General features: G+C 60.5%; 110 protein-coding genes and 1 riboswitch (1 of these 111 running past the window's edge). Of the genes, 54 read left to right on the top strand and 56 right to left on the bottom strand.

All coding sequences use genetic code 11. The annotated features are described in order from the left end of the window. On the bottom strand, window positions 1–99 hold the 5' portion of the coding sequence (locus ACM6JQ_RS00550; RefSeq protein WP_008081053.1) for an MAPEG family protein. It extends 285 nt beyond the left edge of the window; only the first 99 of its 384 coding nucleotides appear in the window; its start codon is at window positions 97–99; the stop codon falls past the left edge of the window. 39 nt (window positions 100–138) lie between these two features. Beyond that, window positions 139–972: an EamA family transporter gene (locus tag ACM6JQ_RS00545; RefSeq protein WP_007913737.1), complete on the bottom strand. Its 834-nt coding sequence runs from the start codon at window positions 970–972 to the stop codon at window positions 139–141. 254 nt (window positions 973–1,226) lie between these two features. Between ACM6JQ_RS00545 and ACM6JQ_RS00540 the strand changes: the two genes are divergently transcribed. Then, window positions 1,227–2,396: an MFS transporter gene (locus ACM6JQ_RS00540; protein WP_007913735.1), complete on the top strand. Its 1,170-nt coding sequence runs from the start codon at window positions 1,227–1,229 to the stop codon at window positions 2,394–2,396. Between the two features lie 289 nt (window positions 2,397–2,685). Next, entirely contained in the window at window positions 2,686–3,948 is a 1,263-nt protein-coding gene (locus tag ACM6JQ_RS00535; protein WP_095112776.1) for a cation:proton antiporter, read from the top strand. A 31-nt stretch (window positions 3,949–3,979) separates the two neighbouring features. On the opposite strand, the gene ACM6JQ_RS00530 is transcribed toward ACM6JQ_RS00535, so the two are convergent. Next, complete coding sequence (locus ACM6JQ_RS00530; protein WP_095112777.1) at window positions 3,980–4,843, bottom strand: LysR family transcriptional regulator; 864 nt, start codon at window positions 4,841–4,843, stop codon at window positions 3,980–3,982. Window positions 4,844–4,934: 91 nt separating this feature from the next. Here ACM6JQ_RS00530 and ACM6JQ_RS00525 point away from each other — a divergent pair, with 91 nt between their 5' ends. Both ACM6JQ_RS00525 and ACM6JQ_RS00520 read left to right on the top strand, forming a co-directional pair. Beyond that, window positions 4,935–5,348, top strand: a complete 414-nt coding sequence (locus ACM6JQ_RS00525; protein WP_095112778.1) for a VOC family protein — start codon at window positions 4,935–4,937, stop codon at window positions 5,346–5,348. A gap of 76 nt (window positions 5,349–5,424) precedes the next feature. Then, entirely contained in the window at window positions 5,425–6,675 is a 1,251-nt protein-coding gene (locus ACM6JQ_RS00520) for a cation:dicarboxylate symporter family transporter (protein ID WP_095112861.1), read from the top strand. A 2-nt stretch (window positions 6,676–6,677) separates the two neighbouring features. Here ACM6JQ_RS00520 and ACM6JQ_RS00515 read toward each other — a convergent pair whose 3' ends face one another. Then, the gene (locus tag ACM6JQ_RS00515; RefSeq protein WP_095112779.1) at window positions 6,678–7,574 is read right to left on the bottom strand and encodes a formate/nitrite transporter family protein; all 897 of its coding nucleotides are present in this window, start codon (window positions 7,572–7,574) and stop codon (window positions 6,678–6,680) included. Window positions 7,575–7,760: 186 nt separating this feature from the next. Then, complete coding sequence (locus ACM6JQ_RS00510; RefSeq protein WP_007913723.1) at window positions 7,761–8,168, bottom strand: acyl-CoA thioesterase; 408 nt, start codon at window positions 8,166–8,168, stop codon at window positions 7,761–7,763. Window positions 8,169–8,366: 198 nt separating this feature from the next. Next, window positions 8,367–8,466, top strand: a riboswitch (S-adenosyl-L-homocysteine riboswitch). A gap of 23 nt (window positions 8,467–8,489) precedes the next feature. On the opposite strand from ACM6JQ_RS00510, the gene ahcY reads away from it, so the two are divergent. From ahcY to ACM6JQ_RS00490, 4 genes are all read left to right on the top strand, one after another. Further along, the gene (ahcY, locus tag ACM6JQ_RS00505) at window positions 8,490–9,899 is read left to right on the top strand and encodes an adenosylhomocysteinase (RefSeq protein ID WP_007913721.1); all 1,410 of its coding nucleotides are present in this window, start codon (window positions 8,490–8,492) and stop codon (window positions 9,897–9,899) included. A 173-nt stretch (window positions 9,900–10,072) separates the two neighbouring features. Further along, a complete protein-coding gene (gene metF, locus ACM6JQ_RS00500) occupies window positions 10,073–10,918 on the top strand; it encodes a methylenetetrahydrofolate reductase [NAD(P)H] (RefSeq protein WP_007913720.1) in 846 nt (281 codons plus the stop codon). A 192-nt stretch (window positions 10,919–11,110) separates the two neighbouring features. Next, window positions 11,111–11,923 (top strand): substrate-binding periplasmic protein, encoded by an 813-nt coding sequence (locus tag ACM6JQ_RS00495; protein WP_414893069.1) that lies wholly within the window; start codon window positions 11,111–11,113, stop codon window positions 11,921–11,923. A 222-nt stretch (window positions 11,924–12,145) separates the two neighbouring features. Then, window positions 12,146–14,029 carry a DEAD/DEAH box helicase gene (locus ACM6JQ_RS00490; RefSeq protein WP_007913716.1) on the top strand — a complete coding sequence of 628 codons (1,884 nt, stop codon included), beginning with the start codon at window positions 12,146–12,148 and terminating at the stop codon, window positions 14,027–14,029. Window positions 14,030–14,211: 182 nt separating this feature from the next. Here the strand turns inward: ACM6JQ_RS00490 and ACM6JQ_RS00485 are convergent, their stop codons facing one another. The 3 genes from ACM6JQ_RS00485 to ACM6JQ_RS00475 form a co-directional block, all read right to left on the bottom strand. Then, complete coding sequence (locus ACM6JQ_RS00485) at window positions 14,212–14,787, bottom strand: YceI family protein (RefSeq protein WP_007913714.1); 576 nt, start codon at window positions 14,785–14,787, stop codon at window positions 14,212–14,214. Between the two features lie 31 nt (window positions 14,788–14,818). Then, window positions 14,819–15,370, bottom strand: a complete 552-nt coding sequence (locus ACM6JQ_RS00480; RefSeq protein ID WP_007913713.1) for a cytochrome b — start codon at window positions 15,368–15,370, stop codon at window positions 14,819–14,821. A gap of 347 nt (window positions 15,371–15,717) precedes the next feature. Continuing rightward, window positions 15,718–17,487 (bottom strand): flavin monoamine oxidase family protein, encoded by a 1,770-nt coding sequence (locus ACM6JQ_RS00475; RefSeq protein ID WP_414893068.1) that lies wholly within the window; start codon window positions 17,485–17,487, stop codon window positions 15,718–15,720. Between the two features lie 223 nt (window positions 17,488–17,710). Between ACM6JQ_RS00475 and ACM6JQ_RS00470 the strand changes: the two genes are divergently transcribed. Together ACM6JQ_RS00470 and ACM6JQ_RS00465 are read left to right on the top strand one after the other, a co-directional pair. Further along, complete coding sequence (locus ACM6JQ_RS00470) at window positions 17,711–19,117, top strand: adenosylmethionine--8-amino-7-oxononanoate transaminase (RefSeq protein WP_007913711.1); 1,407 nt, start codon at window positions 17,711–17,713, stop codon at window positions 19,115–19,117. A gap of 136 nt (window positions 19,118–19,253) precedes the next feature. After that, the gene (locus ACM6JQ_RS00465; protein ID WP_007913710.1) at window positions 19,254–19,973 is read left to right on the top strand and encodes a 16S rRNA (uracil(1498)-N(3))-methyltransferase; all 720 of its coding nucleotides are present in this window, start codon (window positions 19,254–19,256) and stop codon (window positions 19,971–19,973) included. A gap of 111 nt (window positions 19,974–20,084) precedes the next feature. Here the strand turns inward: ACM6JQ_RS00465 and trhA are convergent, their stop codons facing one another. Then, window positions 20,085–20,702 (bottom strand): PAQR family membrane homeostasis protein TrhA, encoded by a 618-nt coding sequence (gene trhA, locus ACM6JQ_RS00460; protein WP_007913708.1) that lies wholly within the window; start codon window positions 20,700–20,702, stop codon window positions 20,085–20,087. Window positions 20,703–20,889: 187 nt separating this feature from the next. Between trhA and ACM6JQ_RS00455 the strand changes: the two genes are divergently transcribed. Beyond that, entirely contained in the window at window positions 20,890–21,810 is a 921-nt protein-coding gene (locus ACM6JQ_RS00455) for a LysR substrate-binding domain-containing protein (protein WP_150706390.1), read from the top strand. Between the two features lie 189 nt (window positions 21,811–21,999). Here the strand turns inward: ACM6JQ_RS00455 and madM are convergent, their stop codons facing one another. The 16 genes from madM to pilG all read right to left on the bottom strand — a co-directional run bounded on the left by madM (window position 22,000) and on the right by pilG (window position 40,377). Continuing rightward, window positions 22,000–22,764: a malonate transporter subunit MadM gene (gene madM / locus ACM6JQ_RS00450; protein WP_007913704.1), complete on the bottom strand. Its 765-nt coding sequence runs from the start codon at window positions 22,762–22,764 to the stop codon at window positions 22,000–22,002. A gap of 1 nt (window position 22,765) precedes the next feature. Beyond that, window positions 22,766–23,182: a malonate transporter subunit MadL gene (gene madL, locus ACM6JQ_RS00445; protein WP_038358777.1), complete on the bottom strand. Its 417-nt coding sequence runs from the start codon at window positions 23,180–23,182 to the stop codon at window positions 22,766–22,768. Window positions 23,183–23,248: 66 nt separating this feature from the next. Then, on the bottom strand, window positions 23,249–24,169 hold the full coding sequence (mdcH, locus tag ACM6JQ_RS00440) for a malonate decarboxylase subunit epsilon (RefSeq protein ID WP_414893067.1): 921 nt from the start codon (window positions 24,167–24,169) through the stop codon (window positions 23,249–23,251). After that, complete coding sequence (locus tag ACM6JQ_RS00435) at window positions 24,166–24,786, bottom strand: malonate decarboxylase holo-ACP synthase (protein WP_414893066.1); 621 nt, start codon at window positions 24,784–24,786, stop codon at window positions 24,166–24,168. The genes mdcH and ACM6JQ_RS00435 overlap by 4 nt, the downstream gene beginning before the upstream one ends. Then, window positions 24,780–25,565, bottom strand: a complete 786-nt coding sequence (mdcE, locus tag ACM6JQ_RS00430) for a biotin-independent malonate decarboxylase subunit gamma (protein WP_414893065.1) — start codon at window positions 25,563–25,565, stop codon at window positions 24,780–24,782. The genes ACM6JQ_RS00435 and mdcE overlap by 7 nt, the downstream gene beginning before the upstream one ends. Further along, window positions 25,562–26,413, bottom strand: a complete 852-nt coding sequence (locus ACM6JQ_RS00425) for a biotin-independent malonate decarboxylase subunit beta (RefSeq protein ID WP_414893064.1) — start codon at window positions 26,411–26,413, stop codon at window positions 25,562–25,564. The genes mdcE and ACM6JQ_RS00425 overlap by 4 nt, the downstream gene beginning before the upstream one ends. Next, window positions 26,406–26,705, bottom strand: coding sequence for a malonate decarboxylase subunit delta (locus ACM6JQ_RS00420; RefSeq protein ID WP_007913697.1), 300 nt, complete (start codon window positions 26,703–26,705; stop codon window positions 26,406–26,408). Before ACM6JQ_RS00420 ends, ACM6JQ_RS00425 begins: the two co-directional genes overlap by 8 nt. After that, complete coding sequence (locus ACM6JQ_RS00415) at window positions 26,705–27,577, bottom strand: triphosphoribosyl-dephospho-CoA synthase (RefSeq protein ID WP_095112789.1); 873 nt, start codon at window positions 27,575–27,577, stop codon at window positions 26,705–26,707. The genes ACM6JQ_RS00420 and ACM6JQ_RS00415 overlap by 1 nt, the downstream gene beginning before the upstream one ends. Then, complete coding sequence (gene mdcA, locus ACM6JQ_RS00410) at window positions 27,577–29,247, bottom strand: malonate decarboxylase subunit alpha (RefSeq protein ID WP_098966058.1); 1,671 nt, start codon at window positions 29,245–29,247, stop codon at window positions 27,577–27,579. Before mdcA ends, ACM6JQ_RS00415 begins: the two co-directional genes overlap by 1 nt. 313 nt (window positions 29,248–29,560) lie before the next feature. Beyond that, window positions 29,561–29,926, bottom strand: coding sequence for a DUF6124 family protein (locus ACM6JQ_RS00405; RefSeq protein ID WP_077574893.1), 366 nt, complete (start codon window positions 29,924–29,926; stop codon window positions 29,561–29,563). Between the two features lie 505 nt (window positions 29,927–30,431). Continuing rightward, window positions 30,432–30,902 (bottom strand): chemotaxis protein CheW, encoded by a 471-nt coding sequence (locus ACM6JQ_RS00400; RefSeq protein WP_414893063.1) that lies wholly within the window; start codon window positions 30,900–30,902, stop codon window positions 30,432–30,434. Then, window positions 30,895–36,792 (bottom strand): Hpt domain-containing protein, encoded by a 5,898-nt coding sequence (locus ACM6JQ_RS00395; RefSeq protein ID WP_414893062.1) that lies wholly within the window; start codon window positions 36,790–36,792, stop codon window positions 30,895–30,897. The genes ACM6JQ_RS00400 and ACM6JQ_RS00395 overlap by 8 nt, the downstream gene beginning before the upstream one ends. A gap of 11 nt (window positions 36,793–36,803) precedes the next feature. Next, complete coding sequence (locus tag ACM6JQ_RS00390) at window positions 36,804–38,852, bottom strand: methyl-accepting chemotaxis protein (protein WP_007913676.1); 2,049 nt, start codon at window positions 38,850–38,852, stop codon at window positions 36,804–36,806. A 144-nt stretch (window positions 38,853–38,996) separates the two neighbouring features. Then, complete coding sequence (locus tag ACM6JQ_RS00385) at window positions 38,997–39,536, bottom strand: chemotaxis protein CheW (protein WP_007913675.1); 540 nt, start codon at window positions 39,534–39,536, stop codon at window positions 38,997–38,999. Window positions 39,537–39,546: 10 nt separating this feature from the next. Further along, entirely contained in the window at window positions 39,547–39,912 is a 366-nt protein-coding gene (gene pilH / locus ACM6JQ_RS00380; RefSeq protein ID WP_007913674.1) for a twitching motility response regulator PilH, read from the bottom strand. A gap of 60 nt (window positions 39,913–39,972) precedes the next feature. Continuing rightward, on the bottom strand, window positions 39,973–40,377 hold the full coding sequence (gene pilG, locus ACM6JQ_RS00375) for a twitching motility response regulator PilG (protein ID WP_007913673.1): 405 nt from the start codon (window positions 40,375–40,377) through the stop codon (window positions 39,973–39,975). A 225-nt stretch (window positions 40,378–40,602) separates the two neighbouring features. Between pilG and gshB the strand changes: the two genes are divergently transcribed. The 7 genes from gshB (at window position 40,603) to ACM6JQ_RS00340 (ending at window position 46,612) form a co-directional block, all read left to right on the top strand. Next, the gene (gene gshB, locus ACM6JQ_RS00370; protein WP_007913671.1) at window positions 40,603–41,574 is read left to right on the top strand and encodes a glutathione synthase; all 972 of its coding nucleotides are present in this window, start codon (window positions 40,603–40,605) and stop codon (window positions 41,572–41,574) included. A gap of 107 nt (window positions 41,575–41,681) precedes the next feature. Continuing rightward, window positions 41,682–42,581, top strand: coding sequence for an energy transducer TonB (locus tag ACM6JQ_RS00365; RefSeq protein ID WP_007913669.1), 900 nt, complete (start codon window positions 41,682–41,684; stop codon window positions 42,579–42,581). Between the two features lie 134 nt (window positions 42,582–42,715). Then, window positions 42,716–43,288, top strand: coding sequence for a YqgE/AlgH family protein (locus ACM6JQ_RS00360; protein ID WP_007913668.1), 573 nt, complete (start codon window positions 42,716–42,718; stop codon window positions 43,286–43,288). Next, window positions 43,288–43,725 carry a Holliday junction resolvase RuvX gene (ruvX, locus tag ACM6JQ_RS00355; protein ID WP_007913667.1) on the top strand — a complete coding sequence of 146 codons (438 nt, stop codon included), beginning with the start codon at window positions 43,288–43,290 and terminating at the stop codon, window positions 43,723–43,725. The genes ACM6JQ_RS00360 and ruvX overlap by 1 nt, the downstream gene beginning before the upstream one ends. Window positions 43,726–43,805: 80 nt before the next feature. Continuing rightward, complete coding sequence (pyrR, locus tag ACM6JQ_RS00350) at window positions 43,806–44,312, top strand: bifunctional pyr operon transcriptional regulator/uracil phosphoribosyltransferase PyrR (protein WP_034153653.1); 507 nt, start codon at window positions 43,806–43,808, stop codon at window positions 44,310–44,312. 27 nt (window positions 44,313–44,339) lie between these two features. Beyond that, window positions 44,340–45,344 (top strand): aspartate carbamoyltransferase catalytic subunit, encoded by a 1,005-nt coding sequence (locus tag ACM6JQ_RS00345; protein WP_007913665.1) that lies wholly within the window; start codon window positions 44,340–44,342, stop codon window positions 45,342–45,344. Continuing rightward, window positions 45,341–46,612, top strand: a complete 1,272-nt coding sequence (locus tag ACM6JQ_RS00340) for a dihydroorotase (protein WP_007913658.1) — start codon at window positions 45,341–45,343, stop codon at window positions 46,610–46,612. Before ACM6JQ_RS00345 ends, ACM6JQ_RS00340 begins: the two co-directional genes overlap by 4 nt. Window positions 46,613–46,714: 102 nt before the next feature. On the opposite strand, the gene ACM6JQ_RS00335 is transcribed toward ACM6JQ_RS00340, so the two are convergent. Then, window positions 46,715–47,146, bottom strand: a complete 432-nt coding sequence (locus ACM6JQ_RS00335; RefSeq protein WP_007913651.1) for an NINE protein — start codon at window positions 47,144–47,146, stop codon at window positions 46,715–46,717. A 248-nt stretch (window positions 47,147–47,394) separates the two neighbouring features. Between ACM6JQ_RS00335 and ACM6JQ_RS00330 the strand changes: the two genes are divergently transcribed. Next, entirely contained in the window at window positions 47,395–48,012 is a 618-nt protein-coding gene (locus ACM6JQ_RS00330; RefSeq protein WP_007913648.1) for a C40 family peptidase, read from the top strand. 105 nt (window positions 48,013–48,117) lie between these two features. On the opposite strand, the gene ACM6JQ_RS00325 is transcribed toward ACM6JQ_RS00330, so the two are convergent. Further along, window positions 48,118–49,152, bottom strand: coding sequence for a type IV pilus twitching motility protein PilT (locus tag ACM6JQ_RS00325; RefSeq protein WP_007953348.1), 1,035 nt, complete (start codon window positions 49,150–49,152; stop codon window positions 48,118–48,120). Between the two features lie 56 nt (window positions 49,153–49,208). Between ACM6JQ_RS00325 and ACM6JQ_RS00320 the strand changes: the two genes are divergently transcribed. From ACM6JQ_RS00320 to ACM6JQ_RS00275, 10 genes are all read left to right on the top strand, one after another. After that, window positions 49,209–49,895 (top strand): YggS family pyridoxal phosphate-dependent enzyme, encoded by a 687-nt coding sequence (locus tag ACM6JQ_RS00320; RefSeq protein WP_007913645.1) that lies wholly within the window; start codon window positions 49,209–49,211, stop codon window positions 49,893–49,895. Window positions 49,896–49,918: 23 nt separating this feature from the next. Then, the gene (proC, locus tag ACM6JQ_RS00315) at window positions 49,919–50,737 is read left to right on the top strand and encodes a pyrroline-5-carboxylate reductase (protein ID WP_414893061.1); all 819 of its coding nucleotides are present in this window, start codon (window positions 49,919–49,921) and stop codon (window positions 50,735–50,737) included. Between the two features lie 10 nt (window positions 50,738–50,747). Then, window positions 50,748–51,338, top strand: coding sequence for a YggT family protein (locus ACM6JQ_RS00310; protein ID WP_007913643.1), 591 nt, complete (start codon window positions 50,748–50,750; stop codon window positions 51,336–51,338). Beyond that, on the top strand, window positions 51,335–51,631 hold the full coding sequence (locus tag ACM6JQ_RS00305; protein WP_007913642.1) for a DUF167 domain-containing protein: 297 nt from the start codon (window positions 51,335–51,337) through the stop codon (window positions 51,629–51,631). The genes ACM6JQ_RS00310 and ACM6JQ_RS00305 overlap by 4 nt, the downstream gene beginning before the upstream one ends. Window positions 51,632–51,859: 228 nt before the next feature. After that, window positions 51,860–52,999, top strand: a complete 1,140-nt coding sequence (gene metX, locus ACM6JQ_RS00300) for a homoserine O-succinyltransferase MetX (protein WP_093429832.1) — start codon at window positions 51,860–51,862, stop codon at window positions 52,997–52,999. 7 nt (window positions 53,000–53,006) lie between these two features. Beyond that, window positions 53,007–53,627: a methionine biosynthesis protein MetW gene (gene metW, locus ACM6JQ_RS00295; RefSeq protein WP_414893060.1), complete on the top strand. Its 621-nt coding sequence runs from the start codon at window positions 53,007–53,009 to the stop codon at window positions 53,625–53,627. 26 nt (window positions 53,628–53,653) lie between these two features. After that, window positions 53,654–54,088, top strand: coding sequence for a DUF4426 domain-containing protein (locus ACM6JQ_RS00290; RefSeq protein ID WP_414893059.1), 435 nt, complete (start codon window positions 53,654–53,656; stop codon window positions 54,086–54,088). Next, complete coding sequence (gene rdgB, locus ACM6JQ_RS00285) at window positions 54,085–54,681, top strand: RdgB/HAM1 family non-canonical purine NTP pyrophosphatase (protein WP_414893058.1); 597 nt, start codon at window positions 54,085–54,087, stop codon at window positions 54,679–54,681. Before ACM6JQ_RS00290 ends, rdgB begins: the two co-directional genes overlap by 4 nt. Then, the gene (gene hemW, locus ACM6JQ_RS00280; protein WP_095112797.1) at window positions 54,678–55,883 is read left to right on the top strand and encodes a radical SAM family heme chaperone HemW; all 1,206 of its coding nucleotides are present in this window, start codon (window positions 54,678–54,680) and stop codon (window positions 55,881–55,883) included. Before rdgB ends, hemW begins: the two co-directional genes overlap by 4 nt. A gap of 35 nt (window positions 55,884–55,918) precedes the next feature. Then, window positions 55,919–56,242, top strand: coding sequence for a DUF3392 domain-containing protein (locus ACM6JQ_RS00275; protein WP_007913629.1), 324 nt, complete (start codon window positions 55,919–55,921; stop codon window positions 56,240–56,242). Window positions 56,243–56,376: 134 nt separating this feature from the next. Here the strand turns inward: ACM6JQ_RS00275 and trmB are convergent, their stop codons facing one another. The 4 genes from trmB to ACM6JQ_RS00255 all read right to left on the bottom strand — a co-directional run bounded on the left by trmB (window position 56,377) and on the right by ACM6JQ_RS00255 (window position 58,619). Continuing rightward, window positions 56,377–57,102 (bottom strand): tRNA (guanosine(46)-N7)-methyltransferase TrmB, encoded by a 726-nt coding sequence (gene trmB, locus ACM6JQ_RS00270; protein WP_007913622.1) that lies wholly within the window; start codon window positions 57,100–57,102, stop codon window positions 56,377–56,379. Between the two features lie 9 nt (window positions 57,103–57,111). Next, the gene (locus tag ACM6JQ_RS00265) at window positions 57,112–57,906 is read right to left on the bottom strand and encodes a thiazole synthase (protein WP_007913621.1); all 795 of its coding nucleotides are present in this window, start codon (window positions 57,904–57,906) and stop codon (window positions 57,112–57,114) included. Window positions 57,907–57,966: 60 nt separating this feature from the next. After that, complete coding sequence (thiS, locus tag ACM6JQ_RS00260) at window positions 57,967–58,167, bottom strand: sulfur carrier protein ThiS (RefSeq protein WP_123454333.1); 201 nt, start codon at window positions 58,165–58,167, stop codon at window positions 57,967–57,969. A 71-nt stretch (window positions 58,168–58,238) separates the two neighbouring features. Beyond that, window positions 58,239–58,619 carry a DUF423 domain-containing protein gene (locus ACM6JQ_RS00255; RefSeq protein WP_414893057.1) on the bottom strand — a complete coding sequence of 127 codons (381 nt, stop codon included), beginning with the start codon at window positions 58,617–58,619 and terminating at the stop codon, window positions 58,239–58,241. A 74-nt stretch (window positions 58,620–58,693) separates the two neighbouring features. Between ACM6JQ_RS00255 and mtgA the strand changes: the two genes are divergently transcribed. Beyond that, window positions 58,694–59,416 carry a monofunctional biosynthetic peptidoglycan transglycosylase gene (gene mtgA, locus ACM6JQ_RS00250; protein WP_007913618.1) on the top strand — a complete coding sequence of 241 codons (723 nt, stop codon included), beginning with the start codon at window positions 58,694–58,696 and terminating at the stop codon, window positions 59,414–59,416. Between the two features lie 181 nt (window positions 59,417–59,597). Here mtgA and rpoH read toward each other — a convergent pair whose 3' ends face one another. From rpoH to ftsY, 4 genes are all read right to left on the bottom strand, one after another. Beyond that, window positions 59,598–60,452: an RNA polymerase sigma factor RpoH gene (rpoH, locus tag ACM6JQ_RS00245; protein ID WP_007913617.1), complete on the bottom strand. Its 855-nt coding sequence runs from the start codon at window positions 60,450–60,452 to the stop codon at window positions 59,598–59,600. A 115-nt stretch (window positions 60,453–60,567) separates the two neighbouring features. Continuing rightward, window positions 60,568–61,593 carry a permease-like cell division protein FtsX gene (ftsX, locus tag ACM6JQ_RS00240; RefSeq protein WP_077574909.1) on the bottom strand — a complete coding sequence of 342 codons (1,026 nt, stop codon included), beginning with the start codon at window positions 61,591–61,593 and terminating at the stop codon, window positions 60,568–60,570. Beyond that, window positions 61,590–62,261, bottom strand: coding sequence for a cell division ATP-binding protein FtsE (gene ftsE, locus ACM6JQ_RS00235; protein ID WP_003229148.1), 672 nt, complete (start codon window positions 62,259–62,261; stop codon window positions 61,590–61,592). Before ftsE ends, ftsX begins: the two co-directional genes overlap by 4 nt. Further along, window positions 62,258–63,775, bottom strand: coding sequence for a signal recognition particle-docking protein FtsY (gene ftsY / locus ACM6JQ_RS00230; RefSeq protein ID WP_414893056.1), 1,518 nt, complete (start codon window positions 63,773–63,775; stop codon window positions 62,258–62,260). Before ftsY ends, ftsE begins: the two co-directional genes overlap by 4 nt. Here ftsY and ACM6JQ_RS00225 point away from each other — a divergent pair. The 6 genes from ACM6JQ_RS00225 (at window position 63,774) to ACM6JQ_RS00200 (ending at window position 69,456) form a co-directional block, all read left to right on the top strand. Then, window positions 63,774–63,968, top strand: coding sequence for a hypothetical protein (locus tag ACM6JQ_RS00225; RefSeq protein WP_025112092.1), 195 nt, complete (start codon window positions 63,774–63,776; stop codon window positions 63,966–63,968). The genes ftsY and ACM6JQ_RS00225 overlap by 2 nt on opposite strands. A 152-nt stretch (window positions 63,969–64,120) precedes the next feature. Then, window positions 64,121–65,476: a M16 family metallopeptidase gene (locus ACM6JQ_RS00220; protein ID WP_007913612.1), complete on the top strand. Its 1,356-nt coding sequence runs from the start codon at window positions 64,121–64,123 to the stop codon at window positions 65,474–65,476. Continuing rightward, complete coding sequence (locus ACM6JQ_RS00215; protein ID WP_007913610.1) at window positions 65,469–66,956, top strand: M16 family metallopeptidase; 1,488 nt, start codon at window positions 65,469–65,471, stop codon at window positions 66,954–66,956. The genes ACM6JQ_RS00220 and ACM6JQ_RS00215 overlap by 8 nt, the downstream gene beginning before the upstream one ends. Next, window positions 66,956–67,570 (top strand): 16S rRNA (guanine(966)-N(2))-methyltransferase RsmD, encoded by a 615-nt coding sequence (gene rsmD / locus ACM6JQ_RS00210; RefSeq protein WP_007913608.1) that lies wholly within the window; start codon window positions 66,956–66,958, stop codon window positions 67,568–67,570. The genes ACM6JQ_RS00215 and rsmD overlap by 1 nt, the downstream gene beginning before the upstream one ends. A 63-nt stretch (window positions 67,571–67,633) precedes the next feature. Next, window positions 67,634–68,629, top strand: coding sequence for a hydrolase (locus tag ACM6JQ_RS00205; protein ID WP_414893055.1), 996 nt, complete (start codon window positions 67,634–67,636; stop codon window positions 68,627–68,629). Continuing rightward, window positions 68,626–69,456, top strand: coding sequence for an AraC family ligand binding domain-containing protein (locus tag ACM6JQ_RS00200; protein ID WP_414893054.1), 831 nt, complete (start codon window positions 68,626–68,628; stop codon window positions 69,454–69,456). Before ACM6JQ_RS00205 ends, ACM6JQ_RS00200 begins: the two co-directional genes overlap by 4 nt. Before the next feature lie 78 nt (window positions 69,457–69,534). Here ACM6JQ_RS00200 and ACM6JQ_RS00195 read toward each other — a convergent pair whose 3' ends face one another. Next, window positions 69,535–70,389, bottom strand: a complete 855-nt coding sequence (locus tag ACM6JQ_RS00195; RefSeq protein ID WP_414893053.1) for a sulfurtransferase — start codon at window positions 70,387–70,389, stop codon at window positions 69,535–69,537. 32 nt (window positions 70,390–70,421) lie between these two features. Then, window positions 70,422–71,093 (bottom strand): TetR/AcrR family transcriptional regulator, encoded by a 672-nt coding sequence (locus tag ACM6JQ_RS00190; protein WP_007913599.1) that lies wholly within the window; start codon window positions 71,091–71,093, stop codon window positions 70,422–70,424. Window positions 71,094–71,239: 146 nt separating this feature from the next. On the opposite strand from ACM6JQ_RS00190, the gene ACM6JQ_RS00185 reads away from it, so the two are divergent. The 5 genes from ACM6JQ_RS00185 to ACM6JQ_RS00165 all read left to right on the top strand — a co-directional run bounded on the left by ACM6JQ_RS00185 (window position 71,240) and on the right by ACM6JQ_RS00165 (window position 75,948). After that, window positions 71,240–72,670, top strand: coding sequence for a coniferyl aldehyde dehydrogenase (locus ACM6JQ_RS00185; RefSeq protein WP_414893052.1), 1,431 nt, complete (start codon window positions 71,240–71,242; stop codon window positions 72,668–72,670). A gap of 29 nt (window positions 72,671–72,699) precedes the next feature. Further along, a complete protein-coding gene (locus ACM6JQ_RS00180; protein WP_123376166.1) occupies window positions 72,700–73,245 on the top strand; it encodes a twin-arginine translocation pathway signal protein in 546 nt (181 codons plus the stop codon). A 119-nt stretch (window positions 73,246–73,364) separates the two neighbouring features. Next, entirely contained in the window at window positions 73,365–74,960 is a 1,596-nt protein-coding gene (locus tag ACM6JQ_RS00175) for a GMC family oxidoreductase (RefSeq protein WP_095112805.1), read from the top strand. A gap of 115 nt (window positions 74,961–75,075) precedes the next feature. Then, entirely contained in the window at window positions 75,076–75,555 is a 480-nt protein-coding gene (gene coaD / locus ACM6JQ_RS00170) for a pantetheine-phosphate adenylyltransferase (protein ID WP_003229157.1), read from the top strand. Between the two features lie 141 nt (window positions 75,556–75,696). After that, window positions 75,697–75,948 (top strand): YfhL family 4Fe-4S dicluster ferredoxin, encoded by a 252-nt coding sequence (locus tag ACM6JQ_RS00165; protein ID WP_003195146.1) that lies wholly within the window; start codon window positions 75,697–75,699, stop codon window positions 75,946–75,948. Window positions 75,949–76,073: 125 nt separating this feature from the next. On the opposite strand, the gene ACM6JQ_RS00160 is transcribed toward ACM6JQ_RS00165, so the two are convergent. The 3 genes from ACM6JQ_RS00160 to ACM6JQ_RS00150 form a co-directional block, all read right to left on the bottom strand. Further along, complete coding sequence (locus tag ACM6JQ_RS00160; RefSeq protein WP_007913584.1) at window positions 76,074–76,397, bottom strand: hypothetical protein; 324 nt, start codon at window positions 76,395–76,397, stop codon at window positions 76,074–76,076. A gap of 69 nt (window positions 76,398–76,466) precedes the next feature. Next, entirely contained in the window at window positions 76,467–77,279 is an 813-nt protein-coding gene (mutM, locus tag ACM6JQ_RS00155; RefSeq protein WP_007913582.1) for a bifunctional DNA-formamidopyrimidine glycosylase/DNA-(apurinic or apyrimidinic site) lyase, read from the bottom strand. A gap of 12 nt (window positions 77,280–77,291) precedes the next feature. Next, on the bottom strand, window positions 77,292–78,104 hold the full coding sequence (locus ACM6JQ_RS00150) for an HDOD domain-containing protein (protein WP_162131202.1): 813 nt from the start codon (window positions 78,102–78,104) through the stop codon (window positions 77,292–77,294). Window positions 78,105–78,332: 228 nt separating this feature from the next. On the opposite strand from ACM6JQ_RS00150, the gene ACM6JQ_RS00145 reads away from it, so the two are divergent. From ACM6JQ_RS00145 to ilvD, 6 genes are all read left to right on the top strand, one after another. Beyond that, window positions 78,333–78,872: a type 1 glutamine amidotransferase domain-containing protein gene (locus ACM6JQ_RS00145; protein WP_414893051.1), complete on the top strand. Its 540-nt coding sequence runs from the start codon at window positions 78,333–78,335 to the stop codon at window positions 78,870–78,872. Window positions 78,873–79,040: 168 nt separating this feature from the next. Further along, window positions 79,041–80,237: a class I SAM-dependent rRNA methyltransferase gene (locus tag ACM6JQ_RS00140; RefSeq protein WP_007913577.1), complete on the top strand. Its 1,197-nt coding sequence runs from the start codon at window positions 79,041–79,043 to the stop codon at window positions 80,235–80,237. A gap of 439 nt (window positions 80,238–80,676) precedes the next feature. Continuing rightward, window positions 80,677–81,750 (top strand): SagB family peptide dehydrogenase, encoded by a 1,074-nt coding sequence (locus tag ACM6JQ_RS00135; RefSeq protein ID WP_007913575.1) that lies wholly within the window; start codon window positions 80,677–80,679, stop codon window positions 81,748–81,750. Then, window positions 81,747–82,724 (top strand): diiron oxygenase, encoded by a 978-nt coding sequence (locus tag ACM6JQ_RS00130; protein WP_414893050.1) that lies wholly within the window; start codon window positions 81,747–81,749, stop codon window positions 82,722–82,724. The genes ACM6JQ_RS00135 and ACM6JQ_RS00130 overlap by 4 nt, the downstream gene beginning before the upstream one ends. After that, on the top strand, window positions 82,717–83,949 hold the full coding sequence (locus ACM6JQ_RS00125) for a multidrug effflux MFS transporter (RefSeq protein ID WP_095112809.1): 1,233 nt from the start codon (window positions 82,717–82,719) through the stop codon (window positions 83,947–83,949). The genes ACM6JQ_RS00130 and ACM6JQ_RS00125 overlap by 8 nt, the downstream gene beginning before the upstream one ends. A gap of 268 nt (window positions 83,950–84,217) precedes the next feature. After that, the gene (gene ilvD, locus ACM6JQ_RS00120) at window positions 84,218–86,059 is read left to right on the top strand and encodes a dihydroxy-acid dehydratase (protein WP_007913567.1); all 1,842 of its coding nucleotides are present in this window, start codon (window positions 84,218–84,220) and stop codon (window positions 86,057–86,059) included. Window positions 86,060–86,272: 213 nt separating this feature from the next. Here the strand turns inward: ilvD and ACM6JQ_RS00115 are convergent, their stop codons facing one another. Further along, window positions 86,273–87,334 (bottom strand): haloacid dehalogenase-like hydrolase, encoded by a 1,062-nt coding sequence (locus ACM6JQ_RS00115; RefSeq protein ID WP_414893049.1) that lies wholly within the window; start codon window positions 87,332–87,334, stop codon window positions 86,273–86,275. A gap of 241 nt (window positions 87,335–87,575) precedes the next feature. On the opposite strand from ACM6JQ_RS00115, the gene ACM6JQ_RS00110 reads away from it, so the two are divergent. Continuing rightward, window positions 87,576–88,967: an L-cystine transporter gene (locus ACM6JQ_RS00110; RefSeq protein ID WP_007913564.1), complete on the top strand. Its 1,392-nt coding sequence runs from the start codon at window positions 87,576–87,578 to the stop codon at window positions 88,965–88,967. An 88-nt stretch (window positions 88,968–89,055) separates the two neighbouring features. On the opposite strand, the gene ACM6JQ_RS00105 is transcribed toward ACM6JQ_RS00110, so the two are convergent. After that, a complete protein-coding gene (locus ACM6JQ_RS00105) occupies window positions 89,056–89,568 on the bottom strand; it encodes a dihydrofolate reductase (protein WP_007913563.1) in 513 nt (170 codons plus the stop codon). Between the two features lie 85 nt (window positions 89,569–89,653). On the opposite strand from ACM6JQ_RS00105, the gene ACM6JQ_RS00100 reads away from it, so the two are divergent. Both ACM6JQ_RS00100 and ACM6JQ_RS00095 read left to right on the top strand, forming a co-directional pair. After that, complete coding sequence (locus tag ACM6JQ_RS00100) at window positions 89,654–91,027, top strand: DUF2868 domain-containing protein (RefSeq protein ID WP_414893048.1); 1,374 nt, start codon at window positions 89,654–89,656, stop codon at window positions 91,025–91,027. After that, window positions 91,020–92,405, top strand: coding sequence for a GTPase/DUF3482 domain-containing protein (locus ACM6JQ_RS00095; RefSeq protein ID WP_123376162.1), 1,386 nt, complete (start codon window positions 91,020–91,022; stop codon window positions 92,403–92,405). Before ACM6JQ_RS00100 ends, ACM6JQ_RS00095 begins: the two co-directional genes overlap by 8 nt. A 173-nt stretch (window positions 92,406–92,578) precedes the next feature. Here ACM6JQ_RS00095 and ACM6JQ_RS00090 read toward each other — a convergent pair whose 3' ends face one another. From ACM6JQ_RS00090 to ACM6JQ_RS00060, 7 genes are all read right to left on the bottom strand, one after another. Further along, window positions 92,579–93,139 (bottom strand): phosphonate degradation HD-domain oxygenase, encoded by a 561-nt coding sequence (locus ACM6JQ_RS00090; RefSeq protein ID WP_414893047.1) that lies wholly within the window; start codon window positions 93,137–93,139, stop codon window positions 92,579–92,581. Then, window positions 93,136–94,272: a TIGR03364 family FAD-dependent oxidoreductase gene (locus tag ACM6JQ_RS00085; protein WP_414893046.1), complete on the bottom strand. Its 1,137-nt coding sequence runs from the start codon at window positions 94,270–94,272 to the stop codon at window positions 93,136–93,138. The genes ACM6JQ_RS00090 and ACM6JQ_RS00085 overlap by 4 nt, the downstream gene beginning before the upstream one ends. A gap of 142 nt (window positions 94,273–94,414) precedes the next feature. After that, the gene (locus ACM6JQ_RS00080) at window positions 94,415–95,440 is read right to left on the bottom strand and encodes a putative 2-aminoethylphosphonate ABC transporter substrate-binding protein (protein WP_414893045.1); all 1,026 of its coding nucleotides are present in this window, start codon (window positions 95,438–95,440) and stop codon (window positions 94,415–94,417) included. A gap of 36 nt (window positions 95,441–95,476) precedes the next feature. Further along, window positions 95,477–97,201, bottom strand: coding sequence for a putative 2-aminoethylphosphonate ABC transporter permease subunit (locus ACM6JQ_RS00075; RefSeq protein WP_007912990.1), 1,725 nt, complete (start codon window positions 97,199–97,201; stop codon window positions 95,477–95,479). Next, window positions 97,201–98,277 carry a putative 2-aminoethylphosphonate ABC transporter ATP-binding protein gene (locus tag ACM6JQ_RS00070; protein ID WP_095112817.1) on the bottom strand — a complete coding sequence of 359 codons (1,077 nt, stop codon included), beginning with the start codon at window positions 98,275–98,277 and terminating at the stop codon, window positions 97,201–97,203. Before ACM6JQ_RS00070 ends, ACM6JQ_RS00075 begins: the two co-directional genes overlap by 1 nt. A gap of 221 nt (window positions 98,278–98,498) precedes the next feature. Beyond that, entirely contained in the window at window positions 98,499–99,362 is an 864-nt protein-coding gene (locus ACM6JQ_RS00065) for a LysR family transcriptional regulator (protein WP_064116303.1), read from the bottom strand. A gap of 16 nt (window positions 99,363–99,378) precedes the next feature. Further along, window positions 99,379–101,688: a heavy metal translocating P-type ATPase gene (locus tag ACM6JQ_RS00060; RefSeq protein WP_414893044.1), complete on the bottom strand. Its 2,310-nt coding sequence runs from the start codon at window positions 101,686–101,688 to the stop codon at window positions 99,379–99,381. A gap of 84 nt (window positions 101,689–101,772) precedes the next feature. On the opposite strand from ACM6JQ_RS00060, the gene cadR reads away from it, so the two are divergent. Further along, the gene (cadR, locus tag ACM6JQ_RS00055; RefSeq protein ID WP_016983204.1) at window positions 101,773–102,222 is read left to right on the top strand and encodes a Cd(II)/Pb(II)-responsive transcriptional regulator; all 450 of its coding nucleotides are present in this window, start codon (window positions 101,773–101,775) and stop codon (window positions 102,220–102,222) included. Window positions 102,223–102,340: 118 nt separating this feature from the next. Here cadR and ACM6JQ_RS00050 read toward each other — a convergent pair whose 3' ends face one another. The 3 genes from ACM6JQ_RS00050 to ACM6JQ_RS00040 all read right to left on the bottom strand — a co-directional run bounded on the left by ACM6JQ_RS00050 (window position 102,341) and on the right by ACM6JQ_RS00040 (window position 105,040). Further along, the gene (locus ACM6JQ_RS00050; protein WP_039757506.1) at window positions 102,341–103,312 is read right to left on the bottom strand and encodes a thymidylate synthase; all 972 of its coding nucleotides are present in this window, start codon (window positions 103,310–103,312) and stop codon (window positions 102,341–102,343) included. A gap of 50 nt (window positions 103,313–103,362) precedes the next feature. Further along, entirely contained in the window at window positions 103,363–104,178 is an 816-nt protein-coding gene (lgt, locus tag ACM6JQ_RS00045) for a prolipoprotein diacylglyceryl transferase (protein ID WP_007913003.1), read from the bottom strand. 79 nt (window positions 104,179–104,257) lie between these two features. Further along, window positions 104,258–105,040 carry a sulfite exporter TauE/SafE family protein gene (locus ACM6JQ_RS00040; protein WP_007913005.1) on the bottom strand — a complete coding sequence of 261 codons (783 nt, stop codon included), beginning with the start codon at window positions 105,038–105,040 and terminating at the stop codon, window positions 104,258–104,260. A gap of 132 nt (window positions 105,041–105,172) precedes the next feature. Between ACM6JQ_RS00040 and ACM6JQ_RS00035 the strand changes: the two genes are divergently transcribed. Continuing rightward, the gene (locus ACM6JQ_RS00035) at window positions 105,173–105,919 is read left to right on the top strand and encodes an NRDE family protein (protein WP_414893043.1); all 747 of its coding nucleotides are present in this window, start codon (window positions 105,173–105,175) and stop codon (window positions 105,917–105,919) included. A 276-nt stretch (window positions 105,920–106,195) separates the two neighbouring features. Here ACM6JQ_RS00035 and ptsP read toward each other — a convergent pair whose 3' ends face one another. Both ptsP and ACM6JQ_RS00025 read right to left on the bottom strand, forming a co-directional pair. Beyond that, window positions 106,196–108,475 (bottom strand): phosphoenolpyruvate--protein phosphotransferase, encoded by a 2,280-nt coding sequence (gene ptsP, locus ACM6JQ_RS00030; protein WP_007913900.1) that lies wholly within the window; start codon window positions 108,473–108,475, stop codon window positions 106,196–106,198. Between the two features lie 22 nt (window positions 108,476–108,497). Then, complete coding sequence (locus tag ACM6JQ_RS00025; RefSeq protein WP_003229203.1) at window positions 108,498–108,977, bottom strand: RNA pyrophosphohydrolase; 480 nt, start codon at window positions 108,975–108,977, stop codon at window positions 108,498–108,500. A gap of 143 nt (window positions 108,978–109,120) precedes the next feature. Here ACM6JQ_RS00025 and ACM6JQ_RS00020 point away from each other — a divergent pair, with 143 nt between their 5' ends. Next, window positions 109,121–109,777 carry an HAD family hydrolase gene (locus ACM6JQ_RS00020; protein WP_414893042.1) on the top strand — a complete coding sequence of 219 codons (657 nt, stop codon included), beginning with the start codon at window positions 109,121–109,123 and terminating at the stop codon, window positions 109,775–109,777. 120 nt (window positions 109,778–109,897) lie between these two features. Here ACM6JQ_RS00020 and ACM6JQ_RS00015 read toward each other — a convergent pair whose 3' ends face one another. Beyond that, window positions 109,898–110,311: a DUF2269 family protein gene (locus tag ACM6JQ_RS00015; RefSeq protein WP_095112822.1), complete on the bottom strand. Its 414-nt coding sequence runs from the start codon at window positions 110,309–110,311 to the stop codon at window positions 109,898–109,900. Window positions 110,312–110,351: 40 nt separating this feature from the next. Beyond that, window positions 110,352–111,866, bottom strand: coding sequence for a threonine ammonia-lyase, biosynthetic (gene ilvA, locus ACM6JQ_RS00010; protein WP_123376155.1), 1,515 nt, complete (start codon window positions 111,864–111,866; stop codon window positions 110,352–110,354). A gap of 147 nt (window positions 111,867–112,013) precedes the next feature. On the opposite strand from ilvA, the gene rpiA reads away from it, so the two are divergent. Next, window positions 112,014–112,688: a ribose-5-phosphate isomerase RpiA gene (gene rpiA / locus ACM6JQ_RS00005; RefSeq protein WP_007913886.1), complete on the top strand. Its 675-nt coding sequence runs from the start codon at window positions 112,014–112,016 to the stop codon at window positions 112,686–112,688. The last annotated feature ends 54 nt before the right edge of the window (window positions 112,689–112,742 follow it).

Here is a 112,742-nt window from a genome sequence, read left to right as displayed (position 1 = left end):
GTTGTCACTCAACCGGTAGCCACCCACGGCTTTCGCCACGCCAGTGCAGATATACGGCAGAAAAATTGCGATCAACACACACCACAGAGCCACCGTCATAACGCCGTCCTTTTTTCGAGTTATAGAATTCGCGAGCGGTCAGAACTTCATCACCAGCATGCCGATCAGCACCAGCCCACAGGCTAAGAGCCGTGGACGGCCGAAAGGTTCTTTCAAGTAGCGCATGCCGAACAGCACCACCAAAATCACACTGATCTCACGCAGTGCCGCGGCCTCCGCAATCGAGCCCAACTGCATCGCCCACAGCACCAGAGCGTAGCTGGCCAATACGCAGAAGCCCACCGCCAACCCCAGCTTCCATTGCTCACGCCAGAACAACATGAACGCCGGACGCTTGGCGACCCACGCCAACAGCGGAAACGGCCACGCGCTGAACAACGTGACCCAGACCAGGTAATCGAGCGGATGCGACCAGCGCCGCAATGCCTGGCCGTCGATATAGGTGTAGCAACCAATACACAGGCCGATCAACGCCACCACCGGCAGCATCGACCATGGCAAATGCTTGCCGCCACCGCCCTGCCACAACAGACAAACCATGCCCAACGGGATCAGCATGATCCCGAAAATCTGCTGCGTGGTGAGCACTTCACCGGCGAAGATCAAGGTCAGCGCCAGCACCACCAACGGCGACAATCCGCGCATCAGTGGATACACCAGGCCCAGATCGCCGACCCGATACGCCTGAATCAGCAGGTAGCGATACAGCAGCTCAAAAGCTGCCGAAGCGAGAATCCATGGCCAGATTTCCATGGGCGGCAAGCTCACGAATGGAAACGCGATGGCAACGACCAGCAGCGCCACGGTGTCCATGCACGCCACCACCAGCAGCCGCTCGGCGCTGAACTTGATTAACGTATTCCACGTCGCATGCAACAGCGCCGCCATCAATACCAAAGCTGTCGCCAGCACGTCTTACCCCTTATTTTTATGAGTCCCCGTGTAGGAGCTGCCGCAGGCTCGGGCTCCTACAGTGAAAATCCGAATAGTCAGATTATTGATTCGCGATGTGTCAGCAGCTGTTTATACTGCAAGCGACCACGCCGCACTCAGTTGCGCACAGAAAAATACCAATAATTCCTGCCTGCACCGCCCTTCATCGAGATCGGTCGTCGGCTTGCGTATGCCTGATCAAAGCGTCAAGACTACCGACAGAGACCTTGCGCATGCCACTCGCCTTGCTTGCCCTCGCTGTTGCCGCATTCGGCATCGGCACCACTGAATTCGTCATCATGGGCCTGCTGCCCGATGTTGCCCGCGACCTTGCCGTAAGCATTCCTCACGCGGGCCTGTTGATCACCGGTTACGCGTTGGGCGTGGTGTTCGGCGCGCCGATCCTGGCGATCGGCACCGCGAATATGCCGCGTAAAGCAACGCTGCTGGGCATGACGCTGATGTTCATCCTCGGCAATATCCTCTGCGCCCTCGCACCGAACTACGCGACGCTGATGGCTGCTCGTGTGGTCACCGCGCTGTGTCACGGCGCGTTCTTCGGCATTGGCTCGGTGGTTGCCGCCGGGCTGGTCGCGCCGAACAAACGCGCGCAAGCGATTGCGATGATGTTCACCGGCCTGACATTGGCCAACGTCCTCGGCGTACCGCTGGGCACGGCGCTCGGGCAATACGCCGGTTGGCGCTCGACCTTCTGGGCGGTCTCGGTGATTGGTGTCGTCGCCGCCCTGGCGCAGTGGCTGTGGTTGCCGAAACACATCCCGATGGACAAGGCCAACCTTGCCAGCGAGTTCAAGGTGCTGGGCAAGGTCAACGTGTTGCTGGCGCTGGGCATGAGTGTTTTGGCCTCGACCAGTCTGTTCAGCGTGTTCACCTATATCGCGCCGATCCTGCAAGACATCACCGGCGTCAGCCCGCACGGCGTCACGGTGATGCTGCTGTTATTCGGTGTAGGCCTGACCGGCGGCAGCATGCTCGGCGGGCGTCTGGCTGATAGCCGTTTGCTGCCGTCGCTGGTCGGTGTGGCCCTGGCGGTGGTGGTGATTCTCGCGGCGTTCAGCCAGACCAGCCGCTCGGTTGTGCCGGCGGCAATCACCCTGGTGCTGTGGGGGATTTTTGCTTTTGCGCTGTGCCCGATTCTGCAATTGCTGATCATCGATCAGGCCCATGAAGCACCGAACCTTGGCTCGACGTTGAACCAGAGCGCTTTCAACCTTGGCAACGCGGCGGGTGCGTGGATCGGTGGGCTGGTGGTGGCCAGTGGCGCGGATCTGGCGGACTTGCCGTGGACCGGAGCGCTGGTTGGCGTATTGACGGTGCTGACGGCGCTGTTTTTCATCTATCTGCAACGTCGCGGCGCGGCTGCGGTCAATGTGTCCGGCTAATCGGGTTTAGCCTGCAAGAGCTCTCACCCTAGCCCTCTCCCAGTGGGAGAGGGGACTGACCGTGTTGAATGTTCGAGTTACATCGACCTGAAATTTCGAGCCGAACTCAGGCATTGAAAGACTTGAAGATCTGCTCCCTTTCCCCCTCTCCCCAAGGGAGAGGGCTGGGGTGAGGGGGCTCTTGATCTCATCACACCATCAACTGTGTCCCGATCCTGACTCAGCCCATCCAACCCCTGCACCAAAGATTCGGTGCGCTATCTTTCACCCCTCATCCAAAGGACCCCGGATGCTTGAACTTGTCGCCGCTTTCATCTGCCTCACCACCCTCCTCACCTTCGTCAACTTCCGCTTCATCGGCCTGCCGCCGACCATCGGCGTGATGGTCACCGCACTGCTGTTCTCGCTGATCCTGCAAGGCCTGAGCGTGCTCGGCTACCCCGGTCTCGAAGAACGCGTGCAGCAACTGATCGGCCAGATCGACTTCGGCGATCTGCTGATGAACTGGATGCTCTCATTCCTGCTGTTCGCCGGCGCCTTGCACGTTAACCTCAACGATCTGCGCAGCTACCGCTGGCCCATCGGTCTGTTGGCGACTTTCGGTGTGTTGATTGCCACCACGGTGATCGGCAGCCTCGCCTATTACATTTTTGCCCTGTTCGGCTGGCACGTGAGCTTCTTGTATTGCCTGCTGTTCGGCGCGCTGATTTCGCCGACCGACCCGATTGCGGTGCTCGGTGTACTGCGTACCGCCAACGCCTCGAAGCCGCTGAAAACCACCATCGTCGGCGAGTCGCTGTTCAACGACGGCACAGCTGTTGTGGTGTTCACCGTATTGCTGGGCATCGCCCAACTCGGCGAAACCCCGACCGTCAGCGCCACCGCGATGCTGTTCGTTCACGAAGCGATTGGCGGCGTGTTGTTTGGCGGCCTGATCGGTTATCTGGTCTATCGAATGATCAAGAGCGTCGAGCAGCATCAGATCACTGTGATGCTGACCTTGGCGCTGGTCATTGGCGGTTCGGCGATGGCCACCGAGATTCACGTTTCCGCGCCGATCGCGATGGTGGTGGCCGGTCTGATCATCGGCAACGTCGGGCGCAATCTGGCGATGAATGACATGACCCGCCGCTATCTCGACGGTTTCTGGGAATTGCTCGATGACATGCTCAACGCGCTGTTGTTCGCGCTGATCGGCATGGAACTGTTGCTGCTGCCATTCAACTGGCTGCACATGGCAGCGGCAGGTTTGCTGGCGGTGGCGATTCTGCTCTCGCGCCTGCTCACCGTAGCACCAGCGATTCTGCTGCTGCGACGCTGGCGGACAGTGCCCGCCGGCACCATCCGGATTCTGACCTGGGGCGGCTTGCGCGGCGGTGTTTCGGTGGCACTGGCGCTGGCCCTGCCGCTGGGCCCGGAGCGCGATCTGCTGCTGAGCATCACTTACATCGTGGTGCTGTCGTCGATCCTGTTGCAGGGGCTGACCATCGGCAAACTGGTCAAACACGCGACTCGCAACGAGCCGAGTGCTGCGACCGAAACCGCACACTGACACATCACTGCGGCGCCGTCGTGGAGTACTTTCATGACGGATCGCAGAGTAATTCGAGCAGATGTCGCATCGCCAACGGGCGGTGCGGCGTCGAGCTGTGCATCACCACCAGTTCCCGCGAATAACGCTGCTCCTTTTCCACCGGCAGGACATACATTCCGTCCAGCGCCATCCCGGCCCATTGCGGCACCAGTGACACTCCCATCCCCTGATTGACGAGCATGACGATGGTTTCCAGCGCATCCAGTTCACACAGCAAATTCGGCTCGATCGCCTGCTCGTCGAGGTAGCGCTGTGCAATCTGCCCGCCCCATGAACGCGCGTCGTAACGTATGAATGGACCTGCACGCAGCAATGTTTCCAGCGATTGCCCGGTGTGCGTGGCCGGAGCAACCAGAACCAACGGCTCGATCTTAAGCACGGTCAGCGCCAGAGCCTTGGGTGGCTGAAATGGTGGCCTGACCAGAATCGCCGCATCCAGTTCGCCCGCCAGCACTTTTTCGTAAAGGCTTTTTGAATCCCCGGGCGTGATCTTCAGCTTCAACGCCGGCGCCGAAAATGCCAATCGCTCGATCAACCCCGGCAACACACCCGTCAACGCCGTCGAGATCGCGCCAATCTTCACCTCTCCCGTCAGAGCATCGTGGTTCAGATCGTTTTGCAACGCCTGCGCCTGTTCGATGATCGCCCTGATTTGCGGCAGCACCTGCAGACAGAGATCCGATGGCCGTACGGCATGCGCGGTGCGCACCAACAAGGCATAACCCAGTGACCGTTCGAGTGCCTGAACTCGCTGACTGATCGCCGCCGCCGTGCGGTTTTCGCGGCGAGCGGCGGCCGCAATCGAACCGGTTTCAACTACTGCGATCAGGCTTTGAAGAAAGCGCACGTCCATAAGTTTTCCTTTCGCTCAGAACAAGGCGAAGCCGTTTTGCCCCGCCGCATGGCCTGTTTACCCTGAGTGCTCCTTCACTCAGGGCTATCACATGAACAGACCTTTTCACGCTGCATACCATGTTTGCGACCTGGAACAGACGCGGACTTTTTATCGAGATGTGTTGGGCTGCACTGAAGGCCGCAGTACAGAGACGTGGGTCGACTTCGACTTTTTCGGCAATCAACTCTCGCTGCACCTGGGCAAACCCTTCGCGACAACCCGCACCGGGCAGGTCGGCGAGCACAAGGTGCTGATGCCACACCTCGGTGTGGTGCTACCGCTAGAGGAATGGCTGGAACTGGCCGAGCGGCTGAACCGCCTGGGCACTCACTTTGAAATCCCACCGGTGATTCGTTTCGCCGGCGAAGCGGGCGAGCAACGCACGATGTTCTTCCTTGACCCCAGCGGCAACCCGATCGAAGTCAAAGGCTTCAAGGACTTCAACGGTCTGTTTGCGCATTGATTCCAACCCCAACAAACACAATAAAAAGGGGCACAGCATGAGTAGCAAAACATCCACCAGCCTGGTCACTCGCATCATGATCGGGCTCGCCGCCGGGGTCGTCGTCGGCATCCTCCTCAACCAGTTTCCCGAACACAAAGCCTGGTTTATCGACAACCTGCTGCAACCGGCGGGCGACCTGTTTATCAGGCTGATGAAAATGATCGTCGTACCGCTGGTCTTTGCCTGCATGGTCGTTGGCATTGCCGGCGCGGGCAGTACCAAGGCCTTGGGACGGGTCGGGATAAAAACACTGGTGTATTTTTTCACGATCACCAGCATCGCCATCGTCTTCGGGCTGATCATCGGCAATGTATTCCAGCCCGGCGCTGGCGCGGATTTCAGCAGCACCTTGCAAGCACCGGTCACCGGCCTGGCCACTACGGGTGAAACGCAGAACCTGGGTCGAACCTTGGTCAACATCGTCCCGGACAACATCGTATTGGCCATGTCGCAGGGCAAACTGCTGTCGGTGTTGTTCTTTGCCATCCTGTTCGGCTGCGCCTTGTCGATGCTGCCCGAGCAACAGAAGGCGCCGCTGATCGCGGTGATGCAGGCGGTTTCCGACACCATGTTCAAAGTCACGCATCTGGTCATGCACTATTCGCCGATCGGTATTTTCGGCCTGATCGGCGTGACTGTAGCCAGCTTTGGCCTGAGCGCCTTACTGCCACTGGCCAAGCTGATCGGCATCACTTATGTGGCGGTGTTGCTGTTCGCATTGTGCGTGCTGGGTTTGGTGGCGCGAATGGCCGGGATCCGTTTTTTCCACCTTATCCGCGAAATACGCAGTGAACTACTGCTGGCCTACAGCAGCGCTGCTTCGGCCACGGTGATGCCGCAGTTGATCGAAAAAATGGAACGCTATGGAGCGCCGCGCCCGATTACCAGCATGGTCATTCCGCTGGGCTACTCGTTCAACCTCGACGGCGCATCACTGTTTGCAGGGCTGGGCACATTGTTCATCGCTCAGGCTTATGGCATTGACCTGGGTCTGGCAGATCAGGCGATGCTGGTGCTGATCATGGTGCTGACATCCAAAGGCGCGGCGGGCGTGCCGGGCTTCATGTTCATCATTCTGACGGCAACGCTGACCGCCGCCGGATTGCCAGTGGAAGGCGTGGCGATCATCGCTGGCGTTTACCGGTTGATGGACATGCCGGTGACTGCGCTGAACGTGTTGGGCAACGCGCTGGCGCCGCTGGTCATTGCACGTTGGGAAGGCCAGCTCAAGGCGCCTGAAAGCGAGCCGGCCGCGTCACCGGTCAGCCCGCCGTTCAACGCCTGAAACTATCGGCTTTTGCTGTCTGAATCATCCTCGCGGGATTCGCCAGAGGCGGGTTTATCCGTCTTTGGCGCACCGCTCTCACTGCGAATCTGCGCATGGCTGATCAGCGCGAAAATAAAGCTGCCGCCAATGATGTTCCCCGCCAGCGTCGGCCCAGCGAAGACCATCCAGAAATCACTCCACGGCAGCTCGCCGGCGAACACCAGATATGACACCTCCGCCGAACCCACCACGATGTGAGTGAAGTCGCCGAGCGCCATCAGGTAGGTGATGAGGATAATGATCCACATCTTCGCGCTCTCCATGGACGGAATCATCCAGACCATAGTGGCGATCATCCAGCCGGAAACGATGCCCTTGGCGAACATCTGGCTGGCGTGGTTTTCCATGACCTTGCGGCCGATTTCGAGAAAGGCATGGTCCGTCTTGGTGTCGAAGATCGGCAGTTCGAGCATCACGTACGCGACCAGAATCGTGCCGCACAGGTTGCCGACCAGCACCACCGTCCACAGGCGGATCAGCCGGCCGAAGTTTTGCAGGGTCGGCTTGGTCATGACCGGCAGCACGGCAGTCAGGGTGTTTTCGGTGAACAGTTGCTGACGGGCGAGGATCACCGCGAGAAAACCTGCGCAGTAACCGAAGCTGGCGATCACCTTGAATTCGTCACCGTCGGGCAGGCGCGAGTTGAGCAGGCCCATGCCCATCAATGACAAGCCCATGGTCAGCCCGGCCGCCAGCGCCGACCACCACAGCGCGGCGATGCTGCGCTCCAGTTCCTGATCGCCTTGGCTGCGGATGATTTCGTGCAGAACGGCCGCGCGGGGCGGCTGGTTTTTCTCGACTTCGTGTTGCTCTTTGGCCGAGAGATCGGGGGTCTTGCCGTCGGTGGGAGTGGTCATGGCGTGGGAACCGTGGGGGTGGTGTTTACCTACGACCCTTGCGGCTTGGAATACGTTCTGTGAGCGCCACGCTAATAGTGTAGGAGCTGCCGAAGGCTCGGGCCGCGATCGGACGATCTTTTGATCTTGCCTCTATAAAACAAGATCAAAAGATCGCAGCCTGCGGCAGCTCCTACAGAGCTCGCATTACTCGCTGACTAACTCATCTTCCTGAAACTGGTCTTTGACGTACTTGATTTCAGTGCGCCCGTGCGGTGCCGGCAAGCCGTCTTCACCGAGGTTCACAAAAACCATCTTCTCAACGGTGAGAATGCTCTTGCGGGTGATCTTGTTGCGCACTTCGCACGTCAGGGTGATCGAGGTGCGGCCGAATTCGGTGGCGGTAATGCCCAGTTCGATGATGTCGCCCTGGCGCGAGGCGCTGACGAAGTTGATTTCGGAAATGTACTTGGTCACCACGCGCTGATTGCCCAACTGCACAATGGCGTAAATAGCCGCTTCCTCGTCGATCCAGCGCAGCAGGCTGCCGCCGAACAGGGTGCCGTTGGGGTTGAGGTCTTCGGGTTTTACCCATTTGCGGGTGTGGAAATTCATCTTCACTCCTGAGTGTCTTGCCGAACGATGGACGGTATCTTGGCAGACTGAGCGGTCAGGCTCCATGCGGCTTCGACTATGGTCGTCATTAACGATCTTCATTTGGCCGACAGAAACCCTTTGGAAGATCAGTCTAGACGGCTATAATCGCCCCCGTTTCAAAACGGTCATCTTCAATTGATACCGTTTTCCCGCCACCTGTCCGAGGGGCGCTGCAGCAGGTTCAACCTGTCAGGCTCGGATGGGGCGTTGACCGGCCTTAGGCTGGACACTAAACGCACAACGGCGCCCATTCGCATACATTACGAATGGAGGCTCTTCATGAGCGCTGTTATCACGCCTGCAGATTTTAACGATTACAAAGTTGCCGACATGTCCCTGGCTGCCTGGGGCCGTCGCGAAACCATCATCGCCGAATCGGAAATGCCGGCTCTGATGGGTCTGCGTCGCAAGTATTCCGGCGAACAGCCGTTGAAAGGCGCCAAGATCCTCGGCTGCATCCACATGACCATTCAGACTGCCGTGCTGATCGAAACCCTGGTTGCTCTGGGTGCCGAAGTACGTTGGTCGTCGTGCAACATTTTCTCCACTCAGGATCAGGCTGCTGCCGCTATCGCTGCTGCCGGTATCCCGGTTTTCGCCTGGAAAGGCGAAACTGAAGAAGAGTACGAGTGGTGCCTGGAGCAGACCATCCTGAAGGATGGCCAGCCATGGGACGCCAACATGATCCTCGACGACGGCGGCGACCTGACTCAGTTGCTGCACGACAAGTACCCACAAGTACTGGATCGCGTTCACGGCGTGACCGAAGAAACCACCACCGGCGTACACCGTCTGCTGGACATGCTGGCCAAGGGCGAGCTGAAAATCCCGGCCATCAACGTCAACGACTCGGTGACCAAGTCCAAGAACGACAACAAGTACGGCTGCCGTCACAGCCTGAACGACGCGATCAAGCGCGGTACTGACCACCTGCTGTCCGGCAAGCAAGCGCTGGTCATCGGTTACGGTGACGTGGGCAAGGGCTCCGCTCAGTCCCTGCGTCAGGAAGGCATGATCGTTAAGGTTTCCGAAGTTGACCCGATCTGCGCCATGCAGGCGTGCATGGACGGTTTCGAACTGGTTTCGCCGTTCATCGACGGTATCAACAACGGCACCGAAGCAAGCATCGACAAAGCGCTGCTGGGCAAGATCGACCTGATCGTGACCACCACCGGTAACGTCAACGTTTGCGACGCGAACATGCTCAAAGCTCTGAAGAAGCGCGCTGTTGTCTGCAACATCGGTCACTTCGACAACGAGATCGACACCGCTTTCATGCGCAAGAACTGGGCATGGGAAGAAGTGAAGCCACAGGTACACAAGATCCACCGTACCGGCCCGGGCGCTTTCGACGCTCAGAACGACGACTACCTGATCCTGCTGGCCGAAGGCCGTCTGGTAAACCTGGGTAACGCCACTGGCCACCCGAGCCGCATCATGGACGGTTCGTTCGCCAACCAGGTTCTGGCACAGATCTTCCTGTTCGGCCAGAAGTACGCCGACCTGTCGCCAGCCCAGAAAGCCGAGCGTCTGACCGTTGAAGTACTGCCGAAGAAACTCGACGAAGAAGTGGCTCTGGAAATGGTTCGCGGCTTCGGTGGCGTGGTCACTCAACTGACCAAGCAACAGGCTGACTACATCGGCGTCACCGTCGAAGGCCCGTTCAAGCCACACGCTTACCGCTACTGATTGGCTGAGCGTCGACGCGGTGTGCCTGGCGCACCGCGTTGCCTGACTGGCGCTGCTGACCGCTCTGTGTAGGAGCTGCCGCAGGCTGCGATCTGTTGATCTGCAAAGATCGCAGCCTGCGGCAGCTCCTACAGGGTGCAGCGTCCGGCTTACGTGTTTCCAAGGGTATGACCATGTCTCAAGACCGTCGCTACAGCTTCGAGTTCTTCCCGACCAAGACCGATGCTGGGCATGAAAAACTGCTCGCCACTGCCCGTCAGTTGGCCACTTACAACCCTGATTTCTTTTCCTGCACCTATGGCGCTGGTGGTTCGACCCGTGATCGCACCCTCAACACCGTTCTGCAACTGGAAAGCGAAGTCAAAATCCCGGCCGCACCGCACCTGTCGTGCGTCGGCGACAGCAAGGACGATCTGCGCGGCCTGCTGAACGAGTACAAGGCTGCCGGCATCAAGCGCATCGTCGCCCTGCGTGGTGACCTGCCGTCCGGCATGGGCATGACCAGCGGCGAGCTGCGTCACGCCAATGAACTGGTTGAATTCATTCGTGAAGAAACCGGCGATCATTTCCACATCGAAGTTGCCGCTTACCCGGAGATGCATCCACAAGCACGCAACTACGAAGACGATCTGGCCAACTTCGTGCGCAAGGCCCGTGCCGGCGCCGACAGCGCAATCACCCAGTACTTCTTCAACGCCGACAGCTACTTCTATTTCGTCGACCGTTTGCAGGCGCAGGGTGTCGATCTGCCAATCGTTCCGGGGATCATGCCGATCACCAACTACAGCAAACTCGCGCGCTTCTCCGATGCCTGCGGTGCGGAAATCCCGCGCTGGATCCGCAAGCAACTGGAAGCCTACGGCGATGACACACAAAGCATTCAGCGCTTTGGTGAGCAAGTCGTCAGCGAGATGTGCGAACGCCTGTTGCAGGGCGGCGCGCCGGGGCTGCACTTCTATTCCATGAACCAGGCTGAGCCGAGTCTGGCGATCTGGAATAACCTGAAGTTGCCGCGTTGAAACAGCGGCAAGCTTCAAGCTGAAAGCAACAAGCAAGATCAAAAGATCGCAGCCTTCGGCAGCTCCTACACAGGATTTAATTACACCTGTAGGAGCTGCCGAAGGCTGCGATCTTTTGCTTTTAAATCCCCGAATTAGAGCTTGTGCAGGCACTTTCTGGCTCTTTCGCGTTTCTCGTCGTAATCTCAAGCCATGCCTTTGATCACGCAGTTATTCGCCGTGCTGGTTTTTGCTTGCCTGAGCTTCGCCGCTCGAGGCGAGAAGTTGCGTATTGTCACCGAGCCGTGGGCGCCTTACGTCTATGAAGAGAACGGTAAGAACCTCGGGCTGGATTACGAAACCACGGCCATCGTCTTCAAACGGCTGGGCATAGAAGTCGAATGGCAATTCCTGCCGTGGAAGCGTTGCCTGTCGATGCTTGAAAACGGCCTTGCCGATGGCGCGCTGGATATCTTCCATAGCGATGAGCGCGACGCCACCCTGCTCTACCCGAGCGAGCCGCTGTCGGACGTCGAATTCGTGATGTTTTACGCCAACGACCGGCCGCACCCGTTCAGCAAACTCGAAGAACTCAAAGGCCTGACCATCGGCACCTCGCCGGGTTATCTCTATAGCCCAGACTTCAGCGAATCAACATTGTTTACCCGTGAACCGGCCCCGACCCACGAAGCCAACTTCGGCAAACTGGTGCGCGGTCGCATTGACTTGCTGATCACTGACCGTCGCGTCGGTCAGCATTTGCTCGATGAGCTGAATATTCGCGATCAAATCACCGAAAACCCGACGGTTATTAGCCGTCAGAGCCAGTTTCTCGCGGTTCGACGCAATGCCGGCATGGATTTGCTGGTGCAGCGGTTTGGCGCCGAGCTCAAGCGATTCAAGCGCGAACCGGCCTACGCCGAGCTGAGCGCACGCTACGGCGCCGCCCCCGCCAGCAGCCCATCAATGAATTCAGCCACGGCCAGCGGCAAAACCGTTGAGCAGCAGGAAAGCAGCGCGCAGTGATTGCTCTGTTATACTCCGGCGTTCCCGCCAGGCTCACGCCCGGACGCCCGGAACCGTAACAGGCCTCTCGACCCGCTACAGCGCAGCTTTGCAGCCCGCGCGAGCGCTCCAGACGTGCCTTCGGAACCGCAGCAGGACCGGACGGGATTGCGTCCTCTTAAACGTGATTCGCGCCAGGCAAGACTCCCATTGGGCCAAGCCCTAACTAAAACAGGATTACTCATGTCCTTTGCTTCCCTCGGTCTCTCCGAGGCTTTAGTCCGCGCCATCGAAGATGCGGGCTATACCGAGCCTACTCCGGTGCAACAGCGGGCCATTCCCGCCGTGTTGCAAGGTCGCGACCTGATGGTTGCGGCACAGACAGGTACCGGTAAAACCGGCGGTTTCGCCCTTCCGATCCTGGAGCGGTTGTTCCCCAATGGTCACCCGGACAAATCCCAGCGTCATGGCCCGCGCCAACCGCGTGTACTGGTCCTGACCCCGACCCGCGAACTCGCGGCCCAGGTTCACGAGAGCTTCAAGATCTACGCCCGTGACCTGAAATTCGTCAGCGCCTGCATCTTCGGCGGCGTTGGCATGAACCCACAGGTTCAGGCCATGTCCCGTGGTGTTGACGTGCTCGTTGCGTGCCCGGGTCGTTTGCTCGATCTCTGCGGCCAGGGCAGCGTTGACCTGTCCCACGTGGAAATCCTCGTCCTCGACGAAGCCGACCGCATGCTCGACATGGGTTTCGTGCACGACGTGAAAAAAGTTCTCGCGCGTCTGCCGTCCAAGCGTCAGAACCTGCTGTTCTCGGCAACCTTCTCCAAAGACATCACCGACCTCGCCGGCAAGCTGCTGCACAACCCGGAACGCATCGAAGTGACGCCGCCGAACACCACGGTCGAGCGCATCGAACAACGCGTGTTCCGTCTGCCGGCCAGCCACAAGCGTGCGCTGCTGGCGCACCTGATCACCGCCGGCGCATGGGAACAGGTACTGGTCTTCACCCGTACCAAGCACGGCGCCAACCGTCTGGCCGAGTACCTGGACAAGCACGGCCTGCCGGCTGTGGCGATCCACGGTAACAAGAGCCAGAACGCGCGGACCAAAGCGCTGGCCGACTTCAAGGCCAACCAGGTGCGCATCCTGGTGGCTACCGACATCGCCGCGCGCGGTCTGGACATCGATCAGTTGCCACATGTGGTCAACTTCGAACTGCCGAACGTCGATGAAGATTACGTGCACCGCATCGGCCGTACTGGCCGTGCCGGTCGTTCGGGCGAGGCGATTTCGCTGGTCGCGCCGGACGAAGAAAAACTGCTGAAAAGCATCGAACGCATGACCAAACAGAAAATCGCCGACGGCGACCTGATGGGCTTCGATTCGAGCACCATTGAAGCCGAGAAGCCGGAAGTGCGTGAACGTCCGGACGTGCGTAACCCGCGCAATCCACGTGGCCCACGCGGCGACGGGCCGAATGGCGGCGGCGGTGGTGGCGGTCGTAAGGACAAAGGCAAAGACAAGGGCAAGGAAAAACCGGCCGGTGAACGTGGCGAGCGCCCTGCCCGTCAGCAGAAACCGCGCGAAGGTACTCCGAGCCGCGAACAGCGTCCGAGCCAACCGCCACGTGCGGCAGCGGATCGCGCACCGGACGAATTCCTCGACGACGATATCGATAACTTCGGTAACCGCGTTGACTACGTGCCGAAACCGGCTCCTGCTGGCGGCCGTGGTCGTCGTCCAGGCGCACCGGCTCAAGGTGCTGGCGCAGGTTCGGGCGCACCTCGCGGCGGTCAGTCGCAGGGTCGCCAGAACGGCCCGCGCAACAGCAACGGTTCGAGCACCGGCACACCACCGGCCAAACGCAGCGGCCCGCGCAATGGTGCACCGCGTGACGGTCAGTCGGGTCGTCGCGACGATTCCGCTTCGTCCTCGCGCAACCGCCGTCCAGCCCGTGACGATCAGCCACGCAGCGAGCCAGCCGTGCAGAACCCGCGCAGCACCGGCCCGAAGATCATGCACAAGGAATCGAAAGCCGATCGCTTCCCGACGCCTGAGCAGCTTGATCAACTGCCAAGCCGCCCGCGTGGCGAAAAACCAGCCTTGCTGACCCGCAATCGCTGATTTGACGCTGCAATGAAAAATGCCCCGCCTCGAAAGAGCCGGGGCATTTTTTATGGACGACCCAAACCCGCTTTCTGTAGGAGCAGCCTTCGGCAGCTCCTACAGGGGATCAGGGTTGTGGCAGGCAATAAAAAACGCCCCCGGCCTTTCGACCGGGGGCGTTTTTGTGTGGCGGACGAAAGTTATTTAACTTTCACGCCTTCCAGCGAGATGTCCAGATCCGCAGTTTGCGAGGTAGGACCTGGGCCCTTGATCCCGAAATCGTTCAGGTTGAGGGTGGTCTTGGCGTTGAAACCAGCACGCTCGCCGCCCCATGGATCCTTGCCTTCGCCGTTGAACGTGGCCTTGAAGGTCACAGGCTTGGTCACGCCGTGCAGGGTCAGGTCGCCAGTCACGTCAGCAGTCTTTTCACCGGTCGACTTAACAGCGGTGGAGACGAACTTGGCGTCAGCAAACTTGCCCACGTCGAGGAAGTCTTTGCTGGCGATGTGCTTGTCACGTTCAGCGTGGTTCGACCAAAGGCTGGCGGTTTTCACATCGACGGAGATTTTGCTGGCTTCAGGCTTGGCCGAATCCCACGAGAACGTACCGTCGAAATCTTTGAAAGTACCGTGGATGAAGCTGTAACCCAGGTGGCTGATTTTCCAGTCAACGAAGGCGTGCTGACCTTCCTTGTCGATTTTGTAGTCCGCCGCCATGGCCTGGGCCGAGAGCAGTGCAGAACCGATTGCCAGAGCGGCCAGAGTCTTTTTCAACATGCTTTCTTTTCCTTTGAGTCGAGGTTGAATTTCAGGCTTTGCGACCGAGCATTCGCGTCAGGGTCGCATCACGATCGATAAAGTGGTGCTTCAATGCTGCCAACGCATGGAGACCGGAAAAAATTACCAGTGCCCACGCCAGCCAGAGATGAATCACCCCAGCGGTATCTGCCTGATCCGGTAGCCCGGAAACCAGTGCAGGAACTTCAAACAGGCCAAACACCGGAATCCCGACACCGTCTGCGGTGGAAATCAGGTAACCGGCAAGCATCACAGCGAACAGCGCCAGATACAGAAACCCGTGGCCGAACTTGGCGCCGATCCGGGTCATGCGGCTGTAGCTCTGCAGCGTCGGCGGCGGTGGGCTGATAAAACGCCACAGCACCCGCAACACCATCACGGCCAGCAACACCAGGCCGATACTCTTGTGCAGATCCGGCGCCTCTTTGCGCCAGCTGCTGTAGTAATCCAGCCCGACCATCCACAGGCCCAGCGCAAACAGCCCGAAGACCACCAGCGCCACGCCCCAGTGCATGAAGATGCTGACCCAACCATAGCGCGAAGAAGAGTTACGTAGCTGCATTGCCCAAATCCTGTGAGAACTGCGAACCAAGACTAGCGAGTTATCTATCGAATTAAAGCGGAAAATTTCGCTTTGAAATATCGAGAAATACGATCAAGAGTCTGGAAGTGGCTTGTTAAGGAAAGATTAACGGGGAAAGTGTGGCGGGATGTTAGGTGGCAGATCCTGATGATGCGCTGTCTGGACAGGCTTCATCGCGGGCAAGCCCGCTCCCACAGTGGTCGGTGGCGTTCACAAATTCTGCGTTCACCTCAGAAACCTGTGGGAGCTGGCTTGCCAGCGATGGGGCCCTCACAGGCAAAAAAAAGCGCGGCATAAACGCCGCGCTTCTTCATTCACCGCAAGGCTTACTGCGCCTTGGTCTCGGTCGTTGCCGCAGGCTTGGCCGCTGGCTTCTTCGCCGGTTCAGCCTTCTTCGCCGCCGGTTTCGCCGCAGGCTTTTTCGCTTCGGTTTTAGCCGCCGGCTTCTTCGCCGCAGGCTTGGCTGCCGCTTTCTTCGCAGGCTCAGCCTTTACAGGAGCTGCAGGCTTCGGCGCTTCCACCGGAGCTGGCGCAGGTGCCGGGGTCGGCGCAGGTGCTGGAGCGACCGGAGCAGGTGCCGGCTCTGGCGCCTTCACTGGCTCAGGCTTCTTCTCGTCATCCGAACCGCCGAACAGATTAGTGAAGAAGTTACCCTTCTTCGCCGCCACGGCACCCGCCGCGCCTGCCGCTGCTGCGGCCGGGACCACTTTGGCTGGCTCGAACGATTTGCCCGCCGCCAGATCTTCAACCTGACTGGCCGCACGCTGACCGGTGCGCAGTGCGCCTTCCAGCGTGCCCGGGTACAAGGTGTCGGTGTGTTCGCCGGCAAACGTCACGCGTTGCAACGGACGCTCCCACAGGCGCCAGAACTTGCTGATCTGCCCCGGGCCGTAAGCCAGGTACGCACCGCCCATCGACGGGTCGGTGCTGTAGCGACGGATTTCATAACCGGTGAACGAGCCACGGGCCTGTGGATAAAACGCGTGCAGACGGATCAGCACCTGATCGACCATCTGCTTGTCGCCGAACGCCTGCATCACGCGGGCATTGTCGCCGGACAGGTTGATCACCACGTTGGCGCCGCCCTTCAGGGCAGGTTCGATCCAGAGCATGCCGAGACCGGTGTTGCTGTAGATCTCGCCGGACATGCGCGCCTTGCTTTCCCACACCGGCGTCTTGAACTTCAGCATGATCTGGTCGCGCCAGCCGTAGTTGGTGCCCTTGATCGCGGCCATGTGCTGGGCATCCAGCGCCGGCGTCAAAGCAATCTTGTTCAGCGCACGCAATGGCACGGCCAGTACAACGTAATCAGCCTGATAACCAACACTGCCGACCTTGACGGTCACGCCATCCTTGTCCTGATTGATCGCCGACACCGGCGAGTTGGTCTTGATGGTTTTGATCTGTTTGACGAACGCCTGCGCCAGCACCTGGCTGCCGCCGACCAGACGCGAAGCGCGCAGGTCACGGTCGGAGATGCCGCGATACACGCGGTTCTGCTGCGCGAAGTACAGCAGCGACAGACGCGAAGGTTCGTCGTAGTGGGTGCGGATGTCCTGGTTGATCAGCTGACGCGCAGTGGCCGGCAGGTTCTGCTTGTCGAGCCAGCTCGATACGGTGATCTGGTCCAGTGCGTGCAACGTACTGGTCGCCGCCGGGTTCTGCGGGTCGTCGATCGAGCGCGCCAGATCGTCGAGGGTTTTCTGATAGCGCTTCAGGGCATCGGCGGTGGCCGGTTGCTTGGTCGCCAGATCGGCGGCAGAGAAATACTCGCCGTCGATCAGGTAGCCCGGGGTCCGCACGAACTCAGGTGCCGCCGTGGTGCCCAGCTTGAACGTCGACACGTACTTGTTCAGCACCGGCTGGGTCTTGTCGTTGCCGATCCACTCGCTGGTGGCCATGCCCGAGCGTCCGCCCAAGCTCGGCTTGGCTTCCAGCAGGGTGACCTGCCAGCCTTTGTTTTGCAGTTCGTAAGCGGCAGTCAGACCCGAGAGGCCGCCGCCGATCACGATTGCAGTTTTATCCTTGGCCAGCGCTGTAACGCTGAACAGCCCCAACATCACCAGCGCACAGGCGCGCAGCCAACCGACAGACATTCAGCGAACTCCGGAAATACACGTAGGAAAAAGCAGTTTTGCGGGTCAGACGACCCAAAGAACCGCGAAGAATACGTTAGCCATCAAAACGCCGCCAGCGACGTCTATCGGCTCATACAAAGTAGCTCAATCGACACAATGGGTTGTCCCCGCGCGATGCATTGCATAGGCTTGCGCGATTGTTTGCCCGCGCCTGACGCGAGCCGCCTCGAGGAGACTGTAAATGGGCCTGAATAACCAGTGGATGCAACGCGACCTCGCGGTGTTGTGGCATCCCTGCACCCAGATGAAAGACCACGAACAGCTGCCGCTGATCCCGATCAAGCGCGGCGAAGGCGTCTGGCTCGAAGACTTCGAAGGCAAGCGCTACCTCGACGCCGTCAGCTCGTGGTGGGTCAACGTGTTCGGCCACGCCAACCCGCGCATCAACCAGCGCATCAAGGATCAGGTCGATCAACTGGAGCACGTGATTCTGGCTGGCTTCAGCCATCAACCGGTGATCGAGCTGTCCGAACGTCTGGTGAAGATGACGCCGGAAGGGCTGAACCGGGTGTTCTACGCCGATAACGGTTCGTCCTGCATCGAAGTCGCGCTGAAAATGAGCTTTCACTACTGGCTCAATCGCGGTCAACCGAACAAGAAGCGCTTCGTCACCCTGACCAACAGCTACCACGGCGAAACCATGGCGGCGATGGCGGTCGGTGACGTGCCGCTGTTCACCGAGACCTACAAAGCGCTGCTGATGGACACCATCAAGGTGCCGAGCCCGGATTGCTACGGGCGCCCCGAGGGGATGAGTTGGGAAGAACATTCGCGCAACATGTTCGCGGCCATGGAACAGACCTTGGCCGAGAACCATGACAGCGTCGCGGCAGTGATCGTCGAGCCGCTGATTCAGGGCGCTGGCGGCATGCGCATGTATCACCCGGTGTATCTGAAATTGCTGCGCGAGGCTTGCGATCGCTACGGCGTGCATTTGATCCTCGACGAAATCGCCGTTGGTTTCGGTCGCACCGGAACCATGTTTGCCTGTGAACAGGCCGGCATCCGCCCGGACTTCCTCTGCCTGTCGAAAGCGCTGACCGGCGGCTATTTGCCGCTGGCCGCGTGCCTGACCACCGACGAGGTCTACAGCGCGTTCTACGATGACTATCCAACCTTGCGCGCCTTCCTCCATTCGCACAGCTACACCGGCAACCCGCTGGCGTGCGCGGCGGCATTGGCGACGCTGGATATCTTCGAGCAGGACAACGTCATCGAGAACAACAAGGCGCTGGCCCAGCGCATGGCCTCGGCGACGGCGCATCTGGTCGATCACCCGAACGTCTCCGAAGTGCGCCAGACCGGCATGGTGCTGGCCATCGAGATGGTCAAGGATAAAGCCACCAAAGAGGCCTACCCTTGGCAGGAACGTCGCGGTCTGAAAGTGTTCCAGCATGCGCTGGAGCGTGGCGCGTTGCTGCGTCCGCTGGGTAGCGTGGTGTATTTCCTGCCGCCGTACGTGATCACCCCGGAGCAGATCGACTTCCTCGCCGAAGTCGCCAGCGAAGGCATCGACATTGCCACGCGTGACAGCGTCAGCGTGGCCGTGCCGAAAGACTTCCACCCCGGCTTCCGCGATCCGGGTTGATCCGGTTTACTCGCTCGTTCCCACGCTCCGCGTGGGAATGCAGCCCGGGACGCTCCGCGTCCCAAAGCGGACGCAGAGCGTCCATTGAGGCATTCCCACGCAGAGCGTGGGAACGATCTAATCTGAGAGACCCGAAATGAGACTGTCCCGCTTCTTTATCGACGCCCCCCTGAGCACCGGCGAACACGAATTGCCGGAGGCCCAGGCGCACTACATCAGCCGCGTGCTGCGCATGGCCGAGGGCGATGCGGTGCAGCTGTTCGACGGTTCCGGCCATGAATTTCGCGGCGCCCTGCTGGAAGTCGGCAAGAAACGTGTAACCGTGCAGATCGACGAACAATTCGCCGGCCAGGTCGAATCGCCGCTGCACATCCACCTCGGCCAGGGACTGTCCCGTGGCGAGCGCATGGATTGGGCAATTCAGAAAGCCACCGAACTGGGCGTGAATGAAATTACGCCGATCTTCAGTGATCGCTGTGAAGTCCGCCTCAAGGACGAACGCGCCGACAAACGCCTGCTGCACTGGCGTCAGGTGGCGATCAGCGCCTGTGAACAATGCGGGCGCTCGCGGGTGCCGGTGATTCATCCGCCGGTGTTGCTGGCGGACTGGATCAAACAGACCGAAGCCGAGTTGAAACTGGTGTTGCATCCGGTGGCGGAGCCGTTGGTGAGTCATGCCAAACCGGCGACTTTGGCCTTCCTGATCGGGCCTGAAGGTGGCCTGACTGACGCCGAAGTCGAGCAAGCCAAAGGCAACGGCTTCCACGCCGCCCGCCTCGGCCCGCGGGTGTTGCGCACAGAGACGGCGCCAGTGGTTGCGCTGGCGGTGGCCCAACAGCTTTGGGGTGATTTCTAAGGCCCCATCGCTGGCAAGCCAGCTCCCACAGGATCTTTGTTGGCCACAACATCCGTGAACAACGCTAAACCCTGTGGGAGCTGGCTTGCCAGCGATTAGCCGCACCTCGGTCTATAGGACGTAAAACAAGATCGCCACAAAGTGCAGCAAGCTCCCCGCGATCACAAACAAATGCCAGATCCCATGCGCATGCCGCAGCCGGTGATCCAAGGCAAAAAAGATAATCCCCACCGTGTACAAAACCCCGCCCGACGCCAGCCAGGCAAAACCTGTCGTACCCAGCGCCGCAATCAGCGGCTTGACCGCCACCAACACAATCCAGCCCATCACCGCGTAAATCACGATCGATAGAATCCGCGCCTCCGAACGCGGTTTGATCTCTTGCAGAATGCCGATCAGCGCCAGCCCCCAGACAATCCCGAACAGCGTCCAGCCCCACGGCCCGCGCAGGGTCACCAGGCAGAAAGGCGTGTAGCTACCGGCAATCAACAGATAGATCGAAAAGTGATCGACCTTCTTCATGATCGCTTTCTTGCGCCCGCGCACGCTGTGGTACACGGTCGAAGCGCTGTAAAGCACCAGCAAGGTAAACGCGTAAATCGCCACACTGACAATCTTCCACGGGCTGCCATCCAGGCAGGCGATCACCAACATCCAGACGCCGCCGACAAAAGCCGCCACCGCCCCGACCAGATGGGTCCAGGCGTTCAATCGTTCTCCGTGATACATGTATTGCTCACCTCACATTCGTTACCGCAGCGCGCAAGGCTCGGGCCTTGAGCGTAAAAGCGCAATCAAAAGATCGCAGCCTTCGGCAGCTCCTACCTTCGAACGCATTCCAATGCAGGAGCTGCCGAAGGCTGCGATCTTTTGATCTTCAAGGCACAATCGACGCATTCCAAAAAGAGTCCGCGCCATGCTGATCGACGAAGAATTGACCCTGAAAAAACTCGAGGTGTTCCTCGCCTTCATGCGCACCGGCAACCTCGCCCGCGCTGCCGCCGAGTTGCAGACCAGCAACGTCAGCGTGCACCGCGCTATTCATTCGCTGGAAAGCGCCCTGCGCTGTCCGCTGTTCAAACACGAAGGTCGCAACCTGACACCGCTGGAAAGTGCTTACGTCCTCGAAGAACGCGCACAGAAGCTGATCAACGACGTCGTCGAAAGCGTGCGCCTGACCCGCGAAGCGGCCGGGTTCTCCGCCGAACGCTTCAAACTCGGTTCGCTGTATTCACTGACAGTGAAAACCGTACCGCAATTGATCATGGGCCTGAAGATTCGTCGTAGCGAACTCAACATCGACCTGATCCTCGGTTCGAACATCGACCTGCTCTACAAGCTGAAAAACATGGAAGTTGACGCGATTCTGGTGTCGCTGGACGACAGCATCAACGACCCGGATTGCGAGCAGATTGCGTTGTTCTCCGATGATATTTTTCTCGCCACGCCGGCAGATTCAAAGTTCGCCCAGCGCAGTGAAGTGGATCTGGCTGAAGTGCGCGATGAAACCTTCATCACCCTGACTCAGGGTTTTGCGACCCATCAGGATGGTGTGCGGGTGTTCAAGCAGGCGGGGTTCGAACCGAAGGTGGCGATGCAGGTGAATGACATTTTCACGCTGTTGAGCATGGTCAGCTCGGGGGTGGGTTATGCGTTGCTGCCGGGGCGGATTGCGGCGGTGTATGAAAACCGGGTGAAGCTGATTCCGTTGCAGGAGAAGTACCGGTTGCAGCAGCACATTGGTGTGGTGTTTTTGAAGGCCAAGGAGAGGGATCCGAATTTGCTGGCGTTGTTGGCGGAGTGTCGGATGTATGCGAATCGGCAGTTGGCGGATTAACAGCAGATCAAGAGCTTACCCCCTCACCCCAGCCCTCTCCCCCAAGGGGCGAGGGGGAAAGGGAGCAGATCGGGGGCTTTTCAGAACCTGAGTTCCACTCAGAAATTTCAGGTCGATGTATAACGCCAAAACAACGCGGTCAGTCCCCTCTCCCTCCGGGAGAGGGCTAGGGTGAGGGGCTTTTGATCTTCAGCCCACAATCCCGCGAACAATGAAGAACAACAGCGATGGCCCCAGCAAGCACCCAAGCCCGGTGTGGAACGTCGCCGTCAACGCCCCATAAGGCACCAACCGCCGATCCGTCGCCGCCAACCCAGCTGTAACGCCGCTGACAGTCCCGGCCAACCCACCAAACACCATCGCCGAACGCGGGTTATCCAGGCCCATCCAGCGCGCCGCGACCGGCGTGCCGACCATCACCAGAATCGCCTTGATCAACCCGGTGGCAATCGACAGCGCCATCACATCCGAGGTCGCGCCAATCGCCGCGCCAGTCACCGGCCCTACGATGTAAGTCACCGCCCCGGCGCCGATGGTGGTCATGCTCACCGCATCGCGATAACCGAACGCCCAGGCCATGCACGCGCCGACAATGAACGGCAAAATCGTGCCCAGCAGCAGCGCAATCACACCAATCAACCCAGCTTTTTTCGCCTCAGTCGCCTGCACTTCAAACGCCGTGGCCACAATCGCAAAGTCACGCAGCATCGCCCCGCCCATCAGGCCTATACCAGAGAACAACGTCAGATCCGCTAGACCCTTCTGCCCACCGGTCATGGTGCCGCCGACCCACGCCAAAACCAGACCTATAACGATGGCAATCGCCGAGCCGTGAATGCGTCCGAACGTCAGGCGTTTGGACAGAACCACCGACACCCACATGATCACGCCGACAAAAGCAAATGCAGTGACCAGCCCGTTATGTTCCAGACCTTTCTCGATGAGATCCCACATATCAGCGACCTCCTACTGGCGTGCCGACCGGGGAGATTTCCGCCGGCTCGTCAGGCAATGGCTCGCCTTTATGCGTGCGGCTGATCAAGGCAATCGTGCAACCACAGACCACCACCGAGCCGATCGCCGCCAGCACCGCCACCGGGCCACCGTGCAGCGCGGTGACGACGTTCTGTTGCGCCGCCATCGCGACCACCACCGGAATGTACATCGCACCCCAGAAGCCGACGCCCATCTCGCATTCCTTGGTCATGCCGCCGCGCTTCTGCATCCACAACCGCGCGCAAATCAACAGGATCATGGCGATGCCGACCCCGCCAACATTGGACTTGACGCCCAACAACACGCCGAGCATGTCACCCATGATCACCCCTGCCAGCGTACAGATCGCGAGCAGCGCCACACCGTAAATAATCATTGTTGTAGTCCTCATAGTGCATCGTCGAATGTTGTTTTTGTTGTTCGAAGCTTGAGTCGCGGCGGTTTAGAGTTGGCGGCTACCCTCCTCACGCAACAGCGCTTGCAGGGTGTCGAGACGCGCACTGTCGAAGGCAGTGACCGTGCCTTGCTCGAACACCCGGCGCGCCAGCCCTGTCAGTACCGCACCGGGCGGCAGTTCGATTTGTAGACGCACACCGCGCTCGTAGGCGCTTTGCACGGTGCCGCGCCAATCCACCACGCGGCACATGTTGAAGGCGAGGTCGTCGCGCAGCGCTTCTACTTTGGTCACAGGGCGCGCGCGACTGCCGCTCAGGTAAGCGATTTTCGGCGTTTTCAGTTCAACCTTGGCGAAAGCTTCGGCGAGGGTTTGCGCCGGTTTTCCCAGCAGCGGGCAGTGCGACGGCACGCTTACCGCCAGACGTTTTGCCAGACCGGCGCCACGACTGCGCGCCAGTTCGGCCACCGCTTGCATGGCCTTGTCACTGCCGGCAATCACCACCTGATTGTCGGCGTTGATGTTGGCCAGATACACCGGCGAATCTTCGCTATGCACCTGCGCCAGCAACGTTTCGACTGTGGATAATTGCAGGCCGATGATCGCGGTCATGCCGTAGCCCTGTGGATAAGCCTGTTGCATCAGTTCGCCGCGCAGGCTGACCAGATGCAACGCATCGCTGAAGCTCAACGCCCCCGCAACCACTGCTGCCGGGTAAGCGCCGATGGACAGGCCGGCGACGTAGTCCGCCGTCAGTCCGTCCTGCAACAACTGCCGCGAAGCAGCGACGCCGGCGATCAGCAGGCACAGCTGAACCGCCCTTGTCGTGCGCAACGCATCGCTGGAATCCAGCAACAAAACATCTTCACCAAGCACATCACTGGCCTCGACCAACGATTCCCGAGGCAAACGCTGAAGCATGCCCGCTTGCTGCGCACCTTGGCCGGGGAACACCAGCAGACTGCTCACGCTGCCTGCTCCTGCGGGTTCCATGGATCGATCACCAGGCAAGCCTGATGGGCATTTTTCAGCAGCACGCGCGCAGATCCGCTGGCCCATTCACGCAATGCCACAGCACCGAACGGCGTCTGCAACTGCATGTCGATCCGGCACTCCGCTTGATCAAAAATCTCTACGAATTTACGAGCCTGATTACGCGTGATCAGTTGTGGTGTACGCAGAATCAGATCGAGATCGCTGGCCGCGTGCATCGCGATAAAACCACTGGCCAATTCAAACCCGACACTGCCGCTGACACCCCAGACCCAACCGCAGTCATCGAGCATCGGCCGCAGTTGTTTGAGCGCGTGTATGACCGGCAGATCGCGCTCGCACTCAACATGACAAAGCGCTTCGGGACTGACCCGACAGGCAATCGAATCGACCGCCATAAACGCCGCCAACCGCTGCTCGCGCAACACACCGCGCACACCCACCGCGACGAAACCTTCTTCGCTCAACGCCCGACGCACCACCACCGGTTGCCCGGCAGCCAGCGACTCGACTGCCCACAACGGCGCATCCGCCGGCAACTGCGCCGGGGTCATGCCCCAGAGCAGATCGTGGGCCAGAGGCGTGTTCACCACTGCGCCCTCAACAGTTCGCGCACTTTGCTGGAAGCCGCACGATTTTTCGCGCCGAGACGATTGCTCAGATCAGTACTGGAAATATCGCCGATGGCTTGTTTCAGGCACTCGTTCACCCGCGCCAGATCCTCTGCGGTTGGCTGCTCAATCTGCTGCACCGACAGGGTTTCCCAGAGCAATCCGAGGCTCGCATAACTGTCGATGTCATAAGCCATCGGCGGCACACTGGCGGCCAGCGCTTCCAGCTCTTCAACACTGCGCAACGTCACTCGCGCCGCCGAAGCCTTGCCCATCGCATGCACCATCACGCCGGGATCGCGCAGCGCAATCAAACGGTTGGCCTGATAACCATGAGCGAGAAACGCCCCGGACATCGCCTTACCGACCAGCAACGCAATCACCGGATGCCCGGCCAAACGTGCGCGGGCATAACTGTCTGCCGCACCGGCCAACGCCTGATGAATGCCAAGTGCTTCTTCGCGCCGACCATAAGCCTGGCTCGGCACATCGACGATGGCGATGATCGGGCGCTTCTGGGATTTATCACGATCAGCAGTGATCGCATCATCCACAGCCTTGGCCAGACCCCAGCCTTCAAGCAAGCCAACTTCGCCATTGCGAGCACGCGGAAAACGATTGTCCGGATCAGCCACCACAGCGATAAAACGCCCTAGCTCACCATCGGCAACCTTCAACGATGGCGGCAAACCCTCTACCGCTTTCGCCCCGGCGCTCAAGGCGTTGAACCAGTTCAAGCCGCGCAACGAATAACTGCTCATGAGCGCTCTCCTTGATACAGATCGCGAACCACCGACGGTTCGATTTGCGGGCCAGTGTTCAGACTGCTGAGGCGTTGCAGGAACCATTCGGCGCGCTGGCTGCGTGGTTTCGCTGGCAAACCCTGCTGCAGTAATTCACCGACCTGCTGACGAATCTTCGCCACGTCATCGGCGACATAACGATCCACCAGACCACTGGCGAAACGCTGCTCGCCGCCGGTCAGGCTCCAAATGAAAGGCCGGTCGCGGGAGTCGTATTCCTCAATCCCGGCTTCCTGCTCGATCACCTGCGGGCCATTCAAGCCGAGGCGTGCTTCCTGAGTCACCAGCAAATAACTGCACAACGCCGCCGCAATCGACATACCACCGAAGCAACCGACGCTGCCCGCAACCACACCGACCACCGGTTGGTACTGCTGCAAATCGACAATCGCCGCATGAATATCGGCAATGGCCGCCAACCCGAGATTGGCTTCCTGCAAGCGCACGCCACCGGTTTCCAGCAGCAACACCGTGCGCGTCGGAATGCCTTTGCGGTTGTCTTCAGCCGCCAGTTCCAGCGCGCCGGCAATCTTCGCCCCGCCGACTTCGCCGAGGCTGCCGCCCTGAAACGCGCCTTCAATCGCGGCGATCACCACCGGCAAACCGTCGAGGCTGCCCTTGGCAATCACCACACCGTCATCGGCCTGCGGCACCACGCCCTGAAGTTCGAGCCACGGCGACATGACGCGTTGAAACGGGTCGAGCAGTTCGCGAAAACTGCCGGCATCGAGCAGGGCTTGCGCCCGTTGCCGCGCGCCGAGTTCGACGAAGCTGTGTTTGTTGAGCAACGCTGCGCTGTCAGTCATGGCCGATCTCCTCGAAACCTTGTTCCAGTCGCAAGCGCACCACCCCCGGCGTCGCGCCGAAATCGTGGATATCGATGGCCATCGCCGGCGGCGTGGTGCCGTCGAACATCCGCGCAAACAGGTGCTGCCAGCGCAGCTGCGCGCCGTTGACCGAGGTCTGCACATTGATCGTCAGCTTGCCGGCCAGACCCGGTTCGATCAGCACTTCCAGATCACCCGAGCCGACACAACCGACCAGCGCGCGACCGCGTGGCGGCTGCCCGGCGGGGAATTCAAACGATAGGGTTTCCATCAAAACGCTCCCTGAAGGATGCCGTCGCGCTCGATACGGTCGAGCAGCAGCGTCGCGGCGAGCAAGTCGGCGGCGCCACCGGGCGAGGCATTCAATGCGATGAGTTGTTGATCGAGTTCGTGCAGGCGGCGGCGACCGCTGAGGCTTGCGCTGCCACCGGCGTCGAGCACCGCTTGCGCGCCGTTTTGCATGGTTTGCAGACCCTCTTCGCCAGCGCGGTAGAGCACGCAGGTGTCGGCCAGGTCAGTCATGATCGCGAGCAAGGCGTCGAGCCGGGCGTTCTGTTCGCCGTGGCCGTTGGCGCGGCTGCGTTTGAGTTGTGGCAGACCGCGTTGCAGCACCGAAGGGAAGCCGAGTTGCGCTTCTTCACGAGCGCCACGGGCGCCGTAACGCAGGGCGACTTGGGCGCCGTGGCTCAGTGGTTTTGGTGCGTAGCGGTCATCTAGTAAGGCTAGGCGCGCGGCACGCAGGGATACCGCATTGGCGCTGGAAGATTGCGGTTCCAGTGCAGCGGCCGTCACCAACAGACCCAAGGCCCAGATCGCCCCGCGATGGGTGTTCACACCGTTGGTGGTCGCGAGCATCGATTGCTCACCTTCACGACCAATCCGGCCAATCGCTTCGCGTAACGTTGAATCGACTTCGCCGATTGCAACCGCCGCTTCGGCCATCTCTTTGAACGCCGGCCACAACGACAGCGCCGAAGCGTGCATCAGGCCCAGGTGCAAATCGATGTGCGCGCCATTGCCGCGACGGTCGACCAGCGCCGGTTTCGGCGACAGATCGGCTTCGTCGATCAGCGCGTCCACCGCCAGATCGGCCAATCGGTCCGCCAGAGAAAGCGGTTTCGCTTGCAGATTAAATGCGTGCATTACCAGCTCCTGAATTTCGCGGGCGGGTTGTACAAACCGCCGGACCACTCGACCAGATCGGCCACGCTCTTCGCCGCGAGCAGTTCGCGGGTGGCGTCGGTACGGCGGATGCCGAGATCTTCGGGCAAGGCGATCAGGCCTTCGCGGCGCATACGCTCGGTGTCTTTCGGGTTGTGGCGCAGGCCGATGGCGGTGACGCCCGCAACGGCGGCGATCATTGCCTGGCGCTCTTCCAGCGAGCGCGCCTTGTACAGGTAGGCGATGCCTTCTTCGGTGAGCAAGTGGGTGACGTCGTCGCCGTAAATCATGATCGGCGCCAGCGGCATGCCGCTTTTCTTCGCCACCTCGACCGCGTCGAGGGTTTCGACGAAGGTCGGTTTGCCGCCCTCCTGGAAGGTCTCGACCATTTGCACCACGAGTTTCTTGCCACGTTCGAGCATCGGTTGCTGCGCATCGTCATGACGCATATCGAGCCACGCCGGGGTGCCGTGACGGCGACCGCGCGGGTCGTGGCCCATGTTCGGCGCGCCACCGAAACCGGCGAGGCGGCCACGGGTCACGGTCGAGGAATGGCCATCGCCATCGACCTGCAACGTCGCGCCGATAAACAGATCCACCGCGTATTGCCCGGCGAGTTGGCAGAACATCCGGTTGGAACGCAGCGAGCCGTCGCGACCGGTGAAGAACACGTCCGGGCGCGCGGCGATGTAGTTTTCCATGCCCAGCTCGGTGCCGAAGCAATGCACGCTTTCGACCCAGCCGCTCTCGATCGCCGGGATCAGCGTCGGATGCGGATTCAGCGTCCAGTTCCGGCAGATCTTGCCCTTGAGGCCGAGGGATTCGCCGTAAGTCGGCAGGATCAATTCGATGGCGGCGGTGTTGAAACCGATGCCGTGGTTGAGCGACTGCACGTTGTGTTTTTCGTAGATGCCACGGATCGCCATCATCGCCATCAGCACGTGCACAGGCTTGATGTGGCGCGGGTCACGGGTGAACAGCGGTTCGATGTAGAACGGCTTGTCGGCGACCACGACGAAATCGACCCATGAAGCCGGGATGTCGACGCGCGGCAGTTCGCTGACGTCGTCGACCAACTGGTTGACCTGGACAATGACGATGCCGTCGCTGAACGCGGCCGGTTCGATCAGTGCCGGGGTGTCTTCGGTGCTCGGGCCGGTGTAGATGTTGCCGGCGCGGTCAGCCATGAACCCGGCCGAGAGCACGACGTTGGGGATCAGGTCCACCACCAGTCGGGCGTAGAGTTCGATGTAGGTGTGGATCGCGCCGATTTCCAGCAAGCCGTCTTCCAGCAACTGGCTGATGCGCAGGCTTTGCGTGCCGGCGAAGGAGAAATCCAGCTTGCGGGCGATGCCGCGCTCGAACAGGTCGAGGTGCTCGGAGCGGCCGACGCTGGGCATGATCATGTGCAGGTCGTGGAGCTTTTCCGGGTCGGCTTTGGCCAGCGAGCGCGAGAGGAAATCCGCCTGCTTCTGGTTGTTACCCTCCAGCACTACACGGTCACCGGGATGGATCAGCGCTTCGAGCGCGGCGACGATCTTGTCGGTGGGCAACACCACACCGTCGGCCAGCCCGCGCACCTTGTCGAGGCGGCGCTGCTTCTCATCGCGCCGCCGCGTCCAGCGCGAGTCGGGGGAAATTGTTGTTGTCATGCTCACTCCACGGGGTTCGCTGTCGTGGAGCTAAGGTAGGCGTGTGGGGTGGGGGCATCAATCAAGCGCGGTGGTGAATCATTACGCTCAGGGTAACGATCAAGAGCCGCCCTCACCCTAGCCCTCCCGAAACGTCGGACCGCCCGTAGGGAGAGGGGACTGACCGAGGTGTCTGGCGCCATACATCGACCTGCCCCACCGAGTCGATTATGGATTCACAGCAGTATTTTCAGGTCGGCGTAACTTGTGAGCATCCCACGGTAGGCCCCCTCTCCCTCCGGGAGAGGGCTGGGGTGAGGGTCGGGCTTTTTCGCTACTCCGTCGGCACCAACCTATCCAACAAACGGTTGACGGCCATCTCCGCCACCATCACCACCTGCGCAATTCCTTGCACAGTCTTGCGGTGTGTACCTTCAACCATCGCCGCGTGATTGTTGAGCATGACCGTGGCCGAGCCGAGGGTTTCGCTAGCGTCAGCCAGCAGGGATTCGGTGTCGGCGTTGGGGTTGGCCATGTACAGCGTGTTGGGGGTGTAGGGCGTGGCCATCAGGTCGGCGTTGGTCGGGCCGAGGTAATGGTCGAGGGCGCGTTCGGCGGCTTCGTGGAATTTCTTCGAATCGGGTGATTCGTAGGGGGATGCCGGGTCTGCGAGCGGGGGGTTAGGCGTTGGTTTAATCATCTTCAGGTTCCGAAATAAAGCTGGAACCGCTTCTCTGCTAAAAGAAGGGGTGGCAGCTGAACGCAGGTTAGCAGACCGGGGAACCTAAGGAAGCCGGCGCGCCGAAGCGCCCTGCGCACAGCCGCCATCGAATGCAGGCGCTGAGCCTGACGATGATGTATGTGCACCCTTAGATTAACCACGGGCTGCTAAACCCGATCACTGGAAATCAGTGACGGAATCAAGTTACGCAGCATGCCAAAGGCGCACAAGCCGGCGGATTCTGGTGCATGCGTAGGCAGCGGCGCAAGGATTTGTAGGTTAGGGAGCCGTAACACCGGGTGTCTTTAAACAGATGTGCCTGGATGCGTTTATTGCGCTGCGGGGATTGAGGATTTGTCTGTCGGATTTTGGTGGATGCCGCAGGCGCTATCGCGAGCAGGCTCACTCCTACAGGGGAATGCATTCCAAATGTAGGAGTGAGCCTGCTCGCGATGAGGCCAGTCAGGCCAATGAAAATTCTGGATCAGTGAACCAGCCCAGCCTCCACCAACAACTGCTCCAACCCCAACAAATCCGGCACCTTCGCCACCTGCTCCCCGACCTGCACCGCCGCCTGCTCCAACCCACACAACGGCACATCGACATAACTCAACTGACTGTCGAGCTTGTACGACCGCGGAATCCCCTGCACCAGCAGCGCAATGAACTTCAGCTCCGGCAACCCACCGAGGGCATTGAGGATGACAATCCGCGCGCGCTCGCCAATGACGATTTTCTGCCCGCAGGCCGATTCAAAACTCAGCAACGGAATCTGCCGCTCACGCCACGTAACTTTGCCCAGATACCACGGCGGCGTGTCCAGATCGAAGGCACTGGCCTGGTAATCGATCAACTCAGCGACAGCGACGTTAGGCAGGATCAGATTGCGATCCGCCAACGGCAGCAACAACCCGGTCAGTTGGCTGCTGCGCTGATTATGCCGGCGCTCATGCATGTTTCTTGCTCCACTGGGCAATGCTTTCAAGCAGCACCGACTCTTGATACGGCTTGCCGAGGTAGTCGTTGACGCCGATGGCCATGGCGCGGTCGCGGTGTTTCTGCCCGGTGCGTGAGGTGATCATGATGATCGGCAGGTGTTGCAGGCGTTCGTCGTTGCGCACCTGGGTGGCGACTTCGAAGCCGTCCATGCGCGGCATTTCGATGTCGAGCAGCATCAGGTCGGGCATGTGTTCTTCGAGCAACAACATGGCGTCGACACCGTCCTTGGCGGTCAGCACGTTCATGCCGTGACGTTCGAGCAAACGGCTGGTGACCTTGCGCACGGTGACCGAGTCGTCGACCACCATCACCAGCAGCGGTTTCTGCGGTTCGTTGTCGATCTCCGGCAGCGTTGACGTCGGCGCAATGCGTGCCTGCATGGCGCGGATTGGTGCGAGCAAGTCGAGAATCAGCACCACCCGACCATCGCCGAGAATCGTCGCGCCGGACACGCCCTGCACCGCCGCAAACTGCGCGCCGAGGCTCTTGACCACGATCTCTCGGGTGCCGGCCATGTTGTCGACCTGCACGGCGATGCGCCGGTCGTTGTAGTGCACCAGCAGCACCGGCAACGGCAGGTTCTGCCCCAGCAGTTTCGGTCGTGGCGCGGTTTTCAGCAGTTCGCCGAGGTAGCACAGTTCATAGGTCTGGCCGCCGTACTGGTAACGCGGCGGATCAGCACGAAAGTGAGCTTCCAGATCATTCGGCAACACGCGGACGATGCCTTCGATGGTGTTCAGCGGAATCGCGTATTGATCCTCACCGCACTGCACCATCAACGCGCGGTTGACCGACACGGTGAACGGCAAGCGAATACGGAAATGCACGCCCTGCCCCGGCACGGAATCGATGCTCATGCTGCCGCCGAGCTGCCGCACCTCTTCGTGCACTACGTCCATACCGACGCCACGCCCGGAAATCTGCGTGATTTTTTCGGCGGTCGAGAATCCCGGCTGGAGGATGAACTGCAACACGTCGCGGTCGCTGATCTCGGCTTCCGGCGCGAGCATGCCGCGTTTGATCGCCTTGCGCCGCACCGCCTCCAGCGGCACCCCGGCGCCGTCGTCGCGAATGTCGAAAACGATGTCGCCACCCTCGCGGGACAGGTCGAGGCTGATCTGCCCTTGCGCCGGTTTACCCGCCGCCAGCCGCACCTCGGCGGACTCCAGACCGTGGTCGACGGCGTTGCGCAGCATGTGTTCCAGCGGCGCGGCCATGCGTTCGAGGACGTTGCGATCCATCTCGCCTTCAGCGTTGCCGACGACGAAGGCGACGTCTTTGTTCAGCTCTTCAGCGACCTGACGGACGATGCGTTTGAGGCGCGGCAACATGCGCTCGAACGGCACCATGCGCGTGCGCATCAGGCCTTCCTGCAATTCGGTGTTGATGCGGCCCTGTTGCTGCAACAGGTTCTCGGCGTCGTGATTGCGCCGATCGAGGGTTTCCTTGAGATCGAGCAAGTCAGAGGCGGATTCGAACAGCGCCCGCGACAGTTGCTGCAACTGCGAATGGCGGTCCATCTCCAACGGATCGAATTCTTCGTAACCGAGGCGTTCGGCATCGACTTGCTGGCGGCTGAGAATCCGCCCCTGAGTTTCAGTGTCGAGACGGCGCAACTGATCGCGCATGCGCTCGATGGTGGTTTCCATCTCATTCAGGGCAATCTGTGCGTCGTTGACTTGCTGCTCGATACGGCCACGGAAGATCGAGGTTTCGCCGGCCAGATTGACCAGCTCATCAAGCAGTTCGGCCGAGACCTTGACCATGTCCGCGCCAGCGTCGGCGGCTGGCGGCGCCACGTCAGTTTTGACCGGCACCGGCAACACTGGCGGCGTGTCGGGCGTCACCGGGTGGCTGAAATTCTGGATCGCATTGATCAACCGATCCGCCGGCGGACACGGTTGCCCGGCGCGCACGCCATCGAGCATTTGTGCCAAGCGATCATGACCGCGCTGCACCAGCGCAAACAGCTCCGCCGATGGCTGCAACGCCCCGGTCGAGAGACTTTCGTAAAGGTATTCCAACTCATGGGCAAGGTCGCCGATCGGGCCGATCTCGACCATCCGCGCGCCGCCCTTGAGGGTGTGCAGATCGCGCAGCAGGGTTTCCACTTCCTGGCGATTGCCCGGCTCGGCCTGCCAGCGCAGCAGTGCGGCGCCGGAGTTTTCGATGATGTCGAAACCTTCTTCGAGGAAGATTTCCAGCAACTCCGGGTCGTGACCGGCACTGTCGTGATCGGCCGCTGGCTGGGGCGTTTCGCTGACGGTCTGGCCTTGACGCACCTGACGCAGGGTTTCGATCAAATCCTGCGCCGGGGTCAGTGGCTGATGTTGTTGCAGTTGTTCAAGCAGCAGCGCCAAACGCTCATGACTCTTGAGCAGCAGACGCCTCAAGGTTTCGCTGTAATTGAAGCGACGATCGACCAGACCTTCGTAAAGGCTTTCCAGCTCCTGGGCCAGATCGCCGATGGCCTCGACTTCGGCCATCCGCGCGCCGCCCTTGAGCGTATGCAAATCGCGCTGCAACGAGGACAGTGGCGCGGTGTTGTCCGGGTCGCTCAACCAGCGCTGCAAGGCCTGGCCTGAGCTGTCGAGAATGTCCACCGCCTCTTCGAGGAAGATCTCGACAATCTCGTCATCGGGTTCAAGCGCCGTTGCCTTTTGCTGCAACTCTGCGGTGGCGCTGCCCAGTTCACGGATGCTCAGGGTGCGGCTGCCATCGCTGCGAATCAGGCCCATGGAAGAAGGATCGAGGCTCTGATCGAGCAGATCATGCAACGCCCGAATCCGCTCTGGCTGCGGCGTGACTTCCTGACCGGCAGCCAGTTCATCGAGCATGTTGATCAGCGCTTCATGGGCGTTCTGCGCTTCCTGGAAAAACTGCTCGCTGACCGCCAGGCTGCTTTCTTCCACGGCGCCGTAGAGATCGAGCAAGGCTTCGCACAACACATCCACCGGCAGCAAATCCGCCAAATGCGCGCCTTCGCCAAGGGTGGTCAGTTCATCCAGCAAGGCGCTGAGTTCCTGACGCTCGCCGGGGTGTTGCTGCCAGCGCTGTAGCAGGCTCTCAGCATCCAGCAGGATGTCCATGCCTTGAGCGAGGAAGTTATTGATCAGTTGCGGATCGCGCTTGACCCGCAGGCCGGTATTGGGCGCATCGAGGATCGACGCCAGACGCTCGGCAAGCAGGGTTTCCGAGCGTTTGATCAGCGACTGCGCACCGACAATCGGCGCCAGCGGATCATGCTTGAGCTGACGCAGACCGACGCGGAACAGGCCCTCGGCTTCGAGGAGCAATTCCACTTCGTCGAGGTCCAGCGGCAACTGGTGCGCCTTGAACTCGCGGGCCAGTTGATCGAGCGGTGCAGCGAGTTCGGCAATCGGCAATACGCCGGCCATCGAGGCGCTGCCCTTGAGCGTGTGCAAGGCGCGCTGCAACTCGTCACTGGCCTGCAACGGCACATGCTCGGCGGCCTGATCGAGAAAACGATTGAGGCTGGCGAGGTGGGTTTCGGCTTCGTTGCGGAAGATCTCCAGCAACAACGGATCGAGTGCCGCCACATCGTCGACGTCTTCGGCCGCCAGTGGTTCGTCACCCTTGGCCAAGGCATGTGCGCGTGCGGCGAGTTGATCGACATCGCTGCGCTGACGCTGACTGTTGGTGGCGAATTCGTTGATCAACTCGGGCAGCAACAACACCGTGTCGGTGAGCAGTTGCTGCACCACCGAACCGGGCTCGACGCTCTGTTCGAGCACGCGGTTGAGCAGGTTTTCCACCGACCACGCCAGCTCGCCGAGGATCAGCGCGCGAACCATGCGCCCGCTGCCCTTGAGGGTGTGGAAGGCGCGGCGCAGCTCAGTCAGCGCGTCGCGATCCTGCGGATTGGCCGACCAGCGCGGCAGGTATTCGTGGAGAACTTCGAGGACTTCATCGGTCTCTTCGAGGAAAACTTCGCGCAGTTCATCGTCGACCGGCTCTTCATCGGCCGGTGGCGGCATCAGGCTGCCGGGAGTGATCAGCGCCGGCGGGTTGAGCGCCGAAACCGGGCTGGCCAGAACGTCGGCCAGCGACTGTACGGTTTCCGGATCGTCGAGCGCCTGCATGTCCTGCATCACCAGCGCTTCGCTGGGGCTGAGCACGTCGTCGAGCACGGGCACATGCGGTTCATTTGGAAAGAAACCCAGACTGGCGAGGGACTTCTGCGCGACATCGAGCAATTGCTCGCCCGGTGCCTGCGGGTCGTCACTCAAGCGTTCGAGGTAGTACTCAAGGCTGCTGATGACATCGGCCAGATGATCGAGTTGTTCCCAACCCGGCTCGTGCGGATCAAGCAGCAGATGCTCGCGGATAAAACCGTTGCAGGCTTCGACCAGACTCGCCGCGCGGCTGAGTGGAATCATCGCCAGCGCACCGCGCACCTGCGTCAGCAACGCCGGCAACGGTTGCAGTTGCTGGCGATCCCAGTCGGCGTCGATGTAGTCGACGATCATGTCCTTGGCCTGTTGCAGGCAGATGCGTGCTTCCTTGATGACGATCTGGTGAATCTGCGTCAGGTCGGTGGTCGGCAGGCGCGAATCTTCCGGGCTTTCCGGCTCGACGGTGCCGACCATTCCGGCCAACGTCGCTTCGACGTAAAGCAGCGCACCGGCAACGTCCATCAGGATCGCGTCATTCGGTTCGCGCTGGCCTTGGGCGAGGCTGAGCACCACCGCCAGTTGATCGATGATCACTTTGCGCGGTTGGCCAAAACCGAGCACGGCGAGCGTGTCGGCGATCTGCCGCAGCGGTGCCAGCAGGCTTTCCAGATCGGAAGTGTGCTGGCGGTCGCTGCGCACGAACAGGTCGAGGCGTTCCTTGACCCGCACCAGTTCCTCACACAGCGCTGCCAGCACCGAGCGCATCGCATCGCGGTCGGGGCCGGCCAGGCGCGCACGTTCTTCGTCGACCATCGCGCTGTCGGGCAACGCGTCGTCCAGGGAGTAGCGATCTTTCATGGTCAGCATCTGCCCGGTGGGATGTTCGGCTTTGGCAATATAGAACAACAGGCTTTTCAGCAACTCTGCCGGGGGCACTTGGTTGAGCCCGATCATGCCTTGTTCGAGCAGGCGTTTGAGCTCTTTGTCGGCGTCCTTGAACAGGCTGCGCAGCGCCGGGCTGTTGGCGATCACGCCCTCGCGCATGCCTTCGACCAGCGCCGAGGCGACTTGCCACAGCGGGCTCAGGGGCGAATCACCGCTCAGCGCTTCGAGGCGGGTGAAGACTTTCGCCAGATAGTCGAGATGCGTTTGGTCATTCTGCTCGCGCAGCAAACCGACCAAAGCCATTTGCAGCATCTGGCGTAATTTGCGCAGCACGTTCGGCAGCTCTGCCGGCTCAAGCCGCGCCAGTGCTTCGGCGCTCAAGGGCGGTAACTCAGGCAGTTGCGGGCTGAACAAACTGGTTTCCGAGAGCAGGCTTTCGCCACGAGCACTACGCAGATCGTTGATCAGCGGCAACACCACCAGCGGCAAATCGCGGCGGGCGCTCTGCACGCGGTCGAGGTAGATCGGCAATTGCCCAAGGGCTTGCAGCAACAGATGCAGGGCTTCGTCGCGGTGGCTGACGCGCTCATGCTGCAAGGCTTCGACCAGATGTTCCATTTCTTCGGCGAGCAAGGCTGCGCCGTAGAACTCGACCATCTGCAAACTGCCGTGGACCTGATGGATGTAATCCAGGCACTCGTCCAGCCCGGGAAAGGCTTGCGGATCATCGAGCACGGCTTCAATCGCCTGATGCGCCAGCCTCAGCGTTTCGGCAATTTCGCCTTTGACCCATTCGAGGGCCACATAGTCGTGCCGATCACCCATAACCACTCCACTCACGCTTTATCTGTCGCCGCCGGCAAGGTGAATCCGGACACCGAACGCCGTAGCTGACTGGCCATTTTCGTCAGGTTGCCGATGCTCTCGGCGGTGGCCGTGGAGCCGGACGAAGTCTGCGAGGTGATCTGCTGGATCACGTTCATCGTCAGCGAGATCTGCCCGGCGGAAGTCGTCTGCTGCTGCGCTGCATTGGAGATGCTTTGAATCAGCGCCGCGAGGGTCTTCGATACGCCTTCGATTTCTTCCAGGGCCACACCGGCATCCTGCGCCAGTCGCGCGCCGCGCACCACTTCGGTGGTGGTTTGCTCCATGGAAATCACGGCTTCGTTGGTGTCGGTCTGAATCGCCCGCACCAGGGTTTCGATCTGCCGGGTGGCGGCGGATGAGCGTTCGGCCAAGCGCTGCACTTCGTCGGCGACCACGGCAAAACCGCGTCCGGCATCACCTGCCATCGACGCCTGAATCGCCGCGTTGAGGGCGAGTATGTTGGTCTGGTCAGCAATGTCGTCGATCAGGCTGACGATGTCGCCGATTTCCTGCGACGACTCGCCCAGACGCTTGATGCGTTTGGCGGTGTCCTGAATCTGTTCGCGAATGTTGTCCATGCCGTGGATGGTGTTGTGCACCACCTCGTTGCCCTTGTTGGCGATTTCCACGGAGCGCTCGGCGACTGCCGAAGACTCGGCGGCGTTGGCCGAGACCTGATCGATGGACTCGGCCATGTCGCTGATCGCCGTCGAAGCTTCGGAAATCTGCTGCGCCTGATGTTCCGAGGCCTGTGCCAGGTGCATCGCGGTGGCCTGGGTTTCCTGCACCGCTGCGGCGACCTGGCCGGCAGTGAGGTTGATCGTCGCGACGAGATCGCGCAATTGGTCGACGGAATAGTTGATCGAGTCGGCGATGGTGCCGGTGAAGTCTTCGGTCACCGAGGCGGTCACGGTGAGGTCGCCGTCGGCGAGGTCTTCGATTTCATCGAGCAGGCGCATGATCGCGTTCTGGTTGCGCTCGTTCTTCTCGGCGGTTTCGCGCAACTGGCGATTGGTTTCCCGGACCATCACCAGACCGATAAGGATGATTGAGGCCAGCGCCAGCAAACCGAGGACGTAGCCACCGATGGTGTCGGTGTTGCGCCCGCCGGCAAGGTTCTCGAAACGAGTGGCCAGGTGCGAGGCTTCGTCGAGCAGGGTCTGCGACAGGCTGAAAATGTTGCTCGCCGATTCACGAACCTTGAACAGCTCGGGCGAGGTTTCGAGGATTTCATCCACCGAACCGGAGACAAACTGGAACAGTTCGGAAATCTCACTCAGACGCGCGCGGGCATCACGGTCTTCGACCTGGCTGATTTTCAGCGCCGGATTACCTTGCAGCATGCCGTTGAGCACTTGGCCGAAACGCGTGGCGTCGCGGCCAAAGGCGTCGGCGGCTTGCTGGGAGTTTTCGTCGCCGGCGAGCACGGTGTTGACCGCGCCAAGAATACGTTCGGCCAGCAGCGACTGACGCTGAGCCATCGCCACCTGCGCCGCCGGGGCGCCGCGCTGGAGGAGGATTTCGACGACTTTTTCGTATTCGATCTGCAACTGCGGCACGGTTTCGGCCAGGGTCGCGGCGACCTGATGCAGCGACAGCACGGTCTGCTCGCTGGAAAGAATCGCGTCGGTGTTTTTCAGCAGGCGCTCCCAATCCAACTGCACAGCGCGCATTTCCGGGCGCACGGTGGCGGGTGCCGGCGGCAGGCCGGTGGCCGGATCACCTTTTTTCAGGTAACCCCAGCGCTGGGCGAAATCGTTGCGCGCATCGCTGAGCAACTTGAACGCAGCCGCCTTGCCGGCGGCGGCTTCGGTGGCGTTCTTGGCGATGCGTTGCGAGAGCACGCGCAGCTCACCGGCGTGGCCGATGTACTGTTTGTCGTAGTTCGCCTGGGTGTTGAGGTACGCGAAGTTGGCGAACAGCAGCATGATGAACACGATCAGTGCGATGAACAGCACGATGATCTGCGAGCGACTGCGCGAGCCTTCCGCCGGCTTGCCTGTTTTTGCTTTTGTCATCGGTCCTCGCCTGTTTGAAGCTCACCGGTAGAACCTGTAGGAGTGAGCCTGCTCGCGATTGAACGATAACGCGGTGTACTTGATACACCGCGGTGCCTGAATCGCGAGCAGGCTCACTCCTACAAGGGATCTTTGTTGTAACAGCTATATCGCGACGCTCATGAACACCGGGGATTTCGCCAATGCAAACAAACTGAACACCCGCCAGTTCTGCTCGCGGCGGAAATAGCCTTTGACGAACTCGGCCTTGGATCCCTGGCGCTTGCTGATCGAGATCGGTTCGAAGCTGTCCTGTTCGAAATGCTGCAGACCAATCACCTCATCGACCATCAACCCGGCAAACACGTCCCCATGCTCAACCACCAAGACCCGCCGCTGTTTACGCAACGGCGACAGTTCGTGGCCGAAAAATCCGCACAAATCCATGATCGGCAGCAGCCGCCCGCGCAGGTTAGCCACACCTTTGACCCACGGTTTGACCCCGGGCAATTGAGTGAAGCGCGGTTCGTGCAGCACTTCGCTGACTTCACCCATCGGCGCCACATACCAATGCTCGCCGAGGCGAAAGCCGATGCCGCTCCAGCGATCCTGACGCGCCGGTTGCGACGGCAGGTCCGCCGCCAGCAAGCGGCAGCGCTGGTCGATTTGCCAGAGCAGTTCGAACGCGGTCAGCGATTCGCTCATGGTTGCACGATCAGCCTTTGAGCACGTTGTTCAGGGTCTTGATCAGGGTGTCTTCGTCGACCGGTTTGGTCAGGTAGTCCTTGGCGCCTTGGCGGGTGCCCCAGACCTTGTCGGTTTCCTGATCCTTGGTGGTGATGATGATCACCGGGATGTGGCTGGTGTCGGCATCCTTGGTCAACTGGCGGGTGGCCTGAAAACCGTTGAGACCGGGCATGACAATATCCATCAGCACCGCGTCGGGTTTTTCCTGACGGGCCAGGGCCACGCCGTCGGCACCGTTTTCGGCTTTGAGCACTTCATGGCCGTGCTTTTCGAGCATGCCGGTCAGTTTGTACATTTCAGTCGGCGAATCATCGACGATCAGGATACGTGCCATGGTTTTCCCCATTTTTCTTGTCGACGCTCGGCCCGCTGGCCGAGCGTCACTGTACGTGTCTTACTGCGGCAAAACGGCGGCGAAGCCCGGAACATGGGCCTGGATCGCGTTGAGCAGTTCTTCCTTGCTGAAAGGCTTGGTCAAAAATTGATCAGATCCGACAATCCGCCCCTTGGCCTTGTCGAACAGCCCGTCACGCGATGACAGCATGATCACCGGCGTGGCCTTGAACGCACTGTTGTTCTTGATTAATGCGCAGGTCTGATAACCATCCAGACGCGGCATCATGATGTCGACAAAAATGATCCCGGGATGGTTGTCGGCGATCTTCGCCAAAGCGTCGAAACCGTCGATCGCCGTGATCACTTCGCAGCCGACATTCTTCAACAAGGTTTCGGCGGTACGACGAATCGTTTTCGAGTCGTCGATGACCATGACCTTCAAGGCGCTGGACTGCTGTTCCATAAGAGGGCTCTACCGTCGCCTTTGCGAATCAATTTGTCCGTTTTGCGGTTATCAATGGCTCGAAACCCTTGATGTTCAAGGGCCAGCACGCTACGCCAGCCTTTTTAGCACAGTCTCCAGATGCAATCTATCGACGGGTTTTTCCTTGACCGAAAACCCGCCCGGCGCCACTCTGGCGGCACTTTTTCAATACCGATCCGGTAGCCAATTTTCGAGGAAAACCCAATGAGCGTTCGCGTCGGGATTGTCATGGACCCTATCGCCAGCATCTCCTATAAAAAGGATAGCTCGCTGGCCATGCTGCTGGCCGCGCAGAAGCGTGGCTGGGAACTGTTCTATATGGAACAACGCGACCTGTATCAGGGTGAAGGTCAGGCCCGGGCGCGCATGAAGCCGCTGAAAGTCTTCGCCAACCCGGAAAAATGGTTCGAACTGGACGCCGAGCAGGACAACCTGCTGAGTGATCTGGACGTGATCCTGATGCGCAAGGATCCGCCGTTCGACATGGAGTTCGTCTACTCCACCTACCTGCTCGAACAGGCCGAAACCGCTGGCGTGCTGGTGGTGAACAAGCCGCAGAGCCTGCGCGACTGCAATGAAAAGCTGTTCGCCACGCTGTTCCCGCAGTGCACACCGCCAACCATCGTCAGCCGCCGCGCCGACGTGCTGCGTGAATTCGCCGCCAAGCACGGCGACGTGATCCTCAAGCCGCTAGACGGCATGGGCGGTACCTCGATTTTCCGTCACCGCGCGGGCGATCCGAACCTGTCGGTGATCCTGGAAACCCTGACCGCCCTCGGTGGCCAGCAGATCATGGGCCAGGCTTACCTGCCAGCAATCAAGGACGGCGACAAACGCATCCTGATGATCGACGGCGAGCCGGTGGATTACTGCCTGGCGCGGATTCCGGCGCAGGGCGAAACCCGTGGCAACCTCGCTGCCGGTGGCCGGGGTGAAGCGCGTCCGCTGACGGACAAGGATCGCTGGATCGCTGCTCAGGTCGGCCCGACCCTGCGTGAGAAAGGCCTGCTGTTTGTCGGTCTCGATGTGATCGGTGAAAGCCTCACCGAAATCAACGTCACCAGCCCGACCTGCATCCGTGAAATCGACAATGCCTTTGGCACTGACATCGGCGGCATGCTGATGGACGCGATCGCCAAGAAGCTGCAAGCCGCCGGCAAAAAGCCACAAGCTTGATGCACGTCACATGCAGTCTGTCGCTTGAAGCGTGAAGCCCAAGGCGTGAAACCAACATTGCGTTATCATGCGCAGCCTCTGAAAAACGCGATGTTGGTTTTCTTGTCATGACCCTCCCGTCCGATCTGCCCGCAGAACTCGCCCACCGTGGCGTGCGCCCGGCCGATCGCCTCGGATTTACCCTGTTTCTCGCGGCGCTGATTCATTTGGCGCTGCTGCTCGGCGTCGGCTTCACGATGGTCGAGCCCAAGCAAATCAGCAAAACCCTGGAAATCACCCTCGCCACCTTCAAAAGCGAAAAGAAGCCGGAGAAGGCTGACTTTCTCGCGCAGGAAAATCAGGAAGGCAGCGGCACGCTGGACAAGAAGGCGATCCCCAAGACCACTGAAGTGGCGCCATTCCAGGACAATCAGGTCAAGAAAGTCACCCCGCCACCGGCCGCCAAGCCGCAAGTGCAGGAAGCCGCGCCCAAGGCAGCGGTGACTACGGTTGCGCCGAAGCCGAAAAAAGCACCGACCAAGAAAGAAGAAAGCAAAACCGAAGTCAAACCGACGGTCGACGCGCCGGAATTCGACAGCTCGCAGCTGTCCAGCGACATCGCCAGCCTCGAAGCCGAACTGGCCAAGGAACAACAGCTGTACGCCAAACGACCGCGCATTCACCGCTTGAGCGCGGCGTCGACCATGCGTGACAAGGGTGCCTGGTACAAAGACGACTGGCGCAAGAAGGTCGAACGCATCGGCAACCTCAATTACCCCGAGGAAGCACGGCGCAAGCAGATCTACGGCAATTTGCGCCTGATGGTTTCGATCAATCGCGACGGCTCGCTGTATGAAGTGCTGGTGCTGGAATCGTCCGGCCAGCCGCTGCTGGATCAGGCGGCGCAGCGCATTGTTCGACTGGCGGCACCGTTTGCGCCGTTTACCGGGGACTTGTCGGATATCGATCGTCTGGAAATCATTCGCACCTGGAAATTCGCCCGCGGCGACAAGCTCTCGAGCAATTAAGGGCAAGATCAAAAGATCGCAGCCTTCGGCAGCTCCTACATTGGCCTGCATTCACATGTAGGAGCTGCCGAAGGCTGCGATCTTTTGGCGGCTTCAGCTTGTCAGTTGGCCCCCCGAACGCCACACTAGCGCACATGAAAAACGTCAGCCCCAGCTACCTCAAGCATCACTTCCTGATCGCCATGCCACACATGGCCGACCCGAACTTTGCCCACACCTTGACCTACATCGTCGAGCACACGGCCAATGGCGCTATGGGGATTGTGGTCAACCGGCCGCAAGAGCTGAATCTGGCCGACATTCTTGAGCAACTGCGCCCGGACATCGACCCGCCAGCACTGTGCCAGCACGTACCGATTTTCATCGGCGGCCCGGTACAGACCGATCGCGGTTTTGTTCTGCATCCGGCGGGCAAGACCTTCCAGGCCACCGCACAACTGGACGGTGATCTGGCCCTGTCGACCTCGCAGGATGTGCTGTTCGCCATCGCGGACGGCGTCGGCCCGGCGAAAAGCCTGATTGCCCTCGGTTACGCCGGTTGGGAAGCCGGGCAACTGGAAGCCGAACTGGCCGACAACGCCTGGCTGACCTGCCCGTACGACGCCGACATCCTCTTCAACACCAGCAGCGAACTGCGCCTCGAAGCGGCGGCCAAGCACCTGGGGATCAACCTCAGCCTGCTGACCAGCCAGGCAGGTCACGCCTGATGGCCCTGCGCCTGATTCTCGGCTTCGACTACGGCACCAAACAGATCGGCGTCGCGGTCGGCCAGGTGATTACCGGCCAGGCCCGTGAGCTGTGCACCCTGAAAGCGCAAAACGGCATTCCCGACTGGAATCAGGTGGAAGCGCTGTTCAAGGAATGGAAACCCGACGCCGTGGTCGTCGGCCTGCCGCTGAACATGGATGGCACGCCGAGTGAAATGTGCCTGCGCGCGGAGAAATTCGCCCGCCGCCTCAACGGCCGTTTCAATGTGCCCTTCTATACCCACGACGAACGTCTGACCACCTTCGAGGCCAAAGGCGAGCGACTGGTGCGAGGCGGCCAAAAGGGCAGTTACCGCGACAACCCGGTGGACGCCATCGCCGCCGCTCTGCTGTTGCAGGGCTGGCTCGATGAAAACACTGCATTGTTTGAATCCTGACAAGCGCTTCGGCGCTTTTCTTTTGAGTGAAAAACCGAGTCGTGTCCAAGGACCCGATTCGCCCCCAACAAGGAGCAACCATGAGCCTGCCAAATCCCGCCGATCTGATCAGCCAGATGGCGACCCGCCTCAAGGCGCACCTTGCCCAGCGTGAAATCACCGAACCGCGTTACATCGGCATCCGCACCGGCGGCATCTGGGTCGCGCAGGCCTTGCTCAAGGAATTGGGCAGCGACGCGCCACTGGGCACGCTGGACGTGTCCTTCTACCGTGACGACTTCAGCCAGAACGGCCTGCACCCGCAAGTGCGCCCGTCCGCCCTGCCCTTCGAGATCGAAGGCCAGCATCTGGTGCTGATCGACGATGTATTGATGAGCGGCCGCACCATCCGCGCCGCCATGAACGAATTGTTCGACTACGGCCGCCCGGCCAGCGTGACCCTGGTCTGCCTGCTGGACCTCGACGCCGGTGAGCTGCCGATCCGCCCGAATGTCGTGGGCGCGACGCTGTCGCTGGCCGCTCACGAACGGGTGAAGCTGTCCGGCCCCGAGCCGCTGACGCTCGAACTGCAAGACTTCAACCTTTAATCCGCCCTATTGAGAGTCCCCTTCGCGATGACGCCTCTAGATACCAAGCGCCCGCTGCAGCTCAATGATCAGGGCCAGCTGCGCCACTTCCTCTCGCTCGACGGCCTGCGCCGCGAGTTGCTGACGGAAATCCTCGACACTGCCGACTCGTTCCTCGAAGTCGGTGCCCGGGCGGTGAAGAAAGTCCCGTTGCTGCGCGGCAAGACCGTGTGCAACGTGTTCTTCGAAAACTCCACGCGCACCCGCACCACTTTCGAACTGGCGGCCCAGCGGCTGTCGGCGGACGTGATCACCCTGAACGTGTCGACCTCGTCGGCAAGCAAGGGTGAAACCCTGCTCGACACCCTGCGCAACCTTGAAGCCATGGCCGCCGACATGTTCGTCGTACGCCACGGTGATTCCGGCGCCGCGCACTTCATCGCCGAACATGTTTGCCCGCAAGTGGCGATCATCAACGGCGGCGACGGCCGTCACGCCCACCCGACGCAGGGCATGCTCGACATGCTCACCATCCGTCGGCACAAGGGCGGTTTCGAAAACCTCTCGGTGGCCATCGTTGGCGACATCCTGCACTCGCGGGTCGCGCGCTCGAACATGCTCGCGCTGAAAACCCTCGGTTGCCCGGACATCCGCGTGATCGCGCCGAAAACCCTGCTGCCAATCGGCATCGAGCAATACGGCGTGAAGGTTTACACCGACATGACCGAAGGCCTGAAGGATGTCGACGTGGTGATCATGCTGCGCCTGCAGCGTGAACGCATGACCGGCGGCCTGCTGCCGAGCGAAGGCGAGTTCTACCGCCTGTTCGGCCTGACCACCGCGCGTCTGGCCGGGGCCAAACCCGATTGCATCGTCATGCACCCGGGGCCGATCAACCGTGGCGTGGAGATCGAGTCCGCAGTGGCCGACGGCCCGCACTCGGTGATCCTGAATCAGGTCACCTACGGCATCGCGATTCGTATGGCTGTGCTGTCCATGGCCATGAGCGGACAAACCGCGCAGCGTCAATTCGAGCAGGAGAACGCCCAGTGAAGCTCAGCATTCTCGGCGCACGCGTCATCGATCCAAGCAGCGGCCTGGATCAAGTCACCGACATTCACGTTGAAGCCTGCAAGATCGTCGCCCTCGGCGCGGCCCCGGCGGGTTTCACGGCAGTGGAAACCATTGACGCCCAAGGCCTTGTTGCCGCTCCGGGCCTCGTTGATCTGAACGTAGCCCTGCGCGAGCCGGGTTACAGCCGCAAAGGCTCGATCATCAGCGAAACCCGCGCGGCAGCGGCCGGCGGTGTGACCAGCCTGTGCTGTCCGCCGAAAACCAAACCGGTGCTCGACACTTCCGCCGTGGCCGAACTGATCCTCGACCGCGCACGCGAAGCCGGCAACACCAAGGTGTTCCCGATCGGCGCGCTGAGCAAAGGTCTGGACGGCGAGCAACTGGCTGAGCTGGTTGCGTTGCGCGACGCTGGTTGCGTGGCGTTCGGCAATGGTCTGGAGAGTTTCCGCAATACCCGCACGCTGTGCCGGGCGCTGGAATATGCGGCGACGTTTGATCTGACGGTGATTTTCAACTCGCAGGATCATGACCTGGCCGAGGGCGGTCTTGCCCACGAAGGCGCGGTGGCCAGCTTCCTCGGTCTGCCGGGGATTCCGGAAACTGCTGAAACTGTGGCTTTGGCTCGCGACCTGCTACTGGTCGAGCAGACTGGCGTGCGTGCGCACTTCAGCCAGTTGACCAGCGCTCGCGGCGTCGCCCTGATCGCGCAGGCTCAGGCCCGCGGCCTGAAGGTGACGGCGGATGTCGCGCTGTATCAGTTGATTCTGACCGACGAAGCATTGATCGACTTCAGCAGCCTGTACCACGTGCAACCGCCGCTGCGCACTCGTGCGGATCGCGATGGTCTGCGTGAGGCAGTGAAATCCGGCGTGGTCTCGGCGATTTCCAGCCATCACCAGCCGCACGAACGCGACGCCAAACTGGCGCCATTCGGCGCGACCGAGCCGGGCATCAGCAGTGTTGAGTTGCTGCTGCCGCTGGCGATGACGCTGGTTGAGGATGGGTTGCTGGATCTGCCTACCTTGCTGGCGCGTTTGAGCGCTGGCCCGGCTGAAGCGCTGCGTCTGCCGGCAGGCAAACTGGCAGTGGGTGGTGCGGCGGATATCGTGCTGTTCGATCCGCAGGCTTCGACGGTGGCCGGTGAAGGCTGGTTGTCGAAGGGTGAGAACTGCCCGTTCATTGGGCACACTTTGCCGGGTGTGGTTCGCTACACCTTGGTGGATGGGCGGATCAGTCACCAGGCTTGATACCGGGTTGCCCCCAATCGCTGGCAAGCCAGCTCCCACAAGGTCTTGCGCTATCTTTGGGTTAGCGCAAAAACCTGTGGGAGCTGGCTTGCCAGCGATGGCTTACTGGAAGGCGCCTCTGCCTTCGGCGTTGCGTACGGACACCTGATCATTCAGCGTCCAGAAGTCATACAGCACCCCCAGAAAGAACAACCCGCCCGTCAGCAGATAGATCAGCCCACTGATCCATTTGCCCTGATACATCCGGTGCACACCCAATGCTCCGAGGAACGTCAGCAGAATCCACGCTACGTTGTACTCGATCGGCCCGGCGGTAAAACGCAGATCCGCCTCGCGATCCATCGCCGGGATCAAGAACAGGTCGATCAGCCAGCCAATGCCCAGCAAACCGAAGGTGAAGAACCAGATCGTCCCGGTCACCGGCTTGCCGTAATAGAAGCGGTGAGCACCGGTAAAACCGAAAATCCACAGCAGATACCCGATGATTTTGCTGTGCGTATCTTGCTGCTGAACAAATTGTTGATAGGGGTTCATGAAGACCTCGATTCACACGATAGATAAATATTCTTGAATTCTTTGTGACTTTTTTACAGGTAGCCGACGTACGGCAAATGTTACCGTTGCTACCGTCAAAGCCTTATAGCACCTGACTTCTGTCCGACAATTGCGTCCATTTGCCGCTTATTTGGTTCCGTTGGCCACCAACTGAATCGACCAACGGACTCGGAATGAAAAAAAACTCTGTTATAAAGTTGCGCGCTATCACTGAAGAGCCACGCCTAATGCGACCATTTTTCAAGACATGGCTAACCATCTGCCTATTAATGCCACTGGCCGCCCACGCCACCAATCGTGAGCAACGTCTTCCTAACGTTAACGGCTTCACCCCTAAATCCCATGCTTCGGCTCCTTCGAGCAAAAGCAGCAAAAGCAAAACCACCACGCTGAGCAGCAAGAGCCACAGCAAGCTGGTGCCACCGATGGCGAGCAAGGAAAGCAGCAATGTGCTGAGCCGTGCGGTGAACGTCCTCGGTACACCCTATCGTTGGGGCGGCAGCAGCCCAAGTAAAGGCTTCGATTGCAGCGGCCTGGTGAAATACGCGTTCAACGACGCCACCTTCGACCTGCCTCGCACCTCGAATGCCATGGCCAGCGGCCACGGCGAGAAAGTCGAGCGCAAGGATCTGAAGCCGGGCGACCTGATTTTCTTCAACATCAAGAGCCGCCGGGTCAACCATGTTGCCATCTACCTGGGCAACGACCGCTTCATCCACGCACCGCGTCGTGGCAAAGCGGTGAGCATCGATACGCTGAACAAGCCGTACTGGCAGCAGCATTACGTAGTGGCCAAGCGTGTGTTGCCGAAAGAACAGCAGCAGATGCGCGTGGTTCAGCGCTAAGTCTTCGAAGCAAGATCAAAAGATCGCAGCCTTCGGCAGCTCCTACATCGGGATCAGCGTTTCCCTGTAGGAGCTGCCGAAGGCTGCGATCTTTAGCTTCTGGTCTCAGAAATTATCCGGCGTGCGCGCCTTCTCCCGCGCATGCTCGCGACTGATCAAGCCCTTGGTCACCAGATCCTTCAGGCACATGTCCAGTGTCTGCATCCCCAACGACCCACCGGTCTGAATCGCCGAATACATCTGCGCGACCTTGTCCTCACGAATCAGGTTACGGATCGCCGACGTGCCCAGCATGATCTCGTGCGCCGCCACCCGTCCGCCGCCGATCTTCTTGATCAACGTCTGCGAGACCACCGCCAGTAACGACTCCGACAACATCGAACGCACCATCGACTTCTCGTCACCCGGGAACACATCCACGACACGGTCGATGGTTTTCGCTGCGGATGTGGTGTGCAAGGTGCCAAATACCAGATGCCCGGTTTCCGCAGCGGTCAGTGCCAGGCGAATGGTTTCCAGGTCACGCATCTCGCCGACCAGGATCACATCCGGGTCTTCACGTAGAGCCGAGCGCAAAGCGGTGGCGAAACTGCGGGTATCACGGTGAACTTCACGCTGATTGATCAGGCATTTGCGCGATTCGTGAACGAATTCGATCGGGTCTTCAATGGTCAGAATATGGTGATGACGGTGGGTGTTGAGGTAATCGATCATCGCCGCCAACGTGGTTGATTTGCCTGAACCGGTCGGCCCGGTGACCAGCACCAGCCCACGCGGGGCATCGGTGATCTTGCGAAAGACATCGCCCATGGCCAGGTCTTCCATGCTCAGCACTTTCGATGGGATGGTACGAAACACCGCCCCGGCACCACGGTTCTGGTTGAAGGCGTTGACCCGAAAACGTGCGACACCCGGAACTTCGAAGGAAAAGTCGGTTTCCAGATGTTTCTCGAAGTCGACGCGCTGGGTGTCGTTCATGATGTCGTAGATCAGTTCGTGCACTTGCTTGTGATCCAGCGCCGGCAGATTGATCCGCCGCACATCGCCATCGACACGGATCATCGGCGGCAGACCGGCCGACAGGTGCAGGTCGGAAGCGCCCTGTTTGGCGCTGAAGGCCAGCAATTCAGTGATATCCATAGCGCTCCTCAATTCCAGTAGAATGCCGCGAACCTTCAGACCGCCGGCGCCTCTTGATGTCCACGATAGCAGACAACATTTTCCACGTTGGTTCGCGCATCCAGACCGCGACCCAAGCCGCACACCGTCCTGAAAACAGCGTCCAGTTGCTCGCCGTGAGCAAAACCAAACCCGCCGAAGCGCTGCGCGAGGCGTATGCCGCCGGCCTGCGCGACTTTGGCGAGAATTACCTGCAGGAAGCCCTGGGCAAACAGCTCGAACTGGCCGACCTGCCCTTGATCTGGCACTTCATCGGCCCCATTCAATCGAACAAGACTCGGGCGATTGCCGAGCATTTCGATTGGGTGCATTCCGTGGATCGCCTGAAAATCGCTCAACGTCTGTCCGAACAGCGCCCGGCCGAGCTGCCGCCGCTGAACATCTGCATTCAGGTCAACGTCAGCGGTGAAGCCAGTAAATCCGGCTGCACCCCGGCTGATCTGCCGGCATTGGCCGAGGCCATCAACGCATTACCGCGCCTGAAATTGCGTGGCCTGATGGCGATTCCCGAGCCGACCGAAGATCGCGCCGAGCAAGACGCGGCCTTCGCCGCTGTACAGAAATTGCAGGCCAGCCTCGATCTGCCGCTCGACACACTGTCCATGGGCATGAGCCACGACCTCGAGTCGGCCATTGCCCAAGGCGCCACTTGGGTGCGTATCGGTACCGCCCTGTTTGGCGCCCGTGATTATTCCCAGTCTTGAACCATTCCAGATAAGGACCACACATGAGCAACACACGTATTGCGTTTATCGGTGCGGGCAACATGGCGGCCAGTCTGATTGGCGGCCTGCGCGCCAAGGGTCTGGAAGCCGGACAGATCCGCGCCAGCGACCCGGGTGAAGAAACCCGCGCCAAGGTCAGTGCCGAACACGGCATCGAAACTTTCGCCGACAATGCTCAGGCCATCGACGGCGTCGATGTGATCGTGCTGGCGGTCAAGCCGCAGGCTATGAAAGCCGTGTGCGAAGCCATTCGCCCAAGCCTGAAACCCAATCAATTGGTGGTGTCGATTGCTGCCGGTATCACCTGTGCCAGCATGACCGCGTGGCTCGGCGAGCAGCCGATCGTGCGCTGCATGCCCAATACCCCGGCGCTGCTGCGCCAGGGCGTCAGCGGCTTGTACGAGACCAGCGAAGTGACTGCCGAGCAGCGTCAGCAAGCCGAAGAGCTGCTGTCCGCCGTCGGCATCGCCCTGTGGCTGAATGAAGAACAGCAACTGGACGCCGTCACCGCCGTGTCCGGTTCCGGCCCTGCCTACTTCTTCCTGCTGATCGAAGCCATGACTGCCGCCGGCGTCAAACTCGGCCTGCCGAAAGACGTCGCAGAACAACTGACCCTGCAAACGGCGCTGGGCGCAGCGCACATGGCGGTTTCCAGCGATGTCGACGCCGCCGAACTGCGCCGTCGCGTGACCTCGCCAAACGGCACCACGGAAGCTGCAATCAAATCATTCCAGGCCAATGGCTTTGAAGCCCTGGTCGAAACCGCACTCGGCGCCGCCGCGCACCGCTCGGCCGAAATGGCCGAACAACTGGGCAAATAAGGAGCCTTACATGATTGGATTGAACACCGCAGCGGTTTACGTGCTGCAAACCCTCGGCAGTCTGTACCTGCTGATCGTGCTGCTGCGCTTCGTGCTGCAACTGGTACGGGCGAACTTCTACAACCCGCTGTGCCAGTTCATCGTCAAAGCGACCCAGCCACTGCTCAAACCACTGCGCCGGATCATTCCGAGCCTGTTCGGTCTGGACATGTCGTCGCTGGTGCTGGCGATTCTGGTGCAACTGGCGCTGATGGCGCTGACCCTGCTGCTGACTTACGGCACCACCGGCAACCCGCTGCAACTGTTTATCTGGTCGCTGATCGGCGTGACCGCGCTGTTCCTGAAGATCTTCTTCTTCGCCCTGATCATCAGCGTGATCCTCTCGTGGGTCGCGCCGGGCAGCCACAATCCGGGTGCTGAACTGGTCAACCAGATCTGCGAGCCGGCGCTGGCGCCGTTCCGCCGCTTCCTGCCGAATCTTGGCGGTCTGGACCTGTCGCCAATCTTCGCCTTCCTCGCGTTGAAGCTGATCGACATGCTGGTGATCAACAATCTGGCGGCGATGACGATGATGCCGGAAATCCTCCGTCTGCTGATGTGAGCTGGTTTCGATGGGACGGTGACGACTTGATCCTCGAGTGTCACCTGCAACCGGCAGCCCGTAGCGATGACTTCGCCGGGCTGCATGGGGATCGCTTGAAGATTCGCCTGACTGCGCCGCCGGTCGAGGGCAAGGCCAATGCTTATCTGATGGGTTTTCTGGCCAAGGCGTTTGGCGTTTCGAAGAGCCAGGTCAGTTTGCTCAGTGGTGAGTTGAACCGGCAAAAGCGGGTGAAGATCTGCTCGCCGAAGAAGTTGCCGGATTTGCCTGGGTTGGTTGGGCGCTTGTCTTGAGTTTTGCAGCGCCTGCGCCCCTCACCCCAGCCCTCTCCCCCTGGAGAGGGAGCCGATCCAGGGTGTTTTCGGAACCTGAGTTCAGCCCGGATAGATCAGGTCGGCGTAGCTCAAAAGAACACCTCGGTCGGTCCCCTCTACCTCTGGGAGAGGGCTAGGGTGAGGGCCGCTTGCCGCTAACCCCCCCGGTCTTTAGACTTACGCCTCATTTCAACGAGAGCAGGGTCGATGCCAACTGCCTTTCCCCCCGATTCTGTTGGTCTGGTGACGCCGCAAACCGCGCACTTCAGCGATCCGCTGGCGCTGGCCTGTGGCCGCTCGCTGGCCGCCTATGACCTGATCTACGAAACCTACGGCACGCTGAACGCGCAAGCGAGCAACGCCGTGCTGATTTGCCACGCCTTGTCCGGCCATCATCACGCCGCCGGCTACCACAGCGTCGACGACCGCAAACCCGGTTGGTGGGACAGCTGCATCGGCCCCGGCAAACCGATCGACACCAACAAGTTCTTCGTGGTCAGCCTGAATAATCTGGGCGGCTGCAATGGATCCACCGGCCCGAGCAGCATCAACCCTGAGACCGGCAAACCGTTCGGCGCCGATTTCCCGGTACTCACCGTGGAAGACTGGGTGCACAGCCAGGCGCGTCTCGCTGATCTGCTCGGCATCGGCCAGTGGGCAGCCGTGATCGGCGGCAGCCTCGGCGGCATGCAGGCGCTGCAATGGACCATCACTTACCCGGATCGCGTGCGTCATTGCCTGGCCATCGCCTCGGCACCGAAGCTGTCGGCGCAGAACATTGCCTTCAACGAAGTGGCGCGTCAGGCGATCCTCACGGACCCGGAATTCCACGGTGGTTCGTTCCAGGAAGCGGGCGTGATCCCCAAGCGCGGGCTGATGCTGGCGCGAATGGTCGGGCACATCACCTACCTGTCCGACGATTCGATGGGCGAGAAATTCGGCCGTGGCCTCAAGAGCGAGAAGCTCAACTACGACTTCCACAGTGTCGAGTTCCAGGTCGAAAGCTACCTGCGTTATCAGGGCGAAGAGTTCTCCGGACGCTTCGACGCCAACACTTATCTGCTGATGACCAAGGCACTGGATTACTTCGATCCGGCGGCGAACTTCGACGACAACCTGGCGAAAACCTTCGAGAACGCCACGGCCAAGTTCTGCGTGATGTCGTTCACCACCGACTGGCGCTTCTCTCCGGCCCGCTCGCGGGAACTGGTGGATGCGTTGATGGCGGCGCGCAAAGACGTCAGTTATCTGGAAATCGACGCACCGCAGGGCCACGACGCCTTCCTGATTCCGATCCCGCGCTACTTGCAGGCGTTCGGCAATTACATGAACCGCATCACGTTGTGAGAAAGCCATGAGAGCTGATCTGGAAATCATCCAGGAATGGATCCCCGCCGGCAGCCGCGTCCTCGACCTCGGTTGCGGTGACGGCGAGCTGCTGACCTGGCTGCGCGACAACAAGAACGTCACCGGTTATGGCCTGGAAAACGACGCTGACAACATTGCCCAGTGCGTGGCCAAAGGCGTCAACGTTATCGAGCAGGATCTGGACAAGGGGCTGGGCAACTTTGCCAGCAACAGTTTCGACATCGTCGTCATGACCCAGGCCCTGCAAGCCGTGCACTACCCGGACAAGATCCTCGACGAAATGCTCCGGGTCGGTCGCCAATGCATCATCACCTTCCCGAATTTTGGTCACTGGCGCTGCCGCTGGTACCTGGCGAGCAAGGGGCGCATGCCGGTCTCCGAGTTTTTGCCGTACACCTGGTACAACACACCGAACATTCACTTCTGCACCTTCGAAGACTTTGAAGAACTTTGCCGCGAACGTGATGCGAAGGTCATTGATCGGCTTGCCGTGGATCAACAGCACCGTCACGGGTGGGCCAGTAAGCTATGGCCTAATCTGTTAGGTGAGATAGGTATCTACCGCGTCAGCAGCCCGCTGCTTGCAGACCACAAAGTCGCGGTCTGAATCCCGTCATTTCGAGGAGCACGATCATGGGTCGTTTAGCGTTGTTGTTATTGACTGCCTGCCTGAGCGCCAGCGCTATGGCGGCCGACGTCATCAAGGGCGAACGCAAGGAAACCTTCGGCGACGTCACGGTGCACTACAACACTTTCAACTCGACGTTTCTGACGCCGGACATCGCCAAGGCTGCGGAACTGGTGCGCAGCAAGAATCAGGGCGTGATCAATGTCTCGGTGATCAAGGACGGCAAACCGCTGGTCGCCAGCGTCACCGGCACGGTCAAAGACCTGACCAGCCAGAGCGTGCCGCTGAATTTCCGCCAGATCACCGAACAGGGCGCGATCTACTACATCGCCCAGTATCCGGTTGAGCAGCAGGAAACCCGCACCTTTGAGATCAAGGTGCAGAACGGCGACAAGATCAACACCATCAATTTCAACCAAGAACTCTTTCCCGGCGAATGATGAACATCAAGCAGCTCGTACTGGCCAGCCATAACGCCGGCAAACTCAAAGAACTCCAGGCCATGCTCGGCGAATCGGTGCAACTGCGCTCGATTGGCGAGTGGAGCAAGGTCGAGCCGGAAGAAACCGGTCTGTCGTTCGTCGAGAACGCCATTCTCAAGGCACGCAACGCCGCACGTATTTCCGGGCTGCCGGCGCTGGCCGACGACTCAGGGCTGGCGGTGGATTTCCTTGGCGGTGCACCGGGCATCTATTCGGCGCGCTATGCCGATGGCAAGGGCGATGCGGCGAACAACGCCAAACTGCTCGATGCGCTGAAGGATGTGCCGCAAGCCGAGCGCGGCGCGCAGTTCGTTTGCGTACTGGCGCTGGTACGTCACGCCGATGATCCGTTGCCGATCCTCTGCGAAGGCTTGTGGCACGGGCGCATCCTCACCGCTACCAGCGGCGAACACGGTTTCGGTTATGACCCGCTGTTCTGGGTGCCGGAGCGTGACGTCTCCAGCGCCGAATTGAGCCCGGCCGACAAGAACCAGATCAGCCACCGCGCCCGTGCAATGGATCTGCTGCGCCAGCGTCTGGGCTTGAAATGACCGGTGATTCTTCCGCGTCGTCGCTGATTGTCGGCGGCGCCGCCTCTTCGCCTCGGGCGCCGTTGCCGACGCTGCCGCCCCTGGCGCTGTACATCCACATCCCGTGGTGTGTGCGCAAATGCCCGTATTGCGACTTCAACTCGCACACCGCCAGCCCGGTGTTGCCGGAGCAGGAATACGTCGACGCCTTGCTGGCCGATCTCGATCAGGATCTGCACGCCGTGTACGGGCGTGAAATCAGTTCGATCTTTTTCGGTGGCGGCACGCCGAGCCTGTTCAGCGCCGAAGCCCTCGGGCGACTGCTGGAAGGCGTCGGGCAGCGCATTCCATTTGCTCATGACATCGAAATCACTCTGGAAGCCAATCCCGGCACCTTCGAGCAAGAGAAGTTCGTCGCGTACCGCAAGCTGGGGATCAATCGCCTGTCGATTGGCATCCAGAGTTTCCAGCAGGAAAAGCTCAAGGCGCTTGGCCGGATTCACAACGGTGACGAAGCGGTGCGTGCTGCCGGCATGGCGCGTCAGGCCGGGTTCGATAACTTCAACCTCGACTTGATGCACGGCTTGCCGGATCAGTCGCTAGACGATGCCTTGAGCGATTTGCGCCAGGCTATCGAACTGAATCCGACGCACATCTCCTGGTATCAACTGACGCTGGAGCCGAACACGGTGTTCTGGAACCAGCCGCCGGTGCTGCCGGAGGACGACACGCTGTGGGACATTCAGGAAGCCGGGCAGGCGCTTTTGGCCGAGCACGGTTACGCGCAGTACGAAGTCTCGGCTTATGCCCAGGCCGGTCGGCCAGCGCGGCATAACCTCAATTACTGGAGCTTCGGCGACTTCATCGGCATCGGCGCGGGTGCGCACGGCAAGTTGAGTCATCCCGACGGACGCATCGTGCGTACCTGGAAGACCCGTCTGCCGAAGGACTATCTCAACCCGGCGAAAAGCTTCCAGGCTGGTGAAAAAGCCCTGACCAATGACGAGATGCCGTTCGAGTTTCTGATGAACGCTTTGCGCCTGACCGCTGGCGTTGAGTCGCGTCTGTATCCGGAACGCACCGGGCTGTCGCTGGATAGCCTCGCCGAAGGCCGGGCCGCGGCAGAACAAAGCGGTCTGTTGCAGGTCGAACCGTCACGTCTGGCGGCCACCGAGCGCGGACAACTGTTTCTCAACGACTTGCTGCAACAATTTCTGAACTGAGCCCAGCCCTCAACTTCTGTCCTAAGGGAAAACGCATGGATTTGATACTCGACCTGCTCGCCACCGTCTCCCGCTGGAGCCGCAGCAACCTCTCGGAAATCGCCTTGGCGCTGGTGGGCTGTCTGTTGGTGCTGTTCGGCGCCGACTTCAAAGGCTGGGTCGAGCAGCGCCTGGGCAGCATCGCCGGCGCCTTGCGCGTACCGCTGATGGCGCTGCTGTGCGTGATCGGCAGCGGCGCAGCGCTGATTTACGCCACGCCGTGGGTAATCAAAGGCTTGAGCCAGTTCAACAACTACAGCCTGGCGCCAGTGCTGCTGGTAGTCCTCGTCCTCATCGGCGTGGTCGCCGACCGCCGCTGATCTTTCGGCCGCTTTTGATCGTTCCCATACTCCGCGTGGGAATGCCTCAATGGACGCTCTGCGTCCGCTGTGGGACGCAGAGCGTCCCGGGCAGCATTCCCACGCAGAGCGTGGGAACGATCATTGCGTGATGCTTAGGCGAGTTTTTCGAACTTCAGGTCCCAGACGCCATGGCCAAGACGTTCGCCGCGGCGTTCGAACTTGGTGATCGGGCGTTCGGCCGGGCGCGGTACGCATTTGCCGTCTTCGGCGAGGTTGCGATAGCCCGGGGCGACGTTCATCACTTCCAGCATGTATTCGGCATACGGTTCCCAGTCGGTGGCCATGTGCAGAATGCCGCCAACCTTCAACTTGCTGCGCACCAGTTCAGCGAACGAGGCCTGAACGATACGACGCTTGTGGTGACGGCTCTTGTGCCACGGATCCGGGAAAAACAGCATCAGGCGATCGAGGCTATTGTCGGCGATGCAGCGGTTGAGCACCTCGATCGCGTCGCAATCGTAGACCCGCAGGTTGGTCAGACCCTGGGTCAGCACGCCATTGAGCAGCGCGCCAACACCCGGACGGTGCACTTCAACACCGATGAAATCCTGCTCCGGCGCCGCCGCGGCCATTTCCAGCAGCGAGTGGCCCATGCCGAAACCGATCTCCAGCGAGCGCGGTGCCGAACGGCCGAACACTTGATCGTAATCCACCGGCGCGTCCGCCAACGGCAGCACGTACAGCGGCGCGCCCTGATCCAGACCGCGTTGCTGGCCTTCGGTCATGCGCCCGGCGCGCATCACGAAACTCTTGATGCGGCGGTGTTGGCGCTCGTCGCCTTCTTCCGTCTGGATAGGCGTGTCGTTCGATTCAGTCATCAATGGCTCTTACTTGATCAGACCATCCAGCGGCGAAGAGGCGCTGGCATAGAGTTTTTTCGGCATACGGCCAGCGAGGTAGGCCAAGCGGCCTGCAACGATGGCGTGTTTCATGGCTTCAGCCATCATCACCGGCTGCTGGGCGTGGGCGATCGCCGAGTTCATCAGCACCGCATCGCAACCCAGTTCCATGGCGATGGTCGCGTCGGACGCAGTGCCGACACCGGCATCGACCAACACTGGAATCTTGGCTTCTTCGAGGATGATCTGCAGGTTGTACGGGTTGCAGATCCCCAGACCGGAACCGATCAGACCGGCCAGCGGCATGACCGCGATGCAGCCGATTTCCGCCAGTTGACGGGCAATGATCGGATCATCGCTGGTGTACACCATCACGTCGAAACCTTCCTTGACCAGCGTTTCCGCGGCCTTGAGGGTTTCGATCACGTTAGGAAACAGGGTTTTCTGGTCGGCCAGTACTTCCAGCTTCACTAGGTTGTGGCCGTCGAGCAGTTCACGCGCCAGGCGGCAGGTGCGCACAGCTTCGATGGCGTCGTAGCAGCCCGCAGTGTTCGGCAGGAAGGTGTAGCGCTCCGGCGATAGCACGTCGAGCAGGTTCGGCTCGCCTTCGATCTGGCCGAGGTTGGTGCGGCGCACGGCGAAGGTGACGATCTCGGCACCCGAGGCTTCGATGGCCTGACGGGTTTCTTCCATGTCACGGTACTTGCCGGTACCGACCAGCAAACGCGACTGGTAAGTACGACCGGCCAGAACAAAAGGCTTGTCGCTACGAACGATGCTCATGGGGAATCCTCTTTAGGAGTGAGGGTCTTGCAGAATTCTGTACCCTTACGGGCCGGGCGATCAGCCGCCGCCGATGGCGTGCACCACTTCGACGTTGTCACCGTCATTGAGCGTGGTGCTGGCATGCTGGCTGCGCGGGACGATATCCAGATTGAGTTCGACTGCCACCCGGCGTCCGGTCAGTTCCAGACGGGTGATCAGGGCCGCAACAGTCTCGCCGTCGGGCAGTTCAAGGGATTCACCGTTCAACTGAATGCGCATGCGCAACGCCGCCATCATTTTTAGGGGCTGGCATTCTAGCCCGATCATGACCTAAAGGTCAGCACCAAGCGTCAAGCGGTTGGTTGCAGGCGCCAGGCGGCGAGGCCCAGGCAAACCCAACCGGCCAGAAATGCCAGACCGCCGAACGGAGTGATGATGCCGAGTTTGCTGATACCGGTGATGGTCAGCACGTACAGGCTACCGGAGAACAGCAGAATGCCGACGGTGAAGGAAACGCCAGCCCAAGCGACCAGCCGCCCCTGAATCTGCGTGGCCAACAGCGCCACTCCGAACAGTGCCAGGGTGTGCACCAGTTGATAAGTGACGCCGGTGTGGAAAATCGCCAGATATTCAGGCGTCAGGCGGTTTTTCAGGCCGTGGGCGGCGAATGCGCCCAATGCGACACCGGTGAAACCGAAAAAAGCGGCCAGCATTAAAAAGCCACGCAGCATTGGGAACTCCAGTCAGACGCGATCGGCAGGGTCTGTATAATGGCCCGCTCCACCGGTTCGGCCAAGCCATCTCTATGCTGCGTACTATTTTCCGTCGTCTCACGAAGGCCCTGCTCTGGTTCGCCGGCGGCAGTGTCTTGCTGGTGCTGGTGTTTCGCTTCGTGCCGCCGCCGGGCACGGCGTTGATGGTCGAGCGCAAGGTCGAATCCTGGGTCGATGGTGAGCCGATTGACCTGCAGCGCACATGGAAGCCGTGGGACGAGATCTCCGACGATCTCAAAGTGGCGGTCATGGCCGGTGAGGATCAAAAGTTTCCCGAGCATTGGGGTTTTGACTTCAGTGCGATCCAGGCCGCACTGGCGCACAACGAACTCGGCGGCTCGATTCGCGGCGCCAGCACCTTGAGCCAGCAAGTGTCGAAGAACCTGTTTCTGTGGGCCGGCCGCAGCTATCTGCGTAAAGGTCTGGAGGCGTGGTTTACCGCGCTGATCGAGGTGTTCTGGCCCAAGCAGCGGATTCTTGAGGTGTACCTGAACAGCGTCGAGTGGGATGACGGGGTGTTTGGTGCGGAAGCGGCGGCTCGGCATCACTTTGGCGTGAGCGCGAAGTCGCTGTCCCGGCAGCAGGCGAGTTATCTGGCGGCCGTTCTACCCAATCCGCGTGTCTGGAGTGCGAGTCATCCAACCGCTTATGTGTCGCGCCGGGCCGGGTGGATTCGGCAGCAGATGAGTCAGTTGGGTGGGGATAGTTATCTGTTGGGGCTCAACGATTCGCGGCGAGCACCGTGGTCTCGATGACACCAAGGATCTAAATGTAGGAGTGAGCCTGCTCGCGATAGCGGTACATCAGTGACGGCAATGCTGACTGTCACACCGCTATCGCGAGCAGGCTCACTCCTACAATGTTTTGTGTTGAAGCAGAAATGAAAAACGCCCCGATCATCGCTGATCGGGGCGTTTTTTATTGCCTGCTCGCCGGTTATGCGGCGATCGACAACTTGAGTTTGTTCATCGCGCTCTTCTCAAGCTGACGGATCCGCTCGGCCGACACGTTGTACTTCTGCGCCAGGTCGTGCAGCGTGGCTTTCTCTTCTGCCAGCCAGCGCTGGTAGAGGATGTCGCGGCTGCGTTCGTCCAGCACTTCCAGCGCTTCGTGCAGGTTGCTGTTGGAGTTGTCGCTCCAGTCGGCATCTTCCAGTTGACGCGCCGGGTCGTACCGGTGGTCTTCCAGGTAGTTGGCCGGCGATTGGAAAGCGCTGTCGTCGTCGGCTTCAGCAGCCGGGTCGAAGGCCATGTCATGGCCGGTCAGGCGACTTTCCATCTCGCGCACTTCCCGCGGTTCAACGCCGAGGCTTTCCGCCACACGGTGGACTTCCTCGTTGTTCAGCCACGCCAGACGCTTCTTCTGGCTGCGCAGGTTGAAGAACAGCTTGCGCTGGGCCTTGGTGGTCGCGACTTTCACAATGCGCCAGTTGCGCAGGATGAACTCGTGAATTTCCGCCTTGATCCAGTGCACGGCGAACGACACCAGACGCACACCCATTTCCGGGTTGAAGCGCTTTACGGCCTTCATCAGGCCGACGTTACCTTCCTGGATCAGGTCAGCCTGAGCCAGACCGTAGCCGGAATAGCTACGGGCGATATGTACGACAAAACGCAGGTGGGCGAGCACCATCTGCCGAGCCGCCCCCAAATCCTGCTCATAGTAGAGACTCTCGGCCAGTTCACGCTCCTGCTCCGGCGTCAGCAATGGAATGCTGTTGACGGTGTGCACGTAAGCTTCCAGGTTCGCACCCGGAACCAACGCATACGCAGGTTGCAAAGAATTGGTCATACGAAAAAACCTCCCACTTACATACTCGTGCCTCTCGGCACTGCGAAAAATTGACCGGGAATTCAAGTGCAAGTTCCCAAAAAAACCGCGAGGTCAATCACGCGCAAAAAAGATTCTACTTCGGCGCCAGCTCCCTGAGATGGCGTGCGACTGCAATCCATGCACCGATATAACCCAACAGCACCGCGCCAAGCAAGAGCGACAGACCGTCGGCAACTGGCACTCCGGCCAGCGCGAAATCACTGCCGTACAAGCCGGCCAGCCCAACCACCGCGTCGTTCAGCCAGTTCAGGCCAAACGCCAATACGCCCCAGGACAGTAGCCCCGCACCGAAGCCATACAACGCGCCCATATAAAGGAAAGGGCGACGCACATAACTGTCAGTGCCGCCGACGAGTTTAATCACTTCTATCTCGGTGCGGCGGTTTTCAATATGAAGACGAATGGTATTGCCTATCACCAAAAGTAATGCAGAAACCAGCAGCACTGTCAGACCGAAGACAAAACGATCGCCAAGCTTTAGGATGGCCGCCAGACGCTCGACCCAGACTAGATCAAGTTGCGCCTGTTGTACCTTGGGCAGCTCGGAAAGTTTTTGTCTTAATGCTTCCAGGGTTGGCTTGTCGACTTCATTCGGAGTGACCAGTACCACGCCCGGCAACGGGTTCTCCGGCAGCTCGCGCAGGGCTTCACCCAGTCCGGACTGTTGCTGGAACTCTTCCAGCGCCTGATCGCGGCCGACATATTCAGCATCAGCTACGCCGGGCATGCCTTTGATCTGTTCGCGCAACGACTCGCCCTGTTCCGGGCTCGCGTCGAGTTGCAGATACAGCGAGATCTGCGCCGCCCGCTGCCACGAACCACCAAGACGTTCGACGTTGTTGAGCAACAGCGAAAGCCCCATCGGCAGGCTCAGCGCCACGGCCATCACCATGCAGGTGAAGAAACTGCCAATCGGCTGCTTGCCGAGGCGACGCAGGCTGTCGAGCAGGCTGGCACGATGGCTTTCGACCCACGCACGAAACAACGTGGCGAAGTCCGGACCGTCGTCTTCGTCGTGCTTTTTCTTTTTCGGCGGCTGCGGATCGGCGGCTTTCGGGGCCACGCGCTCGGAAACCTTCGGACTGCGTGTTGCACTCATACCCCGGCCTCCCCGTCGCCGATCAATCGGCCACGTTGCAGGGTCAACATGCGGTGACGCATGCGCGCGATCAGCGCCAGGTCGTGACTGGCGATCAGCACGCTGGTGCCCAGACGGTTGATGTCTTCGAACACGCCCATGATTTCGGCCGCCAGACGCGGGTCGAGGTTACCGGTCGGTTCGTCCGCCAGCAGCAAGGCCGGGCGGTGCACGATGGCGCGGGCAATGCCGACGCGCTGTTGCTGACCGGTGGACAGGTCACCCGGGTACAGATCGGTTTTATCCGACAGCGCCACGCGTTCCAGCGCCGAATCGACACGCTTGGCGATTTCGGCCTTGGACAAGCCAAGAATCTGCAGCGGCAAGGCGACGTTGTTGAACACCGTGCGATCGAACAGCAACTGGTGATTCTGGAATACCACACCGATCTGCCGGCGCAAGAACGGAATCTGCGCGTTGCTGATGGTGCTCAGGTCTTGCCCGGCCAGCAGCAGTTTGCCACTGGTCGGACGTTCCATCGCCAGCAAAAGGCGCAACAACGTGGATTTACCGGCACCGGAGTGGCCGGTGACAAACAAGAACTCGCCACGACGGACTCGAAAGCTCAGCTCATGCAAGCCGACGTGACCGTTCGGGTAGCGTTTACCGACCTGTTCGAAACGAATCATGAACGCTCCCGCTCGGCAAACAGTGCCTGGACAAAGGGTTCGGCTTCAAAGGTACGCAAATCGTCGATGCCTTCACCGACGCCGATGTAGCGGATCGGCAGGCCAAACTGCTTGGCCAGGGCGAAGATCACCCCGCCCTTGGCGGTACCGTCGAGCTTGGTCAGCGCCAGGCCGGTCAGTTCGACGGTCTGGTTGAATTGCTTGGCCTGATTGATGGCGTTCTGGCCAGTACCGGCGTCGAGCACCAGCAGCACTTCGTGCGGCGCGTCAGCGTCGAGCTTGCCAATCACACGGCGAACCTTCTTCAGCTCTTCCATCAGGTTGTCTTTGGTGTGCAGACGACCGGCGGTGTCAGCGATCAAAACGTCGATGCCGCGGGCCTTGGCAGCCTGCACGGCGTCGAAGATCACCGAAGCCGAGTCAGCGCCGGTGTGCTGGGCGATCACCGGAATCTTGTTGCGCTCGCCCCAGACCTGCAATTGTTCCACAGCGGCGGCGCGGAAGGTGTCACCGGCGGCAAGCATGACTTTCTTGCCTTCCAGTTGCAGCTTCTTCGCCAGTTTGCCGATGGTGGTGGTCTTGCCGGCGCCGTTGACGCCGACTACCAGAATCACGAAAGGCTTGTTCTGCGAGGCGATTTTCAGCGGTTGTTCGACCGGTTTGAGCATCGCGGCCAGTTCGGCCTGCAGGGATTTGTACAGCGCGTCGGCGTCGGCCAGCTCTTTGCGCGCGACCTTCTGGGTCAGACGCTGGATGATTTGCGTGGTGGCTTCGACACCCACGTCGGCGGTGAGCAGACGGGTTTCGAGGTCATCGAGCAGATCGTCGTCAATGGTTTTGCGGCCGAGGAACAGGCTGGCCATGCCCTCGCCGATGCTGGCGCTGGTTTTCGACAAACCTTGCTTGAGGCGGGCGAAGAAACCGGCTTTGGTTTCTTCGGTGCGCGGGGCTTCGACCGGGGCCTCGGCAACCACTTCGACTGGAGTAACAGGAGCAGCGATAACCGGTGCAGGTGCAGGTGCAGGTGCAGGTGCAGGTGCAGGTGCAGGCTCGGGCTCTTGGACAACTGGCGCAACAAACACGGGCGCAACAGGCTCGACAACAACCGGCGCAGGCTCAACTACCGGCTCAACCACCGGCGCCGGAGCAACCTCTGCAACGAACGCAGCAGGCGCAGGAATCTCTGGGGTGATGTGCGGCGCAGCCTCTTCAACCAATGCCACTGGCTCTTCCGCCACTGGCAAAGTCAGCCATGGCTCAGCCGCCGGGGTCAGCGGCAATTCCGCCGCTACAGGCGCTTCAGGCTCGGGTTCTGGCTCGACCGGTTGCAGCACCGGCTCGGCAATCGGCAGAACGATCGGTGCCGGCTCTTCTTCTATAACCGGAGCAGGCTCAGGAATCGCGGGCGGCTGTTCGACGACGGGTTCCTGCGGTTTCTTACGCAGCCATCCGAACAGGCTTTTCTTCTCGCCAGCCGCAGCTGGGGTCTTCTTGTCGTCGTTGGAACCAAACATGGAGGACGGCTATCTCACGGTAGCGACGCGCCATAAGGGCGCCCCGGCAAATAAATATTCGATGCAGAACAGACTGTGTTTCATCCAGCTTGTTCACGCGCAACATTTTGTCGAGGCACCACAGGCACCTCAAAGGTCGATTAATACGAAGGACTGGAACGGCATCGTCGGCGAAAACGCAGAGTTTAGCTGACAAACTCAAAGCTTCTTCCGGGAACCCATACAACCTATCGACCGATCAGTGGCTTGATAGGCGTGGCCGCCAGTAAAACGGATCAGTATCCTAGCACCTCCTCGCCCGCCTAGGCTAAGACCAAGCGGGCAGCCCAACAGGTTAAAAAACGAATGAATGCTCTAGCCCGCCGCGCTGCAGGCCTGCTGCTCAGCACAGTCTGCCTGCCCCTTTCGGCCCTGGCGGCCGACCCGCAACCGACCCACGAATTCACCCTCGACAACGGCCTCAAGGTCGTCGTGCGCGAAGACCATCGCGCGCCCGTGGTGGTCTCGCAGGTCTGGTACAAGGTCGGCTCCAGCTACGAAACCCCGGGCCAGACCGGTTTGTCCCACGCGCTTGAACACATGATGTTCAAGGGCAGCGAGAAAGTCGGTCCCGGCGAAGCCTCTTTGATCCTGCGCGACTTGGGCGCCGAAGAGAACGCTTTCACCAGCGACGACTTCACTGCTTATTACCAGGTGCTGGCGCGCGACCGTCTGGGCGTAGCCTTCGAACTGGAAGCGGACCGCATGGCCAATCTGCGCCTGCCGGCCGACGAGTTCGCCAAGGAAATCGAAGTCATCAAGGAGGAGCGCCGCTTGCGCACCGATGACAAGCCGATGTCCAAAGCCTACGAGCGCTACAAGGCCATGGCCTACCCGGCCAGCGGCTACCACACGCCGACCATTGGCTGGATGGCCGACCTCGACCGCATGAAGGTCGAAGAGCTGCGCCACTGGTACCAATCCTGGTACGTGCCGAACAACGCCACACTGGTGGTGGTCGGCGACGTGACCCCGGACGAAGTGAAAACCCTCGCCCAGCGCTATTTCGGCCCGATCGCCAAGCGCGACGTGCCACCGGCGAAAAAACCGCTGGAACTTGCCGAGCCCGGCGAACGCCAGATCACCCTGCACGTGCAGACTCAGTTGCCTAGCTTGATGCTCGGTTTCAACGTGCCAAGCATTGCGACGGCTGAAGACAAACGCTCGGTCAACGCCTTGCGCCTGATCTCGGCCCTGCTCGACGGCGGTTACAGCGGGCGCATCCCGACGCAACTGGAGCGCGGCGAAGAACTGGTCTCCGGCGGTTCGTCGAGCTACGACGCCTACACCCGTGGCGACAGTCTGTTCACCCTCTCGGCAACGCCGAACACGCAGAAGAAAAAGACCATCGCGCAAGCCGAGGCCGGTCTGTGGAAGTTGCTGGAGCAGCTGAAAACCACCGCGCCGTCCGCCGAAGAACTCGAGCGCGTACGTGCACAAGTGATCGCCGGTCTGGTGTTCGAACGTGACTCGATCACCAGCCAGGCCACCGCCATCGGCCAACTGGAAACCGTCGGTCTGTCGTGGAAACTGATGGACACCGAACTCGCCGATCTGGAAAGCGTGACCCCGCAAGACATCCAGAACGCCGCCAAGCTGTATTTCACCCGCGAACGTCTCAGCGTCGCCCACGTCCTGCCACTGGAGACGACTCATGAGTAAGCGCAAATCCCCACGCCTGCTGCTCGGCCTGATCGCCGTGGCGGTGATCGGCTCTGCCGCGTTCTACCTGTCGCCGGGCGCTGACAGCAATGCCAGCGAAGCCCTCGACAACGCCAAGTCCAGCCAGAAGCTGCAATCGCTGGCCGAACTCGACGGCAAGGCCCCGGCCAGCCGCAAACTCGACGTGCAAACCTGGAACACCGCCGCAGGCGCCAAAGTGCTGTTCGTCGAAGCCCATGAGCTGCCGATGTTCGACATGCGCCTGATCTTCGCCGCCGGCAGCAGCCAGGACGGCAGCGCATCGGGTCTGGCGGTACTGACCAACGCGATGCTCAACGAAGGTGTTGCCGGTAAAGACGTCGGCGCCATCGCTCAGGGCTTTGAAGGTCTGGGGGCGGATTTCGGCAACGGTGCGTTCAAGGACATGGCGTTGGCCTCGCTGCGCAGCCTGAGTGCTGCCGACAAACGCGAACCGGCCTTGAAGCTGTTCTCGGAAGTGGTCGGTAAACCGACCTTCCCGGCCGACTCCTTCGCGCGTATCAAGAACCAGATGCTCGCCGGTTTCGAATACCAGAAACAGAACCCCGGCAAACTCGCCAGCCTTGAGCTGATGAAGCGTCTTTATGGCGACCACCCGTACGCGCATTCGAGTGACGGCAATCCACAGAGCGTGCCGAAGATTACCCTTGCGCAGTTGCGTGAGTTCCACGCCAAGGCCTACGCCGCTGGCAACGTGGTCATCGCGCTGGTCGGTGATCTGTCGCGCGCGGAAGCCGAGGCGATTGCCAATCAGGTCTCCTCGGCCCTGCCCAAAGGCCCGGCGCTGGCGAAAATCGCTCAGCCGCAGGAACCGAAAGCCAGCGTCAACCACATCGAGTTCCCGTCGAAGCAAACCAACCTGATGCTCGCGCAACTGGGCATCGACCGTGACGATCCGGATTACGCGGCGCTGTCGATGGGCAACCAGATCCTCGGTGGTGGCGGTTTCGGCACGCGCCTGATGAGCGAAGTGCGTGAGAAACGCGGCCTGACCTACGGCGTGTACTCGGCATTCAGCCCGATGCAGGCACGTGGCCCGTTCATGATCAACCTGCAGACCCGCGCAGAAATGAGCGAAGGCACCCTGAAACTGGTGCAGGACGTGCTCGCCGACTATCTGAAAACCGGGCCGACGCAGAAAGAGCTCGACGATGCCAAACGCGAACTGGCCGGCAGCTTCCCGCTGTCCACCGCGAGCAATGCCGATATCGTCGGCCAACTTGGCGCGATGGGCTTCTATAATCTGCCGCTGAGCTATCTGGACGATTTCATGCGTCAGTCGCAAAGCCTGACCGTGGAACAAGTCCGCGACGCCCTGAACAAACATCTGAGCACGGACAAAATGGTCATCGTCACCGCTGGCCCGACCGTGCCGCAAAAGCCGTTACCGGCCCCATCTGATAAACCTGCCGAGCAACCGCTCGGGGTTCCGGAGCATTAATGGCAACTCGTTCCCCTAAAAAGCCTGCGCACAACGTCCACAACGGTGTGAACCAGTTGCGCATCATTGGCGGCCAATGGCGCAGCCGCAAGCTGAGCTTCCCCGATGCGCCGGGCCTGCGCCCGACGCCGGACCGCGTGCGTGAAACCCTGTTCAACTGGCTCGCGCCGTATGTTGAAGGGGCCAAGGTACTCGATCCGTTCGCCGGCAGCGGCGCGCTGTTTCTCGAAGCGCTGTCCCGTGGCGCGGCCATGGGCCAGGCACTGGATGCCAGCAACATTGCGGTGTCCAGCCTGAAAGAACACCTCGGTACCCTGCGCTGCACCAACGGCCAGGTGCAGACTGCCGACGCCCTGCGTTATCTGGAAACCCAGACCGCCAGCGCGTACGACCTGGTGTTCCTCGATCCGCCGTTCAACCAGAACCTGCTGCCTGCCGTCTGCACCTTGCTCGAAGAGCGTCAGTGGCTGGCGCCGGACTCGTGGATCTACACTGAAAGCGAAACGGCGCCATCGACGCTGGGCCTGCCGGGCAACTGGCGCCTGCACCGCGAACAGAAATCCGGCCGGGTTTACTACGCGCTGTGGCAACGTACGGCAGAGATCGCCGGTTAATCGACCGGTCTGAATAGGCGGCGCCCCTTCCAACAGGGTCGCCGCTCTGCATCGAGAATCATCGTGTCCAGCTCTTCAGAACGCTTCACCCCCGCCCTCGGCCTCGGCAATCCGCACCTGCAAACCTTGTGGGGGCCGCTGTGGCGCAAAACCGTACATATCGAGCGTGAACGTGAACGCCTGTGGCTCGAGGATGGCGACTTCCTCGACCTCGACTGGCACGGCCCGCACACCGCCGATGCGCCCCTGGTGTTGGTACTGCACGGCCTGACCGGCTCCTCTAATTCGCCTTACGTCGCCGGTATCCAGAAGGCGCTGGCCGATCAAGGCTGGGCCAGCGTGGCGCTGAACTGGCGTGGCTGTTCCGGTGAACCGAATCTGCTCCCGCGCAGTTATCACTCCGGCGCCAGCGAAGACCTCGCCGAGACTATCAAGCACCTGCGCGCCAAACGACCATTGGCACCGTTGTATGCCGTCGGCTACTCCCTGGGCGGCAACGTGCTGCTCAAACATCTTGGGGAAACCGGCAGCGCCAGCGGTGTGCTCGGTGCAGTCGCAGTGTCGGTGCCGTTTCGCCTCGACCAATGCGCCGACCGCATCGGCCAGGGATTTTCCAAGGTCTATCAGGCGCACTTCATGCGCGAGATGGTCGCTTACATCAAGAACAAGCAACGGCAGTTTCAGCATGACGGTCGCGAAGACGGACTCGCCGCGCTGGCAGCCCTCGGCTCGCTGGAAAACATGCGCACGTTCTGGGATTTCGATGGCCGGGTAACCGCGCCGTTGCACGGTTTCAATGATGCCGAGGATTACTATCGCCGCGCTTCAAGCCGCTACTTCCTCGGTGAGATCCGCACGCCGACCCTGATCATTCAGGCGGCGGACGATCCGTTCGTGTTCCCGCACAGCTTGCCGCAAGCCAGTGAGCTGTCGGCGTCGACCGCTTTCGAATTGCAGGCACGCGGCGGGCATGTCGGCTTTGTCGACGGCTCGCTACGTCAGCCTGGTTATTACCTGGAACGACGCATCCCGCAGTGGCTGGCCAGCGTGCCCGCATGAGCGATCAGGGCGAGTCGATCCGCTTCTGGCAAACCGCGCCGCTGGCCGGGGTCGAGTTGTTGTCGGCGCGCTACATCGAGCATCGCTTCGCCCCGCATGTGCACGACGGATTCGTGATCGGCATGATCATGGCCGGTGCCCAGCGTTATCGCTATCGCGGCGCCGAGCATCTGGCCGGCAGCGGCACACTGGTGTTGATCAATCCGGACGAATTGCACACCGGGCACAAAGGCACCGAGGACGGCTGGCTGTATCGGGCGTTTTATCCCGATACTTCACAGATCGTTTCGTTGCTGGATGAGCTGGAGCTGTCCACCACGAGTCTGCCGGCGTTCGGCGCCACGCTGTATCGCGATGCGGATCTGGTCAACGGCTTTGCGCAATTGCACCGCTTGCTGGAAAGCCCAGCGACCGCGCTGCAACAGCAAACGGTGTGGCGCGAGATGATGTTGCTGCTGTTGCAGCGCCATGCGGCGGTGCCGGTGCCCGGTCGAGCCGGCAAGGAACACCGCGCAGTGCTGTTGGGCAAAGAATTGCTGCACGCACAACTGGCGGCGCCACCGTCACTGGAAGAGCTCGCGGCGGCGGTCAATCTGTCGCCGTTCCATTTCGCCCGAGTGTTTCGCCGCGCTACTGGTATGCCGCCGCACACCTGGCTGATGCAGCAACGTATCGCCCAGGCCCGCGCACTTCTGCAGCACGGCTGCCTGCCGGTGGAGGTCGCCACACAATTGGGGTTTGCCGACCAGAGCCATTTGAGCCGGCAGTTCAAGCAGGCTTATGGCGTCGGGCCCGCCGCCTACCGTAGCGCCCGGATGGAAAGCTAAAAGATCGCAGCCTTCGGCAGCTCCTACAGGGAAATGCATTCCAATGCAGGAGCTGCCGAAGGCTGCGATCTTTTGATCTTATTCGCCGGTGGCGATACCGCGCGAAGGCTCGTTGATCCACTCGCTCCATGATCCAGCGTACAACGACCCCAACGGATAACCCGCCAGACACAACGCAAACAGGTTGTGACACGCCGTCACGCCGGAACCGCAATACGCCACCAGATCCGCTGGCGAGCGCTCGCCGAGCTTGGCGGCAAAACGTTGTTTGAGCTGATCCGCCGGCAGGAATCGCCCATCGTTGTCGAGGTTGTCGGTGAACGCCGCGCATTGCGCGCCGGGAATATGTCCGGCAATCGGATCAATTGGTTCGACCTCCCCCTTGAATCGCGGCAAAGCCCGAGCATCAATCAAGGTCAACGCAGGTTGACCAAGACGCTTGTGCAATTTTTCGGCGCTGATCAGCAGGCTCATATCCGCCTGACCACTGAAACTACCGCGACTGACCGTCGGCGCATCCAGGCTCAGCGGCAGCCCCGCCGCATGCCACGCCTTGAGCCCGCCATCGAGAATGAACACGCCATCGCGCTTGCCCAGCCACGCCAGCAACCACCACGCCCGCGCCGCGTAGGCACCGGGACCGTCATCGTACAAAATCACATCGCTGTCGTTGTTGATGCCCCAGGCCTGCAGCCGCTCGATCAACGCCGCCGGCTCGGGCAACGGATGACGGCCAGTCACGCCTTTGACCACTTTACCGCTGAGGTCACGCTCAAGATCGGCGAAGCTCGCCCCGGCAATGTGCCCTTCGGCATAGCTGCGCTGGCCGTAGTCCGGGTCTTCGAGGGCAAAACGACAATCGAGAATCACCAGTCCCGGCTGCGCCCTGCGGGCATCCAGTGCTTCGGGGCTGATCAGTTGCGCAATCGGCATAACAGGCTCCTGGGGGATTTCAACAGAACGGTTTATTTCACGTCTTCGAGGGCCTGGGCCAGCGGCACGTAGAACTCCTCGAACAACGCATTGACCTCGTCTCGCGCCTGCTCGGTGACAAACCCGGCTTCCAGCACCAGCACCTGATACACGCCACGTTTAATGGCTTGTTCACTGAGGTGGTTGGAATTCTCGCGGGTGGTGCACAGGAAGCGCACCCACGACGTCAGGATGATCCAGGCATTGAGGGTCAGGGATTCGATTTGCACGCGGTCCATATCGAGAATCCCGGCGGCGACAAAACCTTCGTAGATCGCCGCGCCCTGAATCACACAGCGTTGCGAGAAGCGCCGATAGCGGGCGGCCAGTTCCGGATCGCTGTCGAGCAGATGCTCCAGATCGCGGTGCAGAAAGCGGTAGCGCCACATCGCCGAGAGCAATTCCTTGAGATAGAAACGCTTGTCCTCGACCGTCGCCGCACGCCCCTGCGGCGGACGCAGAAAGCTGTCCACGAGGCTTTCGTACTCACTGAACAACACGGCGATGATCGCCTGCTTGTTGGGGAAGTGGTAGTACAGATTGCCGGGAGAAATCTCCATGTGGGCGGCAATGTGATTGGTGCTGATGCTGCGCTCGCCCTGTTGATTGAACAGCTCAAGGCTGTTCAGCACGATACGCTCGCTGGTTTTTATTCGTGGGGCCATGGCTTGAGCTTTAATTCAGAGTGCGTTGGGGGGCATCTTACGACCTAACCGGAAATGGATAAAACAATGCTGTGCAAGGAAGTCATTTGACTTTCTAGAGCATAGACTCTAAAAAGTTCATCATTACAATAAATCCGGAGCAGACCATGACTGCCGACATTGCCTACCTGCAAACGCTGCAACAACCGCTGGCCGAGCTGGACCGGTTGTTCGAGGCGCAGCGGGCTGCGTATGCCGCGAACCCGATGCCACCCGCCGCCCAACGCCAGCAATGGCTCAAGGCGCTGAGTGATTTGCTGAGCAACGAGCGTCAGGCATTGATCGAGGCAATCAGCTCCGATTTCAGCCATCGCAGCGCCGATGAAACCCTGCTCGCCGAGCTGATGCCAAGCCTGCACGGCATTCATTACGCCAGCCGTCATCTCAAAGGCTGGATGAAAGCCTCGCGGCGCAAGGTAGGTATCGCGTTCCAGCCAGCGTCGGCGAAAGTGGTGTATCAGCCTCTGGGCGTAGTCGGCGTCATCGTGCCGTGGAATTACCCGCTGTATCTGGCCGTCGGCCCGCTGGTCGGCGCCCTGGCAGCGGGTAACCGGGTGATGCTCAAACTCAGTGAATCGACCCCAGCCACCGGCTTGTTGATGAAAGAGTTGCTGGCGAGAATTTTCCCCGAAGACCTGGTCTGCGTGGTGCTCGGTGAAGCCGACATCGGCGTGGCGTTCTCGCGCTTGTGCTTCGACCACTTGCTGTTTACCGGCGCCACCAGCATCGGCAAACACGTGATGCGCGCCGCCGCCGAAAACCTGACCCCGGTCACCCTGGAACTGGGCGGCAAGTCGCCGGCTATCGTCTCCCACGATGTGCCGCTCAAGGATGCTGCCGAGCGCATCGCCTTCGGTAAAACCCTCAACGCCGGCCAGACCTGCGTTGCCCCGGATTACGTGCTGGTGCCGGAAGACCGGGTCGGTGCTTTTGTCGAAGCCTATCGCCAGGCCGTGCAGGGTTTCTATCCGACACTCACTGACAATCCGGACTACACGGCGATCATCAACGAACGCCAATTGGCACGGCTCAACGGCTACGTCAGCGACGCCACCAGCAAGGGTGCGCTGTTGATTCCGCTGTTCGAGCAGGGCCAAGGCCGGCGCATGCCGCACAGCGTGCTGCTGAATGTCAGCGACGAGATGACGGTGATGCAGGACGAAATCTTCGGGCCGCTGCTGCCGATCGTGCCGTATCAGGATCTGGAGCAGGCATTCGCTTACATCAATCAGCGGCCACGTCCTCTGGCTCTTTACTACTTTGGCTACGACAAACGCGAACAGAACCGTGTGCTGCACGAAACCCATTCCGGCGGCGTGTGCCTGAACGACACGTTGCTGCATGTGGCTCAGGACGACATGCCGTTCGGCGGCATCGGTGCTTCCGGCATGGGCCACTACCACGGTCACGAAGGCTTTTTGACCTTCAGCAAAGCCAAAGGCGTGCTGATCAAACAGCGGTTCAACGCGGCCAGGCTGATTTATCCACCCTACGGCAAATCGATTCAGAAACTGATCCAGAAGCTGTTCATTCGCTAAACCTTCGTCACCGCCGGGTAATAAAAATAATGCACCCAAGCCTGACCGAAACACCTGCACTGTCACGCCGTGGCCTGCTGAAATTCAGCCTCGGCGCTACGGCGTTCCTCGCCACCGCCGGACTCGGCGCCAGCCTTAGCGGCTGCTCGTCGAGCGTCGCGGCCAACGGTTTTGTCTCGCTGCGCGACGGCGACCTGCTGTTTCTTCGTGCGCTGATTCCGGTGATGCTCGACGGCGCCTTGGCGGCCGAGAAAATGCCGGTCGCTGTTGAAGGCACGCTCAAGTCGCTGGACTACAGCCTCGATCACCTGTCGCCGGAAATGCTCAAACTCATCCGGCAGTTGTTCGACGTGCTCGGCATGGCGGTGACGCGCGGGCCACTCACCGGGATCTGGGGCAGTTGGGAAAACGCCAGTGCCGAGGCGATGCGGCATTTCCTTGATCGCTGGGAAAACAGCTCGTTGAGTCTGTTACGCATGGGGCATAGCTCGTTGCAGCAGATGGTGATGATGGCCTGGTATACCCGCCCCGAATCGTGGGCGCATTGCGGTTATCCAGGGCCGCCTTCGGTCTGAGACCGAGTCGCACCTATCGCGAGCAGGCTCACTCCTACAGGGGGTTGCATTCCAAATGTAGGAGTGAGCCTGCTCGCGATGAGGCCCGCCAGAACAACAAAAACAAGAGAACCTGATCGATGCCCGTACCCGACCCGTTCCGCGAAGGCCTCGCCCGAGGCTGGAAAACCTACAACGGCGCACAACTGAGCGACGACCTCACCCTTGAAGCCGACGTCGCTATCATCGGCAGCGGCGCCGGTGGCGGCACCACTGCGGAAATCCTCAGCGCTGCCGGCTACAAAGTCCTGCTGATCGAAGAAGGCCCGCTGAAAACCAGTTCAGATTTCAAAATGCTCGAAGACCAGGCCTACAGCAGCCTCTATCAGGAGGGCATCGGCCGCATGAGCAAGGACGGCGCGATCACCATTCTGCAAGGCCGCGCGGTTGGCGGCACAACGCTGATCAACTGGACCTCGAGCTTTCGCACGCCGGAGCCGACCCTCGAACACTGGGCCAAAGAACACAACGTCAAAGGCCATAGCCCCACCGAGATGGCGCCGTGGTTCGAGAAAATGGAACAGCGCCTCGGCGTAGCGCCGTGGATGGTCCCGCCCAACGCCAACAACGACGTGATCCGCAAAGGCTGTGAGCAACTCGGTTACAGCTGGCACGTGATTCCGCGCAATGTGCGCGGATGCTGGAATCTCGGCTATTGCGGCATGGGTTGCCCGACCAACGCCAAGCAGTCGATGATGGTCACGACCATTCCGGCGACGCTGGAAAAGGGCGGCGAGCTGCTTTATCTGGCCCGAGCGGAGAAACTGCTGATCAGCGGCAACAAAGTCACTGGCCTGCAATGCGTGGCGATGGATGAGCGCTGCGTTGAACCGACCGGCCGCAAAATCACCGTCAACGCGAGGCATTACGTGCTCGCCGGCGGCGGCATCAACAGCCCGGCGCTGTTGCTGCGTTCGGATGCCCCGGATCCGCATAAAAACCTCGGGAAACGCACCTTCCTGCACCCGGTGAACATGTCCGCCGCGCGCTTCGACGAAGTCATCAACCCGTTCTACGGGGCGCCGCAGTCGATCTATTCCGACCATTTCCAATGGAAGGACGGCACCACCGGGCCGATGGCTTTCAAACTTGAAGTACCACCGTTGCATCCGGCACTGGCGGCCACCCTGCTCGGCGGCTTTGGTGAGGAGAGTGCGCAACACATGGCAGACCTGCCGCACACCCACGCCATGCTGGCGTTGCTGCGCGACGGTTTTCACCCGGACAGCACCGGTGGCGCAGTCGAATTACGGGGCGATGGTTCGCCGGTGCTCGACTATCAGGTTTCGCCCTACGCCTGGGACGGCCTGCGCCGGGCCTTTCATGTCATGGCCGAAATCCAGTTCGCCGGCGGTGCGAAATCGGTAATGCCGATGCACGCCGACGCCCGATACGCGAAAACCTTGGCCGAAGCGCGCACGCTGATCGATGGTTTGAGCCTTGAGCTGTACCGCACTCGGTTGGGCAGCGCTCACGTCATGGGCGGCTGCGCGATGGGCGAAGACCCGAAAAGCGCGGTCACCGACAGTCTCGGCCGGCATCATCAACTGGCTAATCTGTCGATCCATGACGGCTCACTGTTCCCCACCAGCATCGGCGCCAACCCGCAGCTGTCGGTGTATGGCCTGACCGCGCAACTGGCGACATCCCTCGTCGATCGGCTGAGAAACCCGTGAAAAAACCGATTATTGCCATCGTCTATAGTGCTTTCTTACCCAACAGGCGACTTGGCCGACCGGGACGGCTGCGATACCATCCGACTCCCCAACGGACTCCCGCCAGGACGACGCGATGAACCGAGTGTTGTACCCAGGTACCTTCGACCCTATTACCAAGGGCCATGGCGATCTGGTCGAACGCGCCTCGCGCCTGTTCGACCACGTGATCATTGCGGTCGCTGCCAGCCCGAAAAAGAACCCGCTGTTCCCGCTGGAACAACGGGTCGAACTGGCTCGCGAGGTCACCAAACACCTGCCGAACGTGGAAGTGGTCGGCTTCTCGACGCTGCTGGCGCATTTCGCCAAAGAGCAGAACGCCAATGTGTTCCTGCGTGGTTTACGCGCGGTGTCGGACTTCGAATACGAATTCCAGCTGGCCAACATGAATCGCCAGTTGGCCCCGGATGTGGAGAGTCTGTTTCTCACCCCGTCCGAGCGTTATTCGTTCATTTCCTCGACGCTGGTGCGGGAAATTGCCGCGCTGGGCGGCGATATCAGCAAATTCGTCCACCCCGCTGTGGCCGATGCGCTGACCCTGCGCTTCAAAAAGTAGGCGCTGCCGAAGGCTCGGACTGCGATCCTGGCTGTTGATTACAGCCCTTGATCGCAGCAGCGTGCACTGCGCGCGCCAATGCGGCACAATTGCGCGCATTGATTTATAGCGCCCGGGCCTGCCGCCCTGGCTGGAGTTAGCATGTCCCTGATCATCACCGACGATTGCATCAACTGCGACGTCTGCGAACCCGAGTGCCCGAACGCCGCCATCTCCCAAGGCGAAGAGATCTATGTGATCGACCCGAACCTGTGCACCCAGTGCGTCGGCCACTACGACGAACCGCAATGCCAACAGGTTTGCCCGGTGGATTGCATTCCGCTGGACGAAGCGCATCCGGAGACTGAAGAACAGTTGATGGAGAAATACCGCAAGATTACCGGCAAGGCTTGAGTCTTCCAGCGCCTGTACAGACGCCATCGCGAGCAGGCTCACTCCTACATTGGAACGCATTTCAACTGTAGGAGTGAGCCTGCTCGCGATGAGGCCGTCAGCCACACAGGAAATCCCTGATCAGCTTACTCGCGCTGCTCAAACCCCTCCCCGATACACCCCAGGCACCGCACAAAAGCGGCTTTCGCCGGATCCACCACCAACGCCTGCCCCGCATCGCCCACCCCGCCACCCAGTGCGGTAAACGGCAACGACACGACAAACGCCCCCGCACCAATCACCGTCGCCACCACCAATAAAGGTCGGGCAATCAGCAAATCGCCGATCATCGCGTAGGCCGGTGGATTCTGGATGGTGTAACGCGGATCGCCACTGCCATTTTCCGCGGCTTGAACAGCCAGACTGGAACACAGCAGCAGCGTAACAAAGAGGACTTGCAAGGATTTCATGGCACGATCCTTCGGGCTTAACAGTGAGACAACTCACTATAGACCGTAGGACTTTTTCAGCCGTTTGCCTCAGCTCTGGCAGCGCGGGCAGAACACACTGGCACGCTGGCCCAGCTTCACTTCACGCAAGCCGGTGCCACAGACCTTGCAGTGTTCACCGCCACGGCCATAGACAAACAGTTCCTGTTGGAAATAGCCCGGCTGACCGTCACCGCCGATGAAATCGCGCAACGTCGTCCCGCCACGCTCAATGGCAGCGGCTAGAATGCGTTTGATCTCGATGGCCAGCTTCAGATAGCGCCCCCGGGAAATGCCCCCGGCTTCACGACGCGGATCAATCCCGGCAGCGAACAGCGCTTCGGTCGCATAAATATTGCCGACCCCGACCACCACCGCGTTGTCCATGATGAACGGTTTGACCGCCATCGAACGCCCGCGCGACAGCTGAAACAAACGCTCGCCATCGAACAGATCGGTCAGTGGCTCCGGGCCGAGACGAATCAGCAATTCATGATTGAGCGGATCATTGCTCCACAACATCGCGCCGAACCGTCGCGGATCGGTGTAGCGCAGCGCCAGCCCCGACTCCAGTTCAATATCGACGTGTTCATGCTTGAGCGCCGGCAAACCGACTTCGACCAGACGCAAATTGCCCGACATGCCCAAGTGGCTGATCAGCGTACCAACCTCGGCATTGATCAACAGGTACTTGGCCCGTCGTTCGACCAGCACGATTCGCTGCCCCGACAGACGCACATCGAGGTCTTCGGGGATCGGCCAGCGCAACCGCCGGTCCCGCACAATCACCCGGCTGACACGCTGGCCTTCCAGGTGCGGGGCAATCCCGCGACGAGTGGTTTCGACTTCCGGTAGTTCAGGCATAGCGTCCTCGAATCAATGCGCGCCGAGGTCGCGGATCGTTTGTTTGAGGGTTTCGAAGTCGTAATCCGACAGCCCTACGTAATCGAGTACCAACGGCCCGACGGCGTTCCATTCGAAATCTTCGGTCTGGTTGCCCAGCACGCGATACGACGCGCAGATATGCTCGGCCATTTTCAGGATCGCCAGCAGGTTTTTCAGCTGACTGTTGCGTGACGTCTCATCGCTGAAAATCGCCAAGGCGTTGTGGTGATTGGCGATGGCCGCGCTGACATGCTCCGGCAGACGCCAGGACTTGGCCGTGTAGTAACCAACCACTGCATGGTTGGTATTGAACTCGCTGTTTTCAGTGTCCACTACGCGACATTCGGCGCTGGCGTTGGCGTAAGCCTTTTCCAGAACCGTCATGTAATTGGGGAAGCGCTGCAACATCAAAGGTACGCCGCAATCGTGGAACAGGCCCAAGGCGTAAGCCTCATCGCCCGCCTGAGTGCCAATACGCTTGGCCAGCGTCAGGCACGTCATCGCCACATCCTGGGCAGTGTCCCAGAAACGGTTGAGCGTAACGATGGTGTCGTCATTCATCTCGCCCTTGATAGACTGCGCGTTGATCAGGTTGATGATCGAACGGCTGCCCAGCAGGTTCACCGCACGCTGGATCGAAGTGATCTTGTTGCTCAGGCCGTAATACGGCGAGTTGACGATTTTCAGCAGCGAACCGGACAGGCCGGGATCCTGGGAGATCAGCTTGGCGATCACCTCCAGATCCGGGTCGGGCATGTACTGCTCCATTTGCAGATCCACCATGATCTGCGGTTGCGCCGGCACACTGATGCCTTGCAGCGATTGTTGAATCTGTTCGGTGGTCAGCTCTTGGGACATAAGTACACACTCTGGGACAGGCGGCGATTCTAACCTCTAAAAACCGCACGACGACACACCAGTGGGCAATTGTCAGGAACTTTCATTCAGGCCACAGCTTCGGAATCTGTAATGCCCAACGGATCACTCCGGTCCATTACGGCGGCAAACTCCCACAGACTCAGGAGCTTATCGATGGCCACCTCCCTCAACGGCAAACGCGTCGCCATTTTGGTAATAGACGGTTTCGAACAGGTCGAACTGACCGGTCCCAAGCAGGCACTGGAGCAAGCCGGCGCGCAAGTCGACATCCTTTCCGCCGAGGCCGGCAAGGTCAAAGGCTGGAACCACGACAAACCGGCGGACGACTTCAAGGTCGACCAGACATTCCAGAGCGCCAGCAGCGAGCAGTACGACGCAATCGTCCTGCCGGGCGGCGTGCAGAACTCCGACACCATCCGCATCGATCAGGATGCCCAGCATCTGGTCAAGACCGGCGCCTCGGCCGGCAAACCGATCGCGGTGATCTGCCATGGCGGCTGGCTGCTGATCTCGGCGGGGCTGGTCAACGGCAAGACCATGACCAGTTACAAGACGCTCAAGGATGACCTGGTGAATGCCGGGGCCAATTGGGTCGATAAAGAAGTGGTCAAGGATGGTCACCTGATCAGCAGCCGTCAGCCTGATGATATTCCGGCGTTCAACAAAGAGCTGATCGACGCACTGTCGACGTAGAAGTCAAAACCGCTTCGCGAGCAAGTCGAATCGTCGCTCCCACATTGGAACGCGCTCAACTGTGGGAGCGAGCTTGCTCGCGAAAGGGCCATCAGCGTTTCATCGCTCATCAAACCCGGCACAAGTCGCAACACGCTATACTCCCGCTCTTTTTTCCGGAGCGACGTCATGTCCCTGCCTAGCTTGCGCCTCAAAGCCAACGCCGACCGTCGCCTGCGCGCCGGCCACCTGTGGGTCTACAGCAACGAAATCGATGTTGCCGCCACCCCTCTGCACGGCTTCAATGCCGGCGACCAGGCCATCCTCGAAGCCGCTGGCGGCAAGCCGCTGGGCATCGTGGCGATGAGCCCGAACAACCTGATCTGCGCCCGCCTGCTGTCGCGCGACACCAAAGTTGCGCTGGACAAATCGCTGCTGGTGCACCGTCTGAACGTGGCCTTGTCGCTGCGCGAGCGCCTGTTCGACAAACCGTTCTACCGCCTGGTCTACGGTGATTCCGACCTGTTGCCAGGCCTGGTCGTTGACCGTTTCGGCGACATTCTTGTGGTGCAGATCGCCTCGGCGACCATGGAAGCGCATAAAGATGACGTGATCGCGGCCCTGACCCAAGTGCTCAAGCCAAGCGGTATCCTGTTCAAGAACGACTCAGCTGCCCGTGATGCTGAAGGCCTCAACCGCTACGTCGAAACCGTGTTCGGCCTGGTGCCGGAGTGGGTGGCGCTGGAAGAGAACGGCGTGAAGTTCGAAGCCCCGGTGATTCAGGGTCAGAAAACCGGCTGGTTCTACGACCACCGCATGAACCGCGCCCGCCTGGCCCCTTACGCCAAAGGCAAACGCGTCCTCGACCTCTATAGCTACATCGGTGGCTGGGGCGTGCAGGCTGCGGCGTTCGGCGCCAGCGAAGTGTTCTGCGTCGATGCCTCGGCTTTCGCCCTCGACGGTGTTGAGCGCAACGCTGCGCTGAACGGCTTCGCCGACAAGATGACCTGCATCGAAGGCGACGTCTTCGAAGCCCTGAAAGAACTGAAAGCCAGCGAAGAGCGTTTCGACGTGATCGTGGCCGACCCGCCAGCGTTCATCAAACGCAAGAAAGACATGAAAAACGGCGAAGGCGCCTACCGTCGCCTGAACGAGCAAGCCATGCGCCTGCTCAACAAGGACGGCATCCTGGTCAGCGCATCGTGCTCGATGCACCTGCCGGAAGATGACCTGCAGAACATACTGCTGACCAGCGCGCGTCACCTGGATCGCAACATCCAGTTGCTCGAGCGTGGCGGCCAGGGTCCGGATCACCCGGTGCACCCTGCCATCGCCGAAACGCGCTACATCAAGAGCATCACCTGCCGATTGCTGCCCAACAGCTGATCCATGCGGACATCGGGGAGCCAGCAGGCTCCCCGTTTTTATCTCAGGCATCACCCTTCCATTCGCTATCTCCCTCGAGTTCCTACAATTATATTCCCGCAGACATGCAGGACATTTCCTTACATCTTTTTATTACCGAAACTTCCCCTACAAGTTTATTTCCGGCTAAAGACTGCTCCGACAAAATTACTGGAAATTTCCTACTTAATATCCTCTTGCCAATAATCCATTACAAACTATTATGAAGTCGTCACCACGAGGTGACTTCAACTATCAACGAACAAGGAGTTCACATCATGAAACGTATTTCTCTGGAAAGTAAAAAAATCGCAAACCTGGCTTTTCTGGTTGCCCCTAAAGCCCGTTAAGTGAGTCTGGACGCTGGGAAGTGCCGGCAACCCGGCGTCCTTTTGACTTTCTCCAGAGTGAATCGACAGACATGCACATCAACCCTTACTTATTTATCTTGCCGCGCTCACCCGGGCAAATCGTGTGGAACTATAAAAACCACACACAGCACGAACTTGATCTTAATTATGCCAATCGACTCGCACAACTAATCCACAACCCGGAACTTTTCGACACCCACAACTTAATAGACACACAACTATTAAGCGCAGGCATTCTAACTATTTCCCCAATAGACAGTCCGCAATGGGGTTGGGATGAGCTGTCGAAGATTTATCACATCGGCACGCAAAATATTCCCTGCGAACATACCCCACAGAATATTCACGAGTGGTCCAGACAATATCTGGCGCACTGCAACGAAGTACTGGCTAACCCACAGCCCGCGACAAACCGCCCAATGCCGGCACCCGAGCAGCGTATCGCCCTGCCTGCGCCGAGCGCGTTGAATGACGACCGTCTGGGAAATGTTCTGCTCCAGCGCAAAACCTGCCGTTCCTATACAGGTGCAGCGATAACGCTGAAGGACGTCGGCACCCTGCTCTATCTTGCCCTCGGCTATCTCCAGGAACGTGACAATGACCGCGACGACAGCATCGCCCAAGGGCTCGGCGCACGCCGGAGCAGTCCTTCCGCTGGCGGTCTGAACGCTTGCGAAGGCTTTCTGCTGGTGCAGAACGTCGATGGCCTGGAACCCGGCATCTATGCCTATCATCCGGCCGACCACACCCTGAGCCGGGTTAATCCATTGCCTGAGCCCGCGCTGGGCCAATTGCTCGGCGGTCAGCATTTCATCAACAACCTGCCGTTGGGTTTGTTTATCACCGCCCGTTTCGACCGGCTCTGGTGGAAGTACGAACACTCGCGGGCCTATCGGATGGCCTTCGTTGAAGCGGGCCACTTGTCGCAGACCTTTCAACTGGTCGCCACGGCATTGGGCCTCAACACTTGGTTGACCGGCGCGTTTGCCGACCAGCAGGTCGAAGCACTGCTCAAGCTTGAGGGCAGTGCTGAACAACCGCTGTTCTTCGTTGGTTGCGGACAAAGCGACGGGCAAGTGATGTGTCACGAAATGCGCGAGTTGTTGCGTGAGGTGCAGGCATGACCCTGTCGAATGCCGACCCGGATCAAGCGCCGGTGTCCTGGGCACTCAAATTCACCTTGGGAGACTGGGACAGCCGTGCCTCGGTACGCAGCAGTACCCATGACTACCAATTGCCCGACGATGTGCCGCTGCAACTGCAAACCCGCCATTGGTTTCCACCGGCGTTTCTACCTTATCTGGCACATCCGGCTATCCAGATGGCGGGGCGGGACGTGTTGCACCGACTGTCAGCCAACCACTTGGTGCACTTTCTCGATTACACCACCCTGCTCGAACACCGCATCGTCAACCGTGCCGTGGAAGTCATCGTGCACCGCGAACTGCCCATTTACGTCCCTCTGCCGATGAAACACGCGGCGCTGCAGCTCTACACCGACGAGGGTTACCACGCGCTGTTTTCCAATCGTCTCGCGGAGCAGATCGCCAATTTCTATGGAATCACCGAACGGCCGGCGATTCCGAAGCGCATCACCCGCCTGAACTCGCTGATTGCTCGCACGCCGGAAAAGAACCGGGCGCTGGCATGGTTTCTGCTCGGTTTCGTCTCGGAAACCATCATTGCCCGTGAGCTGCTGGACGTATGCCGCGACAGCCTGGTGTCCAGCGTCAACGACATGCTGCGCGATCATCTGACTGACGAAGCACGCCACAGTCGCTACTTCAGCGAAGTGTTCCATTATTTCTGGCTGTCGATGAACAGCCGCCAGCGTACGTTTGTGAGCCGGACACTGCTGGAGATCATCGGGATTTTTTTCGAGACCGACGAACGCTGGTTGCAACAGAGTTTGCGAGGAGCCGGCATCGCTGACAGTGACGTGATGGAAATTGTCGGCGGCATGGCAACGGTGCAAGCCAACCGAGCACGTGCACGATCAGGCGCCATCGCCACGCTGGACGCACTACGAAAGGCCGGATTTTTCGCACTTCCCCATAACCAGAAACTCTTCGCCAAGGCAGGACTGATCGATGGATAAAGGACAATCCGTGGCAACCACAAGGCAGCGTCGCGCCGCTGTCAGTCTGTTGCTGGCCATGGTGCTGCTGGGTGTGTTTCCACTGGATGTGCTGCTGCCTTCCTTTCCGGCACTGGCGACGCATTTTCACCGTTCGCCGGCAGACATCGCACTGTCCATCAGTCTGTTCGCCGTGGGGATCGCGTTTGCTCAGGTCCTGATCGGCCCCCTCTCGGACGTGATCGGACGCAAGGGCTTGTTACTCGCCGGCATGAGCGTATCGATGCTGGGTGCGCTCGGTTGCGTGATGACCTCCGATTACACGCTATTTCTCATATTCCGGGTGATGCAGGCCCTGGGATGTGGCTGTTTCGTACTGTCCCAGGCGCTGGTGCAGGATCTGTTCGAAGGTGAGGAACGCGACCGTTTGCGTATCCTGATGGTCACGGCTACCGGCATCTTCATCTCGGTGTCGCCGCTGGCCGGCACCTTTCTTCAGGCCTCACTCGGTTGGCGCGGCAGCTTCTGGGTGTTTACCGCGCTGGCCGCCACGGTGCTGATCAAGGCCTGGCTGTTTTTACCAAACAGCCGTCCGGCCTACAGCGGCACACGGCTCGGTTTCATTCAGTCCTACCGCCGCGTGCTGGGGGATTTCGAGTTTGTCGGCTACTGGCTGATTTCAGCGTTCGCTTTCGCCTGTCACTTCTCGTTCATCGTGATTTCGCCGCTGATTTTCATGGATCAATTGCAGCTCGCACCCTACGACTTTTCACTGATTCTGCTGGTTTACGGCGCGGCCTATGTCGTCGGTGGCATCCTCGCCACCGTACTCAATCGACGGATCACTCCTGCTCAGCAAGTCTTCACCGGGCTAAGTCTGATACTGCTGTCGGGGCTGGCAATGCTGTACCTGGCAGCCAATCACGCGCTGGCGCCAGCCACTGTGTTGATCCCGATGTTGATCTGCACGGCGGGTACCACCATTGCCCGCCCCGCCGCCACCTCTCGGGCCATGGGCCTGTTTCCCGAGAACGCCGGGACGTCGGCCTCGGCGGGCAGTACGATCATCTTTATTTGTGGCGGCCTTATCAGCGCGTTGATCAGCCTCAGCCCAGCCAATCTGCAATCCACGCTCGGCTACAGCTTTGTGTTGCTGAGCGCGACAGCGCTGGTGCTCAACAACAGGCTCAGCCATCGCGCCAGAAACCTTGAAGCCAATACCGTGGCGCAGACCGGCGGTGATTAAACCCGCCGGTCGTCATCCCATACACCCCGTCGGCACTGGAACAACACTTTGCGCCATTCCTTCCAGGCGCCAGCGGTGTAGAATCGGCTGATTCATCGCCATTCATCCCCCGGCGGGTTTATGAGCTCAGGCTGAGACCAGCGGCGATCCCGCAACGTCATCGGCAACTTCACGGACACACGGCCATTTCTGAGTGTTCCAGACGTCAATAGAAGCTCACTCCCCTTTTGCACCTGATTAGTAAGTGATTAGCCGCCCGGAGTGCTCCATGCCAGATTACCGCTCGAAAACATCCACCCACGGCCGCAACATGGCCGGTGCCCGCGCACTGTGGCGCGCCACGGGGATGAAAGATGACGACTTCAAAAAGCCGATCATCGCGATTGCCAACTCGTTCACCCAGTTCGTACCGGGCCACGTACACCTGAAGGATCTGGGTCAACTGGTCGCCCGCGAAATCGAACGCGCCGGCGGTGTAGCGAAAGAATTCAACACCATCGCCGTGGATGACGGCATCGCCATGGGCCACGACGGCATGCTGTATTCGCTGCCGAGCCGCGAGATCATCGCCGACTCCGTCGAGTACATGGTCAACGCCCACTGCGCCGACGCCATCGTGTGCATTTCCAACTGCGACAAGATCACCCCGGGCATGTTGATGGCCGCGTTGCGCCTGAACATTCCGGTGATCTTCGTTTCCGGCGGCCCGATGGAAGCCGGCAAGACCAAACTCGCTTCCCACGGCCTCGACCTCGTCGACGCCATGGTGATCGCCGCCGACGAAAGCGCTTCTGACGAGAAAGTCGCTGAGTACGAGCGCAGCGCCTGCCCGACCTGCGGTTCGTGCTCCGGCATGTTCACCGCCAACTCGATGAACTGCCTGACCGAAGCCCTCGGCCTCGCACTGCCGGGCAACGGTTCGACCCTCGCTACCCACAGCGACCGCGAACAGCTGTTCCTGCAGGCCGGCCGCACCATCGTCGAGCTGTGCAAGCGTTACTACGGCGAAAACGACGAATCGGTACTGCCGCGCAACATCGCCAATTTCAAGGCGTTCGAGAACGCGATGATGCTCGACATCGCTATGGGCGGCTCGACCAACACCATCCTGCACTTGCTCGCCGCCGCCCAGGAAGCCGAAATCGATTTCGACCTGCGCGACATCGACCGTCTTTCGCGCAGCGTTCCGCAGCTGTGCAAAGTCGCGCCGAACATCCAGAAGTACCACATGGAAGACGTGCACCGCGCCGGCGGCATCTTCAGCATCCTCGGTTCGCTGGCCCGTGGCGGCCTGCTGCACACCGACCTGCCGACCGTGCACAGCCGCAGCATGGAAGAAGCCATCGCCAAGTGGGACATCACCCAGACCACCGATGAAGCGGTGCATCACTTCTTCAAGGCCGGCCCTGCCGGTATCCCGACGCAGACGGCGTTCAGCCAGTCGACCCGTTGGGAAACCCTGGATGACGACCGTGAAAACGGCTGCATCCGCAGCTTCGAACACGCCTATTCGCAAGAAGGTGGTTTGGCCGTGTTGTACGGCAACATCGCCCTCGACGGCTGCGTGGTGAAAACCGCCGGTGTCGACGAATCGATCCACGTCTTCGAAGGCAACGCGAAGATCTTCGAAAGCCAGGACAGCGCCGTACGCGGCATCCTCGCTGACGAAGTGAAGGCTGGCGACATCGTCATCATTCGCTACGAAGGTCCGAAAGGCGGCCCGGGCATGCAGGAAATGCTTTACCCGACGTCGTACCTGAAATCCAAAGGCCTGGGCAAAGCCTGCGCGCTGCTCACCGACGGACGTTTCTCCGGCGGTACTTCCGGTCTGTCCATCGGCCACGCTTCGCCAGAAGCTGCCGCCGGCGGCGCGATCGGTCTGGTGCAGGACGGCGACAAAGTGCTGATCGACATTCCGAACCGCTCGATCAACCTGTTGGTCAGCGACGAAGAACTGGCCGCACGCCGTGCCGAGCAGGACAAGAAAGGCTGGAAACCTGTAGAAGTGCGTCCACGCAAAGTGACCACCGCCCTCAAGGCCTACGCCCTGCTGGCGACCAGCGCCGACAAAGGTGCTGTGCGTAACAAAGCGATGCTCGACGGGCTGTAAGCGTCAAATCGCCGAGACAAAATGCCCCGCCAATGTGCGGGGCATTTTTTTGCCTTTGATCGTTCCCACGCTCTGCGTGGGAATGTCTCAAGGGACGCTCCGCGTCCAGTGACGCGGAGCGTCACGGGCAGCATTCCCACGCAGAGCGTGGGAACGATCAACTGACACTACGCTTTCGCGAGCAGGCTCGCTCCCACACTGGCCCTGTGTCTGTTACTGAATTTCTTCTGGCTTGACGATCACCCAGTTCTTGTCCGCCGTTACCGGCAACCCTTCTTTCGCCTGCGCTGCCGCGTGCTTGGCCATCATGCCGTTCAATTGCGTCATGTATTTATCCTTGCGGTTGATCCACAAGTGAATCCCGCCCTTGGCCACGTCGACATCGTGGAACAGCATGTAACCGTCGCTGGTCGGGGTATCGCCACCTACCAGTACCGGTTTTTTCCACTCATCGATGTAAGTGAGGATCGCCGCGTGCTTGCCGGCCATCCACGTCGCCGGGGTCCAGAGATACGGCGTCAGTTCCAGGCCGAGGTTGGCCTTCTCGTCATATTTACCGGCGGTGATCTGCTTGCGCGCGGTGGTCAGTTCGCCTGTCTTCGGATCCTTGAGCAACATCGAAACGCCAATGACGTTCTGCGGTTTGACGTTGTAGCCATACTTCGGATCCGCTGCGACCATACGCACCAGTTCTTCAGACGCGGCGGTCATCACGTAGACCTCGATGCCGTTTTCCATCAACTTGTTGTACAGCTCTTGCTGGCCGGTGAAGATCTTCGGTGGGTTGACGTCGAGTTTCTTGACCACATCGCCTTCGTAATAGGTTGCCGGCACCGGCTTGCCCGAGGCCATCAGTTCATCGACGTAACCTTTGAGTTCCTTGAGGGTGAAGCCGGAGAACACCTGCGCCACCCACGGGTAGCAGACCATGTCGTCGACTTCGCAGAGGCGATAGTAGTAACTGAACAGGCTCTCCTTGTGCTCGGCGGTGTCCTTGAACGGCATCAGTTTCAGCGAAGGGTCAAGTTTGTCGCGGGTGATCAGGCCCTTGTTTTCCATGAACGGCAACAAGGACTCTTCGAGGTCGTAACGGTAACTGGTGTTGTCCATGTCGAACACCGCGTAGTTACCCTTGTTGGCGTTGGCGGCGATCATCGCGTCCAGCGCCTTGGCCTGATCGGCCGGCCAGTGTTTCAGGTCCGTAGCGAAGGCCTGAGTGACCAGACCCATGCCCACTGTCAGCGCGACAGCCAGAAATTTCGGTGCGAACTTCATAAGCCTCTTCTCCCTGATTCAAAGAGATCGACGCTAACAAATAAGTGTGACAGTCCTCGTCTGTCAGCGACCGCCCGCGTCCCTATTGCGCCAGATGCATTGCCGAGAGCGACACAGGCTTATTCCAAAAACGACGGACAACCTTCGATTTTGATATTAATTCATTGCAAATCAAGCTGTTAGGCTTGCCGGTTCGCAGCAGCCCCGGAAGGCTGTTGGCACAGTCTTTCCTGGAGATCTCATGAATCTACCGTTGATTCTCAACCTGCTGGTGTTCCTCGCCCTGCTCTTCGGTCTGGCACAGACCCGCCACACCACCTGGAGCCTGGCGAAAAAAGTCCTGCTGGCGCTGGTGCTCGGCGTTGCGTTCGGCGTCGCGCTGCACACCGTTTATGGTGCCGGCAACCCGGTGCTGAAAGCCTCGATCGGCTGGTTCGATCTGGTCGGCAACGGCTACGTGCAGTTGCTGCAAATGATCGTTATCCCGCTGGTGTTCGCCTCGATCCTCAGCGCCGTGGCGCGTCTGCACAACGCTTCGTCGTTGGGCAAAATCAGCTTCCTGACCATCGGCACCCTGCTGTTCACCACCGCGATTGCGGCGCTGATCGGCATCGGCCTGACCAACCTGTTCGGCCTCACCGCTGAAGGTCTGGTCGCCGGCACCCAGGAAATGGCCCGTCTGCAAACCATTCAGTCCGACTATGCCGGCAAGGTTGCCGACCTGAATGTGCCGCAACTGCTGCTGTCGTTCATCCCGCAGAACCCGTTCGCCGATCTGGCGCGGGCCAAGCCGACCTCGATCATCAGCGTGGTGATTTTCGCCGCATTCCTCGGGGTTGCCGCGCTGCAACTGCTCAAGGATGACGTCGAAAAAGGTCAGAAAGTAATCAACGCCATCGACACCCTGCAAGCCTGGGTAATGCGTCTGGTGCGTCTGGTGATGAAGCTGACGCCGTACGGCGTGCTGGCGCTGATGACCAAAGTGGTCGCCGGTTCCAACCTGCAAGACATCATCAAACTCGGCAGTTTCGTCGTGGTGTCGTACCTCGGTCTGGGCCTGATGTTCGTCGTGCACGGTTTGCTAGTATCGGCGGCCGGGATCAACCCGCTGCGCTTCTTCCGCAAAATCTGGCCAGTGCTGACGTTCGCGTTCACCAGCCGTTCCAGCGCCGCCAGCATTCCGCTGAGCATTGAAGCGCAGACCCGTCGTCTGGGGATTCCGCAGTCGGTGGCGAGTTTTGCTGCGTCGTTCGGTGCGACCATTGGCCAGAACGGTTGCGCCGGTCTGTACCCGGCGATGTTGGCGGTGATGGTTGCGCCAACCGTAGGCATCAATCCGCTCGATCCACTGTGGATCGCGACGCTGGTGGCGATTGTGACCTTGAGTTCGGCGGGCGTGGCGGGTGTTGGTGGCGGCGCGACCTTCGCGGCGCTGATCGTGCTGCCGGCGATGGGTTTGCCGGTGTCACTGGTGGCGTTGCTGATTTCGGTTGAGCCGCTGATCGATATGGGGCGCACGGCGTTGAACGTGAGTGGTTCGATCACCGCTGGTGCGATTACCAGTCAGGTGATGCAGCAGACCGATAAAGCGTTGCTGGATGCTGATGAGCATGCGGAGTTGGCTCAAGCGTGATGTAAAGCAAGATCAAAAGATCGCAGCCTTCGGCAGCTCCTACAGGGAACGCGGATACCGTGTAGGAGCTGCCGCAGGCTGCGATCTTTTAAGCTTTTTCCCAGACTTCGAAGTTGTACGCGGGCTTATCTTCAATCGCCGGGTTTTCAACGTTCGACACCAGCTTCCACTGGTGCAAATCAAACTCCGGAAACCACGCATCCCCTTCCGGGCTCAGCGCCACGCGAGTCAGATACAGACGATCCGCCTGCGCCAGCCCTTGCGCGTACAACTGCGCGCCACCAATCAGCATCAGCTCATCGACGCCCTGCTCCTTCGCCCACTCCTCGGCGCGAACCACGGCTGCTTCAAGCGACGGATAGACTTCGGCACCTTCCAGCACCAGACCGGTCTGACGGCTGACCACAATGTTCAAGCGCCCCGGCAACGGCCGACCGAGCGAATCCCAGGTCTTGCGACCCATGATGATCGGCTTGCCCAAGGTCGTGGCCTTGAAGTATTTGAAGTCCCCCGGCAGGTGCCAGGGCATGCTGTTGTCGACGCCGATCACGCGGTTTTCACCGAGGGCTGCGATCAGGCTGAGGGGGAGTGATTTAGTCATGCCGGCGAGGATACCAGAGCCGCGCTTACCCCGATAAGCGCCACAGCGGTTATGCTCTTCAATCAATTAAGCGACGGAAAGCCGCGTGACTGAACTGACTCCACTGCAAAACCTCTGGCTCACCGAGACCGTGCGCCTGCGCGAAGAACACGCAGGCCCATTGGATGATCTGGAAGCCAACCGACTGGCGCGCACGGCCGGCGGCGATCTGCCGAGCCGCATTCAACGCCGGGCGTTATGGCTGGCCGAACGTGACGGGCTGACTTCGGCCCTCAAACACTGGCTGCAAGGTGCGCGCCTGGCACTGCTGCTATTGATGATTTTCGCTGTGCTTAGCGGCGCTGGTCTGGCCTTTGCTGCGTTGAGCCAAACGCCGGTCAATGTGTTCTGGGCCTTGGGCAGTCTGCTCGGGCTGAACCTGATTCTGCTACTGAGTTGGTTGCTGGGATTGATCTTTGCCGGCGAGCACGGCGCCACGCTCGGCCGATTGTGGTTATGGCTCAGCGAAAAAATGGCCCGCGACGCCAAAGCCGCGCAACTGGCGCCGGCACTGCTCTTGATGCTGCAACGCAAGAAGCTCAATCGCTGGGCGCTCGGTACGCTGGTCAACGGTTTGTGGCTGCTGGCGATGTTCAGCGCATTGATTCTGCTGCTGACGCTGATGGCGACCCGGCGCTACGGCTTCGTCTGGGAAACCACGATTCTCAGCGCCGACACCTTTATCCACGTCACCCACGCGCTCGGTTATCTGCCATCGCTGCTCGGCTTCAACGTGCCAACGGTGGAGATGATCCGCGCCAGCGGCGACGGCGCGCTCGATATTGAAAGCGCTCGACAGGCCTGGGCAACCTGGCTGGTCGGCGTGTTGGTGGTCTACGGCGTGCTGCCGCGTCTGCTGCTGACGCTGTTGTGTTTCTGGCGCTGGAACAGCGGTAAAACCGCGCTGCGTCTGGACTTGAACCTGCCCGGCTACGCGCAATTGCGTGAACGTCTGATGCCAACCAGCGAACGCCTCGGCGTCAATGATCCGGAGCCTGCGCAAATGCATCGCGTCGAAAGTGGCGTCGGCGAACTCGCCAGCGAAGGTGCGCTGCTGGTCGCCATCGAACTCGACGAACAACGCCCATGGCCGCCCGCGCTGCCGAAAAACGTCAGCAACGCTGGCATCCTCGACAGCCGCGAGTCACGGCACAAACTCCTCGAACAATTGAGCCGCTTTCCGCCAGCACGCCTGGCGATTGCCTGCGATCCACGGCGCTCGCCGGATCGTGGCAGCCTCGCGCTAATCGCCGAGCTGGCGCGCAGCGCTGGCGAAACCCGCGTGTGGCTGCTGCAAGCGCCGCCCGGCGAAGCGCTGGACGCCGAACGTCTCGGCGATTGGCACGTTGCACTGCAACAACTTGAGCTGCCGTTCGCCGATTGCGCGCCGTTGAACTGGCTGGAGACTGGCCATGACTGATGCTTGGAAAGCGCCGCTGAAACTCGCGGTGGTCGGCCACACCAACGTCGGCAAGACCTCACTGTTACGCACGCTGACCCGCGATGTCGGCTTCGGCGAAGTCTCCCATCGCCCGAGCACCACGCGGCATGTCGAAGGCGCGCGGTTGTCGGTGGACGGCGAGCCGCTGCTCGACCTCTACGACACGCCCGGCCTGGAAGACGCCATCGCCCTGCTGGATTTTCTCGAACGCCTGGAACGTCCCGGCGAACGTCTCGATGGCCCGGCGCGATTGGCGCGGTTTCTCGATGGCAGCGAGGCGCGCCAGCGCTTTGAGCAAGAGGCCAAAGTGCTGCGGCAATTGCTCGCCTCCGACGCCGGATTGTATGTGATCGATGCGCGCGAGCCGGTACTGGCCAAGTACCGCGACGAACTGGAAGTGCTCGCCAGTTGCGGCAAGCCGCTGCTGCCGGTGCTGAATTTCGTCAGCAGCGCCAATCATCGCGAGCCGGACTGGCGTGAGGCGCTGGCAAGGCTCGGACTGCACGCGCTGGTACGTTTTGACAGCGTTGCGCCGCCCGAGGATGGCGAGCGCCGGTTGTACGAAAGCCTTGCGCTGCTGCTGGAGAATGCCCGGCCGCAACTGGAGCGATTGATTGCCGATCAGCAGGCTCAGCGCCTCGCCCGTCAGCAAAGTGCGGCGCGGTTGATTGCTGAATTGTTGATCGACTGCGCCGCGTGCCGGCGCAGTGTGGTCAGTGAAGCTGCGCAGGAACAGCAAGCCATCAGCGAGCTGCGCAAGGCTGTGCGCCAGCGCGAGCAGAAGTGTGTTGAGGCGTTGCTCAAGCTGTATGCGTTTCGTCCGCAGGACGCGGCGGCAAGTGATTTGCCGTTGCTCGATGGGCGTTGGGGCGATGACTTGTTCAACCCTGAGACCTTGAAGCAACTCGGCGTACGGGTGGGCGGCGGGATTGCTGCAGGTGCGGCGGCAGGAGCTGGTGTGGATTTGCTGGTTGGCGGGATTACCCTTGGTGCGGCGGCGTTGGCGGGGGCGATTGCCGGTGGTGCGCTGCAAACGGCGCGCAGTTATGGCAGTCGCTTGCTGGGCAAGATCAAGGGGCAGCGCGAACTGACGGTGGATGACGGTGTGTTGCGGCTGTTGGCGTTGCGCCAGCGGCAGTTGGTGTTGGCGCTGGATCAACGTGGGCATGCGGCGATGGATGCGGTTCAGGTGGCGACTCCGCAGGATAAGACCTGGCGCGAGGGCAAGTTGCCCGAGGCGCTGAACAAGGCACGGGCGCATCCGCAGTGGTCGTCGTTGAATCCGCAGGCGAAGTTGAATCAGGCGGAAAGGCAGGAGCAGATTGAGGCGTTGGTTGCTCGGGTGCTTGAGCTTTAGATCGCTACCCCCTCACCCCAGCCCTCTCCCCAAAGGGGTAGAGGGGGAAAGGGAGCAGATCTCCAGGCTTTTCAAACCTGAGTTCGACTGGATATCTCAGGTCGATGTATCACCTGAGAACAACACCGTAGGCTCCCTCTCCCTCCGGGAGAGGGCTGGGGTGAGGGCGACAATCACACAGCAGACAACAATCTCGCAGCCTTACGCTTCAAAACCCCAAGATCAATCACCGGCACCGCCCTCTCCTTGGCCAACTCATCCCACTGCCGCATCCGCAAACTCACCGCACACAACGGATCACGCTCAAACGCATCCGCCTCAGCCGCGGTCATCACCCCGCCCTGATACTCCAGCGTCCGCCGACTCGCCTCACTCAAGCGCTCGAAATATCCCGGCTCACACAACGTCAGATACCGCTTGGCCTGCACGTGATACTCCACCAGCCGCGCCATGCGCTCGCTGAAACCGGCCTCACGCAAATAATCCGCGCCCAGCCGTTCATGACTGACCACGCCATAACCGCCCATATTCTCCGCGCCCTCGGCACACAAATGGCCGATGTCATGAAAGAACGCCGCCAGCACCACTTCGTCATCGAAGCCTTCGGCGATCGCCAGTTCGGCGGTCTGGGACATGTGTTCGATCTGCGACACCGGTTCGCCGATGTAATCACTGGTGCCAAAGCGTTCGTACAGCCCGAATACCCGCGCGACGACTTGCTCGTGAGCTGTCATTCAATTTCCTCCAGCAACTGCGCAACATTGCGCTCGGCCAGCGCCGGGCCGACGCTCATGCCGACACCGGTGTGCATCAGCGCCACACTCAATCCCGCTGCCGGGCGCAGCAACGAAAACGGCCCCGGCCCCCGGGAACCATAGACGCCCTGCCAGCGCTCGACCACTTGCACCTTGCAGCCCAATGTCTGTTCGGCCAGTTCGAGCATCCAGTTGTCGACTTGCTCGGCGTTGAACGGTGAAGGGTCGCTGCCGTAATGGTGCGAGTCGCCGATGATCAGCTCGCCGTACGGCGTCGGGCTGATCAGCAGGTGAATGCCGTTGTCGTGCAGGTGCGGTTGCTCACGCAGGATCTGCGCCTGCACCGCCGCCGCTTCCGGCAGATCGGCGAAAGCGCCGTAGTGCACGCAACTCAAACCGGTGAGCAAGGCGTGTTGCAGATTCAGCTCGGTCGCAGGTTTGGCGCGGAGCATTTGCAGGCGACAGATTTGCGGGTCGAGCGTAGCGATCGGCTCGGCCAGCAGGGTTTGATAATCGTGGCCGGAGCAGACGATGATCTGCTTCGCCGTGAAGCTGCCGGCGGTGCTGTGCAGGTGGCCGGGTTCGACGTCGCGCACTAACGTGGAAAAATGAAAATCCACGCCAAGGTCGCGGCGCAGATAATCGATCAGTGCCGGAATCGCTTCTCGCGAATACAGCTGTTGATCGTCCATGCCGTGCAACGCGGCGCGGTGGTGGCGGAACTGGCCGTGATACAGATCGCGCAAGGCAGCGCCGCGCAGCAACTGGATGTTGTAACCGTGTTCCACGGCGCGACCGTTGCAGAAGGCTTCGAGCAGATGTTCTTCGGCTTCAGTGCGGGCGAACAGATAGGAACCGTTGCGCTTGATTTGCAAACCGGCGAGCTGCGCCCAATCACCCCAGATCTCGCGGCTGGCCTTGGCCAGTTCGAGCATGGTGCCCGGAGGCTGGCCGGTGACCAGGGCCTGGCCGAAGTTGCGCACCGAGGCGCCGAGGGGCGTGGCTGTGCGTTCAAAAACGGCGACTTTTAGGCCGCGTTTGGCGGCGGCATAGGCGTGCGATAGGCCGAGAATGCCAGCGCCTACGATGAGCAGGTCTTTGTGTTGTGTCATTTAGAGGTGCTCTGAAAGAGAGGCCGTCATCGCTGGCAAGCCAGCTCCCACAGGTATCGAGGTGTTCCCAAAATTCGTGTTCACCGCAAAACCCTGTGGGAGCTCGCTTGCCAGCGATGAGGCCCGGTCAGACTACGAAGATTTACTTGGCCGCAACTTTCTCGGACTTGCCGTCATAACGTTTGCGCCACTCGGTCAAAATCTCGTCGCGATTCTTCGAGGCCCAGGCAAAGTCGTTCTTGATCAGGCGCTGCTCGTAATCCGCCGGCAATTCGGTCTGCGGCTTGGCGATACCCGGTTGCGCGAGGACAGCGAAGTTCTCCTTGTACAGATCCATCGCCTCAGCACTCGCCGAGAAGTCCGCCAGTTTCTTCGCCGCGTCTTCATGCGGCGTGCCTTTGATCACCGCAGTCGCTTCGATCTCCCAGCCCAGACCTTCTTTCGGCAGGATGATGTCAAGTGGCGCACCCTGACGCTTCAGCTGTACCGCCGGATATTCAAAGGAAATCCCGATCGGGAACTCGCCCGCCGCCGCCAGTTTGCAAGGCTTGGAACCGGAGTGAACGTACTGGCCGATGTTCTGGTGCAGACCGTCCATATACGCCCAGCCCTGCTTCTCGCCGAAGGTTTGTAGCCAGGCGCTGACGTCGAGGAAACCGGTGCCGGACGATGCCGGGTTGGGCATGACGATCTTGCCCTTGTACTCAGGTTTGGTCAGATCCTGCCAGCTCACTGGCTTGCTCAGGCCCTGCTTCTCGGCTTCGACGGTGTTGAAGCAAATGGTCGCGGCCCAGACATCCATTCCGACCCAGGCTGGCGGGTTGGCAGCGTCGCGGTAGTTCGCGCCGATCTTGCCGAGGTCCTTCGGCGCGTAGCTTTGCAGCATGCCTTGCTGGTCGAGGATCGCCAGGCTCGAAGCGGCGAGGCCCCACACCGCGTCAGCCTGTGGGCGGGCCTTTTCGGCGAGCAGTTTGGCGGTGATGATCCCGGTGGAATCACGCACCCATTTGATTTCGACGTCCGGGTTGGCCTTTTCGAAGGCTTCTTTGTAGGACTTCAGCTGCTCGGCTTCGAGGGCGGTGTACACCGTCAACTCGGTTTTTGCCGCGAAGGCATTCAGGCTGAAAGTAGCGAGCACAGCAGTGGCCAGGGCCATAGGCTTGAACATGATCGTTTTCCTGTAATGAGTTGAACGGGGTTGGAATCAGTGACCGGGCGCGGTTTGCCGCCAGGCTTGAGAACGGCGCAGCAAGCCGCGCGAAGCCCACGCCAGCAGCAAGGACACGCCCGCCGAGGTGAACAGAATCAGGGTCGACATCGCCGCCGCGCCGCCGACGTTGCCGGCGTCATCCATGTTCAGCACCGCCACCGCCGCGAGGATGGTGTCGGGGCTGTAGAGGAAGATCGCCGCGGAAACGGTGGTCATCGCCGAGACGAACAGGTAGCGCACAATGTCGAGCAGCGCCGGCAGGCAGATCGGCACGGTGACACGCAGGTAATGCCGATACAGCGGCGCCTTCAGCGACAGTGCAGCCGCTTCGAACTCGGCGTCGAGTTGGCGCAACGCGGTGGTTGCAGTCATTTGTGCAGTGGTCAGGTAGTGCGCAATGGTGCAGACGATCAGCAGCGTCATCGTCCCGTACAGCACGTGCAGCGGGTTGCCAGTGAGGTTGAAGAAGAAGACGTAACCCAAGCCGAGCACCAGCCCCGGCACCGCCATCGGCACAAAACTGAGCATGCGCAACGCCAGGTTGAGGCCGCGTTGGCTGCGGGTTTTCTCCATCAGGTAAGCGCCGGTAAAGATCAGCACGCTGCCGATCAGTGCCGTGCCCAACGCCATTTTCAAACTGTTGCTGTAGGCCAGCCAGCCACCGCCAGCGGTTTCGTTGAACTGGTAATGATTGAGCGACAGCGAAAGGTTGTACGGCCAGAACTTTACCAAGGAGGAGAACACCGCCATGCCGAACACCAGAATCAACGCGGCGCTGATCAGCAAGACAATCGCCAGATAGCAGCCATCGCGCAACTTCGACGGCGCCGGTTTGAACACCTGAGCGCGACCGCTCATGGAATCGCCGTGACGCCGACGCAACCAGGCATCGACACCGAAGCTGAACAGCGCCGGCAGCAACAGCACCATGCCGATCAACGCGCCGCGACCGAATTGTTGTTGGCCGACCACGGCTTTGTAGGCCTCCAGCGCCAGCACTTGATAGTCGCCACCGACCACCACCGGCACACCGAAATCGGTGATGGTCAGGGTAAACACCAGACAGAACGCGGCGAACACGGCCTGGCGAGTGGCCGGCCAGGTGATGCTGCGAAACGCCTTGGCCGGACTGGCGCCCATGCTCGACGCCGCATCGAACAGTCGCGCATCGGCCAGCGACAACGCCGAGAGCAAAATCATCAACGCATGGGGAAAGGTGTAAATCACCTCACCCAGCACAATCCCCCAGAACCCGTAGATGTTGTCCGAGAGCAACCCGCGCAACATGCCCTGGTTGCCGAACAGATAGACCAGCGCAATGCCCGGCAACATCGACGGCGCCATCAGCGGCAGCAGGGAAATCCCGCGCCAGATGCCCTTGGCCGGAATCATCGTGCGTTGCAGCGCGTAGGCAAACAGGTAGGCCAGCGGTACGACGATGGCCGCGACGCTGAGGGAAACTTTCAGGCTGTTGCCGAGCAGCCAGTGGAAATTCTCGCTGGTCACCAACTCCTTCGCCGCGACCCAGCCACCGCCCTGCCCGGCCTCACTGCTGAAGCCACGCCAGAAGATCGCCAGCAACGGCAGCAATACCGCGACGCCGAGTAACAGCAGCAAGAGCACTTTGCCGCCGACGACAAAAATGCGATCGCCGATCTCGGCTTTCGAAGTCTGGCGCACCTGCTTGTGCGGTAGCGGCAGCGCGAGGTTGCTGTTCATCAGGCAAACACCTGCAGGCTGCGCGGCGGCAAGGCGACCATGATTTGCTGGGCGCCGAGGCGCGGCATGGCTTCCGGGGCGAGTTCGGCGAGCAAGGCGTGGCCGGGCAACTGATCGAGTTCGAAGCTCATGCGGCAGCGATTGCCGAGAAAGGTGATCTCGCGGACTTTGGCCGGGAACAGGTTCTCTTCGTGCACCGGTGGATTGACGTTGATCGCTTCCGGGCGGCAGAACAAACGGCCCGAGGCGCGCTGGATGCTGCCGTCGCTGAGGCGCAGATTCATCCCGCCGACCTGCGCGTGAGTGTCGCTGCTGCGCTGGAACGGCAACCAGTTGCCCTGGCCGACAAACTCAGCCACGAACGGCGTGGCCGGGCGGTTGTAGATTTCCTGCGGGGTGGCGTACTGCTCGACGCGGCCGTTGTTCATCACGGCGATACGGTCGGCCATCAGCATGGCTTCGTCCTGATTGTGCGTGACCATCAGTGTGGTGATGCCGAGGTTGCGCTGCAGTTGGCGCAGTTCAGTACACAGATGCTCGCGGACGCGGGCGTCGAGGGCCGACATCGGTTCGTCGAGCAACAGCAGCGACGGTGCCGGCGCCAAGGCCCGAGCTAGAGCAACGCGCTGTTGCTGGCCGCCGGACAACTGGCCGGGGTACTTTTTCTCGCTGCCGGTGAGGCCGACCAGTTCCAGCATCTGCCCGACGCGGCGGCGCACTTCATCGCGACCGCTGCCGGCAAGGCCGTAGGCAATATTCGCCTCGACGGTCAGATTGGGGAACAGTGCGTAGGACTGGAACAGAATCCCGTAGTCGCGGGCTTGCGGGGCCAGGTGCGAGACGTCGCGCTCGCCGAGGTACAGCTCGCCGCTGTCCTGTTTTTCCAGACCGGCGATGCAGCGCAGCAAGGTGGTTTTGCCGCAGCCCGACGGGCCGAGCAGGCACACCAGTTCACCGGCGGCGACGTCGAGGGAGACGTTATCCAGTGCGGTGAACGCGCCGAAGCGTTTCTGCACGCCGCGCACTTTCATGGGTGCGCCGGGGTTGGTCAGGGCAGTTGCGATGGCAGGATTCATGGACAGACCTCATCAAGCAGATGGGGCCAATCCTAGAGTTGTAATGCGTCCGTCATGTGGCAGTGAGGCAAAAACGGCCGATAGTGGTATTCGGGGATTTTGGTTCACCAGAGATCGTTCCCACGCTCTGCGTGGGAATGCCTCATCGGACGCTCCGCGTTCGGCTGTTGGGACGCAGAGCGTCCCGGGCTGCATTCCCACGCGGAGCGTGGGAACGATCATTACGCGGGGGACATTTCCTGTGCCAAGCCGAGGAACGCCGCCGGCAACCGCGCGCCCTTGCGCTCCTTCAGGCAATACAGATACTCAGGAATCTGCGGCGCATTCTCGATCGTCAGCACGCGCAACTGCGGATCATGCGGCACTTCCTGCCGGGCAATAATGCTGATGCCGATATTGCGCAACACCGCCTCACGAATCGACTCACGGCTGCCGATCTCCAGTAACGGCCCGAAGCTCACCCCGGCACTCGCCAGCAACTCTTCCGTCAGCCGCCGCGTGGTCGAACCCGACTCACGCATCAACAACGTATGCCCGGCCAGTGCGCTCAACGCCACATGCTCCTGCGCCGCCAGCGGATGATTGCGATGCACCGCCAGTACCAGCGGATCAGTGCCAAGCACCCGCCGAATCAACCGCGCGTCATCGAGCAATTGCGACGACGCAGCGATGTCCACCCGGTAATCCTCCAGCGCTTCGAGCACCTGCTGCGAGTTACCGATTTCCACCGACACTTCCACCTGCGGCAAACGCTCGCGGAAGGTTTTCACCAGATCGAGAATGTAATACGGCGCCGTCGCGGCGATGCGCAATGTGCCCTGCACCTGACCGCTGTTGCGCAGGAAAAACTCGATGTCGGCCTCCTGCTGCAGCAGCGTCTTGACCATCGGCAGCAACCGCGCGCCTTCGTCGCTGACGCTCAGACGCCGGCCGCCACGGTAGAACAGCTCCACCGAATACTGACTTTCCAGATTGCGGATCTGCGTGGTCACGGTCGGTTGGCTGAGGCCGAGTTTTTTCGCCGCCAGCGTAATGCTGCCCAGACGGGCGACCATGTAAAACGCTTTCAGCTCGGCACTCAGCACAACCATCCCTCATCGTTTATTTGCGCAGCAGGCGCAAACCGTTGAACACCACCAACAGGCTCACGCCCATGTCAGCGAACACCGCCATCCACATGGTGGCGAGCCCAGCGAAGGTTACCGCAAGAAAGACAGCCTTGATCACCAGCGCCAGGGCGATGTTCTGTTTCAGGATGCTCGCGGTGTTGCGCGACAGGCTGATGAACGCCGGGATCTTGCGCAGATCGTCGTCCATCAGGGCGACATCGGCGGTTTCAATCGCGGTGTCGGTGCCGGCAGCGGCCATGGCGAAACCGATCTCGGCGCGGGCCAGTGCCGGGGCATCGTTGATGCCGTCGCCGACCATGCCGACCCGATGACCTTTACCGTAAAGCTCCTCGATGGCTTGCAGTTTGTCGGTCGGCAGCAAGTCGCCACGGGCCTCGTCGATGCCAACCTGCGCGGCAATCGCTTGGGCGGTGTGAACGTTGTCGCCGGTGAGCATCAGGGTTTTCACCCCGAGTTCGTGGAGCTGACGGATTGCTTCGCGACTGGTTTCCTTGACGGTATCCGCCACCGCGAACAGTGCCAGCGGGCCGGAATTGTCGAGCAGCAGCACCACGGATTTGCCCTGTTTCTCCAGCGCGAAGAGTTTTTCTTCCAGTGCCGGCGAGCACAGGCCCAACTCTTCGACCAGACGGTGGTTGCCCAAATGGTAGGTCTGACCGTTGATGTCGCCTTTGACACCACGCCCGCCCAACGCTTCGAAGTTATCCACAATCAGCGCTGCGAAGTGTTTATCCACAGCAGCGTTGGTGATGGCCAGCGACACCGGGTGATCGGAACGGCCGGCCAACGCCGCGGCGATTGAAGGTGCGGTGGCATCGGCGGTCGGATCAAGGGACAGGTAATCGGTCTGCACCGGTTTGCCATGGGTGATCGTGCCGGTTTTATCCAGCGCCAGATAATCGAGTTTGAAACCGCCCTCCAGGTACACGCCGCCCTTGACCAGAATGCCTTTGCGCGCCGCTGCCGCGAGGCCGCTGACGATGGTCACCGGGGTGGAAATCACCAGAGCGCATGGGCAGGCGACCACCAGCAACACCAGCGCGCGGTAGATCCAGTCGAACCACACCGCGCCCATGAACAGCGGCGGAATGATCGCCACGGCCAAGGCAAAGACGAACACCACCGGCGTATAGATCTTCGAGAACTGATCGACGAAACGTTGAGTCGGTGCGCGCGCACCTTGGGCCTGTTCGACGGCGTGGATGATGCGCGCCAGGGTCGAGTTGTTCGCCGCTGCGGTCACCGTGTATTCCAGCGAACCGGCCTGGTTGATGGTGCCGGCGAAAACTTTGTCGCCGACTGTTTTCTCGACCGGCAGGCTCTCACCGGTGATCGGCGCCTGGTCGATGGTCGAACTGCCGCTGACCACTTCACCGTCCAGCGCAATGCGCTCGCCGGGCTTTACCCGCACACGGGCACCGAGCTCGACGCTTTTCACGTCCTGCTCAATCCAGCTGCCGTCAGCCTGCAACACCGTGGCTTGCTCCGGCGTCATCTGCATCAAACCGCTGATCGCGTTGCGCGCACGGTCCAGCGAGCGCGCTTCGATCAACTCGGCGACGGTGAACAGGAACATCACCATCGCCGCTTCCGGCCACTGGCCGATGAGGATGGCACCGGTCACAGCAATGCTCATCAGCGCGTTGATGTTGAGGTTGCGGTTCTTCAGGGCGATCCAGCCCTTTTTATAAGTGCTCAGACCACCGCTGAGGATCGACACCAGCGCGATGATCGCCACCACCCAGGTCGGTGCGGCGCTGGTGAAGTGGATGACTTCAGCGGCGAGCGCGCCGACACCGGACAGCGCCAGCGGCCACCAGTGTTTTTTCACCGGTGCCGGGGCTGGCGCTTCGACGCCCGCCTCCAGCGGTTCGGCGTGCATGCCGAGGGATTTGATCGCTTCGGTGATGGGCTCGGTGCCCGGCAGGTTATGGGTCACGCCGAGTACGCGGTTGATCAGATTGAATTCGAGCTGCTGCACGCCGGCGAGTTTGCCGAGTTTGTTCTGAATCAGCGTCTGCTCGGTCGGGCAGTCCATCGCCTCGATACGGAAACTGCTCAGCCGCGCGTCGGCGCTGGTTTTCTCGCTCAGTTGCACCAACGCAGGCGCGGCAGCTGTCGACGAGCAGCAGGAATCTTCGTGCGCATGAACCGGTGCCGGTGCTGCGGTTTTCGACCCACAGCAGGAATCGCCGCCATGTGAATGCTGATGCACAGGCTGCAATTTATGACTGTGATCGTGGCCGTCGCCGGGCTTGTGGGTATGCTGGGAATCGCTCATTGGTCGCGTCCATGAAGGTGCCTGTTGCCAAGTAAAGACCCTGTAGCCACTATAGGGTCAAGCACCCTTTTGGAGATTGTCGTCATGAAGATCGGAGAACTGGCCAAACTCACCGACTGCGCCGTGGAAACCATCCGCTACTACGAGCGCGAAAACCTCCTGCCGGAACCGGCGCGCAGCGACGGCAACTACCGCGTCTACACCCAGGCCCACGCCGAACGCCTGACGTTCATCCGCAACTGCCGCACCCTCGACATGACCCTCGAAGAAATCCGCAGCCTGCTGGCCATGCGTGACAGCCCGCAGGATCAGTGTGAAAGCGTGAATACGCTGATCGACGAGCATATCCAGCATGTGAAGGCGCGGATTGATGGGTTGCTGGCGTTGCAGACACAGTTGCTCGACCTGCGCCAACGCTGTGGCGAAGGGCCGATGGCCGATCAATGCGGGATTTTGCAGCGGCTGGAAGTGAGTGGCGGGGTTGTCGCGACGGAAGTGGAACACTCCCACGTAGGCCGCAGCCACGGCCACTGACGTTGGCGCTCGTTCCCATGCTCCGCGTGGGAATGCCGCCATGGACGCTCCGCGTCCTAAGTGACGCGGAGCGTCACGGGATTCATTCCCACGCAGAGCGTGGGAACGATCCTGCTGACTAGACCGCCATTGGCGCGGTCATTGGCGCGTGATGCTCATAGCCTTCCAGCGAGAAATCGCTCGGCTCGACCAGCTCCAACCATTCCGGCTGATACACGCCAGTCTTGGCAAACTCCGGCACGCGGTCGGAGATTTTCAGTTTCGGCATGGCGAATGGCTCGCGCTTGAGCTGTTCGTTGAGCATGTCCAGATGGTTCTCGTAGACGTGTGCATCACCGATGAAATAGGTGAACCAGCGCGGCGTGTAGCCGGTCAGGCGACCGATCAGGCTCAGCAGCGCGGCGCCTTCGGTGAGGTTGAACGGCGTGCCCAGACCCAGATCGTTGGAGCGGATGTAGAGGGTCAGAGAAATCTCTTTGGTCTCGACATTCGGGTGGAACTGGTACAGCAGATGGCACGGCGGCAGCGCCATTTCATCCAGCTGAGCGACGTTCCAGCCGTGGAACAGGATGCGGCGGCTGCCTGGATCCTTGATGATCGTGTCGACGCACTGGCGCACCTGGTCGATGGCTTTGTACAACACCACGTAGGCTTGGCCGTCTTCTTCGCCCTGAGCGATCTGCTTGTAGCCGTTGGCCAGGGTTTGTTCGATGGCGGCGGTGTTGCTCAGCGGGATCTGCTTGTACGCCGGCCATTTGCGCCATTGCACGCCGTAGATTTCGCCGAGGTCGTCGTCACCCTGACGGAACGGGTTGGCCAGCCACTGCGCGTTTTCGTTGGCGTTCTGGTCCCAGACCTTGCAGCCCAGCGCCCGGAATTCGGCGGCGTTGTTGACGCCACGGAGAAAACCGCACATCTCGCCGATGGCCGATTTGAAGGCCATCTTGCGCGTGGTGATCGCCGGAAAACCTTCCTGCAGATCGAAGCGCAGCATCGCACCCGGGAAACTGATGGTGTTGATGCCGGTGCGGTTGGCCTGTTTGGTGCCGTTCTGGATAACGTGCGAGACCAGTTCGAGATATTGCTTCATGAGTTACCTGTGTCCTTTGAGCCCCGGCGTCGCGCGCCGGGGTTCGTAGTTTAAGCCGTCGGCGCGAGCGGTGCTGCCGGCGCGCGACGATAGGCCAGCCAGATCAGGAACAGCCCGCCGACGATCATCGGCACGCAGAGCACCTGGCCCATGGTCAGCCAGTTCCAGGCCAGATAGCCCAGTTGTGCATCCGGCACGCGAACGAATTCGACGATAAAACGGAAGATGCCGTAGAACAGCGCGAACATGCCGGAAACGGCCATGGTCGGACGCGGTTTGCGCGAGAAAATCCACAGAATCAGGAACAGCGCGACGCCTTCGAGCGCGAACTGATACAGCTGCGACGGGTGACGCGGCAGTTGCGCCGGATCGCTGAATGGCGGGAAGACCATGGCCCACGGCACGTCGGTGGCCTTGCCCCACAACTCGGCGTTGATGAAGTTACCGATGCGCCCGGCGCCCAGACCGATCGGCACCATTGGCGCGACGAAGTCCATCAACTGGAAGAACGACTTGCCGTTGCGCTTGCCGAACCACAACGCGGCCAGCATCACACCGATGAACCCGCCGTGGAACGACATGCCGCCCTTCCACACTTCGAAAATCAGTGTCGGGTTGGCCAGGTAGGCGCTCAGATCGTAGAACAGCACATAGCCCAGGCGCCCGCCGACGATCACGCCCATCGACATCCAGAAGACCATGTCGGAGAGTTTCTCCTTGGTCCAGGTCGGGTCGAAACGGTTGAGCCGGCGCGACGCCAGCAGCCACGCACCGCCGATGCCGATCAGGTACATCAGACCGTACCAGTGGATTTTCAGCGGACCGATGGCCAGGGCCACCGGGTCGATCTGCGGGTAAGGCAGCATTGCGACTCCTCGTTAGAGTTGAAACCAAAATTCCCGGGCGACGCTGCCACCTCAGGATTAAGCCAGGATTGCGACGCGATTAAAGCAGGAAGCTCACGCCCACGCTGAACAGCAAAGCGGCGAACAGCCGTTTCAGCAAGCGCGGCGATAAGCGATGCGCCAAACGCGCGCCGATGCGGGCGAAGATCATGCTGGTCAGGGCAATGCCCAACAACGCCGGCAAATACACAAAACCGAGACTATGGGCCGGCAACAACGGATCGTGCCACCCCAGAATCATGAAACTTAATGCACTGACCAAGGCGATCGGCAGGCCACAGGCCGACGAGGTCGCCACCGCTTGCTGCATCGGCACACTGCGCCAGGTCAGGAACGGCACGGTCAGCGAGCCGCCACCGACGCCGAAAATCGCCGAGGCCCAGCCAATCACACTGCCGGCCACGGTCAGACCGAGTTTACCCGGCACCGTTCGGCTGGCCTTGGGTTTGATGTCCAGTGCCAGTTGCACCGAGATGATCAAGGCGAAAACGCCGATGATCTTTTGCAGGTGCGGGCCAGAAATCGCTTCAGCGGTCAGCGCGCCGAAACCGGCCCCCAACAGAATGCCGACGGCCATCCACATGAAGATCGGCCAGCGCACTGCGCCACGACGGTGATGCTCACGCACAGCGTTGACCGAGGTGAAGATGATCGTCGCCAGCGAAGTGCCGACCGCCAGATGCGTGAGGATCGACTGATCAAAGCCCTGCAAGGTGAAACTGAACACCAGCACCGGGACAATGATGATCCCGCCGCCAACCCCGAACAGCCCGGCCAGCACGCCCGCACAGGCGCCCAGCGCCAGATAGAGCAGAAATTCCATGACCGTCTCCCCAGACCGCATCCGCAAAACCGGAGCGGCATGGTAACGGATGCACACCCTTTGGCTCCACTGGCGATGGATGCACGGACGCGGGATGCGTAGAGTGAGCAAAAAACACACAAGGACCACCTTATGTGCCTGATTGTTTTCGCCTGGCGCCCGGGCCATGCCCAGCCGCTGATCGTCGCGGCCAACCGCGACGAATTCTACGCCCGGCCGAGCCTGCCTCTGGCGCAGTGGACGGAGGCGCCGCATGTGCATGCCGGACGTGATCTGGAGGCCGGCGGAACCTGGCTGGGGATAGGTGCCAGCGGGCGCTTTGCTGCGCTGACCAATATTCGCGATCCGCAGCAACCGCCGGCACGCAAGTCGCGGGGGGAACTGGTGGCGCGGTTTCTGACCGGTGATGCGTCGATTGATGATTATTTGAACGAAGTGGTCGGGCATTCGGCGGAATATGCCGGGTTTAATCTGTTGCTCGGCAATAGTCATGAGCTGTGGCATTTCAATGCGCGGCTGTCGGAGCCGGTGATGCTGGAATCGGGCGTCTACGGGGTATCCAATGCCGGGCTGGACACGCCGTGGCCGAAGTTGCTCAAGGCCAAGGCTGCGTTGAGTGCGGTGCTGGATGATCCGCAGCCACAGCACTTGCTCGATTTGCTAAGCGATGCCCAGACCGCGCCGGAAGCGGAATTGCCGGATACCGGGGTGGGTCTGGCCACTGAAACATTGCTGTCGAGTGTGTTTATTGCCAGCCAGAGCTATGGAACGCGGGCGAGTACGGCGTTGATCGTGCAGGCGGATGGGACGCGACGGATAGTCGAGCGGAGTTTTGGGCCGTATGGCGGGCATTTGGGCGAAGTGGAGATAACAGCTTAAGAGCAGACCCTCACCCCAGCCCTCTCCCAAAGGGAGAGGGGGCCGACCGAGGTGTCTTGAGCCGTACATCGACCTGAAAGACCGAGTCGATTATGGATTCATCACAGCACCTTCTAGTCCGTGTGAATCGATTATGGATTCAACACAGCACCTTCTTGTCCGTGTGATTCGATTATGGATTCAACACAGCACTTTCAGGTCGGCGTACCTCTGCAGCATCCCCCAATCAGTCCCCTCTCCCCCCGGGAGAGGGTTAGGGTGAGGGGCTTTTGATCTTCAGAGCGCCTTGACCACCGCCGGCGGATGCATCTTCGACAACCCAAGGTTCTTCAGCGCCAATTGCAGCGAACTGTGGATAACCTGCGGGTTATCAATGGTCATCAGCTCCGCCAACAACTCCTGAGCCTTGCTCAGATTGACCTGACGCAACATCCACTTCACCTTCGGCAAGTTGGTGGCGTTCATCGACAGGCTGTCGAACCCCATCGCCATCAACAGCACCGCCGCCGCCGGATCACCGGCCATTTCGCCGCAGATACTCACCGGTTTGCCTTCGGCATGGGCATCGCGTACCACGGTTTGCAGGGCTTGCAGTACTGCCGGATGCAGGTAATCGTAAAGATCGGCCACACGCGGGTTGTTACGGTCGACCGCCAGCAAATACTGAGTCAAGTCGTTGGAGCCGACAGACAGGAAGTCGACCATCCGCGCCAGTTCCTTGGTCTGGTACACCGCTGCCGGAATCTCGATCATCACGCCAATCGGCGGCATCGGCACATCGGTGCCTTCGTCGCGTACTTCGCCCCAGGCGCGGTGGATCAGGTGCAGGGCTTCTTCGAGTTCGTGAGTGCCGGAGATCATCGGCAGCAGAATCCGCAGGTTGTTCAAGCCTTCGCTGGCCTTGAGCATCGCGCGGGTCTGCACCAGGAAGATTTCCGGGTGGTCGAGAGTCACACGAATGCCGCGCCAGCCGAGGAACGGGTTGTCTTCCTTGATCGGGAAGTACGACAGCGACTTGTCACCGCCGATGTCGAGGCTGCGCATGGTCACCGGTTGCGGGTGGAACGCGGCGAGCTGCTCGCGGTAGATCGCCAGTTGTTCCTTCTCGCTCGGGAAGCGCTGGTTGATCATGAACGGCACTTCGGTGCGGTACAGGCCGACACCCTCGGCGCCACGCTTCTGCGCCCGCGCCACATCGGCGAGCAAACCGGTGTTGACCCACAGCGGCATGCGGTGACCGTCGAGGGTCACGCATGGCAAGTCACGCAGGGTGTCGAGGCCCAGCGCCAGTTGTTTCTCTTCTTCGACGACTTCAGCGAACTGCTTGCGCAGCACTTCGCTCGGGTTGGTGTAGACCTCGCCGCGTGTGCCGTCGACGATCATTTCGATGCCGTCGACCTTGGCATACGGCAGGTCGACCAGACCCATCACCGTCGGAATGCCCATGGCCCGGGCCAGAATCGCCACGTGGGAGTTACCCGAACCGAGTACCGAGACCAGACCGACCAGCGTGCCTTCCGGCACCTCGCCGAGCATCGCCGGCGTCAGTTCTTCGCTGACCAGAATGGTTTTTTCCGGGTAGACCAGATTCTGCTGACGCTCTTCCTGCAAATAGGCGAGCAGGCGGCGACCGAGGTCTTTGACGTCCGAGGCACGCTCACGCAGGTAGGCGTCGTCCATCAGTTCGAAACGGTTGACGTGCTCAGTGACCACCTGACGCAGCGCGCCCTGGGCCCACTGACCGGTCTTGATCACGGTGGTGATTTCGCTGCCCAGCGAGGCGTCGTCGAGCATCATCAGGTAGACGTCGAACAGCGCGCGCTCTTCCGGGCGCAACTGGGTCGCGAGCTTGGCGGACAACGCGCGCATGTCGGCGCGCACGCCTTCGATGGCGGTCTTGAACAGCGCCAGCTCGGCGTTGATGTCGGTGATGGTCTTGTCCGGCACCACGTCGAGATCGGCCGGCGGCAGCATGACCACCGCCGTACCGACCGCCGCACCCGGCGAACCCGGCACGCCGACGAACTTGGCTTCCTGAATGCCTTTGCCCTGACGGCCCAGACCACGGATCGAACCGGTGGCCTCGGCGTGGGCGATTACGCCGGCGAGCTGCGCGCTCATGGTCACGAGGAAGGCTTCTTCACCTTCGTCGAACTGGCGGCGTTCTTTTTGCTGGATGACCAACACGCCGACGACGCGGCGGTGGTGAATGATCGGTGCACCGAGGAACGAGGCGTAACGCTCTTCACCGGTTTCGGCGAAGTAACGGTAGCGCGGGTGATCCGCAGCGTTTTCGAGGTTCAGGGGTTCTTCACGCGTGCCGACCAGACCGACCAGACCTTCGTTGGGTGCCATGCTGACCTTGCCGATCGAGCGCTTGTTCAAGCCCTCGGTGGCCATCAGGACGAAGCGGTTGGTCTCGGGATCAAGCAGGTAGACCGAGCAGACCTGGCTGCCCATGGCCTCTTTGACGCGCAACACAATAATCCCCAACGCCGCCTTGAGATCCTTGGCGGAGTTAACTTCCTGGACGATCTTGCGCAGCGTATTGAGCATGGCTCGGGGTCGAACTCCGTCGTCAGTCGCGCGCTAAAAGGCGCGGGGCAAGCTCTTTGAGGGCGCGGCGATACACCTCGCGCTTGAATGTCACCACCTGGCCCAACGGATACCAATAGCTGACCCACCGCCAGCCATCGAACTCCGGTTTACCGGTCAAATCCATCCGCACCCGCTGCTCGTTGGAGATCAGGCGCAGGAGAAACCATTTCTGTTTCTGGCCGATGCACAGCGGTTGGCTGTGCGTACGCACCAGACGTTGCGGCAAACGATAGCGCAACCAGCCCCGAGTACAGGCCAGTATTTCAACATCTTCACGTTCCAGGCCAACTTCTTCGTTCAGCTCGCGGTACAAGGCGTCTTCCGGCGTCTCTTCAGGGTTGATTCCCCCTTGCGGAAACTGCCAGGCATCTTGATTGATACGGCGAGCCCATAGCACCTGGCCGGCGTCATTCGTCAGAATGATCCCGACATTGGGGCGGAAACCATCGGGGTCGATCACGGCAACAACCTCGCAAACGCATGTCGCCGCATTGTTCCACAAAGGTTGATAAGGCGGCAACGAGGCTTCCTACCTTATGTGCACTCTTGTGAAAAGACCGTATTCTTGTCGCCTTTTTACAGACTTATCAGCGGGTAACTGCAATGCGCCTGGCTCTATTCGATTTGGACAACACCCTTCTGGGCGGCGACAGCGATCACGCCTGGGGCGACTATCTGTGTGAACGCGGCTTCCTCGACCCGATTGCGTACAAGGCTCGCAACGACGAGTTCTATCAGGATTACCTGGCCGGCAAACTGGATAACGCCGCGTACCTGAACTTCTGCCTGGAGATCCTCGGCCGCACCGAAATGGCCGTGCTCGATCAATGGCACAACGATTACATGCGCGACTGCATCGAACCGATCATCTTGCCCAAGGCGCTGGAACTGCTGAAAAAGCACCGCGATGCTGGCGACAAACTGGTGATCATCACCGCGACCAACCGCTTCGTCACCGCGCCGATTGCTGTGCGCCTGGGCGTTGAAACCCTGATCGCAACCGAGTGTGAAATGGTTGATGGCCGTTATAGCGGGCGCAGCATCGACATTCCGTGCTTTCGCGAGGGCAAGGTGACGCGGCTGAATCGTTGGCTGGAAGAGACCGGATATTCTCTGGATGACAGCTATTTCTATAGCGATTCGATGAATGATTTGCCGTTGCTGGAGCAGGTGAAGAATCCGGTTGCTGTCGATCCGGATCCGAATCTGCGCGCCGAAGCAGAGAAGCGTGGCTGGCCGGTGATTAGTCTGCGCGGCTAATTACGCCATCGCTGGCAAGCCAGCTCCCACAGGTTTTTCGGCTGTCCACAATATCCGTGTTCACTGAAGACCCCTGTGGGAGCTGGCTTGCCAGCGATTGGCTCGACTCGGTATATAGCCTTAAACAGGCTTGGCCCCCATCAACCCCGCAATGGCGAGAAACCCAACGCCGCTGACAATCGCCAGCGCCAACGTGAATTTCCAGTTACCAACCCCGCTAGTCCACAGCCGATTAAGCCGCACCAACAGCCACACTGCACTCAACGTGGCCACGGCATAGATCACGCTGGACCCCAGAATCCAGAACTGCCCCAGTGGCCAGCCGATCAGATGTACCAACCACCAGCCGGTGAAAGGCATGCTCAGCATACCGATCAGCATCAAACACCAGATAAACAGCCAGGGCCGCTGCATCGTGCTGGCCGGCCCTTCGCTGCGATTACGCCAGGAAAGAGCAGCGAGCCCCAACCCGCTGGCGAGGATCACCACGGTCGCCGCGACATGAAGGACTTTCAGGGTGGTCAGGGTTTCCATGAATTTCTCTTCCTTGGGCCATGCCCATCAGCGTAGCCGCTCAGCCAAGAAACAGCTGATAGGCCGGGTTGTCGCTTTCATCCCAGTACGGGTAGCCGATTTCCTCAAGCGCCGCCGGCACCAGATGACGCTCGTCGTGCGGCACTTGCAGGCCCGCGACCACCCGGCCATCGGCAGCGCCGTGGTTGCGGTAATGGAACATCGAAATGTTCCAGCGCCCACCGAGTTTATTAAGGAAGTTGAACAGCGCACCCGGACGCTCCGGGAACTCGAAGCGGAACACCACTTCATCAATCACATGCGCCGCGTGACCACCGACCATGTGGCGGATGTGCAGCTTGGCCAGTTCGTTGTCAGTCAGGTCGAGCACCGGGAAACCCTGCTCGGCCAAGCTCGCCAGCAATGCGCTGCGCGGGTCGTTTTCCGGGTGAGTCTGCACACCAACGAAGATGTGCGCTTCGCTGCCGGTGTTGTAGCGGTAGTTGAATTCGGTGATCTGGCGCTTGCCGATGGCTTCGCAGAACGCCTTGAAGCTGCCGGCCTTCTCGGGGATGGTCACGGCGATGATCGCTTCACGGCCCTCGCCCAGTTCGGCGCGCTCGGCAACGTGACGCAGGCGGTCGAAGTTGACATTGGCACCGGAGTCGATGGCGACGAAGGTCTGGCCGCTGACACCGCGTTGCTCGACGTACTTCTTGATCCCGGCCACGCCCAACGCGCCGGCAGGTTCGGTGATCGAGCGGGTATCGTCGTAGATATCTTTAATTGCTGCACAGATCTCGTCGGTGCTGACAGTAATCACTTCATCGACATAGTCTTTGCAGATGTCGAAGGTGTGCTGACCGATCTGCGCCACGGCCACGCCGTCGGCAAAGATGCCCACGGTCGGCAGCACCACGCGCTCGCCGGCAGCCATCGCCGCTTGTAGGCAGTTGGAGTCGTCCGGCTCGACGCCGATGACTTTGATGTCCGGGCGCAGGTATTTCACGTACGCGGCGATACCGGCGATCAAACCACCGCCACCGACCGGAACGAAAATCGCGTCCAGCGGCTGCGGGTGCTGGCGCAGAATTTCCATCGCCACGGTGCCCTGCCCGGCAATGGTGTGCGGATCGTCATACGGGTGGATGTAGACGTAGCCTTTTTCGTCGACCAGCTTCAGCGAGTAGGCCAGCGCTTCCGGAAACGAATCGCCGTGCAGCACGACTTTGCCGCCGCGCGAGCGCACGCCTTCGACTTTGATCTCGGGGGTGGTCTTGGGCATGACGATGGTGGCTTTGACGCCCAGCACTTTCGCCGCCAGGGCCAGACCCTGCGCATGATTGCCCGCCGACGCGGTGACCACGCCACGCGCGCGCTCTTCATCGCTCAGTTGCGTCAGCTTGTTGTAGGCGCCGCGAATCTTGAACGAGAACACCGGCTGCAAGTCTTCACGCTTGAGCCAGATGTCATTGCCCAGCCGCTCGGAGAGCTGGCGAGCGTTCTGCAGCGGGGTTTCTACGGCAACGTCATAAACGCGCGAGGTGAGGATCTTTTTGACGTACTGTTCGAGCATCGGAAAGCATCACTGAGCGGTTGAGCGGGACCGGGGAGTCTAACCCGGCTTTTGCCCGCACGACCACACGAATCCAGAGGTTTTAGCCGCGCTTGCGGCTATAATGCCGGCCTTTCCGTTCTCACCTTGCCCGCTTCCGGAGCCCGCATGACCCAGGATCAACTCAAACAGGCAGTGGCTCAGGCCGCCGTCGACTTCATCCTTCCGAAACTCGACGACAAGAGCATCGTCGGGGTCGGCACCGGCTCCACCGCCAACTGCTTCATCGACGCTCTGGCCCAACACAAGGGCGCGTTCGATGGCGCGGTTGCCAGTTCCGAAGCCACTGCCGCGCGTCTGAAGGGCCACGGGATTCCAGTGTATGAGCTGAACACCGTCAGCGACCTGGAGTTCTACGTTGATGGCGCCGATGAAAGCGACGCGCACCTGAACCTGATCAAGGGCGGCGGCGCCGCTCTGACCCGCGAGAAGATCGTTGCCGCCGTGGCCAAGACCTTCATCTGCATCGCCGACGCCAGCAAACTGGTGCCGGTGCTGGGCGAATTCCCGCTGCCAGTCGAAGTGATCCCGATGGCGCGCAGCCACGTCGCCCGCCAATTGGTGAAACTGGGCGGCGACCCGGTGTACCGCGAAGGCGTTTTGACCGACAACGGCAACATCATTCTGGATGTGTTCAACCTGCAGATCACCAACCCGGTGGAGCTGGAAGCGCAGATCAATGCAATCGTCGGCGTGGTCACCAATGGCCTGTTCGCGGCGCGTCCGGCGGATCTGTTGTTGCTGGGCACCAGTGAAGGCGTGAAAACCCTCAAGGCTGAGTAAATCCAGTCATCCACACATCTGTGGGCAGACGGATAAACCTGTAGGAGTGAGCCG

Source organism: Pseudomonas sp. IT-232MI5, from assembly GCF_949767845.1.
Taxonomy (GTDB): Bacteria; Pseudomonadota; Gammaproteobacteria; order Pseudomonadales; family Pseudomonadaceae; genus Aquipseudomonas.
Note: the sequence above shows the minus strand (reverse complement) of the source record. Positions and strands in the feature narration are given on the sequence as shown.

Coding starts and splice junctions, on each gene's coding strand:
- ACM6JQ_RS00540 (WP_007913735.1), top strand. CDS start 1,227: ATGCCACTCGCCTTGCTTGCCCTCGCTGTTGCCGCATTCGGCATCGGC.
- ACM6JQ_RS00535 (WP_095112776.1), top strand. CDS start 2,686: ATGCTTGAACTTGTCGCCGCTTTCATCTGCCTCACCACCCTCCTCACC.
- ACM6JQ_RS00530 (WP_095112777.1), bottom strand. CDS start 4,843: ATGGACGTGCGCTTTCTTCAAAGCCTGATCGCAGTAGTTGAAACCGGT.
- ACM6JQ_RS00525 (WP_095112778.1), top strand. CDS start 4,935: ATGAACAGACCTTTTCACGCTGCATACCATGTTTGCGACCTGGAACAG.
- ACM6JQ_RS00520 (WP_095112861.1), top strand. CDS start 5,425: ATGATCGGGCTCGCCGCCGGGGTCGTCGTCGGCATCCTCCTCAACCAG.
- ACM6JQ_RS00515 (WP_095112779.1), bottom strand. CDS start 7,574: ATGACCACTCCCACCGACGGCAAGACCCCCGATCTCTCGGCCAAAGAG.
- ACM6JQ_RS00510 (WP_007913723.1), bottom strand. CDS start 8,168: ATGAATTTCCACACCCGCAAATGGGTAAAACCCGAAGACCTCAACCCC.
- ahcY (WP_007913721.1), top strand. CDS start 8,490: ATGAGCGCTGTTATCACGCCTGCAGATTTTAACGATTACAAAGTTGCC.
- metF (WP_007913720.1), top strand. CDS start 10,073: ATGTCTCAAGACCGTCGCTACAGCTTCGAGTTCTTCCCGACCAAGACC.
- ACM6JQ_RS00495 (WP_414893069.1), top strand. CDS start 11,111: ATGCCTTTGATCACGCAGTTATTCGCCGTGCTGGTTTTTGCTTGCCTG.
- ACM6JQ_RS00490 (WP_007913716.1), top strand. CDS start 12,146: ATGTCCTTTGCTTCCCTCGGTCTCTCCGAGGCTTTAGTCCGCGCCATC.
- ACM6JQ_RS00485 (WP_007913714.1), bottom strand. CDS start 14,787: ATGTTGAAAAAGACTCTGGCCGCTCTGGCAATCGGTTCTGCACTGCTC.
- ACM6JQ_RS00480 (WP_007913713.1), bottom strand. CDS start 15,370: ATGCAGCTACGTAACTCTTCTTCGCGCTATGGTTGGGTCAGCATCTTC.
- ACM6JQ_RS00475 (WP_414893068.1), bottom strand. CDS start 17,487: ATGTCTGTCGGTTGGCTGCGCGCCTGTGCGCTGGTGATGTTGGGGCTG.
- ACM6JQ_RS00470 (WP_007913711.1), top strand. CDS start 17,711: ATGGGCCTGAATAACCAGTGGATGCAACGCGACCTCGCGGTGTTGTGG.
- ACM6JQ_RS00465 (WP_007913710.1), top strand. CDS start 19,254: ATGAGACTGTCCCGCTTCTTTATCGACGCCCCCCTGAGCACCGGCGAA.
- trhA (WP_007913708.1), bottom strand. CDS start 20,702: ATGTATCACGGAGAACGATTGAACGCCTGGACCCATCTGGTCGGGGCG.
- ACM6JQ_RS00455 (WP_150706390.1), top strand. CDS start 20,890: ATGCTGATCGACGAAGAATTGACCCTGAAAAAACTCGAGGTGTTCCTC.
- madM (WP_007913704.1), bottom strand. CDS start 22,764: ATGTGGGATCTCATCGAGAAAGGTCTGGAACATAACGGGCTGGTCACT.
- madL (WP_038358777.1), bottom strand. CDS start 23,182: ATGATTATTTACGGTGTGGCGCTGCTCGCGATCTGTACGCTGGCAGGG.
- mdcE (WP_414893065.1), bottom strand. CDS start 25,565: ATGAGCAGTTATTCGTTGCGCGGCTTGAACTGGTTCAACGCCTTGAGC.
- ACM6JQ_RS00425 (WP_414893064.1), bottom strand. CDS start 26,413: ATGACTGACAGCGCAGCGTTGCTCAACAAACACAGCTTCGTCGAACTC.
- ACM6JQ_RS00420 (WP_007913697.1), bottom strand. CDS start 26,705: ATGGAAACCCTATCGTTTGAATTCCCCGCCGGGCAGCCGCCACGCGGT.
- ACM6JQ_RS00415 (WP_095112789.1), bottom strand. CDS start 27,577: ATGCACGCATTTAATCTGCAAGCGAAACCGCTTTCTCTGGCGGACCGA.
- mdcA (WP_098966058.1), bottom strand. CDS start 29,247: ATGACAACAACAATTTCCCCCGACTCGCGCTGGACGCGGCGGCGCGAT.
- ACM6JQ_RS00405 (WP_077574893.1), bottom strand. CDS start 29,926: ATGATTAAACCAACGCCTAACCCCCCGCTCGCAGACCCGGCATCCCCC.
- ACM6JQ_RS00400 (WP_414893063.1), bottom strand. CDS start 30,902: ATGCATGAGCGCCGGCATAATCAGCGCAGCAGCCAACTGACCGGGTTG.
- ACM6JQ_RS00395 (WP_414893062.1), bottom strand. CDS start 36,792: ATGGGTGATCGGCACGACTATGTGGCCCTCGAATGGGTCAAAGGCGAA.
- ACM6JQ_RS00390 (WP_007913676.1), bottom strand. CDS start 38,852: ATGACAAAAGCAAAAACAGGCAAGCCGGCGGAAGGCTCGCGCAGTCGC.
- ACM6JQ_RS00385 (WP_007913675.1), bottom strand. CDS start 39,536: ATGAGCGAATCGCTGACCGCGTTCGAACTGCTCTGGCAAATCGACCAG.
- pilH (WP_007913674.1), bottom strand. CDS start 39,912: ATGGCACGTATCCTGATCGTCGATGATTCGCCGACTGAAATGTACAAA.
- pilG (WP_007913673.1), bottom strand. CDS start 40,377: ATGGAACAGCAGTCCAGCGCCTTGAAGGTCATGGTCATCGACGACTCG.
- gshB (WP_007913671.1), top strand. CDS start 40,603: ATGAGCGTTCGCGTCGGGATTGTCATGGACCCTATCGCCAGCATCTCC.
- ACM6JQ_RS00365 (WP_007913669.1), top strand. CDS start 41,682: ATGACCCTCCCGTCCGATCTGCCCGCAGAACTCGCCCACCGTGGCGTG.
- ACM6JQ_RS00360 (WP_007913668.1), top strand. CDS start 42,716: ATGAAAAACGTCAGCCCCAGCTACCTCAAGCATCACTTCCTGATCGCC.
- ruvX (WP_007913667.1), top strand. CDS start 43,288: ATGGCCCTGCGCCTGATTCTCGGCTTCGACTACGGCACCAAACAGATC.
- pyrR (WP_034153653.1), top strand. CDS start 43,806: ATGAGCCTGCCAAATCCCGCCGATCTGATCAGCCAGATGGCGACCCGC.
- ACM6JQ_RS00345 (WP_007913665.1), top strand. CDS start 44,340: ATGACGCCTCTAGATACCAAGCGCCCGCTGCAGCTCAATGATCAGGGC.
- ACM6JQ_RS00335 (WP_007913651.1), bottom strand. CDS start 47,146: ATGAACCCCTATCAACAATTTGTTCAGCAGCAAGATACGCACAGCAAA.
- ACM6JQ_RS00330 (WP_007913648.1), top strand. CDS start 47,395: ATGCGACCATTTTTCAAGACATGGCTAACCATCTGCCTATTAATGCCA.
- ACM6JQ_RS00325 (WP_007953348.1), bottom strand. CDS start 49,152: ATGGATATCACTGAATTGCTGGCCTTCAGCGCCAAACAGGGCGCTTCC.
- ACM6JQ_RS00320 (WP_007913645.1), top strand. CDS start 49,209: ATGTCCACGATAGCAGACAACATTTTCCACGTTGGTTCGCGCATCCAG.
- proC (WP_414893061.1), top strand. CDS start 49,919: ATGAGCAACACACGTATTGCGTTTATCGGTGCGGGCAACATGGCGGCC.
- ACM6JQ_RS00310 (WP_007913643.1), top strand. CDS start 50,748: ATGATTGGATTGAACACCGCAGCGGTTTACGTGCTGCAAACCCTCGGC.
- metX (WP_093429832.1), top strand. CDS start 51,860: ATGCCAACTGCCTTTCCCCCCGATTCTGTTGGTCTGGTGACGCCGCAA.
- metW (WP_414893060.1), top strand. CDS start 53,007: ATGAGAGCTGATCTGGAAATCATCCAGGAATGGATCCCCGCCGGCAGC.
- ACM6JQ_RS00290 (WP_414893059.1), top strand. CDS start 53,654: ATGGGTCGTTTAGCGTTGTTGTTATTGACTGCCTGCCTGAGCGCCAGC.
- rdgB (WP_414893058.1), top strand. CDS start 54,085: ATGATGAACATCAAGCAGCTCGTACTGGCCAGCCATAACGCCGGCAAA.
- hemW (WP_095112797.1), top strand. CDS start 54,678: ATGACCGGTGATTCTTCCGCGTCGTCGCTGATTGTCGGCGGCGCCGCC.
- ACM6JQ_RS00275 (WP_007913629.1), top strand. CDS start 55,919: ATGGATTTGATACTCGACCTGCTCGCCACCGTCTCCCGCTGGAGCCGC.
- trmB (WP_007913622.1), bottom strand. CDS start 57,102: ATGACTGAATCGAACGACACGCCTATCCAGACGGAAGAAGGCGACGAG.
- ACM6JQ_RS00265 (WP_007913621.1), bottom strand. CDS start 57,906: ATGAGCATCGTTCGTAGCGACAAGCCTTTTGTTCTGGCCGGTCGTACT.
- thiS (WP_123454333.1), bottom strand. CDS start 58,167: ATGCGCATTCAGTTGAACGGTGAATCCCTTGAACTGCCCGACGGCGAG.
- ACM6JQ_RS00255 (WP_414893057.1), bottom strand. CDS start 58,619: ATGCTGCGTGGCTTTTTAATGCTGGCCGCTTTTTTCGGTTTCACCGGT.
- mtgA (WP_007913618.1), top strand. CDS start 58,694: ATGCTGCGTACTATTTTCCGTCGTCTCACGAAGGCCCTGCTCTGGTTC.
- rpoH (WP_007913617.1), bottom strand. CDS start 60,452: ATGACCAATTCTTTGCAACCTGCGTATGCGTTGGTTCCGGGTGCGAAC.
- ftsX (WP_077574909.1), bottom strand. CDS start 61,593: ATGAGTGCAACACGCAGTCCGAAGGTTTCCGAGCGCGTGGCCCCGAAA.
- ftsE (WP_003229148.1), bottom strand. CDS start 62,261: ATGATTCGTTTCGAACAGGTCGGTAAACGCTACCCGAACGGTCACGTC.
- ACM6JQ_RS00225 (WP_025112092.1), top strand. CDS start 63,774: ATGGAGGACGGCTATCTCACGGTAGCGACGCGCCATAAGGGCGCCCCG.
- ftsY (WP_414893056.1), bottom strand. CDS start 63,775: ATGTTTGGTTCCAACGACGACAAGAAGACCCCAGCTGCGGCTGGCGAG.
- ACM6JQ_RS00220 (WP_007913612.1), top strand. CDS start 64,121: ATGAATGCTCTAGCCCGCCGCGCTGCAGGCCTGCTGCTCAGCACAGTC.
- ACM6JQ_RS00215 (WP_007913610.1), top strand. CDS start 65,469: ATGAGTAAGCGCAAATCCCCACGCCTGCTGCTCGGCCTGATCGCCGTG.
- rsmD (WP_007913608.1), top strand. CDS start 66,956: ATGGCAACTCGTTCCCCTAAAAAGCCTGCGCACAACGTCCACAACGGT.
- ACM6JQ_RS00200 (WP_414893054.1), top strand. CDS start 68,626: ATGAGCGATCAGGGCGAGTCGATCCGCTTCTGGCAAACCGCGCCGCTG.
- ACM6JQ_RS00195 (WP_414893053.1), bottom strand. CDS start 70,389: ATGCCGATTGCGCAACTGATCAGCCCCGAAGCACTGGATGCCCGCAGG.
- ACM6JQ_RS00190 (WP_007913599.1), bottom strand. CDS start 71,093: ATGGCCCCACGAATAAAAACCAGCGAGCGTATCGTGCTGAACAGCCTT.
- ACM6JQ_RS00185 (WP_414893052.1), top strand. CDS start 71,240: ATGACTGCCGACATTGCCTACCTGCAAACGCTGCAACAACCGCTGGCC.
- ACM6JQ_RS00180 (WP_123376166.1), top strand. CDS start 72,700: ATGCACCCAAGCCTGACCGAAACACCTGCACTGTCACGCCGTGGCCTG.
- ACM6JQ_RS00175 (WP_095112805.1), top strand. CDS start 73,365: ATGCCCGTACCCGACCCGTTCCGCGAAGGCCTCGCCCGAGGCTGGAAA.
- coaD (WP_003229157.1), top strand. CDS start 75,076: ATGAACCGAGTGTTGTACCCAGGTACCTTCGACCCTATTACCAAGGGC.
- ACM6JQ_RS00165 (WP_003195146.1), top strand. CDS start 75,697: ATGTCCCTGATCATCACCGACGATTGCATCAACTGCGACGTCTGCGAA.
- ACM6JQ_RS00160 (WP_007913584.1), bottom strand. CDS start 76,397: ATGAAATCCTTGCAAGTCCTCTTTGTTACGCTGCTGCTGTGTTCCAGT.
- mutM (WP_007913582.1), bottom strand. CDS start 77,279: ATGCCTGAACTACCGGAAGTCGAAACCACTCGTCGCGGGATTGCCCCG.
- ACM6JQ_RS00145 (WP_414893051.1), top strand. CDS start 78,333: ATGGCCACCTCCCTCAACGGCAAACGCGTCGCCATTTTGGTAATAGAC.
- ACM6JQ_RS00140 (WP_007913577.1), top strand. CDS start 79,041: ATGTCCCTGCCTAGCTTGCGCCTCAAAGCCAACGCCGACCGTCGCCTG.
- ACM6JQ_RS00135 (WP_007913575.1), top strand. CDS start 80,677: ATGCACATCAACCCTTACTTATTTATCTTGCCGCGCTCACCCGGGCAA.
- ACM6JQ_RS00130 (WP_414893050.1), top strand. CDS start 81,747: ATGACCCTGTCGAATGCCGACCCGGATCAAGCGCCGGTGTCCTGGGCA.
- ACM6JQ_RS00125 (WP_095112809.1), top strand. CDS start 82,717: ATGGATAAAGGACAATCCGTGGCAACCACAAGGCAGCGTCGCGCCGCT.
- ilvD (WP_007913567.1), top strand. CDS start 84,218: ATGCCAGATTACCGCTCGAAAACATCCACCCACGGCCGCAACATGGCC.
- ACM6JQ_RS00115 (WP_414893049.1), bottom strand. CDS start 87,334: ATGAAGTTCGCACCGAAATTTCTGGCTGTCGCGCTGACAGTGGGCATG.
- ACM6JQ_RS00110 (WP_007913564.1), top strand. CDS start 87,576: ATGAATCTACCGTTGATTCTCAACCTGCTGGTGTTCCTCGCCCTGCTC.
- ACM6JQ_RS00105 (WP_007913563.1), bottom strand. CDS start 89,568: ATGACTAAATCACTCCCCCTCAGCCTGATCGCAGCCCTCGGTGAAAAC.
- ACM6JQ_RS00095 (WP_123376162.1), top strand. CDS start 91,020: ATGACTGATGCTTGGAAAGCGCCGCTGAAACTCGCGGTGGTCGGCCAC.
- ACM6JQ_RS00090 (WP_414893047.1), bottom strand. CDS start 93,139: ATGACAGCTCACGAGCAAGTCGTCGCGCGGGTATTCGGGCTGTACGAA.
- ACM6JQ_RS00085 (WP_414893046.1), bottom strand. CDS start 94,272: ATGACACAACACAAAGACCTGCTCATCGTAGGCGCTGGCATTCTCGGC.
- ACM6JQ_RS00080 (WP_414893045.1), bottom strand. CDS start 95,440: ATGTTCAAGCCTATGGCCCTGGCCACTGCTGTGCTCGCTACTTTCAGC.
- ACM6JQ_RS00075 (WP_007912990.1), bottom strand. CDS start 97,201: ATGAACAGCAACCTCGCGCTGCCGCTACCGCACAAGCAGGTGCGCCAG.
- ACM6JQ_RS00070 (WP_095112817.1), bottom strand. CDS start 98,277: ATGAATCCTGCCATCGCAACTGCCCTGACCAACCCCGGCGCACCCATG.
- ACM6JQ_RS00060 (WP_414893044.1), bottom strand. CDS start 101,688: ATGAGCGATTCCCAGCATACCCACAAGCCCGGCGACGGCCACGATCAC.
- cadR (WP_016983204.1), top strand. CDS start 101,773: ATGAAGATCGGAGAACTGGCCAAACTCACCGACTGCGCCGTGGAAACC.
- ACM6JQ_RS00050 (WP_039757506.1), bottom strand. CDS start 103,312: ATGAAGCAATATCTCGAACTGGTCTCGCACGTTATCCAGAACGGCACC.
- lgt (WP_007913003.1), bottom strand. CDS start 104,178: ATGCTGCCTTACCCGCAGATCGACCCGGTGGCCCTGGCCATCGGTCCG.
- ACM6JQ_RS00040 (WP_007913005.1), bottom strand. CDS start 105,040: ATGGAATTTCTGCTCTATCTGGCGCTGGGCGCCTGTGCGGGCGTGCTG.
- ACM6JQ_RS00035 (WP_414893043.1), top strand. CDS start 105,173: ATGTGCCTGATTGTTTTCGCCTGGCGCCCGGGCCATGCCCAGCCGCTG.
- ptsP (WP_007913900.1), bottom strand. CDS start 108,475: ATGCTCAATACGCTGCGCAAGATCGTCCAGGAAGTTAACTCCGCCAAG.
- ACM6JQ_RS00020 (WP_414893042.1), top strand. CDS start 109,121: ATGCGCCTGGCTCTATTCGATTTGGACAACACCCTTCTGGGCGGCGAC.
- ACM6JQ_RS00015 (WP_095112822.1), bottom strand. CDS start 110,311: ATGGAAACCCTGACCACCCTGAAAGTCCTTCATGTCGCGGCGACCGTG.
- ilvA (WP_123376155.1), bottom strand. CDS start 111,866: ATGCTCGAACAGTACGTCAAAAAGATCCTCACCTCGCGCGTTTATGAC.
- rpiA (WP_007913886.1), top strand. CDS start 112,014: ATGACCCAGGATCAACTCAAACAGGCAGTGGCTCAGGCCGCCGTCGAC.